The sequence below is a fragment of the Bacillus bingmayongensis genome (assembly GCF_000299035.1).
Lineage (GTDB): Bacteria > Bacillota > Bacilli > Bacillales > Bacillaceae_G > Bacillus_A > Bacillus_A bingmayongensis.
This window is the reverse complement of the sequence record NZ_JH921518.1, coordinates 744,163-859,505: the sequence shown is the minus strand read 5'-3', so window position 1 is coordinate 859,505 and position 115,343 is coordinate 744,163. Positions and strand designations below refer to the sequence as shown.

Genomic DNA, 115,343 nt, shown 5'->3' with positions numbered 1-115,343 from the left:
GGAGTATCATTCCAGTACGATAACCGTCCAGTATCAGACATGATTATTGATCGTATTGGACCATCAGCGCAGCTTGGTTTACAAGCGATTCTTTTAGGAACATGTATAGGTTTAATCTTAGGGATTATCGCAGCACTTCGTAATAATACATGGGTGGATTACGGAGCAACCGTTATTTCTGTACTCGGGATGTCGGTACCATCATTTGTATTCGCAGCATTATTACAATATTTTGTAGGTGTAAAACTTGGATGGTTCCCAGTAGCATTCTGGAAAGGCCCTGAATTTACAGTCATGCCTACCGTCGCATTATCGATGGCAGTTATCGCAACGATTGCTCGTTTTGCTCGTGCAGAGTTAATCGAAGTTATGCAAGCTGATTACATTTTAACAGCAAAAGCAAAAGGGATTAGTCAAGGTGTCATCATTGTAAAACACGCACTTCGTAACGCATTGATCCCAGTTGTTACAATTTTAGGACCAATGGTTGCAGCCTTAATTACAGGAACGCTTGTTATTGAGCAAATTTATGCTGTACCTGGACTTGGGGAACAATTCGTTAAATCGATCCAATTGAATGATTATACAGTTATTATGGGAACAACAATTTTCTATAGTGCAATCTTTATTTTAGTAATTTTCATTGTTGATATTTTATACGGAATTATTGATCCTCGTATTCGTTTAGCGGGAGGGAAAAAATGATGAAAGACGTACAAAAATTATCTCCAGATTTATTTCAACCAGCCAATCGAAGCAATGTTGATAATGAAGTCATTGCCCGTCCGAGCTTAACGTTTTGGCAAGATGTAAGAAGACGTTTGTTTCAACATAAAGGAGCAATGTTTGGTCTTGTATTACTTATCCTTATTACGCTTTTAGCAATCTTTGGACCGATGGTAAGTAAATATTCTTATAAAGATCAAGATTTAGGACGTGCAAAAATGCCGCCGAAAATTCCAGTATTAGAAAACATTCATTGGCTACCATTTGATGGTACGGATCAATACGGCGTTGATCAATATGAAAAACGTGATATTAAAGAGTACTTCTGGTTTGGTACAGATGATCTTGGTCGTGACCTTTGGACAAGAACATGGGAAGGAACGCGTGTATCATTATATATCGCTCTTTTAGCAGCGGCAATTGACCTAGTAATTGGGGTTGCATACGGGGGTATTTCAGCGTTCTATGGCGGACGAGTGGATAACATCATGCAGCGTATTATGGAAATTATTAATGGTATTCCGTATTTAATTATCGTTATTTTGATGGTAATTATTATGGGTTCAGGTATTTGGTCAATTACACTTGCGATGGCAATTACAGGTTGGATTGGAATGTCACGGATTGTACGTGGACAAGTATTAAAATTGAAAAACCAAGAATATGTATTAGCATCTCGTACATTAGGTGCAACGAACACGCAATTAATTGTGAAGCATTTAATTCCGAACGTAATGGGACCAATTATCGTTATGACAATGTTCACAATCCCTTCAGCGGTGTTCGGCGAAGCGTTCTTAAGCTTTATCGGACTTGGTATTCAACCGCCATTAGCGTCTCTTGGTTCTCTTGTAAATGATGGATACAAATCAATTCAAACATATCCACATATGATGTTCATCCCTGCGGTTGTCATCAGTATGTTAATTCTAGCATTTAACTTAATGGCAGATGGATTACGCGATGCGTTAGATCCAAAAATGCGTAAGTAAACAAGGAAGGAGAAGTGAAGATGAAAACATTGTTAGAGGTAAAAGATTTACAAGTCTCCTTTGATACACATGCTGGTGAAGTACAAGCTGTTCGCGGCGTTACATTTGATTTGAAAAAGGGAGAAACATTAGCGATTGTAGGAGAATCTGGTTCTGGGAAATCGGTTACTTCAAAAGCGCTAATGGGATTAATCCCTAATCCTCCAGGACGTATTAAAAATGGAGAAATTGTATTTGATGGTCGTGATTTAACAAAATTAACGGAAAAAGAAATGCAGCAAGTACGCGGGAAAGAGATTGCAATGATTTTCCAAGATCCGATGACATCATTAAACCCAACGATGACAATCGGTAATCAAATTATGGAAGGTCTTATTAAACACCAAGGAATGAGCAAAGCAGATGCTCGTAAAGTTGCTTTAGAGCTTCTTGACCTTGTTGGAATTCCAAATCCAGAAGCACGTTTAAAACAATACCCGCACCAATTCTCTGGTGGTATGAGACAACGTGTTGTTATTGCGATGGCGCTAGCTTGTAATCCGAAGTTATTGATTGCCGATGAGCCGACAACAGCACTTGATGTTACAATTCAAGCACAAATTTTAGAGCTTATGAAGGACATTCAGCAAAAAACAGAAGCGGCAATCATTTTCATTACGCATGATTTAGGTGTAGTGGCAAACGTTGCCGACAGAGTTGCTGTTATGTATGCTGGTAAAGTTGTTGAGATTGGTACGGTTGATGAAATTTTCTACAATCCAAAACATCCATATACATGGGGATTAATCGCATCTATGCCAAGTTTAGATGGTTCAGAAGAAGAGTTATATGCAATTCCTGGAACGCCTCCAGATTTATTAAAACCGCCAAAAGGGGATGCGTTCGCACCACGTAACCCACAGGCGCTAAAAATTGACTTTGAAATGGAACCACCATTATTTAAAGTCAGTGATACACATTATGCGGCAACATGGTTACTTCACGAGCAAGCGCCAGAAGTACAACCGCCAGAAGTCGTTCAAAAACGAATTCTTCAAATGAAGGCAGGTGAACAACATGACTAATCAACGTGAAAAATTAATTGAAGTAAAAAATGTGAAGCAGCACTTTAACGTGAGTGGTGGTGTTGTAAAAGCGGTCAACGATATTTCATTTGATATTTACCGCGGTGAGACATTTGGGCTTGTAGGAGAATCTGGTTGCGGAAAATCAACAACTGGAAGAACAATTATCAGGTTATACGATGCGACTGCTGGGGAAGTGTTGTTCGATGGTGAAAACGTACATGGTAAAAAATCACGTGCAGAATTAAAGAAATTTAACCGTAAAATGCAAATGATTTTCCAAGATCCATACGCGTCATTAAATCCTCGTATGACAGTTGGAGATATTATTGCAGAAGGTATTGATATTCACGGTTTAGCAAAAAGTAAAAAAGAGCGTATGGATCGTGTGCATGAATTATTAAACACAGTTGGGTTAAATAAAGAGCATGCTAACCGTTTCCCGCATGAGTTCTCTGGTGGACAACGTCAACGTATCGGAATTGCTCGTGCACTTGCGGTAGAACCAGAATTTATTATTGCCGATGAACCAATTTCAGCACTTGACGTATCCATTCAAGCGCAGGTTGTTAACTTATTGAAACAACTGCAAAGAGAAAAAGGTTTAACATATTTATTCATTGCCCATGATTTATCGATGGTAAAATACATTAGCGATCGTATTGGTGTTATGTACCGTGGGCAAATTGTTGAATTAACAAGTAGTGATGAGTTATACGAGAATCCAATTCATCCGTATACAAAATCACTATTATCAGCAATTCCACTTCCAGATCCAGATTATGAACGCAATCGTAAGCGTATTGTATATGATCCATCTCAGCATCAATATGGAAATGAAACACCTACTATGCGAGAAATTCGTCCGGGACATTTTGTTCTTTGTTCTGAAGCAGAATACAAGAAATATAAAGAAATCTATCAATAATAGAAAAGAAGCGGCCTTTATGGCTGCTTCTTTTCTATTATATATACAAATTGAAAAACTGATAGAAAACCTTTTCTTTTAGGTGGAAGAGTGAATCCGTCCATGCATAGAAGCGGTCAGAGCCTGTTTTCGCTCCATGCCGAGTGAAAACAAAAGGAGAGAATATTTCATAGCAGCAACTTGTATATTGAAAAAACAAAATAGATATATATTATTATAGTGTTACAAAAGTAGCATATATGATTCACATTAGGCTTGAATAGACGCCGGCTCCTCTGTAGATTCTGGCTTAACAAGCGCATAATTTTCCCAAGCTCTACTTCTCCAGCGGAAGAACATAATGATGGCACGCGTCCATTCATCAATCGCGATGGCCAACCAAATGCCGGGCAGCCCCATGTCTAAATAAAACACAAAAAAGTATCCGAGTGGTAAACTCATTAATACCATTGAGAATGCTCCAATTAAAACCGGATATTTTGCATCACCTGCTGCGCGTAGTGAATTAATGATGACAATATTCATCGTACGACCGGTTTCTAACATAACGCTTAATAAAAGTACGGTTGCTCCTAGAGCGATGACATGAGGATTATCTGTAAATAATTCCATTAATTGAATGCGAAATGTTATGACGAGAATGACCATACATAACGTAACACCAATGGCCCACTTTACACTTTTCCACACACGTACATATGCTTCGTCTTTCTCATTTCCACCGACTAAACGCCCAACAATGATTGCCGTTCCCATTCCAATGGCAATAGCGAATAGGTAAGTGAACATTGAAATATTTGTTGCGTATTGTCTTGCAGCTAATGATTCTGCTCCTAAGTATGTCGCGTAATATAAAAAGACAATTTGACATGCTTGATACATAACTTGCTCAAAAGCCGATGGAATACCAATTTTTAAGATTTTTCCTACATATTCTTTTGATAAGGTAAAGTAGTATTTTAATTTTACGCGATATTCCATGACGCGATAGAGTAACCAGAAGAAAACAATGAGTGCGATAAGTCGACTGAAAGCAGAGGAAATAGCTGCTCCTTGAACACCGAGTTCAGGCATGCCAAACTTTCCGAAAATAAGCATATAATTTCCGGCAATATGAAAAAGATTCATTCCTAATGAAATAAACATCGCTTGTTTTGTAAACCCATGAACACGAATAATTGCAGCCAGTGAATTTATAATGGCTTGAAGAAAGATCGCTCCCCCGACAATCGATAAATAATTTTGTGCGTAAGCTAATACGTCGCCTTGTAAATTCATGGCAGTCATCATATGTTTTGAGAATAAAAGAAAACCGGCGCTTATAACGAGCCCGACTCCTAAGTTTAAAGTGACTGCCAGTGCTGATATTTTGGATGCTTCCATATATCGTTTAGAACCGAGGTACTGGGATACAACAATTGCAGCACCATTTCCGATTACCTCTAGTACTAATATTGCAATGTGGAGATATTGATTCGCAGCTCCAACACCTGACACCGCATCATCTGATAGTGCACTTAGCATAAAAGTATCAGCAATTCCCATTAACATAAAAAGAAAAACTTCTAAAAAGATGGGCCACGTTAAGAAGAATAAATTTAATTTTTCTCCCTGCCCTTTTTTGGACGTAATCTCTGTCATATCATCCCCCACTTTACGATATCCTTTTTAAACAAAATGTATCTTAACACACTTTAGTAACACTTGCATTCATTTTGGAACTTGGTTAACAAATATATATATTCATACATAAGTACAAATTGAAAAACCGAAATAAAACCTTTCTTTTAAGGTGGGAGAGAGCATCCGGCCATGCATAGAAGCGGTCAGATCCTTTTTCTGCCCCATGCAAAGTTAAAACAAAGAGAGAAAACGAGAGCAGGTCACCTTTTGTTCTTCGGGGCAGCGATTTATCCCGCTATTTGTGGGCAGTAAGACTCCCGCCTCAAAATTCGGCGAAAGTATTGTCCAGCTCTAGCGGCTAGAATCTCCGGTCGTTTCGCTCCCTCGGACGAGGCAAAAAGCGCCTCTCTGTCGGGTGCTCCAACGTCCTGCGATTCTGAGCGAGCCGCTTCCGCTTTTCTAAAGAAGTTAGGTGAGAGATAAACTGCCCATAAAAGCCCGATTGGTGAGGGCTAATAATCAGTGGGGGATGGAGAAAACCTCCACTGATTAAAGTTTCACTTTATATAGGATTCATGCAAAAAAATGATAGAAATTCTGCAGATTCTATCGAAAGAATGATGTATAGCAAAGGGGAATAATTATACAAAAGATATTATTGGATATAAAATTAATTATATTTTGATAATTTATATAATTATAAAAATAGTTACAATTAGTATTTAGATAGATAAATAAGCAACATAAAATGTTAACAGAAAATTTTAATAAGATAGAAAAATAAATATACAAAGAATATATTTGTGTGTATAATATTAATTATTAGAATATACATATATTTCTTTCTGTTCGAAAATGAAAGGGTTAACATTTTTAGGAGGGGTAGCAGAATGAAGAAAAAAATACCAGTTTTCGTAGCATCGACATTAGCAGTGAGCATGATTTTAGGAGCATGTAGTTATCAAAAGGATGAGCCGCAAGCGAACGCAAAAGGGGAAAAAAATACGGGGAAACAAGTCATAAATTTGACCGAAATATCTGAAATTCCGACAATGGACACAACACTTTCATCGGATGCAGTTTCTTCAAAGGTTATGAACAATACAATGGAAGGCTTATATCGACTTGGTAAAGGGGATAAGTTGGTACCAGGTATTGCAAAATCATATGAGAAATCAGAAGATGGGAAAAAATATACATTTAAGTTACGCCAAGATGCAAAATGGTCAAATGGTGACCCTGTAACAGCGAAAGATTTTGTGTTTGCGTGGCAACGAGCAGTTAATCCTGATACAGCCGCTAAATCTGGTTATATTATGCTTGACGTGAAAAATGCGGAGAAAATTAATAAGAGAGAATTGTCACCAGATCAATTAGGTGTAAAAGCAATTGATGATTACACATTAGAAGTTGAATTAGATAATCCGGTTCCATATTTTCTTGATTTGACAGTATATCCTTTGTTCTTCCCTTTAAATGAGAAGTATGTGAAGGAGCAAGGAGAAAAATTTGGTTTAGAAGCTAACACTACCTTATATAATGGACCGTTTGTATTAAGCGATTGGAAGCATGAGCGGAGTTTTCAGTTAAAGAAAAACCCAACTTACTGGGATCAAAAAGAAGTTAAATTGGAAGAGGTAAATTTTAATATTGTAAAAGATACAGGAACAGCAGTGAATTTATACAATACAAAAGCGATTGATAGAGTTGGACTAACTGCAGAATTAGTAGATAAATATAAGGAACAAAAGGATTTTAAAACAATAAATGATCCAACGGTATTCTTCTTACGTTTTAATCAAAAGAATCCAGCTTTAGCTAATAAAAATATTCGTAAAGCTATTTCCATTGCTTACGATCGTGATGGAATCGGAAATATTATTTTAAATAATGGTTCCAAGGGGGCGTACGGTCTTGTGCCAACAGATTTTGTGAAAGGGCCAGATAAAGAGGATTTTAGAAAAGAGAATGGAAAACTTTCGAAAGTAGATACAAAAGAAGCGAAAAAATTATGGGAAATTGGTAAAAAAGAATTAGGATCTGACAAAGTAGAGCTAGAATTTTTAAACTTTGATAATGAAGAATCGAAAAAAATTGGGGAATATTTAAAAGGTGAACTTGAAAAGAACTTACCAGGATTAACAGTACAAATAAAAATGCAACCTTTTGCTCAAAAATTAAAACTAGAAGATAGTGCGCAGTTTGATATTTCATTTACTGGATGGGGCCCAGACTTTCCAGATGCAATTACATACCTTGATATGTTTGTAACAAATGGATCACAAAATAAAATGGGTTATTCAAACGCTGAATATGATGAAATTATTGAGAAAGCAAAACAAGATGGTTCAGATGTAAAAGGGCGTTGGAGTGAGTTATTAAAGGCTGAGAAAATCTTATTTGAAGATGCGGCGATTGCACCAGTCTTCCAGCGTGGTAGATCCATTTTAGAAAGAGAAACAATAAAGGATCTATACATTCATAAATATGGCGGAGAATTAAGCTTTAAATGGGCTTCTGTAGGAAAATAATTAAAAGAGAAGCAGGAGAATTCCTGCTTCTTTTAATACGTACGTTTTTTATAAATCCCTTTGCTACCAACTTGTTTCCAACCGGATTGTACTTCTGCACTTTTATCAACGAATTTCATTTTTTCTTTCCCACCAAATAACTTTTCGCCAATGCCATTTGTAATGACGCCAATCAATGCTGTGATTCCAATGACGAGGGCAGCGACAATTGCAAAATCAATAAAAAAAGCAACCATATGGAATCCCCCTTTGCCTGTCTGTATCTTTATTGTATGAGAAAAAAAGTTAAAAAGAAAGAAAAGTTAGAAAATAATCATTTTACTTAAAACAAGCTAGACAGTAGCTAGAAGATTTGATAGAATTGAAAAGAACAAACGTTCTGTTCGTATGAGATGCTCAGACTATTCATATGTCTTACATTTCACCACTGTTTTATTCAAAAGAGAGTAAGAAAACGTTATCTTTAGCACGTGATCGATTGGATTATATGAAAGGAAAAATCTTCTATAAGCATATTAAGAAGTGGCGCTAAAGATCTATATATTAATGGAATAGAAGGACTTGTGTTATGAAACATTCATGATAGTTTTACTTGTTTTAAGTGTAGTTAAAGATGAGTTTTTTTTCCATTAGTAAGGAAATTTACTGTATATTTCTTTCTGAATCTATTGTATAATGATTATAGAAGTTACTTATTTAAAGTAATTGTTGTTTAATAAGAGTTACTTGCTCATAAGTTGTTGTTTACATGTAAGGCAATTTTTTATTTGGCTGTAAGACAAGTCGTAGTGAAGAATTGCTGAGAAATAGAAATTCAAACTGTAATTAGTACAGAATTTGTACTCTTTAAGGAGAGTGAGTCTTGTATGGTAACACTATATAGTTCTCCAAGTTGTACGTCTTGTAGAAAGGCGAAATTATGGCTAGAGGAAAATCATATTCCTTATACAGAACGTAATATTTTCTCAGATCCATTAACGATTGAGGAAATTAAAGAAATTTTACGCATGACAGAAAGCGGAACGGATGAGATTATTTCAACTCGTTCGAAAGTTTTCCAAGAGTTAAACGTTAACTTAGAATCTTTACCACTTCAAGATTTATATAAGATGATTCGTGACTATCCAGGCATTTTACGCCGTCCTATTATGATTGATGAAAAACGTCTTCAAGTAGGTTATAACGAAGATGAAATTCGTCGTTTCTTACCACGCACAGTAAGAACATTTCAGTTACGTGAGGCACAGCGTCTTGTAAATTAATTATAAAATTTTGTATGCGAAAACCTTCTACCTTACAGTAGGAGGTTTTCGCATAATTTTATTTGTTTTACATATATCAATTGTTTATATTCCGTAATTTTATATGTTGAACAATAAATCCGATAGTTAATACTGTGAAAATAAAGAGGAAGGGTATACTTGTTGTAAAGGTAGGGTTATGCTGGAAAAAGTGTGCAAGCTTTGTTTCATGGGTGATCATTCTTCCAGCTGTGTAAGCAAGAACTGCTCCTCCGCAATAAATGAGAAAAGGAAACCGCTCCATAAATAGTAAGATGAGCTTGCTTCCCCAAATGATAATGGGAATGGAAATTAATAATCCGATAATTACGAGTGTAAAATTTCCATGAGCTGCGCCAGCAATCGCAAGGACATTGTCAAAACCCATAACGAGATCGGCGAATACAATTGTACGAATTGCTTGAAATAATGTCGTTTTCCCTTGTATAGAAGAAAGGTCATTGCTATTATCGGTAAGTAAATTTACGGCAATAAGTGTGAGTAAGATGCCGCCAATAAGCTGCAAGTAAGGAATATCGAGTAAGTAGACGGCGAGTACTGTGAGGAGGATTCGTAGTACAATTGCTAGGCCAGTACCAATAAAAATAGCTTTATTCCGTTTAGATTCGGGTAAATTTCGGCTTGCAAGTGCGATTACAATTGCATTGTCACCGCCTAATACAACATCGATACCGATAATCATTAGTATAGATGTCAAAAAATCTAACTCCATTATTCTGCCTCCATTTATTCTGTTTTAATAAGCAGTACAGGTGTAGATATATGTATGCAACGAAAAAGCTTGACCGGCTTTATTACCAGTGTACGGCGATAGGTGTAATTGTATGTCCAATTTTTTATGAATGAGGAAGGATGAAGTTCATATAGTAAGTGTACATAATGGAATAAATAAGGGTAAGGAATTATGGTTTATCGAGAGGCAGTGTTTTGGTTAGGGCAGAAACAGTAGAATCCCCCACCTCAAGCTCGCCTAGAGGTAGGTAGGGGTAGTTCAATAGTGTAGAATAATCTAGGTGAATGACTGTTTTTATAAAATAAAACGATTTTATTTCCATTCTGGAGAATCTTATCATAAAATGAAAGTACAAGGATCTATTGATTTGTCATATGAGTGGGGAATCCCTTCATAACAATTCCAAATAGGAAGGGAGAGTTGGATTTTGGACATTGAAAGAATTAACGATCATACGATGAAATTTTTTATTACGTACGTTGATATAGAAGATAGAGGGTTTAATCGCGAAGAAATTTGGTACAATCGTGAACGAAGCGAACAATTATTTTGGGAAATGATGGATGAAGCTCGTGATCATGATGATTTCTTTATTGACGGACCGCTATGGATTCAAGTACAGGCGCTTGATAAAGGCATTGAAGTACTTGTAACGAAAGCACAGCTTTCAAAAGATGGACAAAAATTAGAATTACCAATAGGTCTAGATAAAATCATTGATATTCCTCTAGATGAGCGGATTGAATCGCTATTTCAACAAGAGTTAGAGGAAGAGATAGAGGCGGGAACAAACTTTAACGAAGATGGAACATTTGGCTTTTTAATTAAATTTGATGATTTTGAAGACGTCATTTCGTTAAGTCATCGTCTTATATTTGAAGATATAAAAGATGAATTATATTCGTTTGAAGACCGCTATTATGTATATGTTGAATTCGATGAAGTGCTACACGATGAAGAAGAAATTGATCGTATTTTAAGTATTATTTTAGAATATGGGGAAGAATCTACTTTAACGGTTCACCGTGTGAGTGAGTACGGCAAACAAGTTGTTAAAGAACATGCACTTGAGACAATTCGCAGTCATTTTCCTTCTAAGACGTAGGCCGATTTCAATATTATGAAATCGGCTTTTTATATGCTGGGTATGCTAATAATAAAAATATTTTGTAAGTAAGGGGGGAAGAAATGAAAAACACGTTAAAGTTACTTTTCTTTTTTCTAGGTTTATTCGCAGTGTTTGTTTCGTTAAGAATGTTTATTGATGTAGCATTTTATTCGGATGTTATAGGCATAAAAAATATTTCGTTTTTAGGAATTATAAGTATTCTATTTACTGTTTCTGCATTTTTAATCGGCTGTGTTATTTTCTTGGAAAACAGGCATCCATCTAAAACGTTGACATGGTTAATTGTGCTCGGTATTTTCCCTGTATTTGGTTTTTTTGCGTATTTATTGTTTGGACAAAACTTTCGCAGAAAACGAATGTTTCAAAAGAAGGCTCTTTTGGATGAACAAGCTTTCTTACAGTACAAAGGACATGAAGATTATCAAGAACGCATTTTACAGAATCATAAACATCAAGAACTTCTATTTCGTCTAGCAGATCGGCTTGGTGCTTTAAATATTTCATTTCAGACAGAAACAAAGGTGTTAACGAATGGTGATGAAACGTTTCAAGCGATTTTAGAGGGATTGCAAAAAGCGAAGCATCATATTCATATGGAATATTATATTGTACGTGATGATAAGCTTGGCACAAAAATTAAAGAGATTTTAATTCAGAAGGCGCAGGAAGGCGTTACCGTACGTTTTTTATATGATGCTGTTGGAAGTTTTAAATTGTCAAACGCATATATTGATGAACTAAATGTTGCTGGTGTAGAGATGATTCCTTTCTTTCCAGTACGTTTTCCGATTTTGAACGATAAAATTAATTATCGAAATCACCGAAAAATTGTTGTCATCGATGGAAATGAAGGCTTTGTAGGCGGACTAAATATTGGTGATGAATATTTAGGGAAAAATAAATATTTTGGATTTTGGCGAGATACTCACTTATATTTACGCGGTGAGGCGGTTCAAAGTCTGCAGCTCATATTTTTGCAAGATTGGTTTTATATGACGGGTGAAGCTGTACTAGCACCTGAATATTTACAGGCGAAAGCGGTAGATGGAGATCATTGGGGCGGCGTACAACTTGTTGCCGGCGGACCGGATAATAAATGGGAGACAATTAAGCATCTTTATTTTGCAATGATTGCTTCAGCAAGGAAGTCCATTTGGATTGCTACACCTTATTTTATTCCGGACGATGATATTTTATCGGCGTTAAAAGTGGCAGCTCTTGCTGGCATTGATGTCCGATTATTGATGCCAAGTAAACCGGATAAACGAACTGTCTTTTATGCATCAAGGTCTTATTTCCCGGAGTTATTAGATGCAGGGGTAAAAGTATACGAATATGAAAAAGGTTTCTTGCACAGTAAGATTGTAATTGTTGATTCTGATTTAGCATCGATTGGGACAGCGAATATGGATATGAGAAGCTTTCATTTGAATTTTGAGGTAAATGCCTTTTTATATGATACAAATAGTATTCGAAAGCTTGTTAAGGATTTTAAAGAGGATTTAGAGGTATCAAGTGAAATTCATGTGGAACGCTTTCATAAGCGTCGTCTTCATAAGCGGATTGTGGAATCGGCATATCGTTTATTATCACCTTTATTATGAGAAGGGGATGTTCTTACAAGGACATCCTCTTTTTGTTGAGAAAGGAATTTGTAGTAAATTGTAGAATACAAAGCAGTATAGAAAGGATGTGGTATTATGTTTGTCGCAAGGAAAGAAAACGGTGAGAAAATTCACCTTCTTGAAAGCCGAGATGAAAAGAAGCTGCTTGCAATGCGAAAGAAAGAACGATTTTTTTGTCCAATCTGCAGGCAAGAGGTGCAGCTCAAGTTAGGAAAGCAAAAGAGATGGCACTTTGCCCATAGAAAAACAAATCAGTGCCCTGTTTCATTCGAACATGAATCAGCTTACCATATGCATGGAAAGGAACAACTGTATAGATGGCTCAGGTCGCAAGGATTCCATGTAGAAATGGAACATTACCTCCCGGCGATTCGGCAAAGGCCCGACCTCTTTATTGAAATGAACGGGAGACAGATGGCAATTGAATATCAATGTGCCTCTTTATCCACTGAACAGTTATTAAAACGAACTCGTTCATATTGGAAAATAGGGATACAAATCATTTGGATATTAGGTGGAAATCAAATGAAAAGGCACTCTGCTTATTGGATCTCATTATCCTCTTTTCACTTTCTCTGCATACAATCTTATCCTCAGCCTTCACTTCTCTTTTTTTGTCCACATGAAAAATCATTTATGAAATGTGAGCTTCTTACCCCATTTTCTTCGAATGTTTATTTTTCACATACTATTCATTTCAAAATGCGTACGACTACCCTTGAAAACCTCTTTTTACCAATATCTTTTACGAAGGAACGGTTGGAGCGGGAATGGCAAAATAAAAAGAACTACTTTCGAACGAATGTCCTCCCGCTATGGAATTATAGTCATAAATCACTTTTACACCTCTTATATCAATATCATCTTTCTCCTTCTTGTTTTCCATCTGAAATTGGTGTTCCTCTTCCAAATGCATTTGCATTTCAAACACATCCATTTGTATGGCAGGCTTTTCTTTGTATAGACTTCATTGGCAAATTTCAAATTGGAGATTATTTTTCATTACATGCTGTTTTTTCCTATGTAAATAAAAGGCGTAGTATTCAGAAGCGCACGTTACCGTATTTTCCGCAAAATGTATGGAGATTAGCAATCGTAGAATATGTAACGTTTTTATGTAAAGTAGGGATGATTGAAAAAGTGGGTATGTATAAGTACCGGAAAATGAGGCAGTTTACGATGCTAAAAACAGAAGGAGAAATAAAAGAATACGATGCGATTTGTTTGTCACATGCACTATCTTTGTTTGAAACAAAGTACAACATGGGAAAAGGAAAAGCGGATATAATAAAAGGGTATCCTGAAGGAATTACATAAGAATAATCGAATTGTACTATGTAGAGATTAATAAGGAGGGTTTATTTTATGTCTGATCCAAAAACAGCAAAAACATTGCCAGACCGCAGTGAGATTGAAGAAATTAACACATGGAGATTGGAAGACATTTTCCAAACGGATGAAGAATGGGAAAAAGAATTTCAAGCAGTGAAAGAGTTACTACCAAAGTTAGCTGAATTTAAAGGGAAACTTGGTAATTCTGCTGATTCATTATTAGAAGCTTTACAATATGAAGATGAAGTCTCAATGCGATTAGGAAAATTATATACATATGCTCATATGCGTTATGATCAAGATACAACAAATTCTGTTTATCAAGCGCTGAATGATCGGGCAACAAACTTATATTCTCAAGCGTCCAGTAGCATGGCTTATATCGTTCCTGAAATTTTAACAATTTCAGAAGAAAAGTTACAATCATTCTTACAAGAAAATAAAGAATTAAGCGTATATGAACATGCATTAGAAGAAATTACACGCCAGCGTCCACACGTACTATCAGAAGCTGAAGAAGCATTATTAGCAGAGGCGTCTGAAGTAATGAGTGCATCAAGTAGTACATTTGGTATGCTTAATAATGCGGACTTAAAATTCCCATCTATTAAAGATGAGAATGGTGAAGAAGTAGAAGTAACACACGGCCGTTATATTCAGTTTCTAGAAAGCGATGATCGTCGTGTTCGTCATGATGCGTTCCATGCTGTTTTCGAAACGTATGGAAAATATAAAAATACATTTGCAAGCACACTTAGTGGTGCGGTGAAACGTAATAATTTCAATGCGCGTGTTCGTAAATATGATTCTGCACGTCAAGCTGCGTTAAGTAATAATAACATTCCTGAAACAGTATATGATCAACTTGTTGAGACAGTAAATGATAACTTACATTTATTACACCGTTATATTGATATTCGTAAACGTGCATTAGGACTTGATGAGCTGCATATGTACGACTTATATACACCGCTTGTGCCAGAAGTGAAAATGAATGTGAAATATGAAGAAGCACAAGAAATTTTATTAAAATCATTACATGTCCTTGGTGATGAATACGTTGGAATTTTGAAAGAAGCATATGAAAACCGCTGGGTAGACGTGTATGAAAACAAAGGAAAACGGAGCGGTGCATATTCATCTGGTGCGTATGGAACAAATCCGTATGTTTTAATGAACTGGCATGATAATGTAAACAATTTATTTACACTTGCACATGAATTCGGTCATTCTGTGCATAGCTACTATACAAGAAAAACACAACCACATGTATATGGTGACTATTCCATATTCGTTGCGGAAGTTGCCTCAACTTGTAACGAAGCAATTTTAAATGATTACTTATTAAAAACGACAGAAGATAAGAAAGAACGTTTATATTTATTAAATCATTATTTAGAAGGATTCCGCGGAACAGTATTCCGTCAAACGATGTTTGCGGAATTTGAACATATCATTCATAAAAAGGTTCAAGAAGGTCATGCAGTAACACCAGATATGTTAACGGAAATTTACTATGATTTAAATAAAAAATACTTTGGCGATGCTTTAGTCATCGATAAAGAAATTGGTTTAGAATGGTCTCGTATTCCGCATTTCTATTACAACTATTACGTATATCAATACGCAACAGGATTCAGTGCAGCAACAGCTTTATCAAAACAAATTTTAGAAGAAGGAAAACCAGCTGTAGAGCGTTATATTAACGAATTCTTAAAAGCTGGAAGCTCTGATTATCCAATTGAAGTACTGAAAAAAGCAGGAGTAGATATGGTATCACCAGAGCCTGTTAAAGAGGCACTACAAGTATTTGAAGAAAAGTTAAACGAATTAGAGGAACTATTATTTGAAGGTAAATAATAGTGAAAGAGGAAAGGCGAGAGTGAAAACTCTCGCCTTTTTTGTTTTAAAAACCTTTAAACCGCTTTCTATGATTGAAATACGAGAGGCTAATTACAATGATTGCGAATAAAAGCGGCAAGGCAATAATCTTTGGAAATGCTTGTAACAGGGAAAGAATGTACAGAAAAAAAGAAATACAAATACAAAAAAATAGAAAGAAAATATGTGTCTTTTTCATAAAATCCCTCCTGAAAAGCTTCTTTTTATAGCTTATTCACTTATGAAAACGTTTAGAATGTGACGAAAATGTGAAATTCGACAAAAAGGGTTGTCATCTGACGTCGAATCTTGTAATATAATAGACGTGAACGAATTCACATACAAACATATACCCCTTTGTTTGAACGTGAAAATTTCTCCCATCCCCTTTAATATTTTTATAAGCCGTAAAGAAAAAGACCTGGTGTTTACACCAGGTCTTTTTCCTTTGCAATCCATTTCCAATAGCGCTCACATTTCACTTCAACCATTCGTACTTTTCTTTTTAATAACAATTTTTTAAGCTCTCGTTCTATTTCTTGCCCCGAGCAGTCATAGATAAATGCAATTTCTCTTGATGATATAAACTGGACTGTTTCTAGTAGGAGCTCGAGCGGTGGTAAAGGTGCTGGCTCAATGTCACATTTTACAATTTCTTTTAAGAGTTGTACGTACACTTCATACGAATAAATTCCTGCAATCTTAATACCTTCCTCATCTGAATTTGCATGAAAGAATACAAGGGAAGGAATTTCGGTAATGTGCATTTCATTTGTGAATTTTAAATCGCATTGGAATGCTTTTTTTGCACTAATCGAATGCAAATCTTTTTTAAACTCTTCTACATCAATGCCACTTTGCTTTGCGCATGCAAATAGTAATTCCAAATCTGGTTTTGATACATTTTCAAGAAAAATGTATTCTTGGAGTTTCCGCAAAAATTTCGAACCTGCTTTTCGGCCTTGTAACTCAGCTGCTTTAATTGCAATAGAAACTAAATACGGTGTAGATGAGGCATCTTGCATATGCACTTTTCCATCGCATGAAAAGCCGTGTAAACTTGTTGTTTTTTCCCACACAAATCGAATATTAGCAGGTTTATTCCATTTGTGTGGGGAGGCGATTGCCCCATCCACTTTGCCGGTTAATATGTGTCGAATCGAAAAATATTTTCCATATTCGAGCCATAATTTAATCATAACTGGTTCGATTTCCCAGCAATCCGTGCAAAGCGGATCAATAAACAAATAGGCTTCTACAGATTTATGTTCGCACTTGGAAAGAGAAGGAATGCGCATATGCTTTGCTTCCTGTTTATCCATTACGCTTCACCTGTTTCGTTTGGAGTGTTGACCATATGCTGCGCAGTTAATCTTAAACGTTCAAAAACAAATTCTCTAATCTGCCCGTGTACTCCCGTATCTTCCATTGCTTGCTCCATACATGCTAACCAGGCTTTTGCTCGCTTTGGTGTAATCTCAAAAGGGAGATGGCGTGCTCTTAGCATAGGGTGACCATGTTCCTCTGTATACAAGTTTGGTCCACCTAAATACTGTGTTAGAAATTGCTTCTGTTTCCTGGCTGTTTCTGTCAAATCGTCTGGGAAGATGGGAGATAAGTCAGGGTGTTTACTGACATAGGAATAAAACGTATCGACTAATGTTGCAATGACTTGTTCACCGCCAATTGCTTCAAATGGTGTCATCGGTTGCTTGTTCATCCTGTATAAACTCCTTTTTCCATCAAATGTATATCTATTGTAGCAATGGATTGTCACGAAGAGCAACTAAACAGCTCTCGTGCAATCTTTTGCTCATTTTTTACCTTAAGATAAAACTAAGTATAAGTGCCCAATTGATGAGGGCTAACTACCAGTGAGAAAAAACTTCTACTAATGGAAGTTTCACTTTACCTCGCTACTAACGGTTAGTAACCTTCCTCTTCAAAGAAGAAAAAACAAAGAAGTAAGGAAGGACTGACCGTAAGATCTCGATTGGTGAGGGCTAACCATCAGTAGGAAAAGCACCTACTAATGAAAGTTTCACTTTAGCGTGCTTTGTTTTGTTTTGCAAGAAAAAAACGTTGTACTTTATTTTTTGTATGGCGAACAGGTATATGATATTTGTTCAATAAATTGAGGAAAGCAGCTTTGCCTGCTATCTCATCTTGCACTTCATATTCAAGTTCATAATCATCGTGATTGTAATAGAAACTATGATCAAATACAAGTGTGCCGCCTTCAAATGTAGTTTCTGCTCGCTCTGTTGTTAAGCTTCCCATATAAGCTAAAGTAGAAACAGGGATTTGCAGTGTATGTAGTTGATCTGCTACGGGACCTGTAATGAGCTGATTTGTTTCCATCATTAGCTGTGCTTCTTCTTCTGTTAAAGGTTGATGCGTTTCTAGTAACCCGATTTCAGCAGGTTGTTTTAAAGTTAATGTATAAGCTCCGTCTTTATGACGAATACGAAGAGCAGAGCCTGTTGCTTTTAAAGAAAAATGAGGCGTTTCAAAATAATGATTCACCTGTTTTGTAAATGATTGAATGGAAAACGCATTACATAATGCTTGGAACTCTTCTTGTGTAACCATATTTTTAAATTCAATTTCAATTTCTTGTGTCATTGTATAGGCTCCTTCTTAAAAGTAATTCTGTAGACATTATCGCTTTTTCACAAATTTGGTTCAATGTTTTATTTGTTTGCGTCTATGTTATGATACAATAATAGTGTTAAGTAAGACAGGAAGTCGATATGGAGGAGTTAGAGCATGCAAAATAAAATCCAAGTTAAGAGCGTAGAAGAAAGAGAAAATGCTCTTATTTTTTGTGCGGAAAATACTGAAATACAAGTGGAGGAGTTAAAAGCACGCAATCACGTACTTGTAGACTCAGATCATTTATCATTTTTATATATTTTAGAAAACGAATCAGCTTTTATTTATGTAAGCATTCCGCATACATGCTGGGAAGCAATGCACAGTGCAATGAAGAATGATAAAGTAATGTTCGTTCGCGTAAATAATACTGAAATTGAGTTAGAACAATTGAAAGAAGAAGTGGAATATTTAATTGAAAATATTGAAGGTAATGCAAATTACGGAGAAGAACTTGTAACGGCTGTAGAAAAGGTATTTCTATAAGCAAATGGATTGATTTTGGTGGTGGTTGAAGTGAATCGTAATTGGGAAGAATTTTTAGCGCCGTACCACCAAGCGGTGGCAGAGCTAAAAGTGAAATTAAAAGGAATGCGTGCTCAGTTTACAATGTTAACTGAACACTCTCCGATTGAATTTGTAACAGGACGAGTAAAGTCGGTTGCAAGTATTATTGATAAGGCGGAAAAGCGAAATGTACCGCTTGATCGGCTCGGAGAAGAAATGCAGGACATTGCTGGTCTTCGGATGATGTGTCAATTTGTGGATGAGATTAAGCCTGTTGTCGAATATCTTCGAAAACGGAATGACTTTGAAATTGTGGAAGAACGAGATTATGTGACGCAAAAGAAAGAAAGTGGTTATCGTTCGTACCACGTTGTAATTAGTTATCCTGTTCAAACGATTTGTGGAGAGAAAAAAGTATTAGTTGAAATTCAAATTCGAACGTTAGCAATGAATTTTTGGGCAACAATTGAGCATTCTTTAAATTACAAATATAGTGGGCGTTTTCCAGAAGATATTAAAGTGCGCCTTCAGCGTGCGGCAGAAGCAGCATTTTTATTAGATGAAGAAATGTCTTCGATTCGTCTTGAAATTCAAGAAGCACAAAAGGTTTTTTCGCGCAAACAAGAAGCGAAAGAATCCGAATCATAAACTAAAGGGTGTTGAGCGATGAAATTTGCAATTATGTCAAAGGGAGATCAATCATCAGACGCACTTGCAAGTACAATGACAGATTACTTGCAGGACTTTGGATTTATAATGGATGAAACGGAACCTGATATTGTAATTTCTGTTGGGGGAGATGGGACGCTCTTATACGCGTTTCATCGTTACTATAATCGATTAGATGAGACAGCTTTTGTTGGTGTACATACGGGGCATTTAGGTTTTTATGCAGATTGGTTACCAAATGAGGTAGAAAAACTGGTTATTGCGATTGCTAAAACGCCGTTTCAAGTAGTGGAATATCCACTTTTAGAAGTTATTATTCGTTATGTGAATGGTAGCAAAGAATCACAGTATTTAGCGATGAATGAAGCAACAGTAAAAAGTGCAGAAGGTACATTAGTAACGGAGGTAGAAATTCGCGGAGAATATTTTGAAACATTTCGCGGAGATGGTCTATGTATTTCTACTCCTTCTGGAAGTACAGCTTATAATAAGGCACTAGGCGGAGCGATTATTCACCCTTCTATTGAAGCGATTCAAATTGCGGAAATGGCTTCGATTAATAACCGCGTGTTTCGTACAGTCGGTTCACCGCTCGTTTTACCAAAGCATCATACATGTGTTTTAAAGCCGGCGAAACGAATGAATTTACAAATTACGATCGATCATTTAACGATGGTTCATCAAGATGTAAAGTCAATTCAATACCGCGTCGCAAACGAGAAGGTGAGATTCGTTCGTTTTCGTCCGTTCCCGTTTTGGAAACGTGTTCGTGATTCGTTTGTTGCGGATGAATAGAGAGGGTTTATGCATGTGAGAAGATTTACATTAAAATGGTGTATGACAGAAGCAGAGAAGGGAATGCTCATTCGGGAGTTTTTAAAAACGAAGGGAATTTCTAAAGCTGCTTTGACAGATATAAAGTTTCATGGCGGAGCAATTGAAGTTGATGGTAAGCATGCGACGGTACGGCACGTATTACAGGATCGGGAAGAATTGCAAGTATTCTTTCCGGTTGAGGAGAGAAGTGAAGGGATGCTGGCTGAAAATATTCCGCTAACTGTCCTGTATGAGGATGAATCTGTACTGGTAATCAATAAAGAACCACACATGTCAACTATTCCATCAAGGGAACATCCGGCCGGAAGTGTTGCGAATGCGCTTCTTTATCATTATGATAGACAGAATCTTGCGAGTACAGTGCATATTGTAACGAGACTGGATCGTGATACGTCGGGGCTTATGCTTATTGCGAAAAACCGTTTCATTCACCACCTTTTATCAAAACAGCATCAAGAAAAGCAAGTGAAACGAACATATGAAGCAATTGTTCATGGAGAATTGATAGAAGAGTCCGGAACGATTGATGCGCCGATTGGAAGAAAAGAAGATAGCATTATTGAACGAATTGTATGTGAAGACGGTCAAAAAGCAGTGACGCATTTTCAAGTGATCGAGAGATTTCCTGATAAGACGCGAGTTTCACTGCAATTAGAAACAGGAAGAACGCATCAAATTCGTGTACATATGGCATATTTAGGACATCCGCTGTTAGGAGATGACTTGTATGGAGGTAGTACGTCGCAGATGAAGCGGCAAGCGCTTCATAGTACGAGTTTAACGTTTTATCATCCCATTTTAGAAAAACAGATGACCTTTCATGCGGATGTGCCAGAAGATATGAAAGAAATATTGAAATAAGCTGCCTTCAGTATTGAAGTGACCCCATAAAGTTAGACAGGTTATTTCATTAGACAGTTTCTTGGGCATGGGCCCGGTATTGTACCGGGTCCATGCCCTTTAGTTTTGTCTTAATTCTTTTATGATTATATATTCAATGTACTTTGCTAGTTCTCGCTTAAAGTGTTGTATACTTTCAAACTCTTTCCGATATAGAAATTCTGATTTCATGATACCAAAGAAATTTTCAATTACTGCGTTATCGTAACAGTTCCCTTTATGGGACATACTCTGTGTAATGCCACGTTTTGTGAGGAATCAAGGGGATTAGACATTTTACAATGATAATAAAGATAGGGGTAATTGCAAAAAGTGCAAATGTTATGATGATACATTTGCACTTTTTTGTGTAATAATGTCGTATTTCGTTTATCCATGCAAAAATAAAAGTTATCGTTATTCCACATTGTACCCTATCCATCAACGAAGCAAACATGGCATACAGATTCACTATACATAGTTTTGATAACGAACTCTACATGGAATGTTGCAACTTAATGTGGAATATTATATTCGAATTAAGTTATTAGGAACATCTAATGTTGTTTCACAACTGAAAGGAAATTGAAAAAAAACTGAAACTTTTCTCATTAAAATTCAATCTTACTTAAAAAATGAAAGAAAAGTGAAATTTTCCAAAAGAAATTCTTTGTTAAAATAAAAAAGCATAAATACAAAAAAGTGTTGACACATGGAGAAAAATATACTTTTTCAAGATGTAGTGGGGGAAAAAATGAGATTAGAAAAACAATTAATAAAAAAGATATATTATGAAACATTCCTAATGGAGAATGAAGCACATCCACCTCTTCAAGTACTTGGAGAAGCATATTTAAACGAACAAAAAAATGAGATTTCCGATGGATCTTACATTCGTTTTGCACAAGGTGAATTTTATTATCACCATCAAGATTTTGAAACAGCTATTTTTAAATGGGAGAAAGTCAGTAATGAATTAGCACCATGGGCACAAAAAAATATTGCGGATGCTTACTTCGAACTTAACCAATTATCAGTTGCTGAAAATGTTTATACCTCGATTACTACTGATAACAAAATACTTATGACCGAAATTGCACTGCAATTACTGTCTCTTTACATCGAGCAAAATAATCTAGATTCAGCTTTCGCTGTTATTAAAGAAGCGGTTTCTTTAAATCCCGATTATCCAAACGTCACACCAATTGCACGTTCCTTTTATGAAGAACAGCAAGATTTTGACAGTGCAGTAGAGCTTGCTGTGAATGAGTTAATTCGAACAGAATCTTTTCTATGGTTTGAGGTTTTAAAAGAATATATCGATAAAGGATTTACTAAAAATATTTCACCAGATTATTTTTATGAAGTATTAGTTACATTAAATAATGTAGATCAAGTACAATTTACGCAAATTGTTTCATCACTTTGGCATAGCTATAAAAATGAACAAAATTACTTATTATGGCTTAAAACAATAAATGAATTTTTCTTACATATCGAAATACATTCGTCCGATATATGGGACAAAATTTCTTCTCTTTACGAAGAAACGTACTTTGAATTAATTCAAGGTCAATATATGCTAAGACAATTACACGATATCATTCCAAATTTTTTAACAAATTGGTTAAAGGTAGCCAATCCGTCGCATTCTGTAATTCCATCTGCAGCAGTATTGGCATGGGATGAGATTTTCCCTTCCAAAATAGATTCAGCAAATATAAAACATGCGGAAAACCTACTGTCATATTCTGTTAATCATGTGAATGGCTTAGAGTATAGTTTACATCTTTTTGAATCCATTACACAGTGGGCACAAAAACATGATTTAGAAATTGGTCATCGATTTAAATGGTTAGTTGGCGAGCTTGCAGATGTAAGAACAAATCGCCTTTTAGTAACTGGAACTTCAGGAAACGGAAAAGCTTCATTTATTAACTCTATACTAGGAGAAAATATATTAGAAAACTCAATCTCAAATGTAGTTGTCTTTAAAAATGACGCTCATACAGAAATTAACGCTATAACAGATTCAGCAATTACAACAACTGAGAATTTCTCTGATTTTCATAACATGATGTCCTTGCACCGCCAAACATATAGAGATAGAGCATGTGTTGAATTTAAATTACCATGCAGATTTTTAAGTAAAAATAAACTTACATTTGTTGTTACACCTAGCTTTAATAGGAACAACGACACTAGAGATGAGACATTCGAATATTTAAATTCTGTAGACGAATTATTATTCGTATTGAATGCGGATTCACCTTTTACTGACAAAGAACGTGACATTCTATTAAGTATTCAAGAACATACACCAAATCTACAAATTCATTTCTTATTAAATAAAGTCGATAACATTTACAGTGAAGCAGAAGCAAAAAGAGTTATACATGATACGCAAGCGAGAATAAATGCATATTTCCCGCATGCGAGAATTTTCCCTTACTCTTCGTTATATACAAATAGTCAACAACTAAACGATTTAACTGAGTTTATTCATTTTAACTTTAACCATAAAAATATCGATGCAGAACGTACTGAAAAGCTATTGTTTTTCATTCGAAAAACAATTACATATCTTTTGGATAAACGCGTTAAGATGGAAAACAACCTAGTGGATTCTATTAATTGGAATGAAGATATGTTAGTTAAACTAAATGGTTGTATTAATAACCTTACTGCTTTTGAGAAGGAAAAAATTCATTTCATTACAGAATCATATCGTACAATGAAAAACGAAATTACTAATGATCTTACAGAACATATTCCGAAACTATTGCAGAGTTGTTCTGATTTAATTAGTGAAGAAAGCGATTTTGGGCACATTGATATTGAACTAAATACAGCGATGAACGAAAGAGTTCAAAAATATCTAGAACAAACTGTGTTACCTGATCTTGCTCGCTCTATGCAAAATTGGATTGCAACTTCTAATAACGAGTTCCTTCAAAGTCAATCGTACTTAGAAGAAATCAGTGAAGGACTTAATTCTTTATGTGGAGAAAATCGAATACAGTTAGAATGTGACTTTAAAGTGCTTGATGACTGGCGCAGAGATACTGATAGAATGACAACTAGAATACAAATGGAAGAAGTAAATATCTTACGCCGATTTACACCAGCACAATTTTTACTGAAAAGTGCCGGTAAATTATTTGGAGTTCTTCCTAAAAATAAAGCTATGCTATATAACAAATACAAACAGTATTTAGAAAATGAAGATTATACCGATGTAACGGCTTCTATTATGAACAAATTTTTCTTGCAATTTGAGCTATTTGAAAACGCACTAGAGCGGGATATTAATATATTCTTTAGAAATCCATTTGGCGCGTTGAAACAAGCTGTAGAAAACACTCATTTAGAAATACAAGAAAAACAAGATACACTGCATAAAATGAAATCAAATCCTGAAGTTTATCATGATGCTATAACGCTCTTTGAATTGAGATTACGTCAATGTGAAGTAATCTTAAATATAGGTGAGGATAATTCCTATACAGATTTAACTTTAGAAACAAACATAGAGTAAACGTAAAGTAACTCCAAAATCTACAATAAAAGTTGATTTTGGAGTTATTTTTTGTTTGCTTCACTTTTTTTCGGCACTCTGTAACTAGACGGTAAATCCGTTGACCACGGCAAGACTTTATCAATTTCTTCTTTAATGAAGTACATCTAGTTTATAATCTGTTGGGTAGGATGTATAGCATTTTTTAAAAGCCTTCTCACCTAAAGATTCATGTCGTCTAATCCACTGATAGAGTATACTGGGATCCACACCTATAGATTTAGCAATTGCTTTTCCACCTTCAGTACCCTCTAAATATCGTCTCACCGCTCGTATTTTTCCTTTTGAAGAAAATTTAGCCATATAAAAACTGTACCTCCAATTGTTAGACTGTGTCTAACAATTGGGGTGCAGTTCATATGAGGGCAGCTTTATTTATTATGTAATTGGACGAAATTTCTCAGGTACAAACGGCATCGAAGAAGGGACTGAAATTGTCTCCATTTCTGGATAGCGCAGTCCTGTTAGTTTCCCGCCAAATACAGCCCCTGTATCAATATTTACCGTATGATTGACAAAACGAGGTTCTGCGACAGGGGTATGTCCGTATACAATCCACGCCTTCCCTTCATAATGCTTAGCCCAATCACGGCGAACGGGAGAGCCGTCGGGATGCTTTTCACCTGTAATATCACCATATAATACGAAAGTCTGGACTTTCTTATCACTTCTGCCGATATAATCTTGACGAATACCAGCGTGACAAACGATGAGCTTTTTATTATCAAGCACGTGATAGAGTGGTGACTGTTCGTAAAGATCAATAAATTTTTTCTGTATTATTTTCTGTTCACGAGTCTGCAATGCTTCATATTCAGCGACGGTCGTTTCTAGTCCATGTGCGATTGTTACATTACGCCCAATGAAAAATCGGTACAACTTATTACAATGATTGCCAGGAGCATAATAAGCTACTTTTTTATTCATAACAAGCTCCCACACAATTTCAATCATTCGAAGGGAGGCTGGACCGCGATCTGTAATGTCACCGACGAAAGCGAGCTGTCGTCCCTCTGGATGAACTGGAAGTCCACTTTTCCAATGATAGCCGAGCTGCTCTGTTAACGTTTGAAACTCTTCTAAACAGCCGTGAATATCCCCGATAATGTCGTATTTCATTCTATGACCCCCATCTCGAGTTTTTTCTTAGTATACCTAAAGTGGATATAGAAAAAACCATACCCAAGTGGATATGGTTTAGTCAAACATAAATGTTTTTGTTCGCGATCGTACATTCAGTATAAAGCCAATTGCGATCATATATGTCAGCAAGGAACTACCACCATAACTCATGAGTGGAAGCGTAATTCCGGTAATTGGAAGTAATCCAATCGTCATCCCGATATTTTGGAATACTTGGAATGTAAACATTCCGATCGTCCCTGCACATAAGTAACTACCGAATGGATCGTTACTTTCTAAAGCGATATGAATCATACGATAAATTAATAAGAAGAACAGTGAAATAACAACACTTGCTCCTAAAAATCCGAATTGCTCGGCAATGTTTGTAAAAATAAAATCGGTATGCGGTTCTGGGAAGTATACTTGGCCATTCTCCCAGCCTTTTCCGTGTAGTTCACCTGAGCCGGTTGCTAAAACAGCTTGCCTTAACTGATATCCTTGCGTTTCGTATTCATAAGGCGCTAGCCAGCCATAGAAACGATCTAATTGATATTCTTTTAAAATATGTTCCTTAAAGAATGCTGTATGTTCAAAATAAATATACGTTAGCGTAGAAGCAGCCGCGATAACAATGGTAGCTAAACCGAAAATAAAGCGCCAGCGTACACCTGAAACTAAAATCATTGCTGCAATCATTGCTGAAATAACCATTGTATTTCCTAAATCAGGTTCTTTCGCAATTAAAAGCAGCGGTGGTAAACTCGCAGCGAATATTTTACCGAGTAAAATTAAATCCTCGCGTGGAGAGCGAAACGGATATTTTTCATTATGATTGACGATAATGCGGCCAATAACAATGATTAAAAATAATTTCATAATCTCGGAAGGCTGGAAGTTACCAAGGCCTGGCACACTATACCAAGCAGTAGCCCCTTTAATTGTTACTGCTCCAGGGATTTTTAATTCAAGTCCAATGAGTAAAATCATCGCAAATCCGTACAAATACCAAGCGATTTGCTTATATCGGTCAAAATCAATAACCATAATCGCAACAATTGCGACGGTCCCAATGACATACCATTGAATTTGTTTTGCTACAAAGTTTACTTTTTGCAGAGCTGGTGGTAAAGATGGCTGCGCACTTGCAATGGCAAAACAACTAACAGTTGCAATTGCGAGTACAATCAGGATTAATATGTAATCTATTCGATATTGGGAATTCTTATCTTTCACCGTACGTAGTCCTTTCTATTACTCTTTATGAAATGAAAAAAAGACGCTATTACCATATTAGCGGATTTTGGGCTGTTTGCAAATATGTTGTTTTGAATTTAGATGTGGGATGTTAGATTATATAAATATAAACTGAAAAACCGATAAAAAACCATTCTTTTTGGATGGGAGAGAGGATTACGGCTATGCGCAGAAGCGGTCAGATCCCATGCTATGTGAAAACAAAGAGAGAAAACGAGAGCGGTTCTCCTTTATTCTTCATAGCCCCTATTTATCCAGCAAGTACCTTTAATAATATAGGAAATAAATATTGGGCTTTCATAAATAGCAGGAAAAGGGAAGAACAAGAGAGAAATAAAGAACCAGCCATAATAATAATTTTATTTTGCCTTCTTTGAAATTTGTGATATGATATAAATATATTACCAGGTACTAATAACTGATGTTATTTAATAAATTTAGGGGGATAAATAAATGAATCTTCTCAACTTAAAAGGAAAAAACATTATTGTCATGGGCGTTGCGAACCAACGAAGCATCGCTTGGGGAATTGCTCGTTCATTACATGAGGCAGGAGCAAACTTAATCTTCACTTATGCAGGTGAACGTTTAGAAAAAAACGTACGTGATTTAGCTGAATCATTAGAAGGGCAACAATCACTTGTTTTACCATGTGATGTAACAAACGATGAAGATATCGCTCGTTGCTTCCAATCCATTAAAGAAGAAGTAGGTGTTGTTCACGGACTAGCACACTGCATCGCATTCGCAAACCGTGATGACTTAAAAGGTGAATTCGTTGATACATCTCGCGACGGATTCTTACTTGCACAAAACATTAGCTCATTCTCATTAACAGCTGTAGCAAAAGCAGCAAAACCGTTAATGACTGAAGGCGGAAGCATCGTAACATTAACATACCTTGGCGGCGAGCGCGTTGTGTCGAACTACAACGTAATGGGTGTTGCAAAAGCATCACTAGACGCAAGCGTAAGATACTTAGCAAACGACCTAGGACAGCACAACATTCGCGTAAACTCTGTATCAGCAGGACCAATCCGTACGCTATCAGCAAAAGGTGTTGGCGACTTCAACAGCATCCTAAAACAAATTGAAGAACGTGCACCACTTCGTCGTAACGTAACACAAGAAGAAGTTGGAAACACAGCGTTATTCTTATTCAGTGATTTAGCGAGCGGAGTTACTGGTGAGAACATTCATGTGGATTCTGGGTATCATATTTTAGGGTAATAATTGAATGGAAAATAACTGTAAAAGCATCTCTTCAGTATAAGAGGTGCTTTTTATATGCCTTAAATTTGCATACAAACTTATTTTATAAACATAGAGTTAATAAAAATTAGGAGTTTTATTTCCAAAAGGAAACAGCGGGATTTTTAAAACTGTCTTAGAGAATGAAGAAACACTTATGGAATGTAAAGTAGAATAAATGTAATTATTGGGGGTGTCTCATAGCTGATGAGACAGTTTTTTTAATAAGTATTCCAAAGCTTAGTAGGGAATTATTTTTTTGAATAACATGATGATGAAAAAACTCCTTCTATATCTTCTGTTTTCAAATATAACGCTTGTAAGAAAGGTATTTATACAAGAGTATATACTTTCCTTAACAAAACCATAGATAGCAAGAACTTAAGTGTAAGAGTATTAATATTTCAGATGGTAAATAAGAGAGTGTATAAATTCCTGTTGTTTAGTAGTTTTTTAACAGAAAGTAAATTACTTTAAAGCAAGGAATTAGAGAAAGAGGAATATAGAAAAGCATTATGCACATATATAGGGTATGCAGAGAGTTTACAGGATGTAATGCCTGGAAATTGAATGTTGTAGTGTATAAATCAAAATAAAAATGCTTTGAAAGGGGAGGGATAAAATGAAAGGAATTATCCTTGCCGGTGGAACTGGATCTCGATTGTACCCTATTACAAAGGTCACAAATAAACATTTGCTTCCTGTCGGTCGCTATCCAATGATTTATCACTCTGTATATAAGCTTCGGGAATGCGGTATTACAGATATTATTATCATTACCGGGAAAGAACATATGGGTGATGTAGTCAGTTTTCTTGGCAGTGGAGCTGAATTTGGGGTGTCTTTCACATATCGTGTACAGGAGAAAGCTGGAGGGATTGCTGAAGCACTTGGATTATGTGAGACGTTTGTGGGAAACGGGAAAATGATTGTCATTTTAGGTGATAATGTTTTTTCTGACAACTTGAAACCATATATAGAAAATTACAGAAAGCAAGGGGAAGGAGCAAAAATTTTATTAAAAGAAGTAGATGAACCGCAGCGTTTTGGTGTTCCTCATATTCAAGAGGGGAAGATTGTATGCATTGACGAAAAACCAGTCTTTCCAAAGAGCAACTATGCTGTAACTGGAATTTATATGTATGATAGCAGTGTGTTTTCTATGATTAGTAAGCTCAAACCTTCTCAACGAGGAGAATTGGAAGTAACCGATATTAATAATGAATATTTAGTAAGAGGAGTTCTCACCTACGATACGTTGCAGGGGTGGTGGACGGATGCTGGAACGCATCTGTCACTACATAAAGCAAACAAATTAGCTCAGCATGTGGATTTTGGTGATGAGTTTAATGGAGGGGGAGGGAAGGTTTGAAGACGATTCCTGTATCACTTTCTGATGTTAAGTTAATTGAGCCAAGTGTATTTCATGATGCGCGCGGATATTTTAAAGAAAGCTATAATGAAAAGGTGTTGCAACACTTTGGCATCCACCACAAATTTGTACAGGATAATACATCGTATTCAAAGGAAGCGGGTGTGATAAGAGGACTGCATTTTCAACTGGAGCCAAGAGCCCAAACAAAGCTCATACAGGTCATACAAGGTGCGATTTTTGATGTTATTGTGGATTTGAGGAAAGGGTCTCCAACTTATAAGAAATGGCAATCATTTTTGTTGACAGGTGATAATCATCGGCTGTTACTTGTACCAAAAGGATTTGCACATGGCTTTTGCACACTCGTTCCTCACACAATTGTACATTATAAAGTAGATGAATTTTACGAAGCATCATGTGATAGTGGAATAGCATGGGATGATGAAGAATTTGCTATTTCATGGCCCGTAAGTGACCCGATTTTATCAGAAAAGGATGGCAGGTTACCTAAATTTACAGAAACAACTCATTACTTTCAATTTAAGGAGACATTGACATGAATGTACTAGTTACAGGAGGAGCAGGTTTTATTGGTAGTAACTTTGTCCGTTATTATATTAACAAGTATCCGAGTTCCTATGTTATCAATTATGATTTGTTAACATACTCTGGAAATTTATCTAGTATTAAGGATATTGAATCTTTCAGCAACTATACATTTATACAAGGGGATATAAGAGATGTAAAGAAAATTCACTCTGTAATGAAAGATTATAAAATTGATAGTATTGTACATTTTGCAGCGGAATCGCACGTAGACAGAAGTATACAAGGTCCTATGGAGTTTTATACGACAAATATAGTAGGAACAGCTGTACTATTAGAAGCAGCGAGAATGTGTGAGATTCAGCGATTCCTTCATATTTCAACGGATGAAGTGTATGGCTCGCTTGGAGAGACGGGGCGGTTTACAGAGGAGAGTCCTGTTTCACCAAATAGCCCTTATTCTTCTAGTAAAGCAAGTTCGGATTTAATTGCGCTATCTTATTTTGAAACGTACAAACTTCCTGTAATTGTTACACGCTGCTCTAATAATTACGGTCCATACCAATATCCAGAGAAACTCATTCCGCTTATGATTACAAATGCAATGGAAGATAAGGAACTTCCTGTATACGGGACGGGACAAAACGTGCGGGATTGGCTTCATGTATTCGATCATTGTACGGCAATTGATTTAGTTCTGCATAATGGAAGAGATGGAGAAATATACAATGTTGGAGGTAATAATGAAAAGAGAAACATAGAGGTTGTGGAAATGATTTTAGAAAAGCTAGGAAAATCAAAGAGTATGATATCATTTGTTCCCGACCGCCTTGGTCATGATTGGCGGTACGCAATCGATTCGTCTAAGTTACAAAGAGAGTTAGGATGGAAACCTGTATATTTATTTACGAAGGGCTTAGAGGATACGATAGATTGGTATATGAAGAATGAGCAATGGTGGAAGCCATTGAAGAGTAGGTGAGATAAAGTGAAAGTACTCGTTACAGGAGCAGGAGGTCAGCTTGGTAAGGAGTTTGTTGCGTATTTTGTAGAAAAGGGATACACGCTATATAGTTTCACAAGAAAGAAGCTCGATGTTACAGATGCCGTGTCACTTTTTCTTATCATGAAAAAACTACAGCCAGATCTTGTACTTCACTGTGCTGCTTACACACAGGTAGATGCTGCTGAAGAAAATTGGAAAGAAGCATATGCTGTGAATGCAGTGGGGACAAGGAACATTGCGGTTGCTTCTGAAGCAATAGGGGCGAAACTCGTATATTTTAGCACGGACTATGTATTTGATGGAGAACGTGCATGTGATTATCACGAATTTGATCAAACAAATCCTCTCAATGTATATGGCGCTTCTAAGTTTGCTGGTGAAGAAGCGATAAGAAATTTTCATAGCCGATACTTTATTGTTAGGACTTCTTGGTTGTATGGTAGGCATGGTCCAAACTTTGTAAGGACAATGCAGACGTTGGCTGATACGAAAAAGGAACTGCGCATTGTGGGTGATCAAATTGGGTGTCCTACTTATACAAAAGATTTAGTCTGTAAAATCGAGGAGATTGTACAGACGAACCGGTATGGGGTCTATCATGTGTCAAATCAGGGGAAATGTTCTTGGTTTGAGTTTGCTTGCCGTATTTTTCAAGAAATGGGAGCTGACGTTAAGGCTATCCCTGTGAAAACAGAAGAATACGGAGCGAAAGCAGACCGGCCGCGCTATTCGGTTCTACAGCACCTATGCTTGGAACTGAATGGTTTTTCTCCTATGAGACATTGGGAGGAAGCGCTCAGAGAATATTTACTAGAAACTTCATAATGTATGTTCTTTTTATCAAGAAGGGGATTTAGCTGTATATACAATTGATTCATTGAAAATTAAAAGATATTAATGTCAATAAAATCAATGCAGGGAACACATGGAGGACCCAGAGAATAGGTTTCTTAACTTTTTGCATAAATGAAAAAAGGAGAGGAGCATAAAGACGTATGCTCCTCTTCTTTATATTACGGCGTTGGCTGCGGCTTGATGTCGCTTATAACAGAAATATGACAAGTCGATAAAATCTTGATATTGTTGTCTTTTTTTATTTATTTTGACTTAACTTATTACATTGTCCGCAATCTTTTGGAGCTTTTTTCATTAAATCAAATCCCAACTCACAGGTGTTCCCTTAGTGATATCATTTTTTACTTTTCTTCCTAGTAAAATAGGAAGGTATTTTGGAGCCAAACCATAACCCGGACGAACCGCTTTTATATTTTCTGATGTGAAAAGATCTCCAGCTTTCATATCTTGTGCCACATATAAAGACCGTCGAAACTTTAATGAGTTTTTTTCCATATCAGTCGGCCCGTAATAAATCTTCCCTAGAGATTTCCATGCCCGTTCTGTTTCGATAACAAGGGATTTCAGTTCTTCTGGCTCCAGTGAAAATACGGAATCTACTCCTCCGTCGGCTCTGGATAAAGTAAAATGCTTTTCAATTACAGTCGCTCCCATTGCGACACTGGAAACCGCTACTCCCACTCCTAATGTATGGTCTGATAAACCTACTTCACATTGGAATAAATCCCTCATATGAGGGATTGTATAAATATTAGTGTTTTCTGGGGAGGCCGGGTACGTGCTCGTGCATTTCAACAAAATAAGGTCTTTGCAACCTGCTTCTCTAGCGGCTTTGACAGTCTCATCTAATTCTGCAATTGTAGCCATACCTGTAGATATAATGAGTGGTTTTCCAGTAGAGGCAGCTTTACGGATTAGAGGAATATCGGTATTTTCAAAAGAAGCAATTTTATAACAGGAGACATTTAGGGACTCTAAGAAATCAACAGCTGTTTCATCAAACGGAGTGCTAAACGGTACCATCCCTAGTTCATTACATCGATCAAATATCGGTTTATGCCATTCCCAAGGGGTATATGCTTGTTGATATAGTTTATAAAGCGTGTTGCCTTTCCATAAGCTATCTGAATCTTCTATTTTAAACTCTTTGTTATCCATATCCAGCGTCATAGTATCAGCTGTGTAAGTTTGAATTTTCAGAGCATGTGCTCCAGCTTTTGCGGCAGCTTCAACTATTTTTAATGCACGTTCTAATGACTGATTATGGTTTCCAGACATTTCAGCAATGATAAATGGTTGGTGGTTGCGACTTATTTTTCTTCCATTAATTTCAATTTCATTCATTTTATCTTCTCCTTTTTAACCATTCATTTTTGCTTTACCGATTATATCTTTTACTGAGGTATTCCATCCATCAGTAAGTAAATGCAAATATTTTTTTTTATCTTTTAATCTATGATAACTACCGCCAGAAGGTTGCGGTTTCCTCATAACTTTTCCAGAACAAATGAATTTCCAATTTTCAATGAAAAGTTGTTCTATTTCTTGGCATAGTCTATCGTAGAAGGTTTTTAATGTATCATTTTCTTTGTAGGGAACTTCCAATTGAGCGATAATATCTCCCGTATCTAAGCTGTTATTTATATAATGAATTGTAATCCCTTTAGGTGTATCTTCAAGAAAACTCCATAAATTTGGATCAGCACCCTTATTCCAAGGAAGATAAGATATATGCAAATTTATAATTTTGTTATTAAATTTTTCAATAATGGAAGGAGGAATCATATATTTGTATCCATAGCTGATAATAAAGTCAATATTAATAAGAATAGGTGAATGAATGTCTAGTCTATTCTCATACAAAACAACACGATTTCCAGATGATTTAAGAAAACTGTATATATTATTACAGTTAGATCCTAATAACAGAATATTCATAATATCCCCCTTAACATTTAATATTGTAAAACCTCTGATACTACACGTGTTTTCCCAAAACCGTCCACAATTTTTAGTGCTTTTCTAGAGGATTTCTCTAAATCAAAGTTTCCGCTCTTAACAATCTCAATGGCATTACTAATATCCTTCTCATGAACTTCTTCTGATTTCCCGATATAAAAATCAACACCTAAACTTCCTACTGTTTCACATATTTCAACCTGATTATGCGCTACTGAAACCAATATTGCAGGTAAGCCTAAACAATATCTCTCCCAAGTCGTTGAACCCCCAGCACATATGGCTAAGTCTGCTTCGCTCATTAATCTAGACATATAATTAATTTGGCAATGGAAGTTCATATTCGAATGCTTTCTACATAAATCCTGTATAATCCCTTTTTGAGGATTTGATTGACCAACAACTACATCAATACGAAGTTGTTTACAATCAATTTTTTCTAGAGCCTTGATTGCTTTATAGGTCTCATTGGTGGAATCACTCCCGCCAAAAAATATAAATATTGTTTTAAGGAAGCTATCCCTTTTTCTCAAATTTTTCCGTTCTTTTAGAAATTCTGGTCTTAGTAATGCATATCGGGTACCTAAAAGTTTTATACAATGGTTTGGGATTAGTCCTTTATACCTTTGCTCCATATTTTTATAATAATTTTGATCTAATAGCAGATTACATATATGTGATCTATCTGCTAAATCATCTATAACCATTATATATTGTGTGAACTCTTTCAATTTTTCTTCCCACTTTTTGTCTAAAGCATAATGGTCTACAATTATCCAATCAACATGGTTTAAGTTCCTTTTTATAATATCTATTGTTTGCTGGGCATCTATTTCCCAACTAGTTTGAAGCCATTGGGCATGCGTGGTATCGCAATTATTTCTTACCAGAACCATCTTGGGTAACGTATACACTGTATATCCTTGATCTTTTATAAAGTTACACATATGGCCCTCTAGTTCTCTGGATATAAAAATTACCTGATGTCCACAATTTTTTAATTCTCCAGCTAAAGTTAAACAGCGTATGATATGTCCCGTACCTATTTGCCTTGAAGAATCAACTCGAAATACTATTTTCATAATATCCATTCCTAAAATAAAATTAATAGATTATATAAATACCTGTATTTATATTTGTTAGTATTATTAGTCATTCCACTTATATTAAAGGTGAGTAATAAAATATCTAGAATTGTGTACTCTAATATTCCATTATATTTAATAAATCATATTCATAAGTAGATTTGATTTTTTTCCATTCCTTTTTAGTAATTGCCACACGTACAACATCGTAAAATTCTCCATTCTTGTGTATATGTTCTCTAAATTTCCCTTCAATTCTTGAACCAAATCTTTCATGTATTTTTATCACTTTCTCGTTGAATTCAAATACTTCACCCCATAATTTATTTAAATTCATTTTAAAAAATACATAATCATATATATTACATTCTAAAATTCTGCCTAGCCCTTTCCCTCTAGCAGTTATATCAGCAATATAATATCCCCACGAACAATGCTTATTTTTTATATCAATATTATTAAGGCTTAGTACCCCTACATCTGTACCATCTTCTAATCTTATAATCCAGTATTTTTCCGCATCAGATGCCATGATTTTTTTGTACCATTTTATTTGATCTTCTAAAGTAAGTATAGGGTCTGTATACATGTATTTTGTTACTTCAGGTAACGTCCGCCAATTCATAATCATTTCCAAATCTTTTTCTTCTATTTTTCTTAAACAAACATTCATAAGATACTCTACCCTCCTTATAAATTGTTATTAAATGTTTTGTTCAACATGGTAGTTAATATAAAACTTTTCTGTCTTTTTTTGTGATAAACGTAGTACATCGTCAAGTGAGAAAGATTATAAACATAACAGTATTTTTAAAATTAGGAAATCTTATTGCGATAATGTCTTACTTTATAGGTTATCTATAATTGGTCTCTACCAAGCCGTCCATCCACCATCTATACAAATGTTTTCTCCGGTAATATAGCTAGAAGCGGAGGAAGCCAAAAAAACCATAACTCCTTTTAAATCTTCTGGTTTCCCGATTCGTCCAAGTGGATTTTTGTTTTTTAAATGTTCAATAAACGATGTGTTTTTTTGAATCTCCTCATTAGGAAACGGTCCAGGTGAAACTGAATTTGTCCTAATTCCATATTTTCCATAGTGACATGCCACATAACGAGTGAATTGGTTAATTGCCGCTTTTCCAGCTCCGTAGTTTGGCGGATTATTTAAACCGCTATTTCCATAAATCTCTGGATTTGGGGAAACAATTCCATACATGGAAGATACGTTAATAATGCTCCCACCTTTTTGGTCAATCATGATTGGTAAGACGGCCTTTGTACATCGAAAAACTCCATTAATTGTGCCATCAAAACCTTTTAGCCAATTAGACTCTGTCATAGATTCAGCATTCCCAAGAGCGCTGAAAGAAGCATTATTTATGAGTACATCAATTTTTCCATTTTCCTCTATGATTTTAGAAAAGCAGTCCTGTATTGTCAGCTCATCTTGAATATTTAAATAACCGCTCTTGCATTTTGTTCTATTTTTTTTTGATAATTCTTCACTGAGTACTTTACATTTCTCCTCATTTGAACTAACAATGTAAACGGTAGCACCAGCCTCGGCTATCCCTTCTGAAATTGCTTGACCTAAATAGCCTGCGCCTCCTGTCACAACAACTACTTTTCCCGTTAAGTCAAAAAGATTATTTGTATTCATAAATGATCTAACTCCATTTTCTTGGATCAATTATTTTGTTGGGTAAATCTTGAAAGACATCTTGTATTTCATTCACAATACTTTCTGTTAATGGCGGTAAATTTATAATTTGAAGATTGTGTTTTAATTGCTCCATAGTTTCGCAACCAATAATTATTTTTAATATCTCTGGAAGATCTCTGATATACAACATTGCCATTTCCATTACACTTAATCGTAAATCTTTGGCTAATATTTCTAATTTATTCAAAGGTATTTTAGCATCTTTTAAATGATCTGGCAGTTCACTTGGGGACATGAGTAATAGTCCTTGCAGATAGATACTTCTTCCGTATATTTCGATATTAGATGCACATAATTTCTTTAATAAACCTGTTTTTATCAAACGTTGATCAAATATATTAATAGGTACTTGAATGACATCAAAACAATCCAATTCGATTACAGTCTCGATTTCTTTGGGTTCGTAAACAGACACACCGATTTTCTTTACAAGGTGATTTTTCTTGAATTTAATGAGATGTTGAACGACTTCTCCATGATGAGCAATTATGTCTAAGGGATCATGCAACAAACAACTATCAAGTTGTGAAAGTCTGAGTCTAGCTAATGAATCTGAAATAGTTTTCTCCATAAATTGATAGCGTTCATCAAAAGTTAGGAGACTGTTTGAATGTACAGAAGGTATTTTAGTAATGACAGAAGGTGTTTTTTCAGTGTTTTCAAACTTTTGGCTTTCTATATACTCCCCGATTAATACTTCAGAATCACCATATCCTGATGCAGTATCTAACGAATCGACTCCATGACAAATTGCATAATCAATTATCTCCAAACTTTTTTCCCTTGTTGGCATTCCAGTTTTATTTGCGATTCCGTAATGATTCCCCAATTGGGCAGTTCCTAATGTTAATTTAGATACATAATTATTTTTTTTAAAATTGGTCATATTCACGACTCCTATAATTACACACTAGATTTATGATTCAAGTAAAGTTGCCTGGTTTATTTCCTCAACTAATGACTTTTGGTCAATCCACTTTACAGATATATCTTTATTGATTTGAGTAATTTTTGGATTATTAACTATATATTCTTTTAATTGTTGAAAGAATAAGGGTTTCCTTTTCACATTAAGATTTTTGTATAGTTCTTCAAACATTTCTAAATCTTTGGGTTCGTCTAATGTTAAACGCCAGGAAGGATAGTCAAATTCTGTTGGCAACTCAACGTTATTTATAGAGAAAAGCGAAGGATTATTGATAAAATAAAAAGAAAGGTATTCAGTATGGGTTAATGGTTTTGGATAGTTCGTAAGGCGACGGAGCGCTTCGACGGTTATTACATTACTTGCAACTCCCATTGGACTTGTTTTTGCTTGGGTGAAATCTGCTCCGCTTTTTAAGTGTTGTTGAATTAAATAGCTGGTGATTTCAGGTGAAACAGCTGGGTCATCTCCTGTTATGCGAATAATAATATTCGCATTCGTCAATTCGGCTGCTTGGAGCATCCGTTCGGCAACATTGTCCGGATCGCCTCTTACGATTTTTACTCTTCCGTCCATTGTAAATTTTTCAAGCGGATCATCCTCAGGAAGATGGGAAGTAGCTAAAACCACCTGGTCGGCTTCAGGGATTGCCAGACAATTTAAAAGGCAGCGTTCAATTGAAGGAATCCCATTTATAGGTAGCAGTGCTTTTTTGGGTAAGCGAGTCGATTTCAGTCGACAGATGACAGCTATGGTAATTTTAGGTTTTTCGATATCTTCTAATGTTATAGGTTCATTTGCCTGTATCGTCGTTCTCGCAATCTGGGATAGTAGCTCTTTTGCTTTTAGAGGTATGAGAGCTTTAGCATTTTTACATTTTTTACAACTGATTTTTTCAATTGTGATGATTTCACCTTCTTTTATTTCTTTATTGGCGACAAATCTTAGTGAAGTATTTTTCTTTGTTTCTTTCATACTATTCCCCCTTAATTATTTAAGTTTTGAGTAATAGTTCACTACTTTTTTTACAGCTTTGATAACATCCTTTGCATCCTTTTCGGTCATCCCAGAATACAACGGCAATGTGATTAGCTCTTCATATATCCTTTCTGTATGAGGGCAAATTCCTAACGTATATCCCATTTGTCTGTAAAATGGTTGTGTGTGCACCGGAATATAATGAACATTGACACCGATATTTTCTTTCTGCAATGCTTGAAAGATTTCTTTTCTGTTAACTTTTAGCATCGGTAAATTTAATCGAATTACATATAAATGCCAACTCGAATCAATATGATTTAATTGCTTTGGAAGAATAATTTCAGGCAACTCTTTTAGTTCCGCATGATACAACGCCACATACTTTTTCCTTTTGGAAATAAAAGAATCTAATTTTTGCAGTTGGGATAGACCAAGAGCTGCTTGGATATCTGTCATCCGATAATTATAGCCAAGAAATTGCATTTCATAGTACCAAGGACCGTGATTATCAATTAATTTGTCAAGATCACGAGTAATTCCATGTGTGCGGAACTGGAGAAGTTTTTGATAATACTCTTCATCATTTGTTGTAATGATTCCACCCTCGCCTGTTGTAATATGTTTGACGGGATGAAAGCTGAACATGGTCATATCGCCAATCGAACCGATTTTTTTATTTTTATACGTAGCCCCTAACGCATGGGCAGCATCTTCTATTATGATTAAGTTGTATTCTTGAGCAATCTTAAGAATTTTATCAAGTTCAGCGGGCTGTCCTGTAAAATGAACAGGTATAATCGCCTTTGTTTTAGTTGTAATCTTGTCTTTTATTGACTCAGGATCAATATTGTAAGTATCGCATTTAATATCCGCAAATACCGGAACTCCTCCTTGATAAAGGATACAGTTGGCACTGGCCACGAATGTCATTGGTGTCGTAATGACTTCATCACCATCGGATATCCCCGCAGCAAAACAAGCTCCATGCAGGGCTGCCGTTCCACTTGAGAATGCAACGGCATATTTCGCACCCACATAAGTTGCTACCTGTTCTTCAAAATGTTTTATCATTGGACCCGTTGTAATAAAATCACCTTTTAAAACGTTTATTACTGCCTGAATATCATCTTCGTCAATGAATTGTTTCCCATATGGCAAATAGTGCTCTCGTATAGGTATTCCTCCATGAATTGCTAAACAATGCTTCATGCTCCTCAATACTCCTTATATGTTGTTTTTAGTTGATTTGATCCATTCTTCTGTTTTTTTGATACCTTCCTCAAGGCTTATTTTAGGTTTCCAATTCAGTAAGTCCTTAGCTTTCAAATAGTTGCATAACAGCTTTTGAATCTCACTTTGAGGATGAATATGTTGGACATGTTGAATAGTTGAAGGATTACCCGAGATGAGCAGTGCTAATTCATTAATCGGAATATCTCTCCCAGTTCCCGCATTGATGATGTGGCCGTTTGCCTTTTTCGAATATCCAGCCATAACAACAAATTCTGCACAATCTTCTACATAAAGTAAATCCCTTGTTTGTGTTCCATTTCCGTAAATACTGAGTGGTTTTCCATCTAATTTATTGTTGATAAAAATAGCTACAACCCCACCTTCGCCGCCTGTTTTTTGAAAAGGTCCGTACGTATTAAACGGCCGAACAACTACAACGGGCAAGTCATAGGCATAGTAATAAGAAAGAACCATATTTTCAGCAGCAATTTTTGCACCTGCATACGGAGAAGCGGGTTTTATCGGATCTGTTTCCGATATACCACTTGGATTAGAAGCGCGGTCATAGACCATGCACGTGCTCATAAAGACCATCTTCACATGATGTTTACGGCATTGTTCTAGAAGGTTGAAAGTGCCGATTGTATCATTTTCAAATGTTGTTTTAGGATCGTCAATACTGTCTTGAACATTAATGCTTGCCGCAAGATGGTAACAAATATCGAATTGATGAGTTTGAAATATGTGATCCAGAAGTTGTTCGTCTTTAATATCTCCGAGTATGAATTTTTTTAGGTTTGAAATTCCTGAAAACTCGTCAATGTTGGCAATTTTTGAATTTGCTAGATTATCGAGTATCCATACTTGATGGTTATCTTGCAGCAATCTTTTAACGACCCATCTCCCAATGAAACCTGTACCTCCAGTTACTAAAACGTTCATGTGTATTCTCCTCCTTTTTATATCAACTTTTCACTTTGTATTAATTGACGAAGCTCTTCTTTTGTAATGGGCTTTTGATTATCGGATTGATAAGTTCCCGGTGTAGCTTTTTTTGTATTTTTATAATTTAGATTCTTTTTGAAGAATGTCGGAATGATAAACATATTTGGCAATTCTAATGCATACATGGATTCATCATAAGTCATCAATTCTTCATATCTCTTTTCGCCCGGCCGTAAGCCGATTTCTTCAATTTTGAGCTTATCGATAGGTATATTATATTTTTTTGAAACTTCTTCCATAACAACATAAGCAAGATCATTCAAAGAGATAACAGGCATTTTTAAAACGAATGTTTCTCCGCCGGTTGATATTTTCATAGCCTCGATTGTCAGCGTTGTTGCCTGTTTGAGTGTCATCATAAATCGGCTCATACTGAGGTCTGTAACGGTTATTTTTTTATTTTCCTTTATTTGATTCACAAATAGAGGAATAACCGAACCTCTTGATCCCATCACATTGCCGAATCTTACACTCGAGAAGATTGTATTACTAGAACCCTTCGAATATTCAGCAGAACTAATGAGTCTTTCGGCGGTGAGTTTTGTAGCACCGTAATTATTAGTTGGCGAAATTGCTTTATCTGAGCTGGTAAATACAACTTTTTTCACATCTTGGGCAATAGCTGCTTTTATGACATTTTGGGTACCAACAATATTAGTCAATACTGCCTCATAAGGATTGTATTCACAAAAGGTAACGTGCTTCATCGCAGCAACATGAAACACATAATCAATGTCCTCCATCGCGCTGTACACACGGTCGTAATTTCGAATATCGCCAATTAAATAACGAAGCTTTGGATTATTGCTCCCTATTTCGCTTTGTAACATGAATTGCTTATACTCGTCTCTACTAAAAATCCTGACAACATTTGGGTCTTCGTCAAGAATATGGGTCAATAAACTTCGGCCGATGGTACCCGTTCCACCAATAATTAGTACTTTCTTATCTTTAAAAAACATCTACATGTTGCCTCCTAGTTAAAGAACTCGCGTAATAAATAATGTAAGGATATGTGAATTTTCTCCTATATAACTTTATCCAGAAACCTCATGTCGTGTGTGGGCTTCTCATTCATATAGAGAACATCAAAATTTCGAATTCTTGTCGTCTCTGGTAAGAAATACAGCTTTATTTTAAGGGGTCTCAGTACCTTCATTTGAGAGTTTGCTACTTAAATCATTTGATTTTCCAGTCATTTCTTTTATTAGCTTGTGCAGTTTTGGCACAGCAGTTTTTTGTGGATAGTTGTGGTTTAAAAATTGGTCTCTTACTTGCTTTCCCATTTGTAGAGTTGGAGGGTGGTACAAAATGTTATGAATAATCATTGAAGCCGTTTCAGCGTCATGGGAGACTAAACCATCTAATGTATCATAATAAGGGTAATTTCGATCCAACGACTGTGACTTGTAAATGACTACAGGTTTATTAAGTAACATGGCTTCTAATCCTACAGTCGAATTCGCTACTACTACAATATCTGAATTCGCAATAATATCATAAATATTCACTTCATTCGTTACATACTTAACTGATGAATATACTTTACTTAGATTCACATACTCGCTAACAAGATTCCGTGACTTCTCCCAAGGATGCGGCTTGATGATTACTGCTATTTCAGGATCCTTTATCAAAAGTTTTGTTAATTCTACATAAAATGAAGTATTAAATGGTTGAGTGGCGATGAAAACTATTTTTTTTTGTGCGTTAAGTCCCATTTTTAGAAGAAGCGAGGATTTGCTCATATGATTAATGGTAAAAATATCGTCAAATCTTGGATGTCCTACTACTGATATTCGATTTTCTTCTACACCTTTTTGGAGATATAAATCCTTTTCATAAAAACCATGGACAACTTGTTTTGTTGCGAAAACTGGGAAGAAAGCTTCTTCCCCCATAATGACTCCATGCTGCAAGCAAAAACTCGGAATGCCTTTGCTTGATGCTACTAGAGTAAGGATTCGACTGGTTATCTCCTCTGTCGTTCCGACAACTACGCTAGAAATAAGATTTTTTTCGAAAATAAGATTGACCATATCAATTTTCTCTATCATTAATGGAATATTAGCCAAAAACTTTTCTTTAAAATATGAATTATTAAACGCGGGGTGATTTTCGTGTGAAGCGAAAATAGTATGAGCCTGTTGGATAAATGAATCGGCAATATCAGGAGATTGTCTTGTATAATCAGCCATACAAATGACAGGAATATTATACGCCTGTTGCTTTCGCCATCTAGCTAAAATCAGTGTATCATTTGGATCGAACTGAGAATAATTACTGACGGAAAACCGAAGATAATCAAAATTCAATAATGTCTTTCCTTGAATCGGCTTTTTCTGCATTGGTTTTTGAATTGGCGTTAGCCATTTTTCAAATTGAGGCTGAATTTGGCTTTCATCTAACGTTTTGATTATAAGATGGTTATTAAAATCCTCTCTCATCATTTCTTGTTTTAATGAATTATCTAGATATTGATAAAAGTTACTTAGTAAAGGTAAGGGGATGTCACGATATGTTAAACTTGCAAATGTCTCTATAAATTCTAAATTTAACAACCAATAATTTTTCAAATACACCTCTTGCAACTTATTGCCTTCCTCTCTGCTTTAAATCTTCACGTAATTCTTTACATGTTCTTTGTATCGGTAAATTCTTGATAAACTCATTTTTTTCTTCTGCGAAAAGCTGATGGTGTATGGAATGCGGAGTAATATAGTTGATATCTAAAATCTCATTAATAGGATAAAAACTCCAAAAATGGTTAAGCCTCCAAAAAAAACGAGCATCTCCTATTCGATAAAACTCAGGATTTTCATCCCAATATGATCCCCATTTTTGTTGCAGCACTGGCAAAACAGAGGCACTATGCATAATGGAACAATGATCTATAATACATGATGCAATGGTTATAATAGATTTTGCGGGTCTCTGAACTTTTTTTACAGGATTTCCTTTTTCATCAAGATGAATAGTTATTGATGCAGAATAGGCAATTTGAACTTCTTGATGCTGCTCAAGAAAATCCACCATTTTTTCAAGACGATTTGGTACATACATATTATCATCCGTAGCGTATGTGATATATTTTCCTTTCGCATCCTTAAGTGCTTCATTAATCAAAACCGCATATCGAATTTTTTCGACGCGCTCAGAAATACTGTTTATGTTACTGCGATAAAATTTAATTCTGCTGTCTTTTAAAAAGGGCTTGATAGCATCTTGGGTAGACTTATTAGAATTATCGTCCATCAGTAAGAGTTCAAAATCCTCAAGTGTTTGATTTAATATGCTATCAATGGCTTTCCCTACATAATCGGGTTTATTATAACTTGTCATAATTACTGTTACTTTTGGCAAATCAATACCTCCTTGATTGTGAATAGAAGTAAATAAGACATACAACGTATTGTATAAAGTAGTCGGAAACTGTAATAAACTATAGAACCAAATATTAAATTATATCATTATTGATTAAATATATAAGAGGTCAAATGCCAGAAGTTTAGAAAATATGGCCGTCCTGATATCCTAACAAGAATTTTGAGCATATTTTAGCGATTGAAGTACAGTATCAGTACTAACAGATTTCATCCAACCCAAGCATCCATCATAGAAGCCGTACCAGCATTTCTATCAGGATTACCCAATTGTCCAAGCTGTGCTTCGGCGGCTTGAGCTAAGCTACATGTCAAAATTTCAAGTCAGTTATAGTATATTTGTAACATCAAGAGCTGTTGTTTACCCTGTATAGATACTGTAGCCATGAGTTTTCTTCAAATGATTGAGCAATCAAATGATAAACCTCATCGGGTTCTGCTATTTTTACTGCTTCAATTAATGAACTTATATCTAACAAGCCACTAGATACAAATTCAATTTCTCCCTTAAATCGTTTAATATTTTTATTATTTGTTGTGGCCGAACTGCTCTTTAGTCCATGCACTTTATAATTTTTACTTAATGAAAAATTTGCTAAATAGGAACAATCTTGTCTAGAGATACCAGTTATCAAAGCTTTCTTCATCTTCTCATCTCCAAGAGATAGTAAATTAAGCTATTCTGGCACTCTATATACATATGTTAACTAAACTATAAATGAATGGACTTATGAACTAGCTTTATAAAGTTTGGACTCTTCAAGGCCGCCTTTATTAACGATGAAATGATAATGATTTTTCCTTTTAAGAAAGTTCATTTTGATTCTTATCAGTAAATAATTGTTCTTAATAGTAGAAGCTGTAATCATTGAGCACCAATAGTTGATGTTGTTTCATTGGAAAAACGGCTTAATGTTTCAGTACAAGTTAAGATTTCAAATAACATAAACAAAATCGTCGTGGTAACCATTACTGCATAAACTTCGAATTTCTCTGACATTAAAGCGATAAACATAGCAAGAACAATTAAAAATGTAATTACACTATAAAGGATTACAAGAATATTTTTATCTTAGTCTGTTCATTTTCTTTATGTGCCAGGGTTGAATTGGCTAATCTTGAATTCTTTTAGTTCAAACTTCCCATTTACACATTCTATATGTAAAAAACAAAAGTGGTACCGTATTCAAATGTGAAATTACGGAAGGAATGCATGGCTTGGATATTAATAGGAGTTGAGATGTACTGCGCCGCGCTTTGTCAGAAGTGAATTTTAAAAATTGAGCATTTTTTTTGTTTATCAAAAATATTAAAGAGCTTATTTATTTCTATTTTTCTATTCTCATCATAACAAGTGTCTGTTAATGAAAACTTCTGTTGGAGTGCTGATCAACCTATGGGCTGTCACATCTCTTCGCTATTTTCTGTGCACAGATGTGGAGATGTCGACAGAGTATATTTTGGCATACTATGCGAAAGCTTCTTCCGGTAAGCTAAACATATACTTCAACTCGGGCGTTATCAGATTCAAAGTATACAAGTCATCTTTCGTTACTGGACATTGGTGTGGTTTACTTATATCTTTTGTATAATCGTGTCGGATCAGACATTTTCAGACAGATTGGTTGGTATATAAAGGCAATAAACAGTCAGCATGATGGAGTTTATCTATCATGTAACCAAAAATGGGGTATCCTTAAAAGATATCAAAAAAACAGCTGTGAGCAGCATAGAGGGGTAACTGCCTGTTTTTCTTTGAATATTTGTATCTAAATTTAATCAAGTACAGTTCTGAATTCATTTATTAGTTCATATATTATTGAAGTTGCAAAAAACAAAAAGAGGAAGATTTATAATGTCAGAAAAAAATCCAAACAGAAAAATGAATTAATCAATCAATATATCTGGAGGGGGATAGGAGGTGGGCTTCTTTGTATTTCTATACCTAATCCTAGGATGGTGACAGCATATCTGTCATAGACTGTAATTATATTTCAGTTCTATTTAAACATTCCATAAAAGAAAAATAATTAGGGTGATCACTAACGATACCTTACAACTTTGTTAAAAAAATAAAATTTTATACAACTGTTGCACTTTTGTAATTACCTTACGAAAGGCGGAATAGCTGGTGCGAAAGTTTAACGTTAATGGAAAGCTAGTTGGTGAAGATTCATCAGTTTTTGTAATTGCTGAGGCTGGAGTTAACCATATAGGTTCTTTTATAGAAGCAAAAAAAATGGTCGAGGTTGCCAGTTTAAGCATGGCTGACGCCGTTACTTTTCAGCATATAGCCTATAATGAAATTAATAGTAGTAAATGCTCTAAGTCTGAATCAGATTGGGATAAATGGAGATTATCAGATGAGCAGATTATAGAATTGTTTGATGATGCACATAGATTTGGGTTATCTACGACAGCTTGTGTAGTAGACTTTAAGTCTCTTGAATTTGTTGTCAAGTCGGGTGCTGACTTTCTTAAAGTAGTTAGTGGAGATATTACATGCCATCCCTTTTTAGTTGAATGTGCAAAAACCAACTTACCTATATTTCTTTCTACTGGAAGTGCATTGTTGCCCGAAATAGAAGATGCTTTAGAAGTAATTGATAAATCTGGTGGGAAAAATGTAGTTGTATATCAAACTAATACTAAATATCCGACCCCGCCCAATGAAGTTGATCTTAGGGCGATGGAAGTACTTAAAAAATTTAAATATCCAGTGGGCTTCTGTGATCATACTGCAGGAACAGCTATCTCATTAGCGGCAGTGGCGTTAGGGGCTCATGTTATAGAAAAGCATTTTAGTTTAGATGCTACAATAAAAAGACCAGACTATCAAGTTTCTATTAATCCTCATGAATTAAATCAATTTGTAGCTGATATACGTAATATTAAAGAGGCAATGGGGAGGCCAATAAAACGTCGGCATAAGGATGACGAGAATTTTATATTAACTCGTAGGTCCTTAGTAGCTCGTAATGATATGGTTGCAGGTACAAAAATCCAATGGAGTGATTTAGCATATAAGCGCCCTGGAACAGGTACACAGCCTTCAGAAGCAAAGAGATTTATAGGCAGAAATTTAAAATATGATGTAAGTAAGGATGATCAATTATATGAAGATATGTTGGACGATAATTAATGAGTAAAACTGAGAGACGTACTGCATTAGTGTTAGCTAGTTCTGATGGACTTGGTTTAGCGGTGGCTAAAGGATTATACCGTGATGGACATAATGTGATTATTACAAGTAGAAGTGGAAAATTAGAAAAGGCTAAACAAGAAATTTGTGCTATAGATAGTAAAGCCGAAGTTCTAGCAGTTCAATCCGACGTAACTAAGATTGATGATTTAAATAAACTTATTATGCAGAGCAAAAGTCAACTTGGTAATATTGATATTTTATTTACCAATGTAGCTGGCCCTAAATCAGGAACTATAGAAGATTTAACTCTTAAAGATTTCAGTAAAGCACATAATGATCTGCTATTGCCTGTAATTTATTTAACTAAAAAACTAATTTCTGACATGGTATCTCGTAAATGGGGAAGGATTATAATAAATTCTTCGATTACTGCTAAAGAACCTTCAGAAATGCTTACATTATCAAATGTATATAGAGCTGGTCTAGCTTCTTTTTCGAAAACTCTCGCTCATCAGTTTGCGAGTCATGGAATTACAGTTAATACTGTTGGACCTGGTTCTTTTAAAACTGCTCGTGCATTAGAATTGCTAAGTGAAAGATCTAAAATACAAAACCGTAAAGTTGAAGATATTGAATTAGAAATTGCGCAAAGTTTGCCGATGAAAAGGTATAATGAACCAATAGAATTTGGTAATGTTGTAGCTTTTTTAGCTAGTGATGCTGCAAGTGCTATTACAGGTACTTTTATTCCAATTGATGGAGGAATTTCTCGTGGAGTATTCTAAATAAATATTTCAATAGTAGTTTCTTGTAAACGCATCTACGAAACTGTCAAATAAATCCTTAAAAGAGATTTAAGGAGCAGGGGCAGTTACTGGCAACTTTATATTATCTTAATGTAGGTAAACAAGTATCCACTGTATTTTAAGTATGCATATGCTAAAAAAGAGCAAACTTACCAAAAGTAAAGTTTGCCCTAAATAAGATTGAATTCAACCATCAGTAGTTTGTCGTAATTAATAGATAAAATAGATATCGAGATTTTATTTTTCCAACAAGTTATGTTTGTAATAGATTAAGGAAATGATTGAATAATATTAATCATTTCCTTAACTCTATGGCGAAATGTATGCTGCTTTATCACTATTTTTTGAGCTTTTTTAGCAATAATTTGTCTCTGTTCTTCATCATCCATATAGGCAACCACTTTGCGTAGGCAATCCTCATAGTCCCAATAAGATATCATTTCTTCTTCAGTAAAGAAGGAACGAAGATTAGGTTTTTCCTCTATTAGTTGAAAAGCTCCACATGCCGCAATATCAAACGTTCGGTTATTGATACTTTCGCAAATAATTCCAGACGTATTTTGATTATGCAAGAAATTGTGGTTTCGATGAGGATTTAATACAATGCTAGCCCCGTTGTAATAATATGAAACCTCTTGTGGCTCAACCCATGTATCTTTAATCATAACTCTTGGGTTGTTTCTCCATATTTTTTGCAATCTATTACGCCAGCCTTTTCCAATGAGTGTGATTTGATAGTTAGTATTTTTTAAAAGAAAATGGATGAGATTCACCCTTGTAGGATACGGATATCCTACAAGGAGCAAATCACTTTTGTATACATGTTCCACTAGCCGGGGTTTAAAAGTTGTATGATCTGTACCTAACGGTAAATGAAAGGCATGTGGATGAACTGATTGATAGTGCTTTAAAGCTCCAGTATCGATAGTAAAGACATAATCAAATCTATTAATAATTTGAATAGTCTTATCAAAATAAAAAGGATCTTCAGTCAGCCAACATGCCAGTTTAATACCACTTTCTTTTAAATATTGAATTGCTTGTACGGAAAGATGGTCTCCTAACATTGCCAAAACCAGCTGTGGTTGAAAAGTGGTAACAATAGACTGTAGCTTTTCTAGGGGCTCTGATGGATGAAAGTGGGTCCATTCATAACCATTGTTGTTTAGCTCAGTCCTAATACTTTGCTCCAAATAATTGTAAATACCGGGGTAACCGGAAGAGATATACAATAGCTTCACTATACATTCACCAATTATAGATGACATTTTCTAACCTGCGGTGGTTATAATGCTCTCAATATTGTCACAGCCAATGAATATAAAATTCGTAACATTTGGAGTTAGCAAATCTTGATCTAGCAATGTAACTATGCAAGTCGCTGGATCAAAGGATATAAACAATGCTGGCCCATAAACAAAACCTGATTTACCGACAACTGTTACAGTAGTTCCATGCTGTATACCGGAGAGCAGGAGACATATGCTTCCTTCACATGTTGGATCCATGAATAATGTTCCCTCCTTTGCACCAATTAAGTTAGTTTTTAAAAACTAATACTACACTATATGTTAATAGGTATACTTAAGTGCAGAGGCTGTCCTAGTGAATACACCCTTTTTTATAACAATTCCAAATTTCTTCCCTTTGGTTTGTTTATATTAACCAACGTATGTAATTGGTAAGAGGTTTGATTATTTCTTTAACACTTTATGCCATTATCCATATTTTTTTCGTAAAAGACTCATAGACTACTAGAGAGTCAAAGTTTTATTGGGAAACAATACATCGACAGATTTTGTATGAAAGGATTAACTATATGGGGGGTTGGTTTTGAATCCAAAGGTTTCAATCATTCTTACTAGCTATAATAAGCCTGTATTAGTAGGCAAAGCAATTGAAAGTGTACTGGGTCAATCTTTAGATGAATGGGAACTTTTTATTATGGATGACAATTCTAATGAAGAAACAATACATGTTATTAAACAATATTTAGGTGATTCAAGAATCGTTTACATGAATAGTACTATAAAAGATGACGAGCGTTATCAAAAAACAAGATATGCTGTACTCATCAACAAGGCGATTCCGTTAACAAGAGGAACATACATTTCTTATTTAACAGACGACACTGTCTATGTTCCAGAGAGGTTAGAAGAAATGACGTCTTTCCTTATAAGGAATCCTAAGATAGACATCGTTTATTCTTCTCAGCAGGTGAAATTTGTTGATTATCAATTGAAGCTGCTTTATGAAAGAGTAAGATCGGCAAGGAGTGTGCTGTCTAAAGCTGCCAACATTGTAGACCATTGTTCAGTCATGCATACGCGTTCAATATTAGAAGCGGTTTATGAAGAGTATGGGGGATATTGGGATGAGAGTCCTGTTCATTGGTATAATGGAGATGCTGCTTTTTGGGAACGATTAAATGGTTTTCAAGCGTTCCATCCTATTGATAAGATTCTTGATATAACATATAAAACGCCCTACTCTTTTCAAAATTTATATAACAATTTACCTATGACAATTCCAAATGGAACGTTGGTAAGAGGCTCAAGTCATCAAGTTTTTTTGATTGAGGGGCAGCAAAGAAGACTCATTACAAATGAGATGCTTATATATTTTAAATATGACCTAAAGAAAATAGTTACCATACCTGATCCTTTTTTATATAGATATGTGGAAGGATCTTCAATTGACAATTCAACTGCTATTCCAAATTTACGTGTTGTGCAGAATGAAAAAAACGAATTTTTTTATATCGAAAATAACAAGAAAAGACCAATAATGAATACATTGACTTTTCGGAAATTTAAATTTTCTTTCCGTGAAGTAATTAAAGTGGGTTCGGGCTTGTTGGACTCGATACCTTATGGAGTACCGATTTCCTCGATTTTACGTTGTGATACTTGTTTACCGGAAAGTAAAATATTAACCTATGTCAATCAATATTGGATTGTAATGAATTGCAAGCTCCATCCTATTGATAAAAAAGTAGTACAAAAGCTTAACAACCTGCATGATTGCATAAAGGTTTCCAGAACCGAGATAGAAGCTTTTGAAAAAGGAGAGCCAATTATCCCATATCTTAAGAGCAATCTTGGATAGAAATACCAGTCTCTCATAGCGGGAACAATTCGTACACTATCTGCAAAAGGGATTGGCAATTTTAACAGTATCTTAAAACAACTTGAAGAACGTGCACCACTTCGTCGGAACGTAACACAAGAAAATGTAGGAAACACAGCGTTATTCTTATTCAGTGATCTAGCAAGCTGTGTTACTGATGAGACTATCCATGTGAATTCGAGGTATTATATTTTAGGATAACAATTCTATATGAATGGATAAAATGAAAAAACCTCTTGGGTCGTAAAAAAATATACGATTCAAGGTTTTTTTGTGAAAATAAGTTTTTTAGAAAGAACTAAAAATCAAAAACAATTCTTACATTTTAGCGTAGAGTTGTACATCAATGGTGTATGATCCTTTTTATTTATTAGTGCCATTTGTACAGGCGTGCATAGAATGTATAAGAAATATGGGACTACTCAACTATGCCCTTGATTTAGGAGTGTAATAAGCTGAATTTTACCCTGTTTATTTTTGTTACAACAAAGGTATATGCATATACCACTATATCTTGTGATATAACAATAAAGCGCATAGACACGTTTTTGCAGTAGATTTCGCTAGTTATCTTATATTTTTATGGGATGATTAAATAGTCATAAAATCATTGAATGTAAAGGATGATTAATATGAAAAATAAAAAATGTTGTAACAGATGTCCAGTCGCATTTCCCTCACCTAGCCCACCTCTTTGTAGGCTGCGGGTTATTAATCTGGGGATAATTACTATTAATGATGCCAGCCGGCCTCATCGTATCCGTCAAGTATCAATGTTTCAGACTTGCCTGGTATCATTACTCAGGTGACGGTAACAATAAGCAACATGAGTCATACTTTTCCAATTGATACCTTATTTGTTAGACCATTAGAGGAGAACGTTATTATCGTATAAGATGCAGATAGCAGTCTTGATATGAAGGGGGGAACATTAACATTTGACGACTTTGCACCATTTCCACTGCCCAGCCACAGGCCAAATCGTTTCTGGTACGCACCAGCCGACTACCTATGGAGAGGGTGATAATTTTCCCTGCACCAGCACTACCATACGGATTGATCGGTCTTGAGCGTCTTCAATGGAACGAATCCACACGGTCGATGGCAGCTTTTCGTACGTGATGAGTTCGGTGTTGATACTGATTATATCGCCAGAGGTTGAGAACAGACCATTACTACTAGTCCTTGGTGTTAGAATGTTCTAAGTATTCTTCTGAATGAGCGGAGTTAGTTATATTTCTTTTTGGTTCCTTCAGCTGAAGCAGGAGGTTTCTTTATTGATAGAAAGAGGAGATATTTATAAATGAGAGATAGTATGTAAAGTGTATAGAGAATTTTTTTGCTTTGCAACAAATTCTAAAGTGTATTATGTTGACTAAAGAGGCTTCTGTATGAAAAGTATGGGTAGAAGTGTCAATCATATATTTCTCTAATTCAACTAAATTTAATTAAAACACAATAAGTTGAGAATTTGTTCATAACATATATCAATGTGTAGAGAAAAAACATCTCTACACATTGATGATTCAGGATTAAGCAATCTGAGTTGCTCGTAATGAAGCGAAGTCAGCTTCAAATCCGCCTGTAACAAATGGAGTCGTTGATGTAGTACTGTTAATTACTTCAATGCTAATCGTTGTAGGAACAGTTATTTCTAAAAGAGAAGGTGAAGTTAATACGTCCGCCCATTCTAAAGCGCCGGCTGCAGCAAGTGCTAGAGTGTCTGCAACTCTAGATTGTGAACCTCCAATAATAAAGCTACCGAAAGCATTAGTAGCACGTAATTGTCCAGTGAAATCCATACCAACTGATATAGCGGCAAGAACAGCCGCTTCAAGTAAAATACTTACCGAATAGTCAAGTGCATATACTCCGGGTTCTTGTAAAGTTAACCCGGCTCCTGTAGATACTACGTTGTTTAGTGGACCTGGAACAGGAAGAAGTAAAGTAGTAGTGGTACTAGTAAGAGGGGCAACTGGGCTGGGAATTGGTTGGTCAGTAGTAACTGCAAATGCTGATCCGAATGCAGGTCTTTGTGGTGGAAAATCAGGTGGAAAGGCAGGAGGGCACTTTTTAAAAAACTTACTCATGTTTTTCACTCCTTTATATATTCTTCATTAATATTTAATGAAATAATGAGCTAAAGTGGAAGGGCGTGTTCCTATTTTTTAAAAAAATGTTAATATGTGTATGATTTTGGTGTCGTAATAGAGTGAGGAGTGGAGGAGCTAATGGTTAGGAAGAAACATAATTTGACGAGGCAAGAGCTTTGGGATGATTTTTTACTAAGAAATACAATGGAGAAATGAAGAGAGGAATATCTACAGTGGTACTACTAGAAGCATTGAACGCCATAATGTTCATGACTATATGAGAAAATATAATGAGAGTATCTTATGTAATCTAATATACAAAATTAGAGAAGCTGAATATGAATAATTAGGGATTATTCATGAAGAAATAAATGAATTACAAGGTACATATTTATATTATGTAAATGTTATCAACTGAATCATTCGTAAATCATATCGTTAAATAATAATAGTAAAAATTTTTAATATAAAGCTTACGTAATTATAACTTAGCATCTATCCAAGCATGAAAGAAAATTATTAAGCAAATTCTTCCGTCCATTGAATATACTTTTAGTAATACGTTTATGGAAATGGGGGATAGAGAATGGCGAAAAAAAAGTCGGGGCAGAAAAAAAATGTACCGTCATTATATATGAGATCAATAGATGCTGAAGCACTTGAGAAGTATACACAGCGTACTTTTGTTATAAAGAAGGATACATTCACAAAAGAAAATCATATGGCACAACAAACAAGTCAAGAGATATGGACGGATGAAAAAAATGTAGCGAAGTCTAAAGAACAGGCAGAAGAAAAAGAAACAGATGTAGTGGAATATAGAGAGCAGCAAAAAGAAGCAGATGTAGCGAAGTCTAAAGAACAGGCAGAAGAAAAGGAAGCAGATGTAGTGGAATATAGAGAGCAGCAAAAAGAAGCAGATGTAGTGAAGTATAAAGAGCAGGCAGGGGAAAAAGAAGCAGATGTAGTGGAATATAGAGAGCAGCAAAAAGAAGCAGATGTAGTGGAGTATAAAGAGCAGACAGAGGCAAAAGAAGCAGATGTAGTGGAGTATAAAGAGCAGGCAGAAGGAAATGAAGAAGGTGTAGTGGAGTCTGAAGAGCAGCCAGAAGAAAAAGAAGTAGTGAAGTATAAAGAGCAAACAGAAGAAAAAGAAGCAGGTGTAGTGGAGTCTGAAGAGCAGGCAAAAGAAAAAGAAGCAGATGTAGTGGAGTCTGAAGAGCAGCCAGAAAAAAATATAGCTGAGCAGGCAGAAGAAGTACAAGAGGGTGTAGTGTCAAAGAACAAAGAACGAGAAAAGAGCGGTGCAGAAGTACAGAATAATAAACACAAATTCATATCTTTCCGTGAAATGACAAATGAAGAAAAAGTCTATTATTTACTGAATCGTCCTCATTATATTCCGAAAGCAAATTGTTTTTTTAGAACAAAACGAGCATCTTATATAGGGCGTATTATTGCTTATGAGAATGGACGTGTCAAAATTAAATCATCAACAAAGTTAATTGAAACAGTGATTGATATTAACGAGATTATATTGATTCAAATGATTGGAACGTAACTCATATGTAAAAGGTGGTAGCAGGCTACCACCCGATGTTTTTTTAGTTTACATTTACGTTATACACCAGAAATATTCACGTCTGGCAAACATTCAATAGCACAGAAACATTTTAAATCAACTGTAATGCAAGAATTTGTAGCAACTAGAGTATTACCGCTAGTAAATACCTCAATAAAACTAGTGGTAGGGTCTATAGTACCTGTAGCACTTCTTAAAGCAAGTACCCGCAATACGGCGCAACAATCGTCTACACTTTCTACACGAAAAATTGGAGAAGTTCCAGCAACAAATGTAGTTGCCCCAGTTGGAACAAAGAAGTTTGCTGTAAATGTACCTCCAAATTTAGTGAATAGTGTAAAAGGACGCGTGTTTGCGACTGGCGCAGAAGCGTTTGCACCAAGGAAAGGGATTTCGCAGCCTGTAGGACATCCACTACCTGTTGCGCAATCTTGCAATTCATCGATAAATTTTACAACATCGCATACGCAGCTTGAGTGGTGACGATCATGTCTTTCATCATTACAACTCATGAATTTCACTCCTTATATTTAGTTTTCATTTACACTATTAGAGTATTGAAATAGGAGCAAATAGGTTACGGTTCTTAGCATGATTTTTTTTGAAGGATAAGCCTTTATTTGTCCTAATTTAAAAGGGAGTAATGTCCTTGTTGTTAGGAGTTACACTTTAGGATTTGATAAATGGGAATAAGGAGATGGAACAATGTTTTTAAATAGCTGGCTTTTATTTTTTATTTTTTCGTTAGCTGTGTTTCGGTTTACGCGTCTCATTGTATACGATAAAATTACCAGCTTTATACGCGCTCCTTTTATTGAAGAGATACAAATTCAAGAGCAAGACGGGACCATGTCTACATATATGAAGGTGAAGGGAACGGGACTCCAGAAATGGATTGGGGAATTGTTAAGTTGCTATTGGTGTACAGGGGTGTGGATCAGTGCTTTTTTACTGCTCTTTTACCACTGGATTCCTAAAGTTGCAGAACCTGTGTTAGTATTATTTGCGATTGCAGGTGCAGCGGCTATTATTGAAACGATAATTGGACGTTTTGTTGAGGAATAAGGATAGGGGTTTCTACATTTTTATTCGTGGATAATTGAAGAATCTGAATTTAATAGTCTAAAAATAGGTGAACGGAAGTAAAAGGTTGTTCATATAGTGAATAGATAGAATTGCACAATAGAGGAGATGTTTGCCATGAGAAATAACCTGCAACCAAATCCATATAGCATGCAACAATGGTATCAACTGCAGCAACAACAACTACAGCAACAACAATTGCAGCAGCAAGGATTTGTAAAGAAAAAGGGTTGTAACTGTGGAAAGAAAAAGAAAGTTTCTGATCAACAAAACCAAAATTGAATAAACACTCATGTTATCGTGAGTGTTTTTGTTTTGTATGAAAATGGAAAACAAGGAAGCGATAGAGGGATGTGTGAAGTAATTTCATTATGATATTCCAGGGGAAGAAATTTGTACATGGTTAGGGAATATATTTATAGAGTAATGAAAAGATATTAAAGCGATTTTCTTGTTTCAAACAACAACGGAATTTCTGGTTTTGACAGAATTATCTTTTTATAGTTTAGTGAGTTATACGTTGTTATACGTTGGTTCCATTTACAGATGTGTGTATGTTATGGCTGCTTAGAGGATGAAGAAATGATTACTAATACCATCAAACTTTAGCAGTTTGCAACAGACGTATCCCGCAAGCATTGAATACCACAAAAACAATGTAAATCAACAGTGATACAAGAAGAGGTTGCACGTAATTCAGCGTGCGGGATAGTTAAGTAAGTACAAACAGGGTTTGGGCTAGTGTCAGGCTCTTTGCCTATAACAACGATTAACGCCCGAAGTACGGCACAGCAATCTTTATCTACACTTTCTACACGGAAAATAGGAGAGCGACAATTTTTATTTGCGGAAGGAACATATGCTTCGAATGGGTTTCCTGATTTTGTGAATAAAATAAATGGACGTGTGTTTGCCGCCTTTACTCTATAATGCGGACCGAGGAATGGGGCATTATGCTGTGATGAATAAGCGGTAGATGTGCATTCTTGTAATTCATATATGAATTTGACAACATTACATACACAGCTTTCATCAAAGTATGTATTGTGCTCGTCGTTGTAATTGTAGCTCATATTGTTCACTCCTTATCATCAAATTTATACTATTAGAATATGAGTCGAAAAGAATTGATATTACGTGAGACAAAGCTGATTTCTTTTAGCTGGGTATTATTTGAGGAAGATACAAAAAAGTCAGCACCATATTAAGGCGCTGACTTCTTCGGTAAATCTTTTCTTGCAATATATAAAAAACGAGATATATCTAATTTTTTCCCTCTAAAAAATTGCGGGGAGGAAATATAAAGCTCTTCTTTTGCACGAGTGATCGCGACATACATGAGCCGTCTTTCTTCTTCTAAAGCTTCAGACGTGTCTGTCACACGGTCATTTGCGTCTTTTAAAGAAGAAGAGTGAGGCAGTATGCCATCGCTTGCTCCGAGTAAAAAGACACATGGAAACTCAAGGCCCTTTGCATTGTGAATCGACATAAGAGATACGGCATCTTTTTCTTGCATCGTTTTCAATGCTTCCATTTCTTTTTGGCTTTGAATCGCCGTACTGACAAATTCTAAATAAGCAGGGATATCAGTAAAGCGATTTGCTGATTCCATCAGTTCTTCGAGCATTTCTTCTTGAATGTCTTTATGCATTGTAAAGGAAGAACGGTCATTGCTTTGTAAGTACTCTAGGTATTTACCTTTACCTTTAATAATTTCTTTTAGTGCTTTTTTTGGTTCCAATTCTTTAATAAATTTAATGAAGTCAATTCGTTCGTTTATTTTTTTGACTTGAAATGGTTTTAAACTTGGGTTGAGCAATAGGAAATGGAGGAGAGAAGGGAATCTTCCTTCGCTGTATTTCCACTGTTCACGTTCAATAAATGAAATGCATTCATCACGGCCAATATACATCATTGGCAATATGCTTGAGAGCGATTCGATTCGAAATGGTTCATATGCGAGGCGCAGATGATCTAATACTGGTTTAATTAAAGAATGTTCATAGAACGATTGACTTGCGCCGTGTTTAATGAATGGAACTTTATGAATTGTAAGTTGATCGAGTAAAGAACGGCTTACAGAATGTGTCCGATACAATAAGCAAAAGTCTTTATACGATCGCTCGCCGCTTGCTACTTTATCTTGAATGAGTTGCAGGATTTGATTTGCTTCATCAAGAGTAGTTGCAGGACGCGCATAAAATGGTTGTATGCCTTCTTCATGAACAGAATATAATTCTTTTTTAAAACGTTCTTGATTGAGTTTAATGACTTCGTTTCCAAGTCCAACGATAAATGGATTCGAACGATAATTTGTATTCAAAGCAATAATCGTTGTATCTTCAAATTCTTTTGGAAATGATAAGATAATTTGATGGCTTGCGCCGCGCCAGCCGTAAATTGCTTGATCATCATCACCCGCGATAAATAAATTATTCCGAGGCGTGGCCAATAGTTTTACAATCTCATATTGTGCATAAGACGTATCTTGAAACTCATCCACTTCAATGTAATGGAATCTATTTTGTAACTGCGTTAATAAAGGTGCGTTATTTTCAAGCATGTAGAATGTTTCTAGTAAGATATCATCAAAGTCTATATAGCCATATCTTTGTTTTACATCTTCATAGCGCTCATATACTTCACGGAATTCTTGTTCCACTGGTGTCTTTGCTTGTACATCTTTTGGACGATTTAATTTGTTTTTTTCGAGTGAAATCATTGCGAGCATTGTTTCTGCGTCATAATCGTCTTTTAAGCGCAATTCTTTCAAGATTTTCTTTATCATAATTTGTTTATGTTTTTCATTTGCTAAAATTTGCTGGTTATACCCTTGGCTACGAAGCAATTTTAAAAAGACCGAATGAAATGTGCCTGCGACAACATAGCGACTTGCAGCATGATTCATACCAGGTAAGCTTGCTACGCGGCTTCGAATTTCTTCAGCAGCTTTTTGCGTAAACGTAAGCAGTAAAATGTTGCGTGGATGAACATTTTTCACATTAATTAAATAGCCAACGCGAGTTGTTAAAACAGATGTTTTCCCGCTTCCTGCCCCGGCCAATGTAAGAACGGGACCTTCTGTTGTTCTGACTGCTTCTAATTGTTTTTCATTTAAATAAACACCTTGCTGTTCCAGAGCACGAAAATAAGCTGCATCATTATCCTTCTCTACAATTAAATTGACAGAGGTTTTCGGAATATGATAGGTTGCCTGCGGAACGCTAGCGTGCGTTAATATTTTTTGCGAAAATTTTTCTTGAGTCATACATTCACCTTCAAAACTATAGCATCAACTTTTAACTTTAGCGGAAGAAAAAGAAAATAGCAATGTAAAAAACAGGAGGGGGTTACCTCCTGTTTAGAAAATCATAACTCTTTTATCATCACAACATGTGGAATATCAGCTTCCATAAATACATTAGAAACAGTTTGATATCCGAGTTTTTTATAAAAGGATTCTGCATGTGTTTGCGCATGAAGTTTCAATTTGGATAGAGACTCTTCCTTGGCATATGCCTCAAGCGCATCCATAATGATTTTTCCGATTCCTTTTTTGCGATGAGAAGCGAGAACGCATATACGCTCCATTTTACCGATGCCTTGGGCGATGCGAAAACGACCTGCTCCGACTGGTATATCCTCATCATAGATAACAACGTGTTTAGAGATTTCTTCAAATTGATCGTATTCTTCTTCCGCAGACACATGTTGCTCTTCAACAAAGACTTGTTTACGCACAGAGAATGCATCTCTTAGTTGCTCGTCTGTTTGTACGATTTGTGCTTGCAAATTATTTGTTCTCCTTTCCAAGATGGAATGTTTCATGTACTGTCCATGTTTCGTTTTCTAATTGGTATAGAAGGTGGAAACGGTCGATTGGTTGCTCATAATAAAAGTCTTTCATACGTAAGCGACCTAATACATCAGCATGCTCTGCATCTGATAAATTTTGTCCAATTGTTAAATGTGGTACAAAAGCGTATTCGCGTTCTTGTGTGAAGAATCCTTTATGCATTTCTTCGTTTAAGAATGTAAGTTCAGGTGTTTTTTCTACTTTGAAATAAATAACATTATTAACAGGTGCAAATGAGCTCACCTTTCCAACATGAAGGGTAAACGGATTTGTTTTGTTTGCGATTGTATGCAGTTCCCCAACAATCGCTTCTAATTGTTCATCTGGTGCCTCAAAGGGTGTTTTTAATGTGATATGTGGTGGAACCAATGCATAATGCGGGTCATAACGCTTACGTAATCCGTTCGCTTTATCTTGAATCATTTTTGATGGAAAAATTACAATGCCTAGTTTCATCTTTATATTCCTCCCTTTGTAAGTCTAGTTAGATTTTAAGAAAATAAATCTCTTTTTCTATTATATCAAATAATTCTGAACACTGCTCTCTATTATTTCATTGATAGAATATGAGAAAATGCTTTTGGTAAATCTGTCTGCCAATATTTCCACGTATGATTTCCTTCAAATTCTTCATAATGTGTTGTGAAATTTTTCTCTGTAAGTAGTGCGTGTAATTCGCGATTTGGCCCTACAAAATCAGAAACTTGCCCATCTGTTCTCTTTACAGCGGTTTCCTCTGTCCCGATGACATGATAAATGTCTAATGCTTGCGTTTCTGTGAAATCTTTCGCTAGATTGAGTACTGTTTCGTCAACAAACGGGGACTGCATAACGACTTTACCGAATGTATGCGGATACATCAGTGCTGTCATAAAGGACACTGTACCCCCAAGGGAATCACCGATTAATACACGACCTTTTCCCATTTGGTATGTTGGATAATTTTCATCAATATATGGCACGAGTTCGTGAGCCAGGAAACGAATATATGCGCTATTTTTTACATCGTTTGGAAAGTATTTTTCTTTCCGATCGTGTACATTTTTATATGGAATACCGACAATAATTGTTCGGTCAATTTCTTCATTTTCACGAAGACGTTCAATTACGCGGTGCGCTTTACCAAGCTGAAAATAATCTCTTCCATCCTGTGCAATGACAACGGTGTGCTTGTGCAGCGGCGTATAATTAGCTGGTAAATAGACGAGAAGTGTCATCTCTTCTTGAAGCGATGTACTGTAAAATGAAAGTTCTTCGATTTTCCCTGTTGCTTGATTCATGTAAATCCCCCTAAATAAAAATATACTGTGTTTTGCTCCGTGAGGGCAGCGCGAATAGTGAAAATGAAAGGCCACATTCACTGCTGTGCTTCTCATTTTATATTTTACCATAATGGTGTGAAGAATCTAAAAAATTAGTATTTATATGATAAAAGAAAAAAGCTATAATGAAGTGGGATTTTTACAGGGGAGAGGGGCGAAATCAATTTGAAACAAGAAAAATCAATTGCATTACCGTTAGCAGTTTCCATTATAGCCATTTCATTTGCAGCTGTTTTCGTAAAGATGTCTTCAGCACCATCTTCAATTTTAAGCATGTATCGATTATGGATCATTGTACTCTTTATGCTTCCTATCGTTTGGAAGAAACGTGAAGAGTTTCGAGGGATTCAAAGGCGAGATTGGTTGTTTTTGATAGGGTCAGGATTCTTTTTAGCAATTCATTTTCTGTTATGGTTTGCATCTTTAAAATTTACAACTGTAGCAAGCTCAACGATTATTTTAGCGCTCCAGCCCATTGTATCGCTAGTTGGCGGTTTTTTTCTGTTTAAAGAAAGGACGACATATTCGGCAGTTGTAACAATGGGAATTGCGATTCTTGGTGTGATGTGCATTGGATGGGGAGATTTAGGATTAAGCAGACAAGCGATAATTGGAGATATTTTATCCTTTTTAAGTGTAATTGCAGTTGTTGGTTATTTATTCATTGGGCAAACAACAGTAAAAAAAGTTTCACACTGGATTTATAGTTTTACTGTGTTTGCATTTGCGGGGATATTTATCGCTATTTATAACGTAGTAATGAGTGTGCCGTTTACAGGATATTCTACATGGGACTGGTGGATTTTCATTTTGCTTGCGATTGTACCAACAGCCTCACATATGATTAATAATTGGCTATTAAATTATGTGAATGCGACGACAATTTCAATGAGTATTTTAGGAGAACCTGTTGGGGCGTCAATACTTGCCTTTTTCTTATTAGGTGAGAAGCTGAATAGTATGCAAATTATGGGTAGCGTTCTCGTATTATGTGGTGTGTTTATTTTCTTGCTGCAACAGCAAAAACGGGTGCAGCAAGAAACAGTACAAAGTGCAGCATTTACGCAAGAGCTGTAGCGTATTTATAGATAATTAGTAGGCTGTTAGGGGCAATCCTAACAGCTTTTTTCTATATAAATTGAAAAACTGATATAAAAAACTTTCTTTTTGGGTGGGAGAGAGGATTCGGCCGTGTATAGAAGCGGTCAGTTCCTTTTTTAGCCCCATGCCAAGTGGAATCAAAGAGAGAACACGAGTGAAGATCTTCTTTTTGTTGAGTAACAATAAAATCGTTACATTTACAATAAAGATGTTCACAAACGTCAGTCATAGTATTCCATTAAAGGGCCATCTTCTTGAATAAGAGAAAGGATTATTCGTAAGTAAATTGAACTTAATTCAGAAGATGTTATTTAGTTTAGCATCGGTACATGCTACTCAACATTAAGGAGGAAATCGATTATGAGCGACACACAAACATTACGTGGACTAACCACAGTCAGTTTTTGGACGGATGATCTGGCAGCGGCAAAGAAGTGGTACGCTGAGTTATTAGGCATCGAACCATACTTCGAACGTCCAGGATATGCCGAGTTTCGCCTTGGCGACTACCAGCACGAGCTGGGCCTGATAGATAGCCGCTACGCGCCCGATGGTTCAGCGACCGGCCCGGCCGGTGCTGTAGTGTACTGGCACGTCGACGATGTAACAGTAACTTTCAAAAAGCTGCTGTCTATGGGAGCGAAAGAGTACGAGGCACCCACAGAGCGCGGCGAGGGGTTCATTACTGCTTCCGTGGTCGATCCCTTTGGGAACATCTTAGGCATTATGTACAATCAGCACTATTTAGAGGTTCTGGGTTCGACCAGAAAAGCGTGACCCTCGTCCCGACGGCATTCACAGTTCACCGAGGCTTGGTGAATTGCACTGTGGGGCGTAGCAATTATCTGTGCAGTGGCAGCTGTCTCGATTTATGTTATGCTTACCCCAACTGTTCGGTATTAAACTACTATTCTGGAGACAAAAAGCACAAGAAAAATGAAAAGGGCTTCACGAGGTAATGTTAGTAAAGGACCATTCCAGAATAGGGCACAATTGTGCAATAACACTTAAATTTAAAAACCCCTTCTTAAAATCAGAACGGGGTTATACGTGTTTTAGTTTTTAAAATTAAATAATTTTATATAGTTGGTAAGTCTTTTAATAGAATTTGGTATATAATGGGTGTAGAGGTGGTTTTATATGTACTTTCCATCTAAAAAAGATGCATGGTTATATCCAATTTATTTGGCGGGGGTAGCTGCTTGTTTTGCTCCTTTTCTTGCAGGGAGAGATTATTTTCTTCTATTCTTCACGGTTCCTTTTGCGATTCTTCTCATTTGGAGCTGGTTTACAACAGGGTATAAGGTAGAAAAGGAACAAATCATCATGCGCTATGGCCCGATGAAAAAAAGAATTTCAATCAAAGATATAAGAAAGATTACAACAACCCAAAATCCACTAGCAGCTCCTGTACTGTCTTTTGATAGACTTGAAATACTTTATGGTTCTCAATTTGAAGCAGCACTTGTTTCACCGAAAGATAAGCGGCAATTTGTTTCTGTTTTAAAAAATATTCATCCGCAAATTGAAGTAGAAAACCATTGAATAAGTGAGTGAGAAGAGTGGTCTTAAGGGCCACTCTTCTTTTTAACTTCATACTAAGAATTACATGAACTAAAACAAAGAAAGAAATTTATTTCGGATTTGTTATAAAAGGATGAACTTGAACGACACATAAATCTCGAAATTTCCCTTCAGCAGTTGTTACGATAATGACGGCCCGTCCAGGGTTCTTTCCCGTTATAATTACTTTGTCCTTCTCTGTGATAACTGTTATGACGTCATGGTTCATATTTTTCCATATAAGCTCTTGGTTTGTTGCTTGAATCGGGAGAACAGAAGCAGATAATTCAGCGCTTTGTCCTACTTTTATTTTTAGTTTATTTTTTTGTATATGCACACCAATTACAGATACAACAGAAGGAGCGAGTGAAATTTGAGGTTTTGACTGTATGTTTGGACAAGAAGCATTTGTAATAAGTGATAGTTTTTTTGAGTTTTGGTGTTGTAGTGATGCCATCATTCTGAAATCTCCTTTCTGTATAAGGGTTGGTACTAATACTATAACGAAGTAGTGTTATGGTAAATTTAACGAAATATAAAGAAATTGTTAATTTCAAGGAGGAAATTGTCGAACAATGAATAAAAGAAAGGAACCTCCGCTTTTATCATAAAAGCGGAGGTTCTCTATTCTAAAAATATTATGCAGTTTTTTCGAATTCCTCGAACTGCTTTTCAACTTCTTTTGAAGATTTTGTTAGTAAACTAACGATAACAATTGCTAGTAAACTTGCTGTGAAACCTGGAATCATTTCATATAGGAAATCTTTTAAAAACTTAAATTGTGTCCACGTAATAACTGTTGCAGCTCCAGCAATCATCCCAGCTAGCGCACCCCATTTTGTCATGCGTTTCCAGTACAAGCTTAGTAAAACGACAGGACCAAATGAAGAACCAAAGCCAGCCCAAGCATAGCCAACAAGCGATAGGATTGTGTCGTTTTGTTTAAATGCTAATCCACAACCAATAAGTGCAATAACAAGAACGGCCATACGACCAACAAATACAAGCTCGCGATCAGATGCAGAACGTTTAAAGAATGTTCTATATATGTCTTCCGTTACTGCACTTGATGTAACAAGAAGCTGAGAAGAGATTGTACTCATAATAGCCGCTAAAATCGCTGCTAATAAAAATCCAGTAATTAATGGATGGAATAAAATGTTACCTAGTTCAACGAAAATTGTTTCTGGATCAGAGAGCTTTAATCCCGCTTTTGAATAGTAAGCGATACCGATAAGGCCAGTAAACATAGCTCCTGCTACAGAGAAAATCATCCAGCCCATACCAATTCGGCGTGCACTTTTAATTTCTTTTACAGATGAAATAGCCATAAAGCGCACGATAATATGAGGTTGTCCAGCATAACCAAGACCCCAGGCGAATAATGAAATAATACCTAATACGGATGTTCCTTTAAAAATATCTAATAGCGCTGGGTCAATAGATTTAATTGTATCAAATGCTGGTCCAAGGCCGTTTACATGCATAATTGTTACGACTGGAACAAGTACAAGAGCAACCACCATAATGATACCTTGAACGAAGTCTGTCCAACTTACAGCTAAGAAGCCGCCGAATAATGTGTAAGCTACAACAACGCCTCCAACAATAAGTAATCCGACATGATAATTTAAGCCAAATGAATTTTCGAATAATACAGCACCTGAGACGAATCCTGAAGCTACATAAAATGTGAAAAAGATCATAATAACAAGTCCAGAAACAAGACGTAGCATATGAGATGCATCATGGAAACGATGCTCTAAAAATTCTGGAATAGTAATAGAGTTGTTTGCTATTTCTGAGTAGGTACGTAAGCGAGGAGCGACATAGATCCAGTTTGCGTAGGCGCCAAGTGTTAGGCCAATCGCAATCCAGCTACTACTTAATCCAACGCTAAACATTGCACCGGGTAATCCCATTAACAGCCAGCCGCTCATATCGGCTGCTCCAGCACTTAATGCTGTTACTGCGGGGCCTAGTGTACGCCCGCCAAGCATATAATCTGTTAAGTTGGATGTTTGTTTATAGGCAAAATAGCCAATAACTAGCATCCCGAGCATGTAAATAGAGATAGAAATTAAAATTAACATCTGCGTACTCATGTAGTACCCCTTCCTTTTGTAATGTCTTTTGATGAACTTTGCATGTTTATAATCTATCATGATTATTTCAGAAAATCCATATACAAATATGAATTTTCTGAAATGTAAGCGTTTTTTGACATCGTTTTATTTTTAGAATATATAATTTTCTGACAAAAAACCTTAATATTAATAGAGTATTTATTATATTTACATAGAAACAGGTTGTTTTGTCAATATAATATTGAATGGAGAAATAAATAAAAATTTTAAAAAAATTATTGACTTATGAAAAAGGAAAGGAATATAATGAGTTCAACTTAAAAAAATGCAAGCGTTGATGAAGAAGAGTACATATTATGAACATGTCAGAGAGCTGATGGTTGGTGCGAATCAGTATGGAATTAATATGGAATGGCCTTCGGAGCTTCCAAACCGAACCGAAAGAAGTAGGCTTTGGCGACATGATCTCATCGATACAAGAGACACGTATTAACTTTTGATACGGCAAAGTGCGTTACATTTGTAACGAATTAAGGTGGCACCACGGGAGTACCCGTCCTTTCTATAGGATGAGTACTCCCTTTTTGTGTATAAATGTTTGTTCAAAGAGGAGGATAAAGAAATGCGATAGTTATCTTTAACGGAATTTTTGAACATCCCATATAAAAATGAATAAGTAAAATCGTTTAAGTAAGAAGAGTACGTATATTGGAGACGTTCCAGAGAGTCGGGGATAAGTGGGAGCCCGGTGCGGTGCCATATGCGGAATGGGCTTACGAGAGGTATGCTGAACAGATATAAGTAGGCAACCCGGGTTCCGCCGTTACAAGGATAAGGTATATATTTGTACCTGAATAAAGCGGGATGCTTCTGCATCCAACATGAGGTGGTACCACGGTAAATTTATCGTCCTCTACATATTTCGATATGTAGGGGACTTTTTTATTTTTCAGAGTGAGGTGAAAGTCATGATAACGACAGAACAATTTATGATACAAAAGAAACAAGGGAAAACATTTCTTGTAATTGATGAAGAAGAAGGAGATAGCGTAACGCCGATTGCTTTATATCGCCAGATGAAAGGTGAGAAAAAATTTTTACTCGAAAGCTCGCAGCTTCATCAAGATAAAGGTCGTTATTCCTATTTAGGATGTGATCCATATGGAGAAATCAAAAGTAGCGGTGCGAAGGTAGAGATTACGATAAATGGTAGAACGAAGCAGATAGAAGAAAATGTATTACAAGTATTAAAAAAAGCCCTTGCGCCATCAGGGGTAGAAAGTCCATTTCCATTTTGCGGAGGGGCAGTTGGATATATTGGTTATGATGTGATTCGGCAATATGAAGATATTGGAGAAGAACTGTTTGACCCGGTAGATATTCCAGAAGTTCATATATTATTGTATCGGGAGTTTATTGTATACGATCATTTACGTCAAAAATTATCGTTTGTATATGTATACAGAGAAGATGATACAGACTCTTTTGAAGAAGTGTATGAGAGACTGCAGGTATATAAACGAGGTATTTTAAAAGGAGCGAAGGAACAAGTGTCAGAAATGCCGCCTTCCCTAGCCTTTACTTCTTCTATAACAGAAGAAAAATTTTGCGAAATGGTAGAGAAGGCAAAAGAATACATTCGAGCTGGTGATATTTTTCAAGTGGTGTTATCTCAGCGTTTGCAAAGTGAATTTATAGGCGATTCATTTGCGCTCTATCGCAAACTTCGCATTGCAAATCCATCACCGTATATGTTTTATATTGATTTCCAGGATTATGTTGTACTTGGTTCTTCACCGGAAAGCTTACTTTCAGTACGAGATGATAAGGTGATGACAAATCCGATTGCAGGAACAAGACCACGCGGAAAAACAAAAGCGGAGGATGAAGAGATCGCGAAAGAGCTCTTAGCAAATGAAAAAGAGCGTGCAGAACATATGATGCTAGTAGATTTAGGGCGAAATGATATCGGGCGGGTGAGCGAAGTCGGCTCTGTTGGGCTCGATAAGTATATGAAAGTAGAGAAGTACTCACATGTCATGCATATTGTATCTGAAGTTTCCGGAACATTGCGAAAACAGATGGATTGTTTTGACGCATTAGCCTACTGTTTGCCGGCTGGTACTGTATCTGGAGCACCGAAAATTAGGGCGATGGAGATTATAAATGGATTAGAAACTGAAAAAAGAAATGTGTATGCCGGAGCGGTAGGATATATAGCTTTTTCCGGAAACCTTGATATGGCGCTTGCGATTCGCACAATGGTTGTAAAGGATCAAAAAGCATATGTGCAGGCGGGAGCAGGTATTGTCTATGATTCCAACCCAACCTCTGAATATGAGGAGACGTTAAATAAAGCGAAAGCTCTTTTGGAGGTAATGAAATGATTGTACTCATCGATAACTATGACTCATTCACTTATAACTTGTATCAATTATTAGGGCAATATGAGGAAGAGATTATTGTACTGCGAAATGATAAAGTGACGATTCAAGAACTGGAAGAAATGAAACCAAACGCAATTATTCTCTCGCCAGGACCGGGAAAACCAGAGGATGCAGGGATCTGCACCCAGGTGATCAGGCATTTTTATAAACAAATTCCGATTCTTGGTATTTGCCTAGGGCACCAAGCAATTGTTTCTGCATTTGGCGGTGAAATTGTAAGGGCGGAGCATATAAAACATGGGAAAACATCACGTGTAAAACATAATGGCACATCGATATTTTCATATGTCACACAGCCGTTAACTGCGATGCGCTATCATTCACTCGTAGCGGAAAAGCACACGATTCCAAAGTGTTTTGATGTATTAGCAACAGCGATGGATGATGGGGAAATCATGGCAGTTCGCCATAACTATTATCCACTCTTCGGACTTCAGTTTCATCCAGAGTCAATTGCGACGGAAGAGGGCGGGAAATTAATACGTGCATTTTTATCCAATGTGAAAGAGGGGGAGCGAGTATGAACAGTTATCTTCGGAAATTAGTAGATGGACAGAACTTAACGGAACAGGAAATGTATGAAGCGGGGCTTGCGCTCTTAAATGAGGATACATTAGAAAGCGAAATTGCTGCCTTTTTAGCATTGTTAAAGGCAAAGGGGGAAACAGCGGATGAAATATTTGGTCTCGTTCGGGCTCTTCGGGAAAAGGCATTACCATTTGCAAGTCATATAAAAGGAGCCATGGATAATTGCGGAACGGGCGGAGACGGAGCGCAAACATTCAATATTAGTACGACATCTGCTTTCGTACTTGCCGGGGCAGGCGTGAAGGTGGCGAAACATGGGAATCGCGCTGTTTCTAGTAAAACAGGGAGTGCAGATCTATTAGAAGAACTTGGTGTAAATATTGCATGTACACCGAGAGAAATTGATTATTTATTAGAAAAAGTCGGCATTGCTTTTCTATTTGCACCAGCTATGCACCCAGCGCTTAGACGCATTATGAAAATAAGAAAAGAGTTAAATGTTCCGACCATCTTTAATCTAATTGGCCCTCTTACCAATCCGATTGATTTAGAAACGCAGTTTGTTGGCATATACAAACGAGATATGTTATTGCCAGTAGCAGAGGTATTGCAAAAGCTTGGTAGAAAACAAGCGCTTGTGGTAAATGGAAGTGGATTTTTAGATGAAGCATCTCTGCAGGGAGAAAATCATGTTGTAATTTTAAAGGATAACGAGATTATAGAAGTAACTATTGTTCCAGAAAAGTATGGATTTTCACGAGTAAGAAATGAAGAGATAAGGGGCGGGAATGCAAAAGAAAATGCCAATATTACACTGCAAGTATTGCAAGGGGAAAAGAGTGTATACCGTGATACGGTGCTATTAAACGCAGGTCTTGCTCTTTTTGCAAACGGAAAAACAGAGACGATTGAAGAAGGAATTCGCTTAGCTGCTCATAGCATTGATTCTGGAAAGGCGTTAGCGAAATTGAATGCATTAATTCACGCAAGTCATAACAGATTGGAGAAGGTGAACTAAATGGAAACAATTTTAGACAAGATTGTCGAGCAGAAGAAAAAAGAAGTAGAAGTGCTGCACGAAACATATACGCCGGTGAAGCAAAAGCGTAAGTCATACTCTCTTGTAGAAGCATTGAAAAACTTCACAGTCATTGCTGAAGTGAAGCGAGCATCTCCATCTAAAGGTGATATAAATTTACATGTAGACGTATCGAAACAAGTAAAAATGTATGAAGAATGTGGTGCAGGAGCTGTTTCGGTTTTAACGGATGAACAATTTTTCAAAGGATCTATTCACGATTTAGAAACGGCGAGAAGACATAGTAATATTCCGCTATTATGTAAAGATTTTATTATCGATACCATTCAAATTGACCGTGCGTATGAAGCGGGAGCTGATCTCATTTTACTGATCGTTGCGGCATTATCGAAGCAAAAGTTACAAGAGTTATATGAATACGTACAAGAAATCGGATTAGAGGCAATTGTAGAAGTTCACAATGAAGCAGAATTAGAGGTAGCACTAGAACTAAACCCTCATGTGATTGGAATAAACAATAGGAATTTAAAAACATTTGAAGTGGATTTAAGTACAACAGAAAAGCTTGGGAAGCGATTAAATGAAAAGAATATGCTTTGGATTAGTGAAAGTGGAATCCATACGAAAGAAGATATCATGCGTGTCAAGCAAGCTGGTGCAAAAGGAATTCTTGTTGGGGAAGCGCTGATGACTGCACCTTCCGTACAAGACTTTTTTCAATCGCTGAAGGTGACGATATGAAAGTAAAGATTTGCGGCATTACCGATATAGAAACAGCAAAGAAAGCGTGTGAATATGGCGCAGATGCCATTGGATTTGTGTTCGCGAAAAGCAAAAGGGAAATTGCGCCTGAAAAGGCAAAAGAAATTATTGATGAGCTCCCAGCTGGCGTAATGAAAGTGGGCGTTTTTGTAAATGAATCGGTAGAAGTCATCCAGAAAATCGTAAATGATTGTGGCTTAACACATGTACAATTGCATGGAGATGAAGGGAATCATCATATAAAAAGATTGAATATTCCATCTATAAAAGCGCTTGGTGTAAATTCGAGTGAAGATATAAAACAGGCAACAGACTATGAAGTTGATTTTATCTTATTTGATAGCCCGAAAGAAAAGTTTCATGGTGGAAATGGCAAAACATTTTCATGGACGTTACTAGAGCAGATGTCAGATGAAATTCGTAAAAAGAGCATTTTAGCTGGTGGATTACATCATGGAAATATTACAGAAGCGATTGAAACAGTGAAGCCATATATGGTGGATGTCAGTAGTGGCGTAGAAACAGATGGCAAGAAAGATAGCGAGAAAATAAAACAATTTATTATAAAAGCGAAGGAGTGTTCCATATGAAATATGCATATCCAGATGAAAAAGGTCACTACGGTATATACGGAGGACGTTACGTTCCAGAAACATTAATGCAGTCTGTTTTAGAATTAGAAGAAGCATATAAAGAAGCGATGCAAGATGAAGCGTTTCAGCAAGAATTAGAGCATTATTTACAAACGTATGTTGGAAGGGAGACACCGCTTTATTTTGCTGAAAATCTGACAAAGTATTGCGGAGGCGCCAAAATTTATTTAAAGCGTGAAGATTTAAATCATACAGGAGCTCATAAAATTAACAATACAATTGGGCAGGCGCTTCTTGCAGTACGAATGGGTAAGAAAAAGGTTGTAGCTGAAACAGGAGCTGGACAGCACGGAGTTGCAACAGCGACGGTATGCGCCTTACTCGGTTTAGAGTGCGTCATTTTTATGGGAGAAGAGGATGTAAAACGTCAAAAGTTAAATGTCTTCCGAATGGAACTATTAGGAGCGAAAGTGGAAAGCGTTACAACAGGAAGCAGGACGTTAAAAGATGCAGTAAACGAAGCGCTTCGCTACTGGGTTGCACATGTGCACGATACGCACTATGTAATGGGATCTGTTCTTGGGCCGCATCCATTCCCGCAAATTGTACGTGATTTTCAAAGTGTAATTGGGAAAGAAACGAAGAAGCAATATGAAGCGTTAGAAGGAAAATTACCAGAAGCAGTTGTTGCTTGCATTGGCGGCGGAAGTAATGCAATGGGTATGTTTTATCCATTTGTACATGATGAAGAAGTTGCTCTTTACGGCGTCGAAGCAGCAGGGAAAGGGGTTCATACAGAGAAGCATGCAGCAACATTAACAAAGGGAAGCGTTGGCGTCCTGCACGGTTCGATGATGTATCTTCTTCAAAATGAAGAAGGACAAATTCAGGAGGCGCATTCTATTTCAGCAGGGCTCGATTATCCAGGTGTTGGGCCAGAACATAGCTTGCTAAAAGATATCGGCCGTGTCTCTTACAACTCAATTACAGATGAAGAAGCATTACATGCATTTCAATTACTGACGAAAAAAGAAGGGATTATCCCGGCATTAGAAAGCTCACATGCTGTAGCATATGCACTAAAACTCGCGCCTACAATGAAACAAGATGAAGGACTTGTCATTTGTTTATCAGGCCGTGGTGATAAAGATGTGGAAAGTATAAAACGTTATATGGAAGAGGTGTAAATGATGGGAGTAGAAAGAATTACAGCGGCATTTCAAAATGGAAAAAAAGCATTTATCCCGTATGTAATGGGGGGAGATGGTGGTTTAGAAAAATTAAAGGAACAAATTCGTTTCTTAGATGAAGCGGGAGCAAGCATTGTTGAAATTGGCATTCCTTTTTCTGATCCAGTTGCAGATGGTCCCACAATTCAAAGGGCAGGAAAACGTGCATTAGATAATGGAACAACGCTCGGAGGAATCTTTCAAGCATTAGCGGAAGTAAGACAAGAAGTACAAATTCCATTTGTACTCATGACATATTTGAATCCTATTTTAGCTTTTGGAAAAGAACGTTTTATTGGAAGCTGTCTTGAAGCCGGTGTGGATGGGATTATTGTCCCGGACTTGCCATATGAAGAACAAGATATTATTGCACTGCTTCTTCGTGATGCGAATATTGCTCTTATTCCACTTGTAACAGTAACGAGTCCAGTTGAACGAATTGAAAAGATTACGAGTGAGTCACAAGGGTTTGTCTATGCAGTAACGGTAGCGGGTGTCACTGGAGTTAGACGTGACTTTAAGCAAGAATTGCATAGCTACTTAGAGAATGTAAAAGCACATGTTCAGCTTCCGGTAGTTGCGGGGTTCGGAATATCGACAACTGAGCAAATAAAGGAAATGATTGGTGTATGTGATGGAGTTGTTGTAGGAAGTAAAGTGATTGAATTGTTAGAAAAAGAAAAGCAAGAGGAAATTTGTGAGCTAATTGCTGCGGTGAAATGAGAAAAAGAGGCTACCTGTTAAGGTAGCCTCTTTTTCATAAAAAATGTTTTAGACTTATTACACTTATAAATCCCTTATGTGTTTCCTAATATCAGCGGCTATTTTAGTAGGATCATCAATTTCAAAAAAGACATATTTGTATTTTTCATGACCCTCTAGTTCGATCATTACAAGAGGTACTCTGTTTTCATAAGAGAGAAAATACCATTCATCGTTATATTTAAAACTACCTTCAAAAATGTTAAGTGCTGAAATTGAAGTTCCAGGCATTCGGAGCATCCATTGTGGAACATCAAAATAGTCAACATATACATTTTGAATAGTATTATAAGGGATTTTTAATTTTAATTTTAAGGCGAAGAACCCTGTTATTCCATTTAATTTTAGCGTCATACTATCGTTATCAAACTGTACTTCTCTTCCCATATGCCCCCTCCTGATCTTTGTAAAATTGAACACCGTTATCTAAATTATACCATTTAGATAATAACAATGACGGGTATTTCTTGACGTAGATTTTATCCCGCTATTTGTGGGCAGTAAGACTCCCACCTCAAAATTCAGCGAAAGCAAAGAAATTAGGTGGGGGATGAAGAAACCCCCACTGATTAAAGTTTCACTTTATATACACCAAGTTAACATATGAGTATTATGTTGCTACTACTGCATGACATTAAGAAATTTGAGAGACTGCTGCAAAGTGAATTGAATATTCTGTCAACTGTTATATAATACTTACAATTGTATCTTATAAGAAATGAGATGATGGTATGGCCGTATTGTTGGCTCTTATTCCAATTATGATGATTTTTATTTGTTTATTTGTATTTAAGCAAACATCGCTTAAAGCTTCATTGATTTCCTATGCTGTATGTGGTGGAATCGTTTTGCTAACACCGATGTTTCGCTTGCAGATGGGAGAGGTTGTACATGCAACAATTAAAGGTGGTTTAATTTGTTTTATTGTTGGATATGTTTTGTTCTTTGGTATCCTTTTATTTCACCTCATGAATAAAATGGGGTACATTGATCAGGTTGCAAGATTTATGGAACAGGTTACACATGATCGTTTATTACAAATGCTTTTAATGTGTTTTGGAATTTGTCCTCTTATTGAATCAGTAAGTGGGTTTGGAATTGGCTTTATGGTGGCAGCTCCTATTTTTCTTTCGCTCGGTTATAAACCGTTCCAAGCTGTTTTGCTCTCGTTTATTGGATTATTAGCAAGTTCATGGGGAGCGATGGCAACAGGAACGATTATTGGATCGCAGCTTGTGAATATGCCATTAGTAAACTTGGGTTCCAGTACAGCATTACTAAGTATTCCTTTCTTTGCATACTTTGTCTTACTTTCTTTGTATGTAGTTGGTGGTTGGTCTGCAGTTATGCAGAAATGGAAGGAAGCAGTCGGCTTCTTTCTCTTATTCTCTTTATCAATCTATCTTTCTAATGCATATGTGAGTGTGGAATTGGCTGGGATTTTAAGTTCAATCGTTACAATTACATTTGGATTTCTCATCATTAAAATAACAGCGAGGCAAGGAAAGGAAGTTTTATCAGAACATGCTGCAACTGTAGAACGAGACGTTTCTATTGTGAAAATTATAAGTCCATACTTATTTTTAACAATTTGTATACTACTCTCTCGTTTAATTCCGTCGTTACATAATATGTTACAATCTTATGCTGTTCTGGATCTACCAACATATTCTTATAAACTAGAATTATTGTATTCACCAGGTTTTTGGCTTGGTGTTACATGTTTATTTACCATCGTTTTCTTCCGTATTCCTTCTACTATTATAAAACAATCTTTATCTCAAACGATAAAACAATGGATCCCTTTCGCTATTACAACGACAATGTTCATTGCAATTTCAGAACTAATGGGTGCCGCGGGTATGCACACATTGTTAGCGGAAGCAGCTGGAAATACATTTGGAACGTTATTTGTCTTTGTGGCCCCTTTCATTGGTGCAATTGGTGGTTTTTTAACGGGAAGTAACGCAGGATCAAATGCAATGTTTATTAAACTGCAAATGCAGACAGCACAGAACGTAGGACTTCCGTGGCAATATGTTACGACTCTTCAAAATACAGCATCATCTGTAGCGACAATTGCTTGTCCATCACGGATTACACTTGGGGCCTATTTATGTAATATCTCGTTTCGTGAGAATGAACTACTAAAGAAGACAACGCTTATGATTTGTGGAGCGGTGTTGATTGTAGTGGTGGAAGTTGCCGGGTGGTATGTATTGCAATGAAATATTTGATGAAATCCTCTTCTTTAGGAGGATTTTCGTTTGTCAGTGGATAATTTATAAAAGAACAAGTGTTTCTATTATATGAAGAGGAGATGATCCCATGCCCCTAAAAAACTACGGCGTTTTAAAAGGCACAGCACTACAATCTATGATTGGAAAAGGGAAAACACCTCATTATCAAGTTCATTTGCAAGATGAATCAGGAGTAGACTATCGTATTGCAATTAATGTGAAATCACAGAGCTATCCATCAGAAGTACTATATTATGCCAGTGAAAATATTAAGTCGGAAGCTATTACTATTTTACCGACATTGCCATTTGGATTTACTGAAATTAAGAACAATAAGCCAGAGGTTGCACTAGATTATGTGAGGGGAAATTTATTCGATTCGAAACAGATGATTCCTTTGCCACCAGAAAAATCGGGAGCTAACAATGATTTAAATGAAAAAATAGAACACTATATAAAACAGGCAATAGAGGAAAAGGCAATTATTTATGCATTTGGAGAACGATGGGGTCCAGAAAATAATACACCAGATCGATATTTTCATTTTAAACCCGGTAATGGTATACATGATATTCACATGAATCAAGGAAATGTGGAAAAGTGGGAAAAGGATGATGGCGTATGGCAAGATGGCGGGATATTAATCCACTTCGAGAAAGAGAAGAAATGGGTCGGAATTTTCCTTGCGTTTCAGTCGCAGTCTTGGTGTACGGATGAAGAAGGGCATGCTCGGGTTCCAGTGGAGCAGTGCGATTATAAGAGTAAAAATTAATTAAAACAGCTAGTTCATCTCGAACTAGCTGTTTTAATTTTGTAGAATATAAAGCTGATACATACAGCGATACATGAAAATAGTATAGCGATGCTAGAGAAAGCGAGTAAGTACGTATTGTATTTCACTACATTACCTATCAGCTGATTACTATCATAATGAAACAATTCTGCTATTGTATTGAATAGGAACAAGACGATAAATATAGTAATCACACCATCTAATGAACCTTCTATATCTGGTTTACTCAAGGCAATGTGTGCAGAGATACAAATCGCGATGAAAAGAAACAGCCAAAAGGAAGGGGTAGAAAGGTTACTAATCGTAAAAAGACTTTTTAATAAGAGAAATGATGATACAAAAATATTTTGCAACATATCGATATTAATAGAAGCAGTTTGAGTATTTGTTTCAAGGGCATGTATAAATACTAAGTAGGATTGTGGTACGAAATAGTACATCAAAAATATCAAGGTGGCCATTCCTGAAAAAATAGGAGCAACTCCGATGAAGAAATTTCCTATCCTTTGATAGATACTTCTTTGATTATACTGGTGTCTTACATAACCTAAATAACCGTTACTTGTATCGGTTGGAAAGAGCTGCATTGCTACAATTTGATGTCTAAATACGATACACATAACAGCATGTCCAAGTTCATGTACGGGAACACCAATCCAAGCTGATAAAAGGAAGCCTTTTTTGCCAAAAGCTCTTGTCCAATACGCCCGTGTAAGAGATTCTAAATAACCCAATAAAAAACCAACTAAAATGATGACACCTAGTAATGAAAATAATTGTATCAAGCTAGTCAGGAATATATGAAAAATTGAGTATGCAAATTCCATATTCTTCATCCAATCTATGTATTTTACGAAATTCTTTTTGATATTGTTTATCATACCACTTTGTTAGTAGATTACCAGAATAGATACGATGGAAATGTATAGAATATATAGCTTTTTCTTGTAGGCATGTTTTGTTTCCTTACACATATATTGAATTTGTAGCAGCTTAGAAGATACATGCTAAGGGGGAGATGCTAAGATGACGTGTCCAAATTGTAAAACTGAGCATACAAGTGAAGCGAAATTTTGCGGTAATTGCGGGCATGCACTGACTGAACAAGATGTAGAGAATCGTGCAAAGCAGGGAGAACAGCAGTTGTCTCAGTCAGCACCTATGCAGGCAATACGCTCAAATGAAACGGTAGGGCAGGCGAAGCAATTTGCGAGTGATTACCTTCAGTTTTTTAAGAATGCATTGAAAGCTCCTTCAGCAATTATGAAAAGTGGACATATTGAGATAAGAAATGGGATTGCAAGTCTTGTTCTTATTTGTTTTTTATTTGCTTGTTTGTTTTACCGAATGATGAGTGCCACTGTATCGATTGCAACGGGTATTATAGGAGGTGCTGGTTTTGCACCTGAAGCAACCCCTTCTTTTTTCGGGGAATCAGTTAAAGTCTTTTTCTTTTTATTAATTTTATTTCTTTTTATTGGAGGTATCATTTTTGTAAGTGGAAAACTCATGAAATCATCTTTTTCTTTTTTAGAAACGCTTGGGGTGTGGGGGACAGTATCAACACCAGCTGTCGCTGTACTTGTTATTGCACTCTTATTTAGCTTTTTGTTAAGTTTTCTAGCACCGCTATTTTTAGGGCTTGCTGTGACGGGAATGACTATTTGTACAATTGTTTCAATACTAAAGTTAGACCGTGGTGGAGTAGATCCAGTTTATACACTTATTATCGCATATATTTGCATTTCAATTGCGAGCTGGATTGTGCTTTGGTCTTATATAAAAACAATAGTTGATACCTTAACTAGCGGGTTAAAAATCTTCTAATGAAAAGGTTGTACTTATGAAACAAAGTCAAAATTATGTGACTCCGTATTATACAAGAGAGTTGGATGATATTGAGGCGTATAATGATGAGCTTATAAAGTCAAAGGAATAACGAATACAATGGAATAGAGCTAGATTCCTTATTTGAGCAAGAAGATAGATGGACAACGCTACTCATCTATCTTCTTTTGCTATTTTTATCATTTTAACCGAGAAGACCCCCTCCTCTAAACGAAGTGAAGGTGGGGGTAGTTCAATACTAGTGAAAAGTGCTTTTTGTTGTTAAAAAGTGTAGAAGAATTCATACTGTGTATAAGAAAAGGATTTATTTCAATGGAATTTGGATACGGTAAAACAGTAGAGAATAATTAAAGGAGTGATATAGTTGAACTATGTAATTATTGGCGGAGATGCAGCTGGTATGAGTGCGGCAATGCAAATTGTTAGAAATGATAAAGAAGCAAAAGTCGTTACATTAGAAAAAGGAGAAATATACTCATATGCGCAGTGCGGTCTTCCATATGTTATTAGCGGTATGATTGCTTCTACTGAAAAATTAATTGCACGAGGCGTTAGCACATTTCGTGATAAGTATGGAATTGATGCTAAAACAAATCATGAAGTAACGAAAATTGATACTGAAAACAAAATCGTACATGGTATACATACAGAGACGAAAGATTCATTTCAATTTACATATGATCGCTTGTTAATTGCGACAGGAGTTAGACCTGTTATGCCAGATTGGGAAGGGAGGGAGTTGCAAGGTATTCACCTTTTAAAAACAATTCCGGATGCCCATAGAATATTGGAGACGTTACAAGAACAAAATGTTGAGCAAGTAACAATTATCGGCGGTGGGGCAATTGGTCTTGAAATGGCTGAAACATTTGTGGAACTTGGGAAAAAGGTACGAATGATTGAACGAAATGATCATATCGGTACGATTTATGATGCTGATATGGCAGCACATATACATGAAGAAGCGGCGAAACATAATATTGAAATTTTAACAAATGAAAATGTAAAAACTTTTAAAGGAAATGAGAAAGTCGAATGGGTTGAAACAGATAAAGGAACATACAAAACAGATCTTGTTTTAGTATCCGTTGGTGTAAAACCGAATACAGATTTTCTTGAAGGAACCGATATACGTACAAATAACAAAGGGGCCATAGAAGTAAATGCCTATATGCAAACGAATGTCGAGGATGTTTATGCTGCGGGAGATTGTGCAACGCACTATCATATTGTAAAGGAAATACAGGACCATATTCCAATCGGTACAACTGCGAATAAACATGGGCGTCTTGCTGGACTAAATATGGTTGATAAACGAAGAGCATTTAAAGGTACTCTCGGTACGGGCATTATTAAATTTATGGGACTTACATTAGCAAGAACGGGTTTAAATGAAAAAGAAGCGCGCGGACTAAAATTACCATATAGGGCGGTGAAGGTAGATTCAACAAGTATGGCGGGTTACTATCCAAATGCAACGCCACTTTATGTGAAATTATTATATCGTTCAGATACGAAACAATTGCTTGGTGGACAAGTTATCGGAGAAGAAGGCGTGGATAAACGAATTGATGTTATTGCAATGGCGCTCTTTCATAAAATGAGTATACACGATTTAGAGGATGTCGATTTAAGCTATGCACCGCCGTATAATAGTGTTTGGGATCCAATTCAACAAGCAGCACGGCGAGCGGAATAGATGATAAAGGTAGCACTTCTTGATGAAGTGCTATTTTTTCGTGGTAAGTGGAGGGTATAAAAACTAATGTACATGATTCAAGAGTGAATCTTGAACCATGTTGTGTGTATTACTTCTATTTACCTCTATTGAATATATGTATCCTGCAATTTGTAGGCAGTAAGAGATGTTAAGGAAGCAAAAGAAGATAGGTGGAGGATAAACTGCCCGTAAAAGCCAGATTGGTGAGGGCTAATAATCAGTGGGGGATGAAGAAAACTTCCACTGATTAAAGTTTCACTTTATATCGTATCTGTCTTAATTCATTAATACATAATATAAAGTTAGCGTTGTAAATAGTACAAAGAAAAAATTAACAAATAAAAAGAATACCTGTGCTATTCTTTCGTGATGTAGTTTAATGGGCATTAGATAATCTGTTGTCCCCTCAATTAAAAATATAATTAATACAACATGTAACATAAAATGACCAATAATTTCTGTAATACCAAATATAAGTGTTGTTAACATGAAGATAATGGTTGCGATTACAGCAAGTGTTCGGTTTAATATCCCTACTATCAATAGATAACCGATTACAATTTCAATAAATGCACATAGTACAATAAAAACATCAGGTATAAAGCCAAAAGTAGGGACATTATGCTTCATTACAACATCTACAGCCATAGATGGGTAGACTAGTTTTTCAATTGCTACCCAGTAAAGAGAAAAACCTGTGCCAAAATATAATATTGGTATACTAAATTTTTTCAATTTTATACAATTTAAAAGTAATGCAATTGCGATAGCTATGTAAAATAGATAATCAATTGTACGTAAAAAACCTGTTGCTACTGTAAGCCATATGTATAAACCTAGTATTCCTAAAGCACCAATTATAGTTCCAATGTAATGGGGGATAATTAGGGGAAAAATAATTCCTACTATTATTATCCAGGTTAATATCTCTGATTTAATGGGGAATTCTGGTGCGAAAATAGTACCTGATAATATTTGGATTATAAGAGCAATTGCGGTTCCATATTTTAAGATGTATTTGGTATGAGTATCGTAGGACTTTAATCTGATTTCAGTTTTTTGTGACCATTTCCATTCATTCATTTTAGCTAAGATAAAAGGTAACATAGCTAATATAATAGTTGACAATAATGCAACTATGAGAAACAATGGATTAATTATGTTTTCTAGATTTTTTTTCTCTGGTACAACTGTAGTGAACCATTTGACATGAGCTTGAACCCAGTGAGGAGAAAAGAATATTAATAGTACGAGTATGTTTAGAGTTATATATTTTTTTATCATTGTTGTTCCCTTCATGGTAACTTATAGTTTTGGAAAATGAAAAAATGAGGAGGACTTTAAAAGTTTGTGTGGATATGAATATGGGAATTATATAAAATAATTCGTTTATTTAGTAATAGAACTTCATAATCGAAAACAATACCCCAGTAAAAGTGGAGTATTGTTCGTTTCGTATTCTATGTAGAAAAGATTTTTCTGTTTAACTTTTTGCACCAAAACCCTCTAGATTTTCTTGTATATTACATATTACTTAGTTGTAATTGGTTTCCATAATGATAAGGCAGATATCCAAGTTGGGTCACCGTTCCCTTGATAATCTTGAACAGCTTCGTATATTTTGCCTTGGTGCTCTACTCGATCGCCTTTTTTATATGCTTTAGATGGATCCCATTGTTCATAAGATGAACCTTGCTCTTTTGTAGTTACAGTTAAAATGTTACTTTTAATAGATTCATTTCCAGCTGCATCCACTGCAGTAACTGCATACTTATATGTTGTATTTGCTTGTAGATTCATGTCCATAAAGGATGTAGTTTGGGATGTTCCAACTACAGTCATTTGTCCTCCTGCTGTTTCACGATATACAGCATAATGATCCACTGCTACATTATCGTCTGATGCACTCCACATTAAGTCCGCACTTGAAGCTGTTACTTCCATAGTATGTAGTGTAGTTGGTTGCGTTGGTGCTTCTGTATCTGGAACTTCATCTGTTGTCTTTGCAACTACAGCTTGACTTTCTTCAGAAACGTTTCCAGCTGCATCTATTGCTTTTACTGTATACGTATATTCTGTATTTGCTTGTAAGCTTTTATCTGTGAATGTTGTTCCAACTACAGTTTTAATTACTTGTCCATCACGTAATACTTGGTATTCTTTTACGCCTACATTGTCTGTAGAAGGCTCCCATTTTAGATTGACACTGTTAAAGGTAACGTTCGTTACATCTAATCCTGTTGGCTGAGTTGGCGCTTCCGTATCTGGAGTTTCATTATTTACTAAATTCACATCAATTACATTATAGAAAGCATTTGAAGTATCATATACATCCCAAACGGCTAAAATAACGTGGTAGCCACTACGATCAGTTGGTACGTTAATTGTATGAGTTAGGTTATTCGTTGCTTGAGAACCGTCATGTTCAACAGTTCCAATTGGTTCAAGATCAGCGCGGGTTAGTGGTTTATTTGGATCCCATCCTTTTTTAGTAATATAATAGTGCCATTTGCTTGTCGGATGTGTTGCAGTGTATTTCCACGTAAAGGTATTTGCTCCCCCTGTAATCGTGTTCTTGAACCAACGATCTGGTGTTTGTTGGTCGAGAATTCCACCAAACAGGCCACCTGCAGAGGCAATTTTACCATCAGTTGGTCCGTCTTGTGGAAATCCTTTTCGTGCCTCTAGACTCTGTGGCTCATACATTACGTTTCCGCAATTTAAGTTAAGTGCGCCGTAATTTTGACTACATAAAGCGGCACGGCTTCCCGGTTTTTCAACGAATCCATGTGCGTATGCGCTTTCAGGAACTGCTGTAATTCCTATGATTCCAGCTGCTAATATGGCAGCACTTACCCCCTTTTTACTTTTACTTAGTTTTGTAAATTTAGATGCAAACTTCTTGTTCATTTTTGTGTCCCCCTGTATTTTTTATGGCAAGCATGAGGGTTTTGATGCAAACAGGTAAAAAGAAAATTCTATTATGCTGATTATTTCTTATACTTTCAATTAGAAAAGAATACTTTTAAATATCTATAAAGTAAGAGAGACACCATTAGATAAAAAATATTATTTTTGTTTGTGCAAAACTTTATTTCTATTAATATGATAGCTGTGAACACAAAATCAAACAAACTTCGTATTAATATGACAATAGTTGCATAAAATGAATAAGTTTTTGTACTAGGTAATGAGAATTGATCCTAAATAAAATAAAAATATTACATTATTGCGTTATTTACTGTTTGACAGAAGCGAACAACGCTATAAATTTTCATAAAATGTTCACACTTTACTTATTGATAGTTAAAGAACAACCTTAGCAAGTTTTATTAGTGATATAAAATTAAAGTGAGGGATAGAGAAGGGATGGAAAAGTTTGATGTAGGAAATTCAAGAGAATAAAAAGAAAAGCACTCATTTCAGTGCTTTTCTTAATAATAGATCCCCACGTTTTTATACTAAAGCTAGTGTTACATTGCTATTAGCTGAATAAAAAACAACTAATATACTATTTTTATTAGGATTGTACAACATGCTGATGTTATTAAATAATTATTATAGATATCTATACGTCTTTACCAATAGTTTTGTAACATGAGGAATTTTTTGTTTGTTGCATTACTTTATAAATTAAGTAATCTACCTCTTGGCTAAGGTTAAGGACTTTATGATGATTGAAACCATATTTTGTAACTAGGTGAATCAATTCTTTCTTTTTTTCCTCGATTTTATGATTTAGCATAGTCATCTCCAAATATAGCAATTCTTCTCTAATTATAGAAGTAATGTAAGAAAAGTGTCTTTTTTATTATTAAAAAGCAACAGCATGTTAATGATCTATCAGTACTTTTTGTAGAAAACATAAATCATTATTGTACTATTTAATAAAAAATAATATTGTTTTCTCGCACCTTATTATGAATTCTTCACTCCATTTGCCTTTCATGTATATGTAGTAATTTTACTAAATATTAAATGAATGTAGTAGGAAGAGTTAAGTGTTAAGTTTAAAAAGTCTGCATTTTTTAATAATACATATTGACGAAAATTTATGCAATATGAACACAAAAGGATACTTTTAGACTAATATTAAGTAGATTTTCCTCTGTTTTATTATAGGGAATCGAACAAATATAGTTAAAACTCTACATTCTGATAAAAAAAGATTTAAGAAAAACATAACAATAAGTTAAAAGTTCAATATATAGACAAATATTTTGATCAAAGGCAACCTATTAGTTATGGAAAATTTTGAAGGAAACAGAGTGCTAATGCTCAAATACTCATGGGAATGTATTAATTGAATACGGTTTATATACAATATTTATGACTTAAGCTTTATCCATTGTGCGTTTCTCCCTTTTGAAATTAGTTTTATATATCCTTGTAACTGTAAGGAATGCAATGTCCTATTAATAGTACTTTCACCTATATCTGGGTAAGCATTACGAATATTTTCTTTAGTGAAAGAATATTTTTGTTCATCTATGTATTTTTTAATTCTTTTACTTTTCGTATGAGTAATTATATGACTTCTTACTAGAGTATGTAATTCTTGATATGCTGCTAAAACAATAGTTAAAAAGACTTTTAACCAAAAACCTATACAGTGTTCGCCATAGTACCAGTTAGCCGCAGATTTATAAAGTGCAGTATAGTAATCTAACTGGTGCTTTTTAATATATTTATCTATACATATGTATTTTACAAATGTATATCCACTTTTAATTAATAACAATTGAATTAAGATTTGTGCCAGCCTTCCATTTCCTTTATTAAAAGGATAAATACACAGGAAATTTAATATAAATCGAGGGATTAGTAAGAGTGAATGAAAATCACCATTAGATCTTAATGTATTATATTGTTCGCATAGTTGATGCAAAGCTTGTGGAATTGCTTCATATGAAATAGCTTTGTACTGATTAGGATTAATATTAAACTCTGGAATATTAGGTAAAATAGGTTTTGTTTTTCGCCAATTCCCACTTTCGGAAGTGGAGTAATTTAATAGTTGGAAATGCAGTTCTTGAATCGTCTCTGGTTTAATAGGCAATGTATGGTATTTTTTTTGTATGAGTTCTAATGTTGTATAATAACAAACTAAGGCATCCTCTTCTATTGTTTGAGGGGCCATATCATTAAGTATTAAATTTTGTAACTGTTTATTTGAGAATGTAATATTTTCATACATAATAGTAGAATTCTTCATATATTGTAGTGGAATATTTTTCTCCAAAAGATTAAATAATTCTGGTCTGAGATGTTGATAAACTTCTAGTTTTCCTTTGTATTCACTAATTTCACTTACTAAATTTAGAAGTTCCTTCTTATTTTCTAAACTGACATATTTTTCTTCGAAAAAGTTTCTCATTTTGTTCCCTCCTTTACCCTATAAATGTGTTAAGACATACGTACGTTCCATTCTAAAGATAAATAATACAACAAAATTAAAAAATAAAGTTTGTAATTTATAAAATACCTCTGATTATTTTTTGAACTTTTCATAGTATTTACAGCGTTGATTCAAAGATAAATAAGGCAATTTTGTAACAAAGTACTATTATTCGTTGTGCAAAAGCAGTAAAAATGAAATAAAACATGTCTATTTTATCTAAAATAGACAAGAATACTCCATCTTCAATCGTGTACAGGGTATAGCCCGATGATAAGGTATGAAAGAAATACATCTAAGGTATTAAATATAATAGTAAAGTAGTTTTAATGGAAGGGTAGAACTAGATTTCCATATAATCTATATGTATTTTAAAATTTATTGAAAGTTTTTTGACAGGTTACTACTTGTTATTATGTTTTGAATAGAAAATGAAATCATCATAAATCTTAATTCTATAATTTATTATTCATTATTCATAAATGATAAGAGAATAATAAAAATGTGTCAGTTTTATAAGAATATAGATATAATATACGATTTGCTTGATTGTTGTACGGAGCAAAGAGCGTGAATTTTTTATTTTAGATCCTTTTAGCCAAGTGCGCGGGCGATAGTGAATAAGGGCTGTTTTTCTTTATTTTGAAAATATCAAGTTATACAAAAGATGTATGAAATACTATTTGCTCTTGAAAAATACAGTACTTATCTATTATATTTTCATATAGTATTTATTTTTTTTCATACATAAGAAGTACGATATATAGAAAAAAAGCTGGGAATAAGATATCGTAAATCATATGAATACATGACAAGAAAGCTAGCAATGAATGATGCAGGAGGATAAAACGATGTCTATAAATATGAAAACAGTAGAAGAGTGGATTGCGGAGTTAAATGCAAGACATGAGGAGGATTTTGGAGAAGTTGTTCAAGAAATGAAAGAACTCTGTGTTGCGATTGATAACGCTACATTAATTTACCCGAAAAATGTATTTTGCTTTGGCAAAAAAGCTGAAGTCTACTTTTTCTTCCAAGACCATGTTATCATGGGCATGGCGCAAGAAGAATCTATTCAAGTTGAAAAATTAAAGTATGAGAACATTACAGACATAAACCTAAAAACAAATGATAAAAATACAACATTAGAGTTGAAGTTCTCTAATGGGAATTCTATTATACTAGATAGTTTAAATGATAACTGTGGAACGAAGAATTGGTTATTTGTAAGACAGATTAAGAGTATATTTAAATTGATTTAGTAGAAAAGAGCAGACCTTAGAAGGTCTGCTTTTTTATGATTTACTCCCGACTATACAAAGACATCCTTTTTCTTCGTAATATTTTATATGTTGAAACCCAGTTTTGGTAAAAAGAGTTACTAATTCTTCAGTTATTTTAAATTTTTGCATATGATAATTGATTTTAAAGATTTCAGCAACAATCATAAAGGAGCCGTTTGGTTTTAAAACTCGAAAAACTTCTTTTATATCATGTTCTAAATTAGGCCAAAAGTAATGGGTTTGAAAGGCTGTAATGAGGTCAAAAAAGTTATCATCAAATGGAATAGAAGATACACTTGCTCTATGAATCATAACTTTTCCATTTTTCACATCACTTCTATTGGATTTTATCGAATTTTCTACTGCTTTTTCGGAATAATCAATGCCGTATATTGTTCCATAGGTGTTTATTTTAGAAAGGGTATGTATGGTTCGGCCGCTTCCGCAACCAATATCCAGTATTACTGAATCTTTTGGTATGTTTACTTTCTGTAATGCCCAATTTGTTAATCTAGCATGTACTGTATTCATAATGCATAGCATAGAAGAACCGATAGAACCTCTAGGATTTTTAGCTTGTTCGATTAATTTTTGCAATACGCTCAACTTTATCTCTCTCTATATATAGATTTCCTAAATTTGTATATTCGCTTTAGGTAATCCAAATTCCTTTAAAAAACACGCCCTTCGCTCAGTACACGGTGCTAGCAAAGGGCGTATTTTTAACTATGCAAATATCCTTTTAACCAAGTGCGAGGTCGATAGAAACCAACAGGAATTTGAATGAGGGTCGTTTTTCCGGTTGTATTAGTTTCATACAGTTTGTCACATAAGTTTGCATCAAACCCTAAGAGTGGATGTCCTCCCATATCCATAGCTGAGGCTGCTAAGACGAGCTTTTGTACGAGCATCCCAGCTTCTATTTGTTGAATCCGATATCCTCTATAACCTAAATCGTTTTTTAAATAATCTTTATTTCCCATTACATGTAAACAGAGTGGCACTTGAAAGAGGTTTACATTGTCCATTGTCATACCAGATTGTAAAGAGTGGCGTAGATCTCCATGTTGAATTTCTTCTAATGTATGGGCAGCATTGTTATAGGAATATGCACCATTTGGCAAACCTTCTACGTTATAAAAGCATCCGTACAGTGAGACGCGTACTTTTGGATTGGTATGTTTTCCGTCTAAATCATTTTGATAAGGAAAGGAAAGGCTTGCTTCTTGAAGCAAGGTAGCGAGTTGTGTTCCATTTATTTTTTTTAAGACAAAGTCTATATCAGGTGAATAGCGTTTTTGACAAACGGCTGCGAAGTCGTATGATAATCGTTCCACTTCGGGAAGTACGAAAGATTGCATATTGTGTGGAACATCTGCCTCTTCATGCAACGTGCGAAATGATTCTGTTGATTCTAGCATGGATGCTGTATTCATTTTTGTTAGCATAGGATACGCTGTAACGTCCTGTGAGCGAACAAAGTGTTCATGTTGCAAAAGAGGAAGGAGTTCAGACAGTTCGTGAGACGAGATGTTTTCTGTTGCTGTATGTTTTTGGTGAAACCATTCTGCTGTAGGCTTGTTAGATAACGGAATAACTGCGTATACACTTTCTTCTTGCTCAGATAGTCCGAGTAAGTGATTAATAGCTCGATCAAGATATTGAAAATATACACCAGAGGTATAGCCGAATTGTTTCGTGGTCTCTAGTAATTGACCGATGAGTACGCCGGCATCTAGACCTTGGAGCCGATAAGAAAAATTATTATATTTAAAGAAATTTTTCCAAAACATTGTTGATACGAAAGTAATACCAAAACAAGCGGATATATCACAGCGATTCCCAAGTGCCTGCGTGAGATAAGAATCAAAATTCCCTTCCCGAAGCAAAATCAGACGATGATGTGCTACGTCGTAATGGTAGATGCCATATGGGATAGTTTCAATTCTTAAATATAAATATAATTCATTTGGATATAAAGCCCCTCCTGAAGGAACAAATCTCCGATATATATTTGTTGTTGTTTGCTCTTCAGTTAAATTGAAAGAAGGCTGACATAATTGAGTTAGGCCAAATGTATACCAGAGACAATGTCCGATTTGCTCTAAAGTGGGTTCGTTAGACATATTTTGATCGCGTAGCGTTAACGGTATTTCTAAAGAAAGAGGAATGCCGGGTAGATTACGATATAGTTTATAGGGAAGGGGGGCATCAGCCCAGTCGACTTCTTTATTTTGGGGCATAATTTCATCGGTAGAAAAATGTAAATGATGTAGAAATGTTTCTAGTTGCATCAACAATCGACCTCCTTATCACGAATACCCCCACCTCAACATTTAGCAAAAATAAAGGAGAGGGGTGGGGGATGAAGAAAAAACGCTGATGGAAGTTTTACTTTATTATGGCTTATGGAAATGGATGCGGATGTGGATTAAGTTGTTCAAATGTAAGAGGCTCATCGATATATCCAAGTTCCATTGGTACAGTAAGTGCTCTTTGTAGTCCTTTTACGCGAGTAAGGTGATGGCCAAATGTCATTGGCAACATACCAGGAATCAATACTTTCACACAAGATAACCCGTTTTTCTGTATGAGAGGGACAGTTTGATCAATAACGATTACTTCAAGCCCTGAGTGATGTAGTCGATCTAAAAGATGGCGAAGATCCGAAGTTAGATCCCTATCGATAGATTTTAGCTGATGCATTTGTTGAAATGTTTGTACATGCCGATCGTCATTCAATAAAAATTGAAGGCGTTCCTCGGCTTCTAGTAAGCCATATACCATACTATGATCTTCCATTTGAGTGACAAGATAGGGATCGCGTAAACATTTTTCGTATTTTTGCTTGTTTGCTTCAAATTTTTCATCCATTGTAAGCAACATACCTGCTAATTCATGGATAGCATTTTTAACAGCTCGTAGTGGTTCCATGTGGGCACCGCCTGCACAGACGAGGTTCATGCCATCTTGTTTTGTATTTTTTGCAATTGCCCATATACTTGGGATACCATGTTCCATCGTTGCGTCAAAAACATGTAAATCATAGCCTGTAATGGTGCGCATTCGTTCAATCATCAATTGTAATTCCACATCATCCGCAGAAGCTAAATCAAGGCGGGGAAGTGGCAATTGCGCATACCAAGTTAGCAAGAAAGCATCGCGTTCGACTATTTCTAAAATACCATGGAAAATCGCTTCTTCTAAACTACCTCCAATTGCACAGCCGTTTGAGGTTTCATAGACAAAAGCATCCCTGTGTCCTAGACTATAATATGCAATTGATTCTGGAACTAAGACTGGACGGTTTTGTGATAAAGAATAACCCCATACCCAATCTTGAGGTTGATCAGGATCAAATGGTTTGAACGGGAAATTTGCTTTTTTATAATGTTCATCCGTATGTACACCAATTGTGAGAGGATTGATGGCTGTATCTTCGAAATCTCGGTAGCTACCATGAACATTCGTCCGTTTCCCGCGAGGAGCCATTCCGCAGTATCTCTCCAACCCTTCTAAAATCGCGGTTGCCTCGCTAGTTACGAATGAATGTGTTCGACCTGCAACCCCTTCATTACCTAAAAGTAACGGCATATTTACAATTACGTCAGCGAATGGTAATAAGGAATGTTGCATTTTCCCGTTTAAAAGTCCAGTCCGATAATCTAAATAATCTTGCGTCAAAAATGCATTTAAATCTTCAATAGAACGACAACGATAACTCTCACCATTTGTTTTAAAACTTGGTTGTAGAGAAAGGTAGGCAGCAGCTTCAGTGTCCTCGGGTATTGTACTACATATTGGGCATAGAGGATCAGGAAGAAAGGAATGACGTGAACATTGAAATGTTTGCATGTTAAGTAAAATTAGTTCTTCTGCTAAAGAGGTATGCCCCTCTGTTAATATCTTTTCTGTTTCAGCGTGAATAAGCTGGCACATTTGTAGTAATCCAGTTTGCGTTGCACATACATCCCTCTGTATGACATCATCCGTTTGTAAGGAATATTTCCGTTGTAATTCCCACATTTCCTTTTGGTCAAAGCCAGCTATAAAACGTCTTGCATCGGCACAATAGGAACATCCTGGTTTATTTGGTTTAACATAAGGACCAATAATCCCTTCGCCGAATGAAGTAAAGCCACGAAGCCAAGGGATGTTAGCAGATCGAAATATTTGTTCAGCTTTCTGATGTATAGAGGGAGGAGAACCATCGTGTAATACAAGAGCGAGATGAATATTTTCAGGGAGGGATTCTTCGATCGTATGTTGATGAATGATAGGGTAGTGAACCGACAATTGCTGATTTACATAGTCTGCAAGTGTGCCATCTCCTACAATTAATATTTTACGATCCATCAGTCTACCTCCTCTTTTATTACCACACCAACTACACCACCTAATCCTTCTTTTAAAAATGGTTCGATTGCTAGGTCGAGGACGTAGGGGTGAAGATTATGTTCTTTTAAATTCTGTAAAGCTAATTGTAAGGAATCTAAATGTGGAATCTCTTCTTCTTTTTGTACTTCAGTTCTAAACGACTCTGTATCGTGTAAAAGGACAGATGATTCCCATAATATATTAGAGTTATAGGGAGGCTCTTGATTTTGGAAATGAAGTAGTGCTTGTTGTAATGCGCTTCTTAGTGCTAGTGTCATATTTAGATTTGCACTACCATACCACTGGTTGTGTACGCGGACCCAAATAACAGGGAAACCTAGTATTTCTTCGCCAATTCCTATTTTTGGTGTCCCGTGTATTGTGCGGAGTGCATCTAAATAAAAACGGCAATGTTTGTCATGAATCTCTGTTAAGTGTAGCTCTGCAATTTTTTCTGTTTGGCTCAATTGTCGTGTTCTCAATGTGTGTGTTAAATGATTTTGTAGCGCGCGATAAACACCCTCTAGCATTGTTTCCCCAGCACCAATTCCAATAAATTCATCTTGTTCAGGAAGAAGAAAATGAATCATTTGAGTTACATATGCTTCAATCCCAGTTAGTCCTGCCTCGCGGCGTGCTTCATCATGAGTCAATCCGCCGCAAATTATTGTAGGGAGGAGGGTAGTGGGTCCTTCTGATAACGGATTTGCGACCTGAATATAGCACTGAGACAACGGTAATTGCTTTAGATTTTGTTCATCCCATATGTGAAAAATTCCAGAGGTTCTTGAAGTTAATTGGTCAAAAAAACGAAAAAGTTCATTCGAGTGATTTTGATCTGCATGTCGTTTGAGAGTTTCATCAAGGTCTGGTATCATTTTTATCGTAAAACTTTTAGTGGCTATAAGTGGGTGTTTAATAAAATTATGCCAATTGCCTTCAAGCGTTTCTAAATTTAGTAAAAAGAATTGCTTGTTTTTCTCCCTATCCGAAGCATCTGTAACATGTTTGAATAACTCAAAAACAATAATATTTGCTAACATAGCGCCAGCAATTGGAGAGAATGGCTCTGGTGATTGATTTTGTTGAAGAGCGTTTTCATGCATGCGATGCCATGCTGATTCCCAGCATTCTTTAGAGTCTGAAGTAATGACAGGACCAGCTAAGCCTATTTGCTCCAAACATAGAGCTGGAAGAAAGTTTTTCTTTTCTTCTCTACAAATTGCATGTATAGTTCTTAGCTTTTCGATATTGCCATTTTGAGAAACATATAGAATCCAATCAAAGGGCTGAAAAACTTCCTGCAAAGAACAATCTGTTGTTGTATTTATTTCTTGAACAAGTACATCTTGATCGGCAGTATAGGCTTTTTGCACAAGTTCGTTTAGCCGAGAGAGATTTGTTGCATCAGGATCGGTAATCAGATAGTGAAACTTAGGTAAACCAGATTCAAGTAAAGAAGAAACTAATGAAGTGAAAATAGATCCGGATCCAATTGCTAAGACTTTAGCTTGTCGATACATTTGAAATTTCAGGGCACCTGAATGAGAGAAAGTATCTAAAAATTCAATTTGCGATGCGTATCTCTCAAGTAATGCATCCTCTAATTGATGAGGAGAATCTTGACTTACATCTCGGACGAAACCATTTTGATGCAAAATTTCTCCAAGTTCAAACACTCTATTTTGATAAGGGAGGGGGAGTCCACTTGTTAGTTCTTCTAAAGTGTGATCTCCATTAAACATAGGCATTAATTTTTCAATCCATTCATAGATACCATTACCTTGCATCCGGAATGAGCTGGAGTTATTTCGAAAATAGACACCCCCGTTTGAGTCGGGAAGGAAAAAGGTATCCTTGTTCATTTTTAGTTTTGTGGAAGCGGGCAGAGCACTCATTGTATTCCTCCTTATCAGTCAATTTGTTCTAGGCACACATTGTTAGTGTATGTACTGTGATTTGTCCCTTATGAATTTTAACAGATTGCTATTATTTTAGAGTCTTTGTTTAATAAAAAAAGGCTGCATGAAAGATCGAATAAATCGATTCTTTCATACAGCCTTTTGTATTTCGAAAGTCTATCAACCTTCTAATAATAATGATTTTGGATCTTCAAGCATTTCTTTAACAGCAACAAGGAAGCTAACCGCTTCTTTACCATCGACAATACGGTGGTCGTAAGATAGAGCAATGTACATCATCGGACGGTTTTCCATACGTTCTGCATCGATTGCAACTGGTCTTACTTGAATTTTATGCATACCGAGAATACCTACTTGTGGGCTGTTTAGGATTGGTGTTGACATAAGGGAGCCAAACACACCACCGTTTGTAATTGTAAATGTACCACCTTGTAGTTCTTTTAATGTAAGTTTGTTATCGCGTGCTTTTTTACCTAGGTCACGAATTTCGCTTTCGATTTCAGCGAAGTTCAATTGGTTTGCATCGCGTACAACTGGAACAACTAATCCATCTGGAGCTGCTACAGCGATTCCGATATCATAGAATTTTTTAATGATAAGCTCGTCACCTTGAATTTCAGCATTTAACAATGGGAATTGTTTTAATGCTGCAACAACTGCTTTTGTGAAGAATGACATAAAGCCAAGACGAACATCATGTTTTTTCTCGAATGAGTCTTTACGTTCTTTACGTAATTCCATGATTGCAGTCATATCAACTTCGTTAAATGTTGTTAACATTGCAGATGTTTGTTGAACTTCTACAAGACGTTTTGCAATTGTTTGACGGCGGCGGGACATTTTTACGCGCTCAACTGGTTTTTCAAATTCAGTAGCCATAGCTGGTTTTGGACTTGTTTTTTCTTGTTTTGGCTCTGCTTTTGGTGCAGCAGCATGTGCTTGTACATCATGCGGTCTTACACGGCCAAGTGGATCAGTGCTGCGTACTTCATTTAAGTCAATTCCTAATTCACGTGCCATTTTTCTAGCAGCAGGTGATGCGATAGGGCGATCTGTATTTGGAAGACCTTGTAAAGCTGTTTTATTTTGCGTTGCACTTGGAGCCTCAGCTTTTGGTGCTTCAGTAACTTCTTGTTTTGGTTGTTCTGGAGCTGCTGCTGGAGCAGGTGTACTTACTGCAGCGCCGTTTGCATCTAAAATTGCAATGATGTCACCAACTTCAACTGTATCCCCAGGCTCTCCTAGTAGTTGTGATACAATACCTGAATCTTCTGCAATGATTTCTACATTGACTTTATCAGTTTCAAGCTCAACAACGCTGCCACCTTTCTCAACTTTGTCGCCTACGTTGATAAGCCATTGTGAAATAGTTCCTTCTGAAATAGATTCTGCAAGCTCAGGTACTTTAATTTCGATCATTTTAAATGTCCTCCCCTTATTTGCCTAACGGTGTGTTTTGTCTTCTTTTCTCTTCGGTAATCTCCATCTTTTCCAGCTTAATTGGGCAGAAATTCTTTACGATTTTGAGTGTAAGGAACTCTGCCCAAATGAGCTAGAGCACATCACTTTCGTTGTTAGTTGCTAAAAACTTCTATTTCTTGTTTATCTTGTCGAAAGTTATACTTTGTATCTAATGCGTGTGCAACGATAAGTTCTTGTTCTGCACGGTGCGCATGTGGATCGCCGCCTGAAGGGCTTGAACGGTCTGGGCGTCCAATATAACCTGTTTTTACTTTATCTCCAGCAAGTTCAAACAGAATTGGAGCCATGTAATGCCATGCACCCATGTTTCGTGGTTCTTCTTGTACCCAAATGATTTCTTCTAAGTTTTTAAAGCGTTTCATAATAGATTGAACTTTTTCAGCAGGGAATGGGTACAATTGCTCAATACGAACAATATGAACTTCATCTAAATTGTACTCATGTTTACCAGACTCAATCTCTGCTGCTAAATCAATTGCCATTTTACCAGTTGTTAAAACAAGACGTTTTACTTTGGTTGGTTTTGTGCCAAGGTTTTCTTGTTCTAACGCAGGTTGGAAGCGTCCTTCACTTAATTGGCTACCCGATGAAGCTGTAAGTGGGTGACGCAGTAAGCTTTTGGGTGTCATGATTACTAATGGACGAACAGCTTCTGTACCAAGGATTGACGCTTGACGACGCAAGATATGGAAATATTGTGCCGCACTTGTTAAGTTTGCAACAGTCCAGTTATTTTCTGCAGCAAGTTGCAAGAAACGTTCTGGACGTGCGCTAGAGTGCTCTGGTCCTTGCCCTTCATAACCATGAGGTAAGAGAAGAACTAGACCAGATTTTTGTCCCCATTTTGCTCTTCCAGCTGAAACATATTGGTCAAATAATGCTTGTGCAGTATTTGAGAAATCACCATATTGCGCTTCCCACATAACAAGAGTTTCTGGAGCGAACACGTTATAACCGTATTCATAACCGACAACAGCAGCTTCAGACAGCGGACTGTTATGAACTGAGAAAGATGCACGTGTATCTGGCAAGCGGTGCAATGGTGAATATGTTTCATTTGTTTCTGTATCATGCAGTACGATATGACGGTGTGCAAACGTACCACGCTGTGAATCTTGACCAGTTAAACGAATTGGCGTACCTTCTTGTAAAATAGAAGCGAATGCTAAAGATTCAGCAAGTGCCCATTCAATTTTACCGTTCTCTTCAAGAGCATCTTTACGGCGCTCAAGAATTTTCTTCACTTTAGGGTATACGTTAAAGCCTTCTGGCCAAGATAAAAGCCCTTCGTTAATTGCGCGAAGTGTTTCAAGCGGAAGACCAGTATCGATTGGCTGAATACCTCTTGCAACTACGTCTGGAACTTTCACGTGTATTGCAGCTTCGCTCGTATCAGCAGGTGGTACTTCTGCATACTCAGCTTTTAATTGCTCTTGTGTAAACTGTGTAATTGTTTCAACTTCTTCAGCATTTAAAACACCTTCAGCTTGCAGTTGCTCTGCATAGATTGCTCTAACAGTAGGGTGCTTTTTAATTTTCTTATAAACTTGTGGTTGCGTAACAGCAGGATCATCCATTTCGTTATGTCCGTAACGACGGTAACCGATTAAATCGATTAAGAAGTCTTTTTTGAACAGCATACGATATTGAATTGCAAGGTTAGCAGCAGCAAGACAAGCTTCTGGATCGTCAGCATTTACATGGACGATTGGAATGTCAAAGCCTTTTGCAAGGTCACTTGAATACTTTGTAGAACGAGAATCGTAACTATCTGTTGTAAAGCCAACTGAGTTATTTGCAATAATATGAATTGTTCCACCTGTTTGGTATGCATTCAATCTGCTTAAGTTTAATGTTTCAGATACAATACCTTGCCCAGGAAATGCAGCGTCACCATGAACTAAAATTACGAATGATTTCGAAATGTCTTGTTCAGGATAACCAGCTTTTTTACGATTTTCTTGAGCTGCACGTGCATAACCTTCAACAACAGGGTTAACAAACTCAAGGTGACTCGGGTTATTTGCTAATGTAACGCGTGTGCTAGCTTCTTCAGATCCGACAACTTGTTCTCTACCTAAATGGTATTTCACATCGCCAGTCCAGCCAGCATTACTATTCGCACCTTCTATAGTTGCATGTTTAAATTCAGCAAACATATGACTATATGGTTTTTCTAATACATGAGCAAGTACGCTAAGACGTCCGCGGTGAGCCATACCGATCATCACGTCACTTACGCCGCCCTTAGCACCTTCTGAAATAATTTCATCCAGTACAGGTACAAGCATATCAACGCCTTCTATAGAGAAACGTTTTTGACCTACAAACGTTTTATGCAAAAATTGCTCGAAACCTTCAACCGCTGTTAAACGTTTTAAGAGAGCAGTTCGTTTTTTGTTTGGTAATGGTTGACGCAATGAATTTGATTCCACCATTTGATGCAACCACTTACGTTCTTCACTATCTTGTATATGAGAAAATTCATAGGCTAAAGATTTTGTATAAACATCTTTTAATCTATTAATTACATCAAGAGCTGTGTGAATACCATTTGGTGCATCTGGCCATACTGTTTTTGCTGGAATCGCTTTCAAATCTTCATCGTTCAAGTCCTGCATTGTTGTATGAATAAGGGATTGTCCATCAGTAGGATCTTCCATCGGATTAATATGAGCAGATAGATGCCCGAACGAACGGATACTTTCTACAACTTGCACTACTTTAAGAATTTTTTCAATGTTTTCTGTACCTTGAGGAGAAAAATTTGTTTCTTTGTTGTCCCCTGTTACGACATCAGCTTGGAATGTAGGAGCTCCAAAAGTTTCAAAAAGCTCTTGTAATTCCGGATCAACAGAACCTTCATTAGTCACGTAACGATCATACTGTTCAATAACATAGCCAAGGTTCGGACCATGGAATTTGGCCCAAGGGTTTGTCGTTGTATTCTTCCTCGTCATTTGTTTAAACCTCCCAATGCATATATTCCTTTTTTCATGTGAAAAGGATGCATTTCACTCTTTTCATAATTGATGAACCAGTAATGAATGTAAATGTTATCTTTATTCTTATGTTATTACAATAATTTACATAATACCAAATGTTATTACTTATCCGTTTTGTAAAAAAACATTCACAATTACTTATCACCCAAGTTAATCTTTCATGTTATAAAGGAATTTTAAGGAAAAATAGGTGATTCCATCTGATACATCCGCGGTTGAAACAAAATCTTCCGGATAAAACTATAAGATGAATTGTAAGAATGTTTCGTCAAACATCTTTTGATTTATGTATATTAAAATAATAAGCGCTTTCAAGAATATTATACAACAATATAACAGAATATAGTATAAAAAATAAAAAATTATGAATTTATCGTAAACTTTATTTCAATAGTGTTAAATATTGAAAGAGAAAAAGAAGAATTTGCTTGTAAGTGATGATTATGATTTGAAAACGGCTTATAAATCGTTAGTTTTTGCAAATATAGCTAAAAATAGCTTGAAAAAGATAGCTCATTTCATACAAATAGGAAGAGAATTTGTATATGTACAAAAAATAAAGTGCATATAGCTATACTAATTTTTCTAATTTGAGAAGGATTAATATAACGAAAGCTTTCGATGGAAAAAGACATAAAATTTTTTCTCTAGAGGGGAGAGGGAATCCGCCTGTTAGATCTTTTTTCAGCCCCAAACCAAGTGGACATGAGTGCAGGTGAGCTTCTGTTTTTCAGAGTAGCAAATTATATAGATGCAGGAATAAAAAAGAAATCGAATATTTTGGTTGTTTTCATTCGTTATACTTTTCCACTTTGGTTATAAAAATAGTCATTGTAGTCAAAAAGATGAGAAAAAGTGCTATAAAATGGCGAATATTGAATTGTTTTTATCTAAATCATTTGTATTGTTAGTTAATCTTTAAATCAGAAAACGTTTTAGAATGAAGTTATAGGATATATAGATTTCTAAAATTTGCACATTCCATTAAATAAATGTTATAAAATGGAAATTAGGGGCGATAAAATGAAAAAGAAAACGGATAATGAAAATGTTAGTGTTATTGGGCCAATAGTGTTTTCTATGATTCTATCGATATTCGGTTTTGTTCTATTTATCCGGCTATTTGTGGGCAGTAATACTCCCACCTCAAAATTCGGCGAAAGCATTGTCCAGCTCTAGCAGCTAGAATCTCCGGTCGTTTCGCCCCCTCGGACGAGGCAAAAAGCGCCTCTCTGTCGGGTGCTCCAACGTCCTGCGATTCTGAGCGAGCCGCTTCCGCTTTTCTAAAGAAGTTAGGTGGGAGATAAACTGCCCGTAAAAGCCCGATTGGTGAGGGCTAATAATCAGTGGGGATGGAGAAAACCCCCACTGATTAAAGTTTCACTTTATGTCAAGTAAGATTAGTTATGTGAATTCACTTCATCCAATTGTGGACGACAGGCAACAAGAAGTAAGTGTTGCATTGTTATCTTTTATTTACATACTATGGTTTATGTTGTATATTCTCTTGGGTGCTCATTTACTTGCTTTTTTTCTACTATTCTAGTGTAAGTAATAAAGAAGTTATCGAGGATCCATTTTGGGGAAGTGCTAAAAGGGTTTGTTGGGGAGAGATTGAACAAGTAGAAGTGTATGATGACTATAAGCATGTAAAATCAAATAGGCTTGGTTTTAAATTTGTATTTTATACAAATGCAAATGAAAAAATTGAAGTGAGATGTATCAAGGAAAATTGGTCAGAGGAGCAGCGGAAAATAGAGGAGATAGAAGAAATAATCAGGTGTAAAGGAATTTTGATTACGTACAATCCAATTTTTAAAATAAAAGATCAATTTCAAATGTTTTTAGAGAAGCACTATAACGGGAGAGAAGTGGAGCAAATCCGTGAATTTTTACAAAAAAGAAATATGCAAGTAAAGTGGTTCTAAACGGGAAATAATGAAGAATAAGTCTTACATATAGGAAGGAGAAAAAATGCAGTTTTTTTATGCGTTTGGTATAAGTATTATTTTAATTCTATTTATGTATTTCTTTGTTCGTAAAGATATTACGAAAGATAATACGCTCACAAAGAGAGGTTTTTATAAACTGATTGGCTGTTTAGCGGTGATGTTTGTGGGAATTATTGTGTTGATTGTATTGGTGATTAAGAAATTATAAATAGAGTATAGGATGAAAACCCTGTTTTTGATAGTTTGTCAAAAATAGGGTTTTTATTTTCGTTAAACTATATTGTTTTTCCTTATAGGAAACGATGAAGAGAGAGGATTTTAAATGAATCTCGAACACAAGTAGGAAAAATTATTCTTCTTTTCAGTGAGTTATTCATGGTGAAATATTCTATAAGAATATTAAAAAGGGGAATGGTTATGGGTTTAATGAAAATTACTCCTATATAGAAGGAATTAAAATATCGACTTCCCAACATAATACCGGCTTTTTTATTTAGGGGCGGGGGGAGGTTTTCGAGATTTTGGTTCGCCATGCGACTGAAAATCCGTGCAAAATTTAAAACTTCGGGTCTAATTTACGAGATAACACTCTATATTTTACGATATGTAAGTCGTTTAGGAGGTATTTGTATTACATCGGATATACGTACTCAATTTCGCTGTTAATTCTCTAGGGAAAATAGCTTTAAAATGAACGTTATCCCATCGAAAGTAAAAGACCTAAATTTCTACACGAAAGCTACGTGGAATAAGTCGTACGTAGCCGGTACAGTTGACACAGGACTCGGCTTTGCCATTGACGCTAAAGTTGATGTAAACGGCTCACCGCAATACCGCGTACACAATTCGAAAGGGAAAACATTCCCTATTAAGGCTAGTGATAAGTATGTGAATGTGCGTTAATAATACGTAGAAAAGACCGCCCGTAATAGGCGGTCGATTTTTTTATTTTTTCACTACTCCACCAGCGACACCAGATAGAGTCATAGCATCCGCGATGGTGTTTATATTTGTTTGTGGAGTACCATAGAAAGCATCTAAAGCGTCAATAAACCAATCAGCATCTGCTGTAACAGTATATCCATTATTTTTCCAATTGTTAAGTAAACGATTTGTTAATGCTTGTTTCTCTGACTTGGATAATTTCAGCCAAGCTTCGCCATTACTATTTGCATCAACGGTAGTAGTGTGAACTTCGGTTTGCTTAGATTGTTGTATTTCTTGTTGCTCTCGTTGTTCACGCTCTTTTATTCTTTTATCTAGTTCTTGTTGGTATTCTTGCTCAGAAAAGCCATTTTCAATGGATAGTATATTTTTTGTGTCAATATCAAGTGTATATCTGTCATAAGACGTATTACGAACTTTTACTAAAGTACTACCACTGTACTGTTCTTCTATCTTATAACCACTTCCAAGTGTATCAATAAGATGTTTGTTTGAAGAAGTGTACTCCCCATTTGAAACATCAATAGTTATCTTCACATAATATTGTCCGTTTTTGACAGGAAAGGACGGAGAAAGAGTTGCCTGTAATTTACCATCTTTAAGTATCTCACTACTTATAGCGGTATAATCGTAGTTCTCTGATTTTTGGGAGCTGTACACTTTTATAGTTGCACTTGTAGAATCAGGGATATTAGTAGTTAGGGATAAATTAATTTTATTTGTCTCCTTATTATAATCTAACTTATCTAATTGTGCGTATAGCATGACCTTCTTAGTTTCAGATGTAGCATCGTTAGCTTTATTAGATGTTTTTGTATTCGATGACGATTTATCACCAAATATAGCACCAAGAGATAAACAAAAAATTATAGCTATAAAGACAACTAATATAACAGTTCTAGTTTTAATCAAAAATTCAACCCCTTTTTAAATAATACATAATGGCCGGATATAAGAATATAACGTTTTAAAATTAAAGTAAATATTTCCATGTGATTTATAAAAATTAAATTAAGTGATAATAATCTTAATTTTATGTAGTATTGGGAATTACTTTTAACCAATATTTTCTTAAAAAATACTTTTAAAAGAACACAAGTTCGTATATAATAAGAACGAACGTTCTGTTGTTTAGGAGTGGTTACCTTGTATGATTATTCTCTTTTGCCTAATCGGATTATATTATGCGTTGATCTACGTAGCTTTTACGCATCAGTCAGTTGTATCAAAAGAGGATTAGACCCACGGTATACAAAACTTGCCGTAGTGGGTGGTGTAAATCGAAGTGGATCGATAATACTAGCAGCGACACCTCCGCTAAAAGCATTGGGCGTTAAGAAAATGGCTCGATTATACGAAATACCTAAACGACCAGATATACTTATCGTTAATCCAATCATGCATACGTATATTAAATGCTCGAATTACATAACGAAACTAGCAATACAATACGTAGCACCAGAAGACTTTCACCAATATTCAATAGACGAATTTTTTATGGGTATGACGGCTTCTTTACACTTATTTGCGGATAGCCCGTATGAATTTGCGTTGAAACTTAAACATGAGATTTACGACCGTACTCGTATCGAATGCACAATCGGTATTGGTCCGAACTTGTTAATGAGTAAAGTCGCAATGGACATCGAAGCGAAGAAGAATCAAGATGGAATAACGCAATGGACTTACGACGATATACCCGAGAAGTTATGGAGCATTCGACCACTCAGTAAATTTTGGGGTATATCGTATAAGACAGAAACGAAGTTAAACCGAAAAGGAATTTATACAATCGGTGATTTAGCAAATTATCCGCTTAAATATTTGAAGCAAAGATTCGGTGTGATAGGCGAGGACCTTCATCTACATGCAAACGGAATTGACTTAAGTAGGATTGCTGAAAAATACGTTCCAGCTACGACTTCTATCGCTAAAAGTCAAATACTATTACGTGATTATACGATAGATGAATTTCCGATTATCTTATTAGAACATACCGAGGAAGTTTGCTATCGATTGAGAAGACAAAATAAACTCGCTCAAACCGTCCACTTTTCAGTCGGCTACAGTAAAGGTTACGGAGGAGGCGGAGGTATTTGTAAAACACATACCTTAAATCGAGCGACTAATTTAACGATAAATAAGTGTAATCATTTAACTAGGGAATCAAACCTTATTGTTAAGCCTTTTGTGTGTTACATAAAGTTATTACATAAAACCTTTACAGTTAATATACTCTCGTGTTACATTAAAGGTACAATAAATGTAAGGGAGAGAAACCTGATGAGAATCGCTTATGCTAGGGTTTCAACTGATGAGCAGTTACTTGATAGACAGTTAGAAGCACTCAATAAATATGGCTATGATAGATTAATCCAAGAGAAATATACAGGAACTAAAAAAGACCGAGCAGGACTAACCCAGCTCATGGATACAGTACGAGAAGGTGATACTGTTATTGTAGAAGCTATTAGTAGACTAGGAAGAAACACTCTTGATATCCTTACAACGGTTGAGGAGTTAAATAATATGGGTGTTACTTTCGTATCACTAAAGGAAAATATGGACACTTCAACGCCAACTGGAAAAGCTATGTTCTCTATGATGGCAGTAATTAGCCAACTTGAAAGGGACTTAATAGCAGAACGAACAAAAGAAGGACTGGCAAGTGCAAAGAAACGAGGAGTTAAACTGGGTAGACCTCAACTCGATAATGACAAAATAAGGGTAGCTTTACAGATGTATGACTCTGGGGAATATTCCATCAAGGACATTGTTAGTCAAGTGGGGATATCTCAAGGTAAGCTATATAAAGAGATTAATAAGAGAAAATTACAAAAAGGAACACGAGATAGGTGACAATTAAGTTGCTGCCTCGGTGTTTCTTTTTTATTTGTATGCGAGTACGGACAATATAGCGCAACTCTTGAGTGTGTACCTAACAGTACGCCTGCTCGTGTGCTGAGTTGATAAGTGAATGCGTAACCTGATCCTTATAATGTAAGGTTGAGGAGTGCCAGCTCATTGGTGTACTGCATGTAGGTGTATGCTACATAGTATCTAGTGTGATGGTAACAGGAGAGTATAATACATAGTGTTTTATTGAGTACGCTACCTCATAAGGTATTTGTTATTGATTGTTGTATGAGATGATGGCAAGTGGTTGTTACTGTTAGTGTGCCTTGTGAGTAGCGAATATGGAGGTGATCTCATTAAATCTGTGTTCGGTAGTTACCAGCTTATATACATTACCTGCTGGCGTGTGCTCAGTAGTATGCTGTGTGAGCTATTTCATAAGCTACCTGTATTGTTTGCCTTGTATGGTCATACTCTGTAGTAATGCCAACAAGCGTGACGCTATATAGTATCTATCTCATATGTTTGCTTATTTTATGTATGGTGTTCTCTGACAGTTGCTCTTGTGTGTTGTCTGGTCAGGTGGGCTATGGAGTTGGTTGCACAGTTTGTACTGTCAGGGTTGCATAGGAAAGGCTTGAGTGTCGACCTCACCTCATCAGCTGCTCACCAGCTTCCCATTCCCCAACATCAAATTACATTATAATAACGTAATGTTATAACATATAGGGGTACAGATGCGTTCGATAGTGGCCATATTTAGAAAGTGTACAAATGAGTAAACTACATCTTATTTATTGAATATAACCCCCGAGGAGTAAAACCAATTAGCTCCCAACTCGTTAGTTGCCATGTGAGGGGCAAAACTTCTTGAGTTTTCACCTACCTCGCTTACCACCTAGAGTTATAGCTTCAAAGTTGGATTTTAGAGTTGGAAATTTTTTAGAATTAAATTTTTGAGTAAAACTTTGGTAATTAAAACAGGGAGTCGGAAGCACGATAGAACGCTTCTCAGAAGACGTAAAGAAAATAATGGTGTTGGACTGGTAGTACTACCTAGATATTACCATATCATTACTATATTAATACATATAAATAATATATTTACAGGTGGTGGAGACAACTATATAATTAAAATAAATACCACTGAGGAGGGATTTTAGTGTTTAAAATCATAGAATCAGAGTTCGGAAATTTGAGAACTAATGAGGCAGGTGGTGCTAAGTGGTTCGCAGCGAAAGATGTCTGTGACATGATAGGATATAAAAATACTTCAGACGTATTTAAAAAGGTTGATCCTAAAGAGCTAGACATAACGAGAACGCCCGGTGGGTTTAGCTTAAAAGTTGTAACATCTAAGGGCTTAGCTCAGTTCTTTGAGGTTAATAAGCATTCTAGGAAAGAAAACTTTAAGAGTGTAAGAGAGTGGGCTTTTGAATCTAATCTTATTCAAACCCATGAGGAGAACAAAGAGGATGTAGGTAAATTATCAACTCTAGGGGAGTGTCTGCTCATGGTGAGTTTGGTGAACATAAAGCTCTTGAGATTGATGGTAAATCACAGCTTTCAGCTATGGAGGTAGTTTTAACTTTAGACTATAGCAAACAAATCTCCAATCACTAATAAGAAGACACTGTCTAAGTGAAGGGTGCTCGAAACGAGAGCTTCTGTAAGTCTAAATTCCCCTTGAGAACGATTAAAATAGTACAACTATATAGATCAAACAAAAAACTGTAATTCACGAGTAGCCTATAGAGGTTGCTTGCTGGGTTGCAGCTTTTTGTTTTGCTTTTTCGTGTTATCTACGAGGGCGGACTCAGGGGTTACATCTGTTGAATTTCATTTACTGTAATGGTAACACCTGAGGAGGGTAAATTAAAAGAGTCTACCTCGGTAGGTAAACTCCGTAGTTGTTACTTACTTGTTTAAACCGAGAAGGGAAGAACCTAAACTGGGTCGCTTTATAGTACACCACAAAGGACAAGTCACAAAAATTAACTATGGAAGAATTAGTCTTTTCCCTAAACGTGCAATTTTGTGAGTAGGGATGCTACTAAGAGACAGCAAGGTTGCTAAAAAGAGGGATCGCTAGATATAAACCAGGGGTTATTTTTATAATGTTTTATTCTGAATATTCTTGATAAATAAACATATAGCCTTTTTTATTTATTTAAATTTTGATATTGTTTATTTTAGGAAGTTTTTGTATAAAAAGGATGAGGAGGTTATTTATGAACATTCAAATAAAGGGGAATGAACAAGTAACCCAATTATTAAACGAATGGTATTTAGAGATTCGCTCGAGACATTTAGAAAAAGCAAGAAATTTAAAACCGAAAGTGGAAGAAAAAATTAATGAGGTTAAAGGAAGCTCAGAGTTATTACAGCATTACTTACTTCTCAATTTTCGATACAATTACTTAATTGATAACTTAAGAGTGTCCAAAGATTGTTTTGATGAAATCGACTTTTATGGTGTACCAACAAATAGTTCACTAGCTTACTATTATCATTTTTTTAAAGCTATCCACTCTAATGCAATTGGTGAATACACTTTAGCTAAAGAGCACTATGAGAAAGCTGAATCACTCTTAAGGTATATTTCTGACGAACTTGAACATGCAGAGTTTTACTATAAATTAGCTACATTCCGTTATCATGTTTATCAAGCGTTGTTAGCGATTACACATGTAACGAAAGCTAAAGAGATATTTTCTAAACACAATGGTAATGAGTTAAATCTAGCTTTTTGTAATAACCTTTATGGGTTAGCATGTATACATTTAAAAGAATGGGAACTAGCTGAGGAGCATTTAACTTCTGCGATGAACACTTTTCAGAAGGTAGAGGAAGAGCACTTTATCCTAATGGTTCGCCAAAATCTGGGTTTAATGTATGCAAGTCAAAACCTCTCTCCATTGGCTCTTCGTTACTTATCTGAAGTTAATGAAAAAATGCCAACGAATTACAGATCCCTATTTGTTGAAGCTAGAGAGCAATTTAAATTAGGTCAAACAGAAATTGCTTTGGAGCTTATCGAAAAAGGTCTAACAATATGTAAACAACTAGAAAACAATGAGTATCAGTACCGATTGGTAATTTTAAAATCCATGGTTCAAAATGCACCAGCTCAAGAGTTAGAAAAAGTAGTTTTAGCAGGAATGGATTATTTTAAAAGAGAACAACTATGGGAGTATGTTCAAGAGTATACTGAAGTAGTGGCTGTGCAGTACCACAATGGAGGTAACTTCGAACAAGGAAGTAAGTACTTTTATTTAAGTTATGAAGCTAAAAAAGAAATTCACAAGAAGGAGGCACTAAAATGAAGAAAGCGATACTTGGTTTAATGGGAATTGTAACAATTTTGACGCTAACACTTGGAGTACATACTTCAGTAGATGAGCAACAAACTACTACTCTAGTGAAGGCTATGGCAGATGGAAACACTGGAGGTTGATCTCTTTAATAAAGAATTAACAGGAGCAGGGAGAAATCCTTGCTTTATTTTTGTACATAATTACCCAATAGAGTATCATTAAATTAGGATATCCGAGGGAGAGAAGTTATGGACAAGTTAAAAGAAGATATTCTAAATGGAGTACCATCGGTATTATCTGCTTTGCGTCAGATGTACAAGGAAGAATATAATAAATTTCATAAACAAATGCAATTCAACATAAAAACTTCTGATCTTTTAAAGCAAGCATTTGCTGGAATGGAGAAAATTGATAGTAAAAAACTATTTGAAAAATGGATAGAGCCAGCTAAAAAGTTAGGTAAGTATGGATGGACGCTTTCGGGACAAATGGATTGGAGAAGATTTGAGGAAATATCAAAAATCAAAGAGGTAGCTGAAATTGATAAAAAGTTTGAGTACTACTATGAAAAATACGAAGTGTATAATACTATCAAGGATGACCTTTTAAAGAAAGAACATCTTATAAAGTGGAGAGGTCTACTCCAACAATGCTTTAGTTGTTATGAGAAGGGTGACTATTACATAACAATACCTAGTTTATTTAGTGTTATTGAGGGGCTAACATTTGAATTAATTAAAAAAGAAACTAAACTAACCAGCAATAGCGATATTGCAAGCCAAAAACGTAAACTCTGGAGAAGAACATTTAAGGGGATAGATATAAATGCTGAATATAAAGGGTATTATAGCGCACTCCATGTTTCAGCGTATACATTTATTTCTGAAACCTTCAGCTTTGGAGATTTAGAAAAGGAGAATCCTCAGAGGCCTCCTGTAATTAATCGTAATTGGGTTCTTCATGGAAGAGATAATCCTTTTGAGTGGAGTAAGATGGATGCTTTACGATTAATTAATGCTATACATACATTATCTGATTTAGAATTCTTATTAGAAGAAGTTGAGGAGTAACCCTAAAGTTGCTCCTCGCCTGATTTCTAGTCTAATCTTACTTAAATCTTATTGCTGTCTCTAACCTGTAATATTGTCTCTGTGAATATGATGTGAGTTAGCTGATATTTTGTAAGTTGAATTAGTTAGCATGCTGTAGCCTCCTTGAGATCGAATGTTAGTGATTCCTCTAAGTGACCGACTCGTAAGTGTACAAGGTATGTAAAGCCTTGTTGTGAAGTTTTTGTTTCTACTGAGATGCCTGCTTTGTCCATCTTGTGGTGAATTGCTAGTACCTCTGAGAACGTCATATCTTGCGTGATCTCATAGCCTAACTCTTTGATCATTCTAGTTTGTTTTGAATCTACTGTATTATCAATAATCATCATTAATTTATCTAATTTAGTTACTTTCATTTTAAAATTCCTCCTCAGTTATAATTAGTAGTTGACTATTAAAAGTGATTGGAGATAGCCGACTCCATAAAGAAAACCTGTCATACCATTTGCTATAAGTACGGACTCTAGTTTTTGTTTTCTCACGGTATGTCCCTCCTTTGAGGAATCACCTTGTTAGACACCTACTAATCATGCTAAAATAGAGGATGACTACAAGGTACTTCCTTGTGGTTTGCTAGGAGTATTACCTGTCAGTTTGGTCGCTGGAGAGGTAATACTCCTTTTGTTTATTTGTCTTCTTTAGATGGTACAATTTTGGCTCCTGAGTACATACGAGTTAGCATCTTCTCGATTTTTTCCTCTTTATTAACAGTATGGATTTTGTTAAGAGAAGACCAAGACCTATAAAGGTTCTTTGCGTCCTCTAAGGTTTCTAATTCGTAGTAGCTTTGTATCCTACCGTAAAAGACTTGAAACTTATCAGCCACTTTTAGTAGCTCCTTTCTGAATAGCGTGTTTGCTACCTTAATTAAATCCTACACCTCGGTTTCGAAACCGTCAATAGTTAATTTTGGAGTTTTTTAATTTATTTTCATGAGAATGATAAAATAGATAGAATCTCATTGGAGGTGCCTCTGATTGTGACTGTGGAGTTTTCTTCAGGTTGAATATAAATATATTAGCTCACCTCGTAAGGTGTCTTACAAGTCAATGTGAGAAGTTGTTTTCTCTGGTATGGCAATTCAGCAGGTAGTCTAACTGGAATATATCCATTCTCACAGGTACAAATAAAATAGGATAAGCTAGATCACCGTGCCCGATAGTTTACCACCCTTAGCATGCAATCAAGAATATACCCGATAGCACCACCTCAAAGGTTAAAGCTGAGAAGGACAGAAATCAGATGAGAGGGATTATTACTTATCAGTAATGACAATGTGTGTTTTAACTAAAATAGAGTTCGTGTTACTCCCCAAGAAAATTAAATAGCTTACACTTTAGCTTTCTTTGCTCGACAGACATCATCTTTGCGAGGACACCAAACAGATACCCTTTGAAGTCTTTTCTAATCTTGTTCATCCTTAAAGCAAACACAGATTGTTTAAATGCTGAGATAGCCACCTCAGTTGTATCAACTAAGTCAGGTGCGTACTTGTTAGCTGCTAATTTAACTTTTCCCCACATAGCATAGATTTCCTTAGCTGTACTAAAGAAAGGGGATACTGTGTTGATAAATTCCATCGGTACACATGAGTTAGCCAAATAAGATACATCTAGCTCGTTAATACTTACAGGTGCGCTATTACGTATCTTTAATTCTTTAGAGCTTTTAGCTTTAAGTGTAATGGCTTCGTCTTCGTGAGATGGGTCTTCAGGTTGCTCAGGAGTAGGCTCGGCAGCTTCCTTGCAAGATGCCAACTCAAGGTGACGCTCGAAAGGATTAATTACACAGATGAACGCTGAATAGCCACCTTTAACAGGTTTAAACTGTTCCATACGAGTAATGATTCCTAGCTCGCTGAAACGCTTGAGAGCACGCTGAACAGTACGCTTAGAGTATCCTGTTAGATCTGCTAACGTATTATTCTTGAGATAACTAACTCCAATGAATTTACATGAGTAGTTTGATAGCTTTAAAAGTATTACTCGCTCGCTATCTTTTAAATTATATTCCTTAAGAGTGCGATCAATAGTTTTGTCCATCTCAGCAACAGACTGAAAGCTTTCATATTGTCTTAACTTCTTCATACTCTTTTCCTCCTATATGAGAAGGAACACCCCTTGAGCTAGTACCAATGAGCATGATACAATAGCAAACAAGAAAGCTCCTTCGAGTTTTCCTCCAAGAGAGAGCCCTGTCCGGTCGCCAAACTAGCAGGGTTCTCTTTTTATTTGTCTTAAATCTCAAGTGAGTTAAGTGGATTAAACTTATCGTTTTGTTCTCTCAAGGCAGTTCCCCAAAGAGCAAGATACCTCTCAGTCATTCTCAGGTTGCTGTGCCTTAGCATTCTTTGAAGAGTGAAAACGTCCATACCAGCCATTAAGCAACGATGAGCAAAGGTGTGACGAAAAGTATGAGCTGATAAGCGAACGTCATTAAAGTTCATTACTTGTTTGAGTCGCTTAAATACGAGTTTGATACCATTAGGTGTAAGCTGATTACCTTCCCGAGTAGTAAAAACGTACTCGGGGGTTTTACCTAGCTCACGTTCTACAAACATCTTGTACTCACAAAACTCTTTTACAAGTTTGTCTGTGAGAGGGACAGTCTGCTGCTTACGAGCTTTACCGAATAGGGTTACTGTTTGGTTTACCAAGTCCAATTCACTCCAGCGTATATTGATAAGCTCTCCTAACCTTGAGCCAGTTCCTAAAAGGAAAACAATAATAGTGTGATCTCGATAAGCGTAAAAGCTTTTATTTCTTGCTTTAAGTCTTCTATAGTAGCGAAGCATTTGTTTGATATGTTCATCTTGAAAGACCTCAATTTTTATTTCCTCTTTAGCCAGCTTCATTTTACGAATAGGATTTTCTTTCTCAGTGATAACGTCCTCATGTTGTAAATAGTTAAAGAAAATCTTTAGGTGATGGAGCTTTGTATTTCTTGTTACTACGTTGTTCCCTCTCGTCTTTTGGCAATACATGAGGTAGCTCTTAACAGTTACTTCTCTAATGTCTCGTGTATCTATCAGTTCCCTCTCAGAGCAGAAGACCTGGAACTCATGCAGGGTAGCCATATAAGATTGAATTGTACGAGGAGACAGATTAGCGAACTCTTTTTCCACTTTGAAATCCTTCATAGCAAACTTAAGTAGCATTTTCTTATCAGTCCTTTCTCAGTTTTATAGACACAAAAAAAGAGGACTACCCCTGAGCCAGCTGATTAGCTGACTAGAAGTAGTCCTCTTTTAACTTGTGGTGTCTGATGGAGACCTCCACAGTTTTAGCTTTTGAGAATATCCTCTCAAGCCTTGATACTATTGAGTTTTATGACCCCGGAGAGGCTCGAACTCACGACCTCCACCCTGTCAAGGTGGCGCTCTCCCTGCTGAGCTACGGGATCATGATTGATTGATGTATCTGACAATTCTGTTAGTTTGATTATACAAAAATAAGTGGCACCTTACAATAGTTTTTTTACTATAACCTTTAAAATGAAACTTGGTAGAATAACATGCTTATAGTTATTGTGAGCACATTTCCATATAGTTTAATAGTAAATAGTAAGAGGTTGACTCCTTCATGAAGCAGGATTGATTTTTTACGTTTCATCAAGTCGAATATCAATATTATAATATAATACGATTGAAAATTGATATAATTTAAAAGGTTAGATAAATAACTTGAGGGAGTGTATCACTTTGTTTAAAAGGACAGGAAAAGGAACTGCATTTGTTATGGGAGGCCTTGTTTTATTTGGATTGATATTTGGTGGCATTATGTTTTTCAATAAAACAGATAAAAAAGAAATGAAGGCTGAACAGACTGAGCCAATCAAAGAAGTGGATAAATCAAAAGATATTGGAATGAAGATAAGAGCAACTCATAGTGATTTAAATAACATTACAGGCTGGGAAAAGTATGAGAAGTTTGAGCAGGCGGATGCTCCAGCTTGGGAAGAGAACAAATGGGGGTTCAAATTAATTGATACAACGTTAAAAGAAGCAGCTGCATTATGTAAAGGTGATTTGAAAGAAGATTTGGAACGAGCTAGAAAATTGCTTGATATTTCAGTTCAAAATCATGATACAACAGCTTTAGTATATGTTCACCGTATTTTACATGATCTGGATATCGGGCAAAACGGATTGAAAGCGGGATATATGTTTAACAGCGCAAAAGAGGGTGCTGGTGATGCTAGTGAAATACCTACTTATGATGAATATATTAAGCAACATAGCAAATAAATATTAAATTTATATTTGTTTTGGTAGGAACTTCTTTTTACAATTGTATAGAAATAGTATATAACAGAAATAGAAAATAGATTTATAAATATTCATAGGTTAAAGGAGCATATACGAATGGTAAGAAAATCTTTCAAGATGCGTGTACCTAGAAATAGAACGATTTCAATAAATGGTGCGATTCTTGATGTTGATGTTTCTCATGATGAGTTTTTAGAGGAGTTTATTGAATGGGTGGATTCAAAGGGCTGGTCCTTCATGGGGATGACCGATGAGATTACAGAAGAGGAAGCTGGGAATAATTTAATAGATTTGTTGGTTGATGAGAAGGATGAGAAAGAATGAGTCCTTCTTATTTTTATGCATATGATTATGTCCTTTCTTGTAAAATTATGATATAGTGAAAAATGGTAATTATTTTTCCAGTTAAATACCAATTTCATGTCGGATTGGTAGAATTAGTATATACTGCAAAAAGAAAATAGAAAAGGGAGAGTCATATGGGGAATTGCAAGAAAATTTCGGTTTTTATTATGGTTATTTGTTTACTCTTTTTGACACCTGTGACATTATACGCTGAAACTGGCATTGCACCAGTGCCGGAACCTGGCCAAGGTCCAACTGTATTTGGGCAGTTTGCAGTTTCAATTGATGCAAAAACAGGGGATGTTTTGTACGATAAAAATGCAAATCAACATGCATTTCCGGCAAGTATGACGAAAGTATTGACTGCTATTTTATTAATGGAGCATGTGAAGCCAGAGGAGCAATTTACGTTTTCGCAACCTGCATTAGATCAGGAAAAGAGTAACTACCAACTTGAATTTCAAGTAGGGGAAACGATCGATCGTAATACAGCGCTCACAATTTTAATGGTGCTGAGTGCAAATGATGTTGCGTATGTAATTGGTGAACGTATTGGGGGAAGTATAGAAAACTTTGCAAATATGATGAATGAGAAAGCAAAGCAGTTAGGGGCAAAGGATAGTCATTTTATAACGCCAAATGGTTTACATGACCCGAATCATTATACGACGGCATATGATATGGCAATGATTACGAGGGGAATTCAGCAATATCCTGAGATTTTACAAGCTATGAATACAAAAAGGATAACGGTTACAACATCTAAACAAACGGTTTCTATTTTTAATAAATCTACCTATTTTGAAAACCCATACAGTATTGGTGGAAAAACAGGTTTTACAAATGAAGCACGCAATACACTTGTATTATTAAATGAGAAAGATGGCAATCGTATTATCAATGTTGTGATGGCCTCACAAAGACCAGAAATCTACGAAGATATGCGTCAAATCGCGGATCATTCCTTCTCGCAATTTACAAAGCAAATGGTGCTAGATAAAAATAATTGGTATCAGATAACAACATATCTAGATAAAAACATAGATTGTGAACTTGAAAAAAGTGCAGAATTGATGTTAAAGAAAGATGAAGGAAAGAATGTGAAAACATCCTTTAAAGCGGCTCCCGTTGATAAAGAAAAACTATATCAAAAAGGAATTCACCGCGGAGATGTCATCGGGACAGTAGATGTGACGAAAAATAATCAAACGATTGAAAGCATTAATGTTCTTTCTAAGGAAGATGTTACATTTGTAATGCCGCAAAAAAAAATAAAGCCAGCTGAGCCTACGTATCCAATTGGGTTGATGGCAAGTATCGGAATTGGATTTATTACCTTTATGATAATCGGTTTATATGTAGTAAGACGAGCTAAAAAGAATGCGGTTTCAGAAGGGGAATAGGCAATGAGCAATTGCCTATTTTTTATTGCGTTTTTGGATTGTTCATTATAGTATTAATTTAAGTTCTCTTTTAAGAACAAAACAGGATATCCTAGTTTTATGTGCATATACATAATAAAGAGGAGGAGATAGCGATGAAACTAGTTTTGAAGATTATTAGTAACGTCATCTCATTTGTTTTATTTGCTTTGATGGTTTGCTTAGCGTTTGTTGTCATTTCATCAAAAGCAAGCGGTGGGGATCCAACCGTAATGGGATATCAATTTAAAACGGTACTATCTGGATCGATGGAACCAACATTTTTAACGGGCTCAATTATTGCGATTGAACCAACGAAGGATGGATCTAAATATAAAAAAGGTGATGTAATTACATTTAAAGAAGATGAGAAAAAAATTGTAACTCACCGTATTATTGGTGTGAAAGATGTAAATGGGAAAGTAATGTATGAAACAAAAGGTGACAATAATAATGGCCCAGATTTAAAGCCAGTCTTAGCAGAAAATGTTATTGGAAAATATGAAGATATTACAGTTCCATATGTGGGATATTTATTGAATTATGCAAATTCAAAAGCAGGAGCTGCGTTACTTTTAATTATTCCAGGCGTATGCTTACTTTTGTATTCTATAATTTCTATTTTTAGTGCAATCCGCAGCATTGATAATGAAAAGAAAAATAAATCTACAGATGTTGGACAATCTGTGTAATTCCGTTATTTTCTCTATAAATAGATAGATATTATTGGGGGATATGGACATGACCTTAAAGAAAAAATTAGGAATGGGGATTACATCGGCAATTATGGGAGCGGCATTAATTGGAGGAGGAACATATGCGTACTTTAGCGATAAAGAAGTCACAAATAATACATTTGCGGCAGGTACGCTTGATTTAACTGCAAATCCGACAGCAATTATTAATGTTAATAATATTAAGCCTGGTGATACAATCATTCGCGATTTTGAATTAGTAAATAGCGGGACATTAGATATTGAAAAAGTTTTATTACACTCAGAATATAGCGTGAAAGATGCGAAAAGTGATAATACTGAAGATTTTGGTGACCATATTAAAGTAACGATTTTAAGAAATATGGATAAGGGACATGCGATTATAAAAGAAAAGAAATTATCTCAATTAATAGGAAAACCATCGGTACCAGTTAATGATGATGCACTTTCTGAGGTATTAGATGAGAAGGGAATTAAAGCGGGAAACAAGGATACATTTAAAGTGAAATTTGAGTTTGTAGA

103 protein-coding genes, 1 tRNA gene, 5 pseudogenes and 2 other annotated features (2 of these 111 only partly in view) are annotated in these 115,343 nt (G+C 35.8%); of the genes and pseudogenes, 57 read left to right on the top strand and 52 right to left on the bottom strand.

Translation table 11 applies throughout. The annotated features are described in order from the left end of the window. The 4 genes in view from opp3b to Y7E_RS0118960 are tightly spaced (at most 20 nt apart) and all read left to right on the top strand, a layout consistent with a single transcriptional unit that may run on beyond the window. Nucleotides 1-705, top strand: the 3' portion of a protein-coding gene (gene opp3b, locus Y7E_RS0118975) for an oligopeptide ABC transporter permease (RefSeq protein ID WP_017152844.1). 225 nt of this gene lie to the left of the window's left edge; 705 of the gene's 930 nt are visible here — the last part of the coding sequence; the start codon falls outside the window, past its left edge; the stop codon is at nt 703-705. Further along, on the top strand, nt 702-1,718 hold the full coding sequence (gene opp3C / locus Y7E_RS0118970; RefSeq protein ID WP_017152843.1) for an oligopeptide ABC transporter permease: 1,017 nt from the start codon (nt 702-704) through the stop codon (nt 1,716-1,718). Before opp3b ends, opp3C begins: the two co-directional genes overlap by 4 nt. Nucleotides 1,719-1,738: 20 nt before the next feature. Then, the gene (locus tag Y7E_RS0118965) at nt 1,739-2,782 is read left to right on the top strand and encodes an ABC transporter ATP-binding protein (RefSeq protein WP_017152842.1); all 1,044 of its coding nucleotides are present in this window, start codon (nt 1,739-1,741) and stop codon (nt 2,780-2,782) included. Beyond that, entirely contained in the window at nt 2,775-3,710 is a 936-nt protein-coding gene (locus Y7E_RS0118960; RefSeq protein ID WP_017152841.1) for an ABC transporter ATP-binding protein, read from the top strand. The genes Y7E_RS0118965 and Y7E_RS0118960 overlap by 8 nt, the downstream gene beginning before the upstream one ends. Nucleotides 3,711-3,959: 249 nt before the next feature. Here Y7E_RS0118960 and Y7E_RS0118955 read toward each other — a convergent pair whose 3' ends face one another. Beyond that, nucleotides 3,960-5,351 carry an MATE family efflux transporter gene (locus Y7E_RS0118955; protein WP_017152840.1) on the bottom strand — a complete coding sequence of 464 codons (1,392 nt, stop codon included), beginning with the start codon at nt 5,349-5,351 and terminating at the stop codon, nt 3,960-3,962. An 872-nt stretch (nt 5,352-6,223) separates the two neighbouring features. Between Y7E_RS0118955 and Y7E_RS0118950 the strand changes: the two genes are divergently transcribed. After that, entirely contained in the window at nt 6,224-7,864 is a 1,641-nt protein-coding gene (locus Y7E_RS0118950; RefSeq protein WP_017152839.1) for a peptide ABC transporter substrate-binding protein, read from the top strand. Between the two features lie 32 nt (nt 7,865-7,896). Here Y7E_RS0118950 and Y7E_RS0118945 read toward each other — a convergent pair whose 3' ends face one another. Then, complete coding sequence (locus tag Y7E_RS0118945) at nt 7,897-8,100, bottom strand: hypothetical protein (RefSeq protein ID WP_017152838.1); 204 nt, start codon at nt 8,098-8,100, stop codon at nt 7,897-7,899. A 173-nt stretch (nt 8,101-8,273) separates the two neighbouring features. Here Y7E_RS0118945 and Y7E_RS34795 point away from each other — a divergent pair, with 173 nt between their 5' ends. Further along, the gene (locus Y7E_RS34795) at nt 8,274-8,396 is read left to right on the top strand and encodes a hypothetical protein (RefSeq protein ID WP_272942953.1); all 123 of its coding nucleotides are present in this window, start codon (nt 8,274-8,276) and stop codon (nt 8,394-8,396) included. Between the two features lie 334 nt (nt 8,397-8,730). Further along, nucleotides 8,731-9,126 carry a transcriptional regulator Spx gene (gene spx / locus Y7E_RS0118940; protein ID WP_000258267.1) on the top strand — a complete coding sequence of 132 codons (396 nt, stop codon included), beginning with the start codon at nt 8,731-8,733 and terminating at the stop codon, nt 9,124-9,126. Nucleotides 9,127-9,202: 76 nt separating this feature from the next. On the opposite strand, the gene Y7E_RS0118935 is transcribed toward spx, so the two are convergent. Continuing rightward, on the bottom strand, nt 9,203-9,877 hold the full coding sequence (locus Y7E_RS0118935; RefSeq protein WP_017152837.1) for a TerC family protein: 675 nt from the start codon (nt 9,875-9,877) through the stop codon (nt 9,203-9,205). 448 nt (nt 9,878-10,325) lie between these two features. On the opposite strand from Y7E_RS0118935, the gene mecA reads away from it, so the two are divergent. From mecA to pepF, 4 genes are all read left to right on the top strand, one after another. Next, the gene (gene mecA, locus Y7E_RS0118930) at nt 10,326-11,003 is read left to right on the top strand and encodes an adaptor protein MecA (RefSeq protein WP_017152836.1); all 678 of its coding nucleotides are present in this window, start codon (nt 10,326-10,328) and stop codon (nt 11,001-11,003) included. An 83-nt stretch (nt 11,004-11,086) separates the two neighbouring features. After that, complete coding sequence (gene cls / locus Y7E_RS0118925; RefSeq protein ID WP_017152835.1) at nt 11,087-12,631, top strand: cardiolipin synthase; 1,545 nt, start codon at nt 11,087-11,089, stop codon at nt 12,629-12,631. Nucleotides 12,632-12,727: 96 nt separating this feature from the next. Further along, complete coding sequence (locus Y7E_RS0118920) at nt 12,728-13,969, top strand: competence protein CoiA (RefSeq protein ID WP_017152834.1); 1,242 nt, start codon at nt 12,728-12,730, stop codon at nt 13,967-13,969. A 48-nt stretch (nt 13,970-14,017) separates the two neighbouring features. After that, nucleotides 14,018-15,844, top strand: coding sequence for an oligoendopeptidase F (pepF, locus tag Y7E_RS0118915; RefSeq protein ID WP_017152833.1), 1,827 nt, complete (start codon nt 14,018-14,020; stop codon nt 15,842-15,844). Nucleotides 15,845-16,293: 449 nt separating this feature from the next. On the opposite strand, the gene Y7E_RS0118905 is transcribed toward pepF, so the two are convergent. The 3 genes from Y7E_RS0118905 to Y7E_RS0118895 all read right to left on the bottom strand — a co-directional run bounded on the left by Y7E_RS0118905 (nt 16,294) and on the right by Y7E_RS0118895 (nt 18,490). Further along, nucleotides 16,294-17,187 (bottom strand): ClpXP adapter SpxH family protein, encoded by an 894-nt coding sequence (locus tag Y7E_RS0118905; protein ID WP_017152830.1) that lies wholly within the window; start codon nt 17,185-17,187, stop codon nt 16,294-16,296. Next, a complete protein-coding gene (locus Y7E_RS0118900; protein WP_017152829.1) occupies nt 17,187-17,585 on the bottom strand; it encodes a globin domain-containing protein in 399 nt (132 codons plus the stop codon). The genes Y7E_RS0118905 and Y7E_RS0118900 overlap by 1 nt, the downstream gene beginning before the upstream one ends. Nucleotides 17,586-17,911: 326 nt before the next feature. Next, nucleotides 17,912-18,490, bottom strand: coding sequence for a CYTH domain-containing protein (locus Y7E_RS0118895; protein ID WP_017152828.1), 579 nt, complete (start codon nt 18,488-18,490; stop codon nt 17,912-17,914). Nucleotides 18,491-18,634: 144 nt separating this feature from the next. On the opposite strand from Y7E_RS0118895, the gene Y7E_RS0118890 reads away from it, so the two are divergent. From Y7E_RS0118890 to Y7E_RS0118875, 4 genes are read left to right on the top strand one after another with little or no spacing between them, the layout of a single operon-like run. After that, the gene (locus Y7E_RS0118890) at nt 18,635-19,006 is read left to right on the top strand and encodes a UPF0738 family protein (RefSeq protein ID WP_017152827.1); all 372 of its coding nucleotides are present in this window, start codon (nt 18,635-18,637) and stop codon (nt 19,004-19,006) included. Between the two features lie 30 nt (nt 19,007-19,036). Then, nucleotides 19,037-19,675, top strand: coding sequence for a GTP diphosphokinase (gene yjbM, locus Y7E_RS0118885; RefSeq protein ID WP_017152826.1), 639 nt, complete (start codon nt 19,037-19,039; stop codon nt 19,673-19,675). A gap of 18 nt (nt 19,676-19,693) precedes the next feature. Next, nucleotides 19,694-20,491: an NAD kinase gene (locus Y7E_RS0118880; protein WP_017152825.1), complete on the top strand. Its 798-nt coding sequence runs from the start codon at nt 19,694-19,696 to the stop codon at nt 20,489-20,491. A 9-nt stretch (nt 20,492-20,500) separates the two neighbouring features. After that, nucleotides 20,501-21,394, top strand: coding sequence for an RluA family pseudouridine synthase (locus Y7E_RS0118875; protein ID WP_017152824.1), 894 nt, complete (start codon nt 20,501-20,503; stop codon nt 21,392-21,394). A 49-nt stretch (nt 21,395-21,443) separates the two neighbouring features. On the opposite strand, the pseudogene Y7E_RS31930 reads toward Y7E_RS0118875, so the two are convergent. Then, nucleotides 21,444-21,688: pseudogene (locus Y7E_RS31930) on the bottom strand (transposase); the annotation flags it as partial. A gap of 478 nt (nt 21,689-22,166) precedes the next feature. Between Y7E_RS31930 and Y7E_RS0118870 the strand changes: the two are divergent. Continuing rightward, nucleotides 22,167-24,950, top strand: coding sequence for a dynamin family protein (locus Y7E_RS0118870; protein ID WP_026049266.1), 2,784 nt, complete (start codon nt 22,167-22,169; stop codon nt 24,948-24,950). Nucleotides 24,951-25,085: 135 nt separating this feature from the next. On the opposite strand, the pseudogene Y7E_RS0118865 reads toward Y7E_RS0118870, so the two are convergent. The 3 genes and pseudogenes from Y7E_RS0118865 to Y7E_RS0118855 form a co-directional block, all read right to left on the bottom strand. Next, nucleotides 25,086-25,292 (bottom strand): annotated as a pseudogene (locus tag Y7E_RS0118865) (transposase); the annotation flags it as partial. 75 nt (nt 25,293-25,367) lie between these two features. Next, entirely contained in the window at nt 25,368-26,108 is a 741-nt protein-coding gene (gene prpE, locus Y7E_RS0118860) for a bis(5'-nucleosyl)-tetraphosphatase PrpE (RefSeq protein WP_017152821.1), read from the bottom strand. 78 nt (nt 26,109-26,186) lie between these two features. Continuing rightward, nucleotides 26,187-27,347: an FtsW/RodA/SpoVE family cell cycle protein gene (locus Y7E_RS0118855; protein WP_017152820.1), complete on the bottom strand. Its 1,161-nt coding sequence runs from the start codon at nt 27,345-27,347 to the stop codon at nt 26,187-26,189. Nucleotides 27,348-27,821: 474 nt separating this feature from the next. On the opposite strand from Y7E_RS0118855, the gene fabI reads away from it, so the two are divergent. From fabI to rfbD, 5 genes are all read left to right on the top strand, one after another. Further along, a complete protein-coding gene (fabI, locus tag Y7E_RS0118845) occupies nt 27,822-28,598 on the top strand; it encodes an enoyl-ACP reductase FabI (protein ID WP_017152818.1) in 777 nt (258 codons plus the stop codon). 643 nt (nt 28,599-29,241) lie between these two features. Further along, on the top strand, nt 29,242-29,991 hold the full coding sequence (locus tag Y7E_RS0118840; RefSeq protein ID WP_017152817.1) for a sugar phosphate nucleotidyltransferase: 750 nt from the start codon (nt 29,242-29,244) through the stop codon (nt 29,989-29,991). Then, complete coding sequence (gene rfbC, locus Y7E_RS0118835) at nt 29,988-30,554, top strand: dTDP-4-dehydrorhamnose 3,5-epimerase (protein WP_017152816.1); 567 nt, start codon at nt 29,988-29,990, stop codon at nt 30,552-30,554. Before Y7E_RS0118840 ends, rfbC begins: the two co-directional genes overlap by 4 nt. Further along, on the top strand, nt 30,551-31,522 hold the full coding sequence (gene rfbB / locus Y7E_RS0118830; RefSeq protein WP_017152815.1) for a dTDP-glucose 4,6-dehydratase: 972 nt from the start codon (nt 30,551-30,553) through the stop codon (nt 31,520-31,522). Before rfbC ends, rfbB begins: the two co-directional genes overlap by 4 nt. Before the next feature lie 6 nt (nt 31,523-31,528). Then, nucleotides 31,529-32,371, top strand: a complete 843-nt coding sequence (gene rfbD / locus Y7E_RS0118825; RefSeq protein ID WP_017152814.1) for a dTDP-4-dehydrorhamnose reductase — start codon at nt 31,529-31,531, stop codon at nt 32,369-32,371. A 324-nt stretch (nt 32,372-32,695) separates the two neighbouring features. On the opposite strand, the gene pseI is transcribed toward rfbD, so the two are convergent. The 13 genes from pseI to Y7E_RS0118760 form a co-directional block, all read right to left on the bottom strand. Beyond that, nucleotides 32,696-33,745 carry a pseudaminic acid synthase gene (gene pseI / locus Y7E_RS0118820; RefSeq protein ID WP_017152813.1) on the bottom strand — a complete coding sequence of 350 codons (1,050 nt, stop codon included), beginning with the start codon at nt 33,743-33,745 and terminating at the stop codon, nt 32,696-32,698. 15 nt (nt 33,746-33,760) lie between these two features. Continuing rightward, nucleotides 33,761-34,339, bottom strand: coding sequence for a formyl transferase (locus Y7E_RS0118815; RefSeq protein ID WP_017152812.1), 579 nt, complete (start codon nt 34,337-34,339; stop codon nt 33,761-33,763). Between the two features lie 17 nt (nt 34,340-34,356). Beyond that, nucleotides 34,357-35,442 (bottom strand): UDP-2,4-diacetamido-2,4,6-trideoxy-beta-L-altropyranose hydrolase, encoded by a 1,086-nt coding sequence (gene pseG, locus Y7E_RS0118810; RefSeq protein WP_017152811.1) that lies wholly within the window; start codon nt 35,440-35,442, stop codon nt 34,357-34,359. Nucleotides 35,443-35,563: 121 nt separating this feature from the next. After that, the gene (gene pseH / locus Y7E_RS0118805; protein ID WP_017152810.1) at nt 35,564-36,118 is read right to left on the bottom strand and encodes a UDP-4-amino-4,6-dideoxy-N-acetyl-beta-L-altrosamine N-acetyltransferase; all 555 of its coding nucleotides are present in this window, start codon (nt 36,116-36,118) and stop codon (nt 35,564-35,566) included. Nucleotides 36,119-36,316: 198 nt separating this feature from the next. After that, entirely contained in the window at nt 36,317-37,108 is a 792-nt protein-coding gene (locus Y7E_RS0118800; RefSeq protein WP_017152809.1) for an SDR family NAD(P)-dependent oxidoreductase, read from the bottom strand. Between the two features lie 7 nt (nt 37,109-37,115). Then, complete coding sequence (locus Y7E_RS0118795; protein ID WP_017152808.1) at nt 37,116-38,057, bottom strand: aldo/keto reductase; 942 nt, start codon at nt 38,055-38,057, stop codon at nt 37,116-37,118. 30 nt (nt 38,058-38,087) lie between these two features. Further along, complete coding sequence (locus Y7E_RS0118790; RefSeq protein ID WP_017152807.1) at nt 38,088-39,071, bottom strand: cytidylyltransferase domain-containing protein; 984 nt, start codon at nt 39,069-39,071, stop codon at nt 38,088-38,090. Between the two features lie 15 nt (nt 39,072-39,086). Further along, nucleotides 39,087-40,286 (bottom strand): UDP-4-amino-4,6-dideoxy-N-acetyl-beta-L-altrosamine transaminase, encoded by a 1,200-nt coding sequence (gene pseC / locus Y7E_RS0118785; protein ID WP_017152806.1) that lies wholly within the window; start codon nt 40,284-40,286, stop codon nt 39,087-39,089. A 15-nt stretch (nt 40,287-40,301) separates the two neighbouring features. Beyond that, complete coding sequence (locus Y7E_RS0118780; RefSeq protein WP_017152805.1) at nt 40,302-41,252, bottom strand: dTDP-glucose 4,6-dehydratase; 951 nt, start codon at nt 41,250-41,252, stop codon at nt 40,302-40,304. Nucleotides 41,253-41,269: 17 nt separating this feature from the next. After that, nucleotides 41,270-42,277 (bottom strand): SDR family NAD(P)-dependent oxidoreductase, encoded by a 1,008-nt coding sequence (locus tag Y7E_RS0118775; RefSeq protein ID WP_017152804.1) that lies wholly within the window; start codon nt 42,275-42,277, stop codon nt 41,270-41,272. Between the two features lie 174 nt (nt 42,278-42,451). After that, nucleotides 42,452-43,906: a capsular polysaccharide export protein, LipB/KpsS family gene (locus tag Y7E_RS0118770; RefSeq protein WP_017152803.1), complete on the bottom strand. Its 1,455-nt coding sequence runs from the start codon at nt 43,904-43,906 to the stop codon at nt 42,452-42,454. A gap of 1 nt (nt 43,907) precedes the next feature. Then, the gene (locus Y7E_RS0118765) at nt 43,908-44,678 is read right to left on the bottom strand and encodes a glycosyltransferase family 2 protein (RefSeq protein WP_017152802.1); all 771 of its coding nucleotides are present in this window, start codon (nt 44,676-44,678) and stop codon (nt 43,908-43,910) included. Nucleotides 44,679-45,045: 367 nt separating this feature from the next. Continuing rightward, complete coding sequence (locus Y7E_RS0118760) at nt 45,046-45,345, bottom strand: GDP-mannose 4,6-dehydratase (protein ID WP_017152801.1); 300 nt, start codon at nt 45,343-45,345, stop codon at nt 45,046-45,048. A gap of 1,484 nt (nt 45,346-46,829) precedes the next feature. Between Y7E_RS0118760 and Y7E_RS0118755 the strand changes: the two genes are divergently transcribed. Both Y7E_RS0118755 and Y7E_RS0118750 read left to right on the top strand, forming a co-directional pair. Further along, entirely contained in the window at nt 46,830-47,840 is a 1,011-nt protein-coding gene (locus tag Y7E_RS0118755; protein WP_017152800.1) for an N-acetylneuraminate synthase family protein, read from the top strand. After that, nucleotides 47,840-48,628 carry an SDR family oxidoreductase gene (locus tag Y7E_RS0118750; RefSeq protein WP_017152799.1) on the top strand — a complete coding sequence of 263 codons (789 nt, stop codon included), beginning with the start codon at nt 47,840-47,842 and terminating at the stop codon, nt 48,626-48,628. Before Y7E_RS0118755 ends, Y7E_RS0118750 begins: the two co-directional genes overlap by 1 nt. 290 nt (nt 48,629-48,918) lie before the next feature. Here Y7E_RS0118750 and Y7E_RS0118745 read toward each other — a convergent pair whose 3' ends face one another. After that, complete coding sequence (locus Y7E_RS0118745) at nt 48,919-49,890, bottom strand: CgeB family protein (protein ID WP_017152798.1); 972 nt, start codon at nt 49,888-49,890, stop codon at nt 48,919-48,921. A gap of 30 nt (nt 49,891-49,920) precedes the next feature. Further along, nucleotides 49,921-50,157, bottom strand: coding sequence for a hypothetical protein (locus tag Y7E_RS0118740; protein WP_017152797.1), 237 nt, complete (start codon nt 50,155-50,157; stop codon nt 49,921-49,923). Between the two features lie 325 nt (nt 50,158-50,482). Between Y7E_RS0118740 and Y7E_RS0118735 the strand changes: the two genes are divergently transcribed. After that, the gene (locus tag Y7E_RS0118735; protein ID WP_017152796.1) at nt 50,483-51,757 is read left to right on the top strand and encodes a glycosyltransferase family 2 protein; all 1,275 of its coding nucleotides are present in this window, start codon (nt 50,483-50,485) and stop codon (nt 51,755-51,757) included. 18 nt (nt 51,758-51,775) lie between these two features. Further along, a pseudogene (locus Y7E_RS31925) lies at nt 51,776-51,979 on the top strand (SDR family oxidoreductase); the annotation flags it as partial. A gap of 1,331 nt (nt 51,980-53,310) precedes the next feature. Here Y7E_RS31925 and Y7E_RS0118730 read toward each other — a convergent pair. Continuing rightward, nucleotides 53,311-53,868 carry a hypothetical protein gene (locus Y7E_RS0118730; RefSeq protein WP_017152795.1) on the bottom strand — a complete coding sequence of 186 codons (558 nt, stop codon included), beginning with the start codon at nt 53,866-53,868 and terminating at the stop codon, nt 53,311-53,313. Between the two features lie 589 nt (nt 53,869-54,457). Between Y7E_RS0118730 and Y7E_RS30805 the strand changes: the two genes are divergently transcribed. After that, nucleotides 54,458-55,432 (top strand): CotO family spore coat protein, encoded by a 975-nt coding sequence (locus Y7E_RS30805; protein ID WP_017152794.1) that lies wholly within the window; start codon nt 54,458-54,460, stop codon nt 55,430-55,432. 59 nt (nt 55,433-55,491) lie between these two features. Here the strand turns inward: Y7E_RS30805 and Y7E_RS31920 are convergent, their stop codons facing one another. Further along, complete coding sequence (locus Y7E_RS31920) at nt 55,492-55,965, bottom strand: CotY/CotZ family spore coat protein (RefSeq protein WP_017152793.1); 474 nt, start codon at nt 55,963-55,965, stop codon at nt 55,492-55,494. A gap of 193 nt (nt 55,966-56,158) precedes the next feature. Between Y7E_RS31920 and Y7E_RS0118715 the strand changes: the two genes are divergently transcribed. Continuing rightward, the gene (locus Y7E_RS0118715) at nt 56,159-56,518 is read left to right on the top strand and encodes a DUF1360 domain-containing protein (RefSeq protein ID WP_017152792.1); all 360 of its coding nucleotides are present in this window, start codon (nt 56,159-56,161) and stop codon (nt 56,516-56,518) included. A gap of 126 nt (nt 56,519-56,644) precedes the next feature. Next, nucleotides 56,645-56,818 carry a cytochrome C oxidase subunit III gene (locus Y7E_RS0118710; protein WP_081584665.1) on the top strand — a complete coding sequence of 58 codons (174 nt, stop codon included), beginning with the start codon at nt 56,645-56,647 and terminating at the stop codon, nt 56,816-56,818. A 323-nt stretch (nt 56,819-57,141) separates the two neighbouring features. Here Y7E_RS0118710 and Y7E_RS0118705 read toward each other — a convergent pair whose 3' ends face one another. The 5 genes from Y7E_RS0118705 to Y7E_RS0118685 form a co-directional block, all read right to left on the bottom strand. Next, the gene (locus Y7E_RS0118705; protein ID WP_017152790.1) at nt 57,142-57,609 is read right to left on the bottom strand and encodes a CotY/CotZ family spore coat protein; all 468 of its coding nucleotides are present in this window, start codon (nt 57,607-57,609) and stop codon (nt 57,142-57,144) included. Nucleotides 57,610-57,740: 131 nt separating this feature from the next. Then, nucleotides 57,741-59,804, bottom strand: coding sequence for an ATP-dependent helicase (locus tag Y7E_RS0118700; RefSeq protein ID WP_017152789.1), 2,064 nt, complete (start codon nt 59,802-59,804; stop codon nt 57,741-57,743). Between the two features lie 101 nt (nt 59,805-59,905). Then, nucleotides 59,906-60,328, bottom strand: coding sequence for a GNAT family N-acetyltransferase (locus Y7E_RS0118695; RefSeq protein WP_017152788.1), 423 nt, complete (start codon nt 60,326-60,328; stop codon nt 59,906-59,908). Nucleotide 60,329: 1 nt separating this feature from the next. Further along, the gene (locus tag Y7E_RS0118690) at nt 60,330-60,848 is read right to left on the bottom strand and encodes a YjcG family protein (RefSeq protein ID WP_017152787.1); all 519 of its coding nucleotides are present in this window, start codon (nt 60,846-60,848) and stop codon (nt 60,330-60,332) included. A 92-nt stretch (nt 60,849-60,940) separates the two neighbouring features. Continuing rightward, a complete protein-coding gene (locus Y7E_RS0118685; RefSeq protein ID WP_017152786.1) occupies nt 60,941-61,672 on the bottom strand; it encodes an alpha/beta hydrolase in 732 nt (243 codons plus the stop codon). Nucleotides 61,673-61,879: 207 nt separating this feature from the next. Here Y7E_RS0118685 and Y7E_RS0118680 point away from each other — a divergent pair, with 207 nt between their 5' ends. From Y7E_RS0118680 to Y7E_RS0118670, 3 genes are all read left to right on the top strand, one after another. Then, nucleotides 61,880-62,791: a DMT family transporter gene (locus Y7E_RS0118680; RefSeq protein ID WP_017152785.1), complete on the top strand. Its 912-nt coding sequence runs from the start codon at nt 61,880-61,882 to the stop codon at nt 62,789-62,791. Between the two features lie 384 nt (nt 62,792-63,175). Beyond that, nucleotides 63,176-63,592, top strand: coding sequence for a VOC family protein (locus Y7E_RS0118675; RefSeq protein ID WP_017152784.1), 417 nt, complete (start codon nt 63,176-63,178; stop codon nt 63,590-63,592). A gap of 363 nt (nt 63,593-63,955) precedes the next feature. After that, nucleotides 63,956-64,360 carry a PH domain-containing protein gene (locus Y7E_RS0118670; protein ID WP_017152783.1) on the top strand — a complete coding sequence of 135 codons (405 nt, stop codon included), beginning with the start codon at nt 63,956-63,958 and terminating at the stop codon, nt 64,358-64,360. Between the two features lie 88 nt (nt 64,361-64,448). Here Y7E_RS0118670 and Y7E_RS0118665 read toward each other — a convergent pair whose 3' ends face one another. Continuing rightward, nucleotides 64,449-64,838, bottom strand: coding sequence for an Ig-like domain-containing protein (locus Y7E_RS0118665; RefSeq protein ID WP_017152782.1), 390 nt, complete (start codon nt 64,836-64,838; stop codon nt 64,449-64,451). Between the two features lie 178 nt (nt 64,839-65,016). Then, nucleotides 65,017-66,483 carry a sodium/proline symporter PutP gene (putP, locus tag Y7E_RS0118660; RefSeq protein ID WP_017152781.1) on the bottom strand — a complete coding sequence of 489 codons (1,467 nt, stop codon included), beginning with the start codon at nt 66,481-66,483 and terminating at the stop codon, nt 65,017-65,019. Between the two features lie 307 nt (nt 66,484-66,790). Continuing rightward, nucleotides 66,791-67,029: a binding site (T-box leader), on the top strand. A gap of 112 nt (nt 67,030-67,141) precedes the next feature. Then, nucleotides 67,142-67,382: a binding site (T-box leader), on the top strand. Between the two features lie 51 nt (nt 67,383-67,433). Here putP and trpE point away from each other — a divergent pair. Genes trpE through trpA form a run of 7 tightly spaced genes read left to right on the top strand, consistent with a single transcriptional unit; the run spans nt 67,434 to nt 73,786 of the window. Beyond that, complete coding sequence (gene trpE / locus Y7E_RS0118650; RefSeq protein ID WP_017152779.1) at nt 67,434-68,852, top strand: anthranilate synthase component I; 1,419 nt, start codon at nt 67,434-67,436, stop codon at nt 68,850-68,852. Next, nucleotides 68,849-69,436 carry an anthranilate synthase component II gene (locus Y7E_RS0118645; protein WP_017152778.1) on the top strand — a complete coding sequence of 196 codons (588 nt, stop codon included), beginning with the start codon at nt 68,849-68,851 and terminating at the stop codon, nt 69,434-69,436. Before trpE ends, Y7E_RS0118645 begins: the two co-directional genes overlap by 4 nt. Next, nucleotides 69,433-70,458 (top strand): anthranilate phosphoribosyltransferase, encoded by a 1,026-nt coding sequence (gene trpD, locus Y7E_RS0118640; protein WP_017152777.1) that lies wholly within the window; start codon nt 69,433-69,435, stop codon nt 70,456-70,458. Before Y7E_RS0118645 ends, trpD begins: the two co-directional genes overlap by 4 nt. Further along, nucleotides 70,459-71,220, top strand: a complete 762-nt coding sequence (gene trpC / locus Y7E_RS0118635) for an indole-3-glycerol phosphate synthase TrpC (RefSeq protein ID WP_017152776.1) — start codon at nt 70,459-70,461, stop codon at nt 71,218-71,220. It abuts the gene before it with no gap. Next, on the top strand, nt 71,217-71,831 hold the full coding sequence (locus Y7E_RS0118630) for a phosphoribosylanthranilate isomerase (RefSeq protein WP_017152775.1): 615 nt from the start codon (nt 71,217-71,219) through the stop codon (nt 71,829-71,831). Before trpC ends, Y7E_RS0118630 begins: the two co-directional genes overlap by 4 nt. After that, nucleotides 71,828-73,021 (top strand): tryptophan synthase subunit beta, encoded by a 1,194-nt coding sequence (trpB, locus tag Y7E_RS0118625; protein WP_017152774.1) that lies wholly within the window; start codon nt 71,828-71,830, stop codon nt 73,019-73,021. The genes Y7E_RS0118630 and trpB overlap by 4 nt, the downstream gene beginning before the upstream one ends. A gap of 3 nt (nt 73,022-73,024) precedes the next feature. Then, nucleotides 73,025-73,786 carry a tryptophan synthase subunit alpha gene (trpA, locus tag Y7E_RS0118620; RefSeq protein ID WP_026049265.1) on the top strand — a complete coding sequence of 254 codons (762 nt, stop codon included), beginning with the start codon at nt 73,025-73,027 and terminating at the stop codon, nt 73,784-73,786. 63 nt (nt 73,787-73,849) lie between these two features. Here the strand turns inward: trpA and Y7E_RS0118615 are convergent, their stop codons facing one another. Then, the gene (locus Y7E_RS0118615) at nt 73,850-74,212 is read right to left on the bottom strand and encodes a hypothetical protein (protein WP_017152772.1); all 363 of its coding nucleotides are present in this window, start codon (nt 74,210-74,212) and stop codon (nt 73,850-73,852) included. A gap of 344 nt (nt 74,213-74,556) precedes the next feature. Here Y7E_RS0118615 and Y7E_RS0118610 point away from each other — a divergent pair, with 344 nt between their 5' ends. Both Y7E_RS0118610 and Y7E_RS0118605 read left to right on the top strand, forming a co-directional pair. After that, on the top strand, nt 74,557-76,053 hold the full coding sequence (locus tag Y7E_RS0118610) for an L-lactate permease (RefSeq protein WP_017152771.1): 1,497 nt from the start codon (nt 74,557-74,559) through the stop codon (nt 76,051-76,053). Nucleotides 76,054-76,153: 100 nt separating this feature from the next. Further along, entirely contained in the window at nt 76,154-76,837 is a 684-nt protein-coding gene (locus tag Y7E_RS0118605) for a DUF2278 family protein (protein ID WP_017152770.1), read from the top strand. A 14-nt stretch (nt 76,838-76,851) separates the two neighbouring features. Here Y7E_RS0118605 and Y7E_RS0118600 read toward each other — a convergent pair whose 3' ends face one another. Beyond that, nucleotides 76,852-77,694 (bottom strand): hypothetical protein, encoded by an 843-nt coding sequence (locus Y7E_RS0118600; protein WP_167321111.1) that lies wholly within the window; start codon nt 77,692-77,694, stop codon nt 76,852-76,854. Between the two features lie 190 nt (nt 77,695-77,884). On the opposite strand from Y7E_RS0118600, the gene Y7E_RS0118595 reads away from it, so the two are divergent. Together Y7E_RS0118595 and Y7E_RS0118590 are read left to right on the top strand one after the other, a co-directional pair. Next, complete coding sequence (locus tag Y7E_RS0118595) at nt 77,885-78,685, top strand: zinc ribbon domain-containing protein (RefSeq protein ID WP_017152768.1); 801 nt, start codon at nt 77,885-77,887, stop codon at nt 78,683-78,685. 385 nt (nt 78,686-79,070) lie between these two features. Next, on the top strand, nt 79,071-80,405 hold the full coding sequence (locus Y7E_RS0118590) for an FAD-dependent oxidoreductase (RefSeq protein WP_017152767.1): 1,335 nt from the start codon (nt 79,071-79,073) through the stop codon (nt 80,403-80,405). A gap of 297 nt (nt 80,406-80,702) precedes the next feature. On the opposite strand, the gene Y7E_RS0118585 is transcribed toward Y7E_RS0118590, so the two are convergent. The 4 genes from Y7E_RS0118585 to Y7E_RS0118570 form a co-directional block, all read right to left on the bottom strand. Further along, nucleotides 80,703-81,710: a hypothetical protein gene (locus Y7E_RS0118585; RefSeq protein WP_017152766.1), complete on the bottom strand. Its 1,008-nt coding sequence runs from the start codon at nt 81,708-81,710 to the stop codon at nt 80,703-80,705. Between the two features lie 246 nt (nt 81,711-81,956). After that, nucleotides 81,957-83,336: a lytic polysaccharide monooxygenase gene (locus tag Y7E_RS0118580; protein ID WP_017152765.1), complete on the bottom strand. Its 1,380-nt coding sequence runs from the start codon at nt 83,334-83,336 to the stop codon at nt 81,957-81,959. Nucleotides 83,337-83,994: 658 nt separating this feature from the next. Continuing rightward, on the bottom strand, nt 83,995-84,171 hold the full coding sequence (locus tag Y7E_RS30075; protein ID WP_017152764.1) for an aspartyl-phosphate phosphatase Spo0E family protein: 177 nt from the start codon (nt 84,169-84,171) through the stop codon (nt 83,995-83,997). 582 nt (nt 84,172-84,753) lie between these two features. Continuing rightward, complete coding sequence (locus Y7E_RS0118570; RefSeq protein WP_017152763.1) at nt 84,754-85,803, bottom strand: Fic family protein; 1,050 nt, start codon at nt 85,801-85,803, stop codon at nt 84,754-84,756. 872 nt (nt 85,804-86,675) lie between these two features. Here Y7E_RS0118570 and Y7E_RS0118565 point away from each other — a divergent pair. After that, nucleotides 86,676-87,086, top strand: a complete 411-nt coding sequence (locus Y7E_RS0118565) for a DUF3908 family protein (RefSeq protein ID WP_017152762.1) — start codon at nt 86,676-86,678, stop codon at nt 87,084-87,086. Nucleotides 87,087-87,119: 33 nt separating this feature from the next. Here Y7E_RS0118565 and Y7E_RS0118560 read toward each other — a convergent pair whose 3' ends face one another. The 6 genes from Y7E_RS0118560 to Y7E_RS0118535 all read right to left on the bottom strand — a co-directional run bounded on the left by Y7E_RS0118560 (nt 87,120) and on the right by Y7E_RS0118535 (nt 97,848). After that, nucleotides 87,120-87,713 (bottom strand): class I SAM-dependent methyltransferase, encoded by a 594-nt coding sequence (locus Y7E_RS0118560; protein ID WP_017152761.1) that lies wholly within the window; start codon nt 87,711-87,713, stop codon nt 87,120-87,122. Between the two features lie 116 nt (nt 87,714-87,829). After that, on the bottom strand, nt 87,830-89,401 hold the full coding sequence (locus tag Y7E_RS0118555) for a SagB family peptide dehydrogenase (protein WP_017152760.1): 1,572 nt from the start codon (nt 89,399-89,401) through the stop codon (nt 87,830-87,832). 112 nt (nt 89,402-89,513) lie between these two features. Next, entirely contained in the window at nt 89,514-91,463 is a 1,950-nt protein-coding gene (locus Y7E_RS0118550; protein ID WP_017152759.1) for a TOMM precursor leader peptide-binding protein, read from the bottom strand. Continuing rightward, nucleotides 91,463-93,382: a putative thiazole-containing bacteriocin maturation protein gene (locus Y7E_RS0118545; RefSeq protein ID WP_017152758.1), complete on the bottom strand. Its 1,920-nt coding sequence runs from the start codon at nt 93,380-93,382 to the stop codon at nt 91,463-91,465. Before Y7E_RS0118545 ends, Y7E_RS0118550 begins: the two co-directional genes overlap by 1 nt. Nucleotides 93,383-93,565: 183 nt before the next feature. Continuing rightward, nucleotides 93,566-94,825: a 2-oxoglutarate dehydrogenase complex dihydrolipoyllysine-residue succinyltransferase gene (gene odhB / locus Y7E_RS0118540; protein ID WP_017152757.1), complete on the bottom strand. Its 1,260-nt coding sequence runs from the start codon at nt 94,823-94,825 to the stop codon at nt 93,566-93,568. A gap of 155 nt (nt 94,826-94,980) precedes the next feature. Further along, nucleotides 94,981-97,848: a 2-oxoglutarate dehydrogenase E1 component gene (locus Y7E_RS0118535; RefSeq protein ID WP_017152756.1), complete on the bottom strand. Its 2,868-nt coding sequence runs from the start codon at nt 97,846-97,848 to the stop codon at nt 94,981-94,983. Between the two features lie 1,568 nt (nt 97,849-99,416). On the opposite strand from Y7E_RS0118535, the gene Y7E_RS0118520 reads away from it, so the two are divergent. From Y7E_RS0118520 to Y7E_RS30070, 3 genes and pseudogenes are all read left to right on the top strand, one after another. Then, nucleotides 99,417-99,821, top strand: a complete 405-nt coding sequence (locus Y7E_RS0118520; protein WP_017152753.1) for a hypothetical protein — start codon at nt 99,417-99,419, stop codon at nt 99,819-99,821. A gap of 46 nt (nt 99,822-99,867) precedes the next feature. Next, a complete protein-coding gene (locus tag Y7E_RS0118515; protein ID WP_017152752.1) occupies nt 99,868-100,053 on the top strand; it encodes a DUF3976 domain-containing protein in 186 nt (61 codons plus the stop codon). Between the two features lie 491 nt (nt 100,054-100,544). Then, nucleotides 100,545-100,748, top strand: a pseudogene (locus tag Y7E_RS30070) (N-acetylmuramoyl-L-alanine amidase); the annotation flags it as partial. A 42-nt stretch (nt 100,749-100,790) separates the two neighbouring features. On the opposite strand, the gene Y7E_RS0118505 reads toward Y7E_RS30070, so the two are convergent. Beyond that, a complete protein-coding gene (locus Y7E_RS0118505; RefSeq protein WP_017152750.1) occupies nt 100,791-101,702 on the bottom strand; it encodes a hypothetical protein in 912 nt (303 codons plus the stop codon). Between the two features lie 234 nt (nt 101,703-101,936). Between Y7E_RS0118505 and Y7E_RS34510 the strand changes: the two are divergent. From Y7E_RS34510 to Y7E_RS0118480, 6 genes and pseudogenes are all read left to right on the top strand, one after another. After that, nucleotides 101,937-102,933: pseudogene (locus Y7E_RS34510) on the top strand (Y-family DNA polymerase); the annotation flags it as partial. Nucleotides 102,934-103,073: 140 nt separating this feature from the next. Further along, nucleotides 103,074-103,649 (top strand): recombinase family protein, encoded by a 576-nt coding sequence (locus Y7E_RS34505; protein WP_167321110.1) that lies wholly within the window; start codon nt 103,074-103,076, stop codon nt 103,647-103,649. 1,159 nt (nt 103,650-104,808) lie between these two features. Next, a complete protein-coding gene (locus Y7E_RS0118495) occupies nt 104,809-105,228 on the top strand; it encodes a BRO family protein (protein ID WP_017152749.1) in 420 nt (139 codons plus the stop codon). 649 nt (nt 105,229-105,877) lie between these two features. After that, complete coding sequence (locus tag Y7E_RS0118490) at nt 105,878-106,972, top strand: response regulator aspartate phosphatase (protein WP_017152748.1); 1,095 nt, start codon at nt 105,878-105,880, stop codon at nt 106,970-106,972. Next, nucleotides 106,969-107,103: a Phr family secreted Rap phosphatase inhibitor gene (locus Y7E_RS32805; RefSeq protein ID WP_017152747.1), complete on the top strand. Its 135-nt coding sequence runs from the start codon at nt 106,969-106,971 to the stop codon at nt 107,101-107,103. The genes Y7E_RS0118490 and Y7E_RS32805 overlap by 4 nt, the downstream gene beginning before the upstream one ends. 108 nt (nt 107,104-107,211) lie before the next feature. After that, on the top strand, nt 107,212-108,033 hold the full coding sequence (locus tag Y7E_RS0118480; protein WP_017152746.1) for a hypothetical protein: 822 nt from the start codon (nt 107,212-107,214) through the stop codon (nt 108,031-108,033). Nucleotides 108,034-108,158: 125 nt separating this feature from the next. Here Y7E_RS0118480 and Y7E_RS0118475 read toward each other — a convergent pair whose 3' ends face one another. From Y7E_RS0118475 to Y7E_RS0118450, 5 genes are all read right to left on the bottom strand, one after another. After that, a complete protein-coding gene (locus Y7E_RS0118475) occupies nt 108,159-108,428 on the bottom strand; it encodes a hypothetical protein (protein WP_017152745.1) in 270 nt (89 codons plus the stop codon). A 269-nt stretch (nt 108,429-108,697) separates the two neighbouring features. Continuing rightward, nucleotides 108,698-108,898 carry a hypothetical protein gene (locus Y7E_RS34500; RefSeq protein WP_017152743.1) on the bottom strand — a complete coding sequence of 67 codons (201 nt, stop codon included), beginning with the start codon at nt 108,896-108,898 and terminating at the stop codon, nt 108,698-108,700. A 478-nt stretch (nt 108,899-109,376) separates the two neighbouring features. Beyond that, nucleotides 109,377-110,159, bottom strand: coding sequence for a helix-turn-helix domain-containing protein (locus Y7E_RS0118460; protein ID WP_017152742.1), 783 nt, complete (start codon nt 110,157-110,159; stop codon nt 109,377-109,379). 149 nt (nt 110,160-110,308) lie between these two features. Further along, nucleotides 110,309-111,229: a tyrosine-type recombinase/integrase gene (locus Y7E_RS0118455; protein WP_017152741.1), complete on the bottom strand. Its 921-nt coding sequence runs from the start codon at nt 111,227-111,229 to the stop codon at nt 110,309-110,311. Nucleotides 111,230-111,401: 172 nt separating this feature from the next. Continuing rightward, nucleotides 111,402-111,474, bottom strand: a tRNA-Val gene (locus tag Y7E_RS0118450). Nucleotides 111,475-111,772: 298 nt separating this feature from the next. Here Y7E_RS0118450 and Y7E_RS0118445 point away from each other — a divergent pair. The 5 genes from Y7E_RS0118445 to Y7E_RS0118425 form a co-directional block, all read left to right on the top strand. Then, a complete protein-coding gene (locus tag Y7E_RS0118445) occupies nt 111,773-112,318 on the top strand; it encodes a hypothetical protein (protein WP_017152740.1) in 546 nt (181 codons plus the stop codon). A 117-nt stretch (nt 112,319-112,435) separates the two neighbouring features. Continuing rightward, a complete protein-coding gene (locus tag Y7E_RS0118440) occupies nt 112,436-112,663 on the top strand; it encodes a hypothetical protein (protein WP_017152739.1) in 228 nt (75 codons plus the stop codon). Nucleotides 112,664-112,818: 155 nt separating this feature from the next. After that, the gene (locus tag Y7E_RS0118435) at nt 112,819-114,087 is read left to right on the top strand and encodes a D-alanyl-D-alanine carboxypeptidase family protein (RefSeq protein WP_017152738.1); all 1,269 of its coding nucleotides are present in this window, start codon (nt 112,819-112,821) and stop codon (nt 114,085-114,087) included. A 134-nt stretch (nt 114,088-114,221) separates the two neighbouring features. After that, nucleotides 114,222-114,797, top strand: coding sequence for a signal peptidase I SipW (gene sipW, locus Y7E_RS0118430; protein WP_017152737.1), 576 nt, complete (start codon nt 114,222-114,224; stop codon nt 114,795-114,797). A gap of 49 nt (nt 114,798-114,846) precedes the next feature. Next, nucleotides 114,847-115,343, top strand: partial view of a TasA family protein gene (locus tag Y7E_RS0118425; RefSeq protein ID WP_017152736.1) — the 5' portion only. The gene runs 91 nt beyond the window's last position; 497 of the gene's 588 nt are visible here — the first part of the coding sequence; its start codon is at nt 114,847-114,849; the stop codon falls past the right edge of the window.

Bases quoted from the DNA above. Each gene is read 5' to 3' on its own strand.
- Y7E_RS32805 (WP_017152747.1), top strand. From the start codon at position 106,969: ATGAAGAAAGCGATACTTGGTTTAATGGGAATTGTAACAATTTTGACG.
- Y7E_RS0118840 (WP_017152817.1), top strand. From the start codon at position 29,242: ATGAAAGGAATTATCCTTGCCGGTGGAACTGGATCTCGATTGTACCCT.
- Y7E_RS0118600 (WP_167321111.1), bottom strand. From the start codon at position 77,694: ATGAAGAATATGGAATTTGCATACTCAATTTTTCATATATTCCTGACT.
- Y7E_RS0118585 (WP_017152766.1), bottom strand. From the start codon at position 81,710: ATGATAAAAAAATATATAACTCTAAACATACTCGTACTATTAATATTC.
- Y7E_RS0118780 (WP_017152805.1), bottom strand. From the start codon at position 41,252: ATGAACGTTTTAGTAACTGGAGGTACAGGTTTCATTGGGAGATGGGTC.
- Y7E_RS0118870 (WP_026049266.1), top strand. From the start codon at position 22,167: ATGAGATTAGAAAAACAATTAATAAAAAAGATATATTATGAAACATTC.
- odhB (WP_017152757.1), bottom strand. From the start codon at position 94,825: ATGATCGAAATTAAAGTACCTGAGCTTGCAGAATCTATTTCAGAAGGA.
- Y7E_RS0118570 (WP_017152763.1), bottom strand. From the start codon at position 85,803: ATGAGAAACTTTTTCGAAGAAAAATATGTCAGTTTAGAAAATAAGAAG.
- pseG (WP_017152811.1), bottom strand. From the start codon at position 35,442: ATGAAAATAGTATTTCGAGTTGATTCTTCAAGGCAAATAGGTACGGGA.
- Y7E_RS0118615 (WP_017152772.1), bottom strand. From the start codon at position 74,212: ATGGGAAGAGAAGTACAGTTTGATAACGATAGTATGACGCTAAAATTA.
- pepF (WP_017152833.1), top strand. From the start codon at position 14,018: ATGTCTGATCCAAAAACAGCAAAAACATTGCCAGACCGCAGTGAGATT.
- Y7E_RS0118895 (WP_017152828.1), bottom strand. From the start codon at position 18,490: ATGACACAAGAAATTGAAATTGAATTTAAAAATATGGTTACACAAGAA.
- Y7E_RS0118435 (WP_017152738.1), top strand. From the start codon at position 112,819: ATGGGGAATTGCAAGAAAATTTCGGTTTTTATTATGGTTATTTGTTTA.
- Y7E_RS0118760 (WP_017152801.1), bottom strand. From the start codon at position 45,345: ATGAAGAAAGCTTTGATAACTGGTATCTCTAGACAAGATTGTTCCTAT.
- trpA (WP_026049265.1), top strand. From the start codon at position 73,025: ATGGGAGTAGAAAGAATTACAGCGGCATTTCAAAATGGAAAAAAAGCA.
- putP (WP_017152781.1), bottom strand. From the start codon at position 66,483: ATGAGTACGCAGATGTTAATTTTAATTTCTATCTCTATTTACATGCTC.
- Y7E_RS31920 (WP_017152793.1), bottom strand. From the start codon at position 55,965: ATGAGTTGTAATGATGAAAGACATGATCGTCACCACTCAAGCTGCGTA.
- Y7E_RS0118605 (WP_017152770.1), top strand. From the start codon at position 76,154: ATGCCCCTAAAAAACTACGGCGTTTTAAAAGGCACAGCACTACAATCT.
- Y7E_RS0118700 (WP_017152789.1), bottom strand. From the start codon at position 59,804: ATGACTCAAGAAAAATTTTCGCAAAAAATATTAACGCACGCTAGCGTT.
- Y7E_RS0118545 (WP_017152758.1), bottom strand. From the start codon at position 93,382: ATGAGTGCTCTGCCCGCTTCCACAAAACTAAAAATGAACAAGGATACC.
- Y7E_RS0118950 (WP_017152839.1), top strand. From the start codon at position 6,224: ATGAAGAAAAAAATACCAGTTTTCGTAGCATCGACATTAGCAGTGAGC.
- Y7E_RS34505 (WP_167321110.1), top strand. From the start codon at position 103,074: ATGAGAATCGCTTATGCTAGGGTTTCAACTGATGAGCAGTTACTTGAT.
- Y7E_RS0118740 (WP_017152797.1), bottom strand. From the start codon at position 50,157: ATGGATCCAACATGTGAAGGAAGCATATGTCTCCTGCTCTCCGGTATA.
- Y7E_RS0118685 (WP_017152786.1), bottom strand. From the start codon at position 61,672: ATGAATCAAGCAACAGGGAAAATCGAAGAACTTTCATTTTACAGTACA.
- Y7E_RS0118935 (WP_017152837.1), bottom strand. From the start codon at position 9,877: ATGGAGTTAGATTTTTTGACATCTATACTAATGATTATCGGTATCGAT.
- Y7E_RS0118515 (WP_017152752.1), top strand. From the start codon at position 99,868: ATGCAGTTTTTTTATGCGTTTGGTATAAGTATTATTTTAATTCTATTT.
- Y7E_RS0118555 (WP_017152760.1), bottom strand. From the start codon at position 89,401: ATGCAACTAGAAACATTTCTACATCATTTACATTTTTCTACCGATGAA.
- fabI (WP_017152818.1), top strand. From the start codon at position 27,822: ATGAATCTTCTCAACTTAAAAGGAAAAAACATTATTGTCATGGGCGTT.
- Y7E_RS0118955 (WP_017152840.1), bottom strand. From the start codon at position 5,351: ATGACAGAGATTACGTCCAAAAAAGGGCAGGGAGAAAAATTAAATTTA.
- Y7E_RS0118440 (WP_017152739.1), top strand. From the start codon at position 112,436: ATGGTAAGAAAATCTTTCAAGATGCGTGTACCTAGAAATAGAACGATT.
- Y7E_RS30075 (WP_017152764.1), bottom strand. From the start codon at position 84,171: ATGCTAAATCATAAAATCGAGGAAAAAAAGAAAGAATTGATTCACCTA.
- Y7E_RS0118710 (WP_081584665.1), top strand. From the start codon at position 56,645: ATGTTTGCCATGAGAAATAACCTGCAACCAAATCCATATAGCATGCAA.
- rfbB (WP_017152815.1), top strand. From the start codon at position 30,551: ATGAATGTACTAGTTACAGGAGGAGCAGGTTTTATTGGTAGTAACTTT.
- Y7E_RS0118875 (WP_017152824.1), top strand. From the start codon at position 20,501: ATGCATGTGAGAAGATTTACATTAAAATGGTGTATGACAGAAGCAGAG.
- Y7E_RS0118595 (WP_017152768.1), top strand. From the start codon at position 77,885: ATGACGTGTCCAAATTGTAAAACTGAGCATACAAGTGAAGCGAAATTT.
- Y7E_RS0118670 (WP_017152783.1), top strand. From the start codon at position 63,956: ATGTACTTTCCATCTAAAAAAGATGCATGGTTATATCCAATTTATTTG.
- pseH (WP_017152810.1), bottom strand. From the start codon at position 36,118: ATGAATGTTTGTTTAAGAAAAATAGAAGAAAAAGATTTGGAAATGATT.
- Y7E_RS0118790 (WP_017152807.1), bottom strand. From the start codon at position 39,071: ATGAAAGAAACAAAGAAAAATACTTCACTAAGATTTGTCGCCAATAAA.
- Y7E_RS0118475 (WP_017152745.1), bottom strand. From the start codon at position 108,428: ATGAAAGTAACTAAATTAGATAAATTAATGATGATTATTGATAATACA.
- Y7E_RS0118690 (WP_017152787.1), bottom strand. From the start codon at position 60,848: ATGAAACTAGGCATTGTAATTTTTCCATCAAAAATGATTCAAGATAAA.
- Y7E_RS0118880 (WP_017152825.1), top strand. From the start codon at position 19,694: ATGAAATTTGCAATTATGTCAAAGGGAGATCAATCATCAGACGCACTT.
- sipW (WP_017152737.1), top strand. From the start codon at position 114,222: ATGAAACTAGTTTTGAAGATTATTAGTAACGTCATCTCATTTGTTTTA.
- Y7E_RS0118480 (WP_017152746.1), top strand. From the start codon at position 107,212: ATGGACAAGTTAAAAGAAGATATTCTAAATGGAGTACCATCGGTATTA.
- Y7E_RS34795 (WP_272942953.1), top strand. From the start codon at position 8,274: ATGTCTTACATTTCACCACTGTTTTATTCAAAAGAGAGTAAGAAAACG.
- Y7E_RS0118920 (WP_017152834.1), top strand. From the start codon at position 12,728: ATGTTTGTCGCAAGGAAAGAAAACGGTGAGAAAATTCACCTTCTTGAA.
- Y7E_RS0118795 (WP_017152808.1), bottom strand. From the start codon at position 38,057: ATGACCAATTTTAAAAAAAATAATTATGTATCTAAATTAACATTAGGA.
- trpD (WP_017152777.1), top strand. From the start codon at position 69,433: ATGAACAGTTATCTTCGGAAATTAGTAGATGGACAGAACTTAACGGAA.
- Y7E_RS0118550 (WP_017152759.1), bottom strand. From the start codon at position 91,463: ATGGATCGTAAAATATTAATTGTAGGAGATGGCACACTTGCAGACTAT.
- Y7E_RS0118965 (WP_017152842.1), top strand. From the start codon at position 1,739: ATGAAAACATTGTTAGAGGTAAAAGATTTACAAGTCTCCTTTGATACA.
- Y7E_RS0118665 (WP_017152782.1), bottom strand. From the start codon at position 64,838: ATGATGGCATCACTACAACACCAAAACTCAAAAAAACTATCACTTATT.
- trpB (WP_017152774.1), top strand. From the start codon at position 71,828: ATGAAATATGCATATCCAGATGAAAAAGGTCACTACGGTATATACGGA.
- Y7E_RS0118800 (WP_017152809.1), bottom strand. From the start codon at position 37,108: ATGAATACAAATAATCTTTTTGACTTAACGGGAAAAGTAGTTGTTGTG.
- Y7E_RS0118580 (WP_017152765.1), bottom strand. From the start codon at position 83,336: ATGAACAAGAAGTTTGCATCTAAATTTACAAAACTAAGTAAAAGTAAA.
- Y7E_RS0118455 (WP_017152741.1), bottom strand. From the start codon at position 111,229: ATGCTACTTAAGTTTGCTATGAAGGATTTCAAAGTGGAAAAAGAGTTC.
- Y7E_RS0118815 (WP_017152812.1), bottom strand. From the start codon at position 34,339: ATGAATATTCTGTTATTAGGATCTAACTGTAATAATATATACAGTTTT.
- Y7E_RS0118900 (WP_017152829.1), bottom strand. From the start codon at position 17,585: ATGAACAAGCAACCGATGACACCATTTGAAGCAATTGGCGGTGAACAA.
- Y7E_RS0118705 (WP_017152790.1), bottom strand. From the start codon at position 57,609: ATGAGCTACAATTACAACGACGAGCACAATACATACTTTGATGAAAGC.
- Y7E_RS0118750 (WP_017152799.1), top strand. From the start codon at position 47,840: ATGAGTAAAACTGAGAGACGTACTGCATTAGTGTTAGCTAGTTCTGAT.
- Y7E_RS0118715 (WP_017152792.1), top strand. From the start codon at position 56,159: ATGTTTTTAAATAGCTGGCTTTTATTTTTTATTTTTTCGTTAGCTGTG.
- opp3C (WP_017152843.1), top strand. From the start codon at position 702: ATGATGAAAGACGTACAAAAATTATCTCCAGATTTATTTCAACCAGCC.
- trpE (WP_017152779.1), top strand. From the start codon at position 67,434: ATGATAACGACAGAACAATTTATGATACAAAAGAAACAAGGGAAAACA.
- trpC (WP_017152776.1), top strand. From the start codon at position 70,459: ATGGAAACAATTTTAGACAAGATTGTCGAGCAGAAGAAAAAAGAAGTA.
- Y7E_RS30805 (WP_017152794.1), top strand. From the start codon at position 54,458: ATGGCGAAAAAAAAGTCGGGGCAGAAAAAAAATGTACCGTCATTATAT.
- Y7E_RS0118675 (WP_017152784.1), top strand. From the start codon at position 63,176: ATGAGCGACACACAAACATTACGTGGACTAACCACAGTCAGTTTTTGG.
- Y7E_RS0118565 (WP_017152762.1), top strand. From the start codon at position 86,676: ATGTCTATAAATATGAAAACAGTAGAAGAGTGGATTGCGGAGTTAAAT.
- Y7E_RS0118960 (WP_017152841.1), top strand. From the start codon at position 2,775: ATGACTAATCAACGTGAAAAATTAATTGAAGTAAAAAATGTGAAGCAG.
- pseC (WP_017152806.1), bottom strand. From the start codon at position 40,286: ATGAAGCATTGTTTAGCAATTCATGGAGGAATACCTATACGAGAGCAC.
- Y7E_RS0118890 (WP_017152827.1), top strand. From the start codon at position 18,635: ATGCAAAATAAAATCCAAGTTAAGAGCGTAGAAGAAAGAGAAAATGCT.
- cls (WP_017152835.1), top strand. From the start codon at position 11,087: ATGAAAAACACGTTAAAGTTACTTTTCTTTTTTCTAGGTTTATTCGCA.
- Y7E_RS0118730 (WP_017152795.1), bottom strand. From the start codon at position 53,868: ATGAGTAAGTTTTTTAAAAAGTGCCCTCCTGCCTTTCCACCTGATTTT.
- Y7E_RS0118610 (WP_017152771.1), top strand. From the start codon at position 74,557: ATGGCCGTATTGTTGGCTCTTATTCCAATTATGATGATTTTTATTTGT.
- Y7E_RS0118490 (WP_017152748.1), top strand. From the start codon at position 105,878: ATGAACATTCAAATAAAGGGGAATGAACAAGTAACCCAATTATTAAAC.
- Y7E_RS0118630 (WP_017152775.1), top strand. From the start codon at position 71,217: ATGAAAGTAAAGATTTGCGGCATTACCGATATAGAAACAGCAAAGAAA.
- Y7E_RS0118535 (WP_017152756.1), bottom strand. From the start codon at position 97,848: ATGACGAGGAAGAATACAACGACAAACCCTTGGGCCAAATTCCATGGT.
- prpE (WP_017152821.1), bottom strand. From the start codon at position 26,108: ATGAAATACGACATTATCGGGGATATTCACGGCTGTTTAGAAGAGTTT.
- Y7E_RS0118775 (WP_017152804.1), bottom strand. From the start codon at position 42,277: ATGTTTTTTAAAGATAAGAAAGTACTAATTATTGGTGGAACGGGTACC.
- Y7E_RS0118905 (WP_017152830.1), bottom strand. From the start codon at position 17,187: ATGGATAAACAGGAAGCAAAGCATATGCGCATTCCTTCTCTTTCCAAG.
- Y7E_RS0118645 (WP_017152778.1), top strand. From the start codon at position 68,849: ATGATTGTACTCATCGATAACTATGACTCATTCACTTATAACTTGTAT.
- pseI (WP_017152813.1), bottom strand. From the start codon at position 33,745: ATGAATGAAATTGAAATTAATGGAAGAAAAATAAGTCGCAACCACCAA.
- Y7E_RS0118460 (WP_017152742.1), bottom strand. From the start codon at position 110,159: ATGAAGAAGTTAAGACAATATGAAAGCTTTCAGTCTGTTGCTGAGATG.
- Y7E_RS0118945 (WP_017152838.1), bottom strand. From the start codon at position 8,100: ATGGTTGCTTTTTTTATTGATTTTGCAATTGTCGCTGCCCTCGTCATT.
- spx (WP_000258267.1), top strand. From the start codon at position 8,731: ATGGTAACACTATATAGTTCTCCAAGTTGTACGTCTTGTAGAAAGGCG.